The organism is Amycolatopsis sp. NPDC005003, from assembly GCF_053600695.1.
The window spans coordinates 56,034-171,376 of sequence record NZ_JBSGAI010000020.1 but is presented as its reverse complement, the minus strand read 5'-3'; the positions used below and the strand labels follow the sequence as shown (position 1 = coordinate 171,376).

Below are 115,343 nucleotides of genomic sequence, written 5' to 3'. Positions count from 1 at the left end.
CCGGGCCGCTGCTCGGCGGCTTCCTGGTGCAGGTGTGGTCGTGGCGGCTGGCGTTCCTGATCAACGTGCCGATCGCGGTCGCCGTGGTGCTGATGGCGCGGAAGTTCGTCCCGGAATCCCGCGACCCCGACGCCACCGGGCACCCCGACTTCAGTGCCGCCGCCCTCGGCGCCCTCGGCCTCGCCGGGATCACCGGCGCGCTGGTGGAGGCGCCCGCCCGCGGCATCGGCGACCCGCTCGTGCTCGGCGCCGGGTTGCTGGGTATCGCCGGGCTGGCCGCGTTCGTCGTCGTCCAGCACCGCTCGCACGAGCCGCTGGTGCCGCCGTCGCTGTTTCGCGACCGCACGTTCACGCTCTCGAACGCGCTGACCTTCGTGGTCTACGCCGCGCTCGGTGGCGTGATGATGCTGCTGGTCATGCAGCTGCAGGTCTCGCTCGGCTACTCGCCGACCGCGTCCGGGCTGGCCGGGCTGCCGCTGACGGTGATCATGCTGCTGCTCTCCGGCCGCTCCGGCGCGCTCGCCCAGCGCATCGGCCCGCGGACGCAGCTGGTGATCGGCCCGATCGTCGTCGGCATCGGGATGCTGCTGATGCTGCGCATCGCGCCCGGCGCGTCCTACCTGGGCGCGGTGCTGCCCGCGGTGGTGGTGTTCGGGCTCGGCCTGGCGACGGTGGTGGCCCCGGTGACGGCGACGGTGCTCGCCGCGGCCCCGGACCGCTACGCCGGCGTGGCGTCCGGCGTCAACAACGCCATCGCCCGCTCGGGCGGCCTGCTGGCGGTGGCGGTGCTGCCGGCGGCGGCCGGGCTGACCGGCGAGGCCTACGCCGACCCGGTCGCGCTGACGGCGGGCTGGCGGACGGCGCTGGTCATCTGCGCGGCACTGGCGATCGCGGGCGGCCTGATCGCGCTGGGCATCCACAACGGCGTCCTGGCGCCGCCGGCCGAGGTCAAGCCCGACGACGAGTGCCCCCACCTCGGCGAGTGCTACCACTGCGGCGTCGAGGGCCCGCCGACGCACATCCGCGGCGGCGGGACCCCCGTCGCCGGTTCCTAGCCCGCGAGGATCTCGGCGAACAGCGCCGGGTCGGCGTTGCCGCCCGAGACGAGCACGACCGTCTTCCCGGCCGGCAGCTCGTCGGCGTGGAAGAGGTAGGCCGCGGTCGTCACCGCGCCACTGGGCTCGGCCACCAGCCGGGCCTTGCGGGCCAGGACGCGGACGGCCTCGCGGATCTCGTCCTCGGAGACCGTCACCATCCGGTCGACGACTTCCCGCAAATGGGCGAAGGTCAGTTCGGACGGTTGCGAGCGCAGGCCGTCGGCGATCGTCCTGGCGCGGTCGGCCTGCGGCCACCGGACCAGCTCGTCCCGCCGGAGGCTGTCGGCGACGTCCGCGGCCAGCGCGGGCTCGACGCCGATCACGCGCGCCCGCGGGCACCGGGCCTTGATCGCGGTGCCGACCCCGGCCGCCAGCCCGCCACCGCTGATCGGGACGAGCACGACCTCGACGTCCGGCAGGTCCTCGGCGATCTCGAGCCCGGCTGTGCCCTGTCCGGCGATGATGGCCGCGTGGTCGAAGGGCGGCACGAGGGTCAGCCCGCGTTCGGTGGCCAGTTCACGCGCTTTGCCCTCGTGTTCGCCGATCGGCACCTCGATGACCTCGGCGCCGTACGCGCGGGTGGCCTCGACCTTGATCCGCGGTGCCACGTCCGGCACGACGATCACCGCGGGCACGCCGTACCGCTGCGCCGCGTACGCGACTGCCTGCGCGTGGTTGCCGCTCGAGTACGCGATGACGCCCCGGGCGCGGGCCGCGTCGTCGAGTGCCGCGATCGCGTTGAACGCGCCGCGCACCTTGAACGCCCCGACCGGTTGCAGACTTTCGGGTTTGAGCCACAGGGTTCCGCGGGGATCCCAGGTCTGGAGCAGCAGGGGCGTGCGTACGGCGACATCTTCGACGCGCTTCGCGGCGGCCTCGATGTCAGAGATCGTCACCAGTTCCATGTGTCGAGTATGTCAAGAAAACGTTCGATCTGGAGTGTCTATTGTGGACAGACGGAGTGGTCCTCCTCACGCCGTGGCAACGAGGGGAGTGCCTCGCGCGCCTTAGACGTTGGACAGGGGAGAACACGGACTACCTAGATCGGGATCATGAGCAAGGAGAACGCAGCGACAGCGGAAGTCCCAGCGGAGGAAAAGGAAGAGAAGTCGGGCCTGCGGATCGCGCAGGTGCTGGCGGCGGCGCTGGCGGCGGTGACCGCGGCGCTGCTCGGCTCGACGTTGGGCGTGGCGGGCACGGTGGTCGGCGCCGGCGTGGCGAGCGTGGTGTCGACGGTCGGCAGCGAGCTGTACCTGCGCTCGCTGCAGCGCACCCGCGAGGCGGCGCTCAAGGCGCGCCAGCTGGCGACGTCGGGCATCCGGCGGCGCGGACCGGCGGAGACGCCTGAGGTGCCGATCACCGACCAGCCCACGGTTCAGCTGAAACCGCCGGAGGCGGAGCCCTCGCGGCTGTCCGCGCGGCTGCGGAAGCTGCGCTGGCCGTTGCTCATCGGCACGAGCCTGGCGGCGTTCGCGGTGGCGATCCTGTCGATCGTCGGCTTCGAGTCGGCGACGGGCACGCAGATCGGCGGGGGAACGGGCTCGAGCATCGGCAAGATCTTCACCGGCGGTTCCGGCCACGAGGACAAGACCCCGGTGACCACCCCGCCGGCCTCGACGAACGACACGCAGGTGTCCCCGACGGAGACGAGCACGACCCCGACGGACACCTCGACCCCGCCGACGACGTCGTCGGAGACCCCGTCGACCACCCCGAGCACGACGACCCAGCAGCCGTCGACCTCGGCCCCGGCCACCACGGCCACCCCGCCGACCAGCAAGGGCGCCGCGGCCACGCCGACCCCGTGACTCAGGGCAGGCGGGCTCGCAGGGCCCGCGCCGTGGCCTCGGGGTCCTCGGCTTCGGTGATCGCCCGGACCACCACGATCCGGGACGCCCCCGCGTCGAGGACCTCGCCGAGTCGCGGCCCGTCGATGCCGCCGATCGCGAACCACGGCCGGTCCGGGGTCCAGGCCGCCGTCCCGCGCACCAGGTGCAGGCCGGGCGCGGGGCGGCCCGGTTTCGTCGGCGTCGGCCAGCACGGGCCCGTGCAGAAGTAGTCGACGCCGGGCTCTGCGGCCGCCGCGAGGGCCTGGTCGAGCGAGTGCGTCGACCGGCCGATCACGACGTCGTCGCCCAAGATGCGGCGGGCCAGCGGCACCGGGATGTCGTCCTGGCCGAGGTGCAGCACGTCGGCGCCGACCGCCAGCGCCACGTCGGCCCGGTCGTTCACCGACAGCAACGCGCCGTGGCGGGCGCACGCCTCCGCCAGCACCTCCAGCGCCGCGATCTCGCCGGCCGCCTCCAGAGCGCCGGTCTTGTCGCGCAGCTGGATGATGTCGACGCCGCCCGCGAGGGCCGCGTCGGCGAAGGCGGCCAGGTCGCCGCGGTCCGTGCGGGCGTCCGTGCACAGGTACAGGCGCGCGGCGTCGAGGCGGGCGCGGATCTTGTCACCGGAGAGGGCGGGCATAGCGGCGACCGTACCTCGCCGGTTAAGGTGGATGTGTCCGCACGGGAGCCCGAGGCACGGGCTGAGAGGGAGCTGCCGCTCCGACCGTGGAACCTGATCCGGGTCATGCCGGCGCAGGGAGCGTGATTCCATGACGAACCTGGCAGTGGTGGGCGGCGGCGTGATCGGCCTCGCCGCCGCTTGGCGCGCGGCCGCGAAAAACCACCAGGTCACCCTCTACGACCCCGAACCGGCCCGCGGTGGCGCGTCCTGGCTGGCCGGGGGCATGCTCGCGCCCGTCACCGAGGCGTGGCCGGGCGAGGAGGACGTCCTGCGCCTCGGCGAGGAGTCGCTGAAGCGCTGGCCGGGGTTCGCGCGTGACCTGCAAGAAGAGGGCTTCGACCCGGGACTGGCCGGGCACGGGACGCTCGTCGTCGCCTTCGACAGCGCCGACGCCGGCTACCTGGACATCCTGGCCAACCACTTGCACGGAACCGGGCGCGCGGCCGAGCGGCTCACCGGCCGGGAGGTCAAGCGGCTCGAACCCGGCGCCGGATCCGTCCGAAGTGGACTATACGTGCCCGGCGACCTGGCCGTGGACAACCGGAAACTGCTCGACGCCCTCCACCGCGCCTGCCGCGAACGCGGTGTCCGGTTCGTCCGCGAGCGCGTCGAGGAACTCCCGGACGCCGAAGCCGTCGTGCTCGCCGCGGGCGCCTGGACCGGGCGGCTGCACCCGCTGCTCGCCGGCGCCGTGCGCCCGCTCAAGGGCGAAATCCTCCGGCTCAGGCCCCGCCGCGGCTGCCTGCCGCCGCCCACGCACACCGTCCGGGCCGTCGTCGAGGGCCGGCCGATCTACCTCGTCCCGCGCGGTGACCAGGAGCTCGTCCTGGGCGCCACCCAGTACGAGGCCGGCTTCGACCGGGCCGTCACCGCCCGCGGCGTGCGCGAGCTGCTCGAAGGCGCCGAACGCGTCTTCCCCGCGATCACCGAGTACGAGCTGACCGAGACCGCCGCCGGGCTGCGGGCCGGCAGCCGGGACGCGCTGCCGTACCTCGGCGCTTTGGACGGCGGTGTTTTCGCCGCGACCGGGCACCACCGCAACGGCCTGCTGATGGCCCCGGTGACCGCGGACGCCGTGGTCGCCTGGCTCGAGGGTGAGAAGCCGCCGGAAGGCGTCGAAGCGGCCTCACCCGCCCGCCTGCACCAGAAGGAGCACGTGTGATGGAGATCAAGCTCAACGGCGAGTGGACGGCGTTCCCGGACGGCGCGACCGTCGCCGACGTCCTCGACGCGACTGGCGGGCAACGGCCCGGCATCGCCGTCGCGGTCGACGGCGTCGTCGTCCGCCGCGCCGACTGGGCGGTCACCGCCGTGCCCAAGGGGGCGGTCCTCGACGTGCTCACCGCGGTCCAGGGAGGTTGAAATGGACGAAGAACCACTGGTCATCGGCACGACCAAGCTGACGTCCCGGCTGATCATCGGCACCGGCGGCGCGGCCAACCTCGCGGTGCTGGAACGCGCGCTGGTCGCGTCCGGTACCGAGCTGACCACCGTCGCCATGCGCCGCGCCGACGCCGAAGGCGGCTCCGGCGTCCTCGAACTCCTGAAGAGGCTCGGCATCGAGCTGCTCCCGAACACCGCGGGCTGCCGGACGGCCGCCGAAGCGGTGCTCACCGCGCAGCTCGCGCGCGAGGCGCTGGAAACCGACCTGGTCAAGCTCGAGGTGCACGCCGACGACCGCACCCTGCTGCCGGACCCGATCGAGACCCTCGACGCCGCCGAACGGCTGGCCGCCGACGGGTTCACCGTGTTCGTCTACACGAACGACGACCCGGTGCTCGCGCTGCGCCTGGAGGAGGCCGGCTGCGCCGCGGTGATGCCGCTCGGCGCGCCGATCGGCACCGGGCTCGGCATCCGGAATCCGCACAACATCGAGCTCATCGTCTCGCGGGCGAACGTCCCGGTGATCCTGGACGCCGGAATCGGCACGGCGTCGGACGCGACCCTCGCCATGGAGCTCGGCTGCGACGCCGTCCTGCTCTCCACCGCGGTCACCCGGGCGGCCGATCCCGAGCGGATGGCCGCGGCGATGCGGGCGGCCGTCGTCGCCGGACGGCTGGCTCGCGAGGCCGGGCGGGTGCCGCAGCGCTTCTGGGCGCAGGCGTCGAGCCCACCCCGGTGAACCAGGGTTGGTAACACCGACCGTAACCGCGAACCCGTAAGGTGGACGGCACTTTCCGGCGCACCCGCGGCGGGGTGAGGGCAGAAGGAGCCAGCCGTGACGAGCACATCGGTCCAGGACGTCTCGGGCAGGTTGTACCTCGCCGTGGGCAGGCTGTCCCGGTCACTGCGCCAGGCCGGCGTGCCGGGGCCGGGCCACGGCGCCATCTCGGCGCTGGCGACGCTGGTGCACGCGGGCCAGCTGCGGCTCGGTGACCTCGCGGCCAAGGAGGGCGTGGCCGCCGCGACGATGTCGCGGATCATCGCGTCCCTGGTCGAGGCCGGCTACGTCAGCCGCGAGTCCGACCCGGTCGACCGCCGCGCCTGGCTGGCGAAGGCGACCGAAGAGGGCGAACGGCTCGTGTCCGGCGTCCGGTCGACGCGGGTCCAGGAGCTCAACCGGCGGCTCGACCGGCTCTCGCCGGACCACCGGGAAGCGCTGCTGGCGGCGCTGCCGGCGCTCGAGGCCCTGATCGCGGACGATTAAGCCGCCTTCTCCTGCCGCAGTTCGGCCAGCTCCGCGCGCAGGGCGCGGAGCTCGTCGAGGATCTCCTGGTTCGCGGCGGCCTGCGCTTCGGCCTGCTTGGCCTCTTCCTCGCGGATGTCCTGGCGCAGCTCGTCCTCCATGCCGCTGACCACGACGGCGATGAAGAGGTTCAGCACCGCGAAGCTGGACACCAGGATGTAGACGACGAAGAAGATCCAGGCCAGCGGCGCCTGCTCCATGATCGTCTTCGCGATGTCCGGCCACGCCTCGCCGGTCATCACCTGGAACAGGGTGAACAGCGACGTCCCGAGGTCGCCGAAGTCGCCCGGGTCGATGGTGCCGAACAGCTTCGTCGCCATCACCCCGGCCACGAAGATGATCAGGGCGAGCAGCGCGGCGATCGACGCCATCCCGGGGATCGCGGCCAGCAGCCCCGAGACGACCTTGCGCATCGACGGCACGACGGAGATCAGCCGCAGGACGCGCAGCACGCGCAGCGACCGCAGGACGGCGAACGGCCCGGTCGCCGGGATCACCGCGATGCCGACCACGAGCAGGTCGAAGACGTTCCAGTTGTCGCGGAAGAAGCTGCCGCGGTAGGCGTAGAACTTCGCCAGCAGCTCGGCGACGAAGATGCCCAGCGCGATGTGGTCCAGCGCGTGCAGGACGCCGCCGTAGCCGGCCATGATCGACGTGGAGGTCTCCATGCCGAGGGTGACCGCGTTGAAGACGATCACGGCGATGATGAAGTTCTGGAAGCGGCGGCCCTCGAGGACCGCCGCCACCCGCTCGCGCCCGGTCAAGGCCGCCCCCGGTTTCGGTCAAGGAACAGTAAACGCAGGGATGGTAACCGGACGGTCGCTCAGCGCTCCTCGGGAGCCAGCCGCCAGAAGGCCGAGACCGGGCCGACCTTCGCGCCCATCGGGTAGGCGTGCTCGACGGCGTGCGAGACGAACCACTTGCCGTAGCGCGCGGCTTCGACCACGGACATGCCCTTCGCCAGGCCCGCGGTCAGCGCCGACGCCATCGTGTCGCCCGCGCCGTGGGTGTGCGGTGTCGGGTACCGCGGCCCCGGCAGCTCCACGAACGTCGAACCGTCGAACAGCAGGTCCACGCACTCCGGGTCGGCCTGCAGGTGGCCGCTCTTGACCAGGACGTACCGCGGGCCCATCCGGTGCAGCACCACCGCCGCGGTGTGCATGCCCTCGCGGTCCTTCACCGTCATCCCGGTGAGCAGCCGGACCTCGTCGAGGTTCGGGGTCAGCACCGTCGCGCGCGGCAGCAGTTCGTCGCGCAGGGCGTGCAGGCCAGCTTCGTCGAACAGCGGGTGGCCGTGCATCGAGGCCGCCACCGGGTCCACGACGAACGGGATCTTCGCGTCGCGGCCGATTTCGGCGTTGTCGCACGCGGCGGCGACGGCGTGGATGATCTCGGCCGAGGCCAGCATGCCGGTCTTCGCCGCGCCGACGCCCATGTCCGCCGCCACGGCCTCGATCTGCCCGGCCACGATGTGCGGCGGCAGGTCGGCGCGGTCGTGCACGCCCAGGGTGTTCTGCACGGTGACGGCGGTGACCGCGACCAGGCCGTGCACGCCGCAGGTCAGGAACGTGCGCAGGTCCGCCTGCAGCCCGGCGGCGCCGCCGGAGTCCGACCCCGCGATGGTCAGCGCGGTCGGAAGGCTCGTCGTCATGGTGGTTTCCCGACTTCTGGTCTAGGCCAATCAGCCTCTTTTGCTTCATCAACAGTCAACCACGGTGGCACATTGTGGGGGCTACTCACCAGTTCACGGGCGAAGGAGCCTGGATGAAGCTCTTCTCGGTGGCTCTTCTCGCGGCGGCGCTCACGCTCTCCGGGGCGACGGCCGCGAATGCGGACAGTCCCAAGCTCTCCCACGTCACCACGGTCGGCGTGCACAACACCTACGACACGGCGGCCTACGGCTACCTCGCCCAGGCGCTCGACGCCGGCTCGTCGCTGATCGAGCTGGACGTCTGGCCGGACTTCTTCACCCACGAGTGGAAGGTCAGCCACTCGAACCCGCTGGGGAACAACAACAACTGCGTCGCGGCGACCTCGGCTTCGCAGCTGTACTCGGGCGGCAAGAACAAGAACCTCGAGTACTGCCTCGACGACATCCGGATCTGGCTGGCCGCCCACCCCGGGCACACACCGATCACTTTGAAACTGGAGATGAAGACCGGCTTCTCGGACAACACCGGGATGGGCCCGGACGAGCTGGACGCCACCTTCCGCGCGCACCTCGGCAGCGTCGCCTTCCGCCCGGCCGAGCTGCTCGGCGGCTACGCGACGCTGGACGACGCGGCCAAGGCGGACAACTGGCCGTCCGTGGACGCGTTGCGGGGCCGGGTGATCACCGAGATCATCCCGGGCACGGTCGAGGAACAGAACCCGACCGACACGCTGAAGACCGACGTCGAGTACGCGCGGTACCTGGCCGGCCTGAAGAACGCCGGCAAGCTCGGCGACGCGAACATCTTCCCGACGGTGCACGGCGCGGCCGGCGGCGACCCGCGGGACAAGTACACCGCCGACCTCAAGCCGTGGTTCGTCGTGTTCGACGGCGACGCGAACGCGTGGGTGACGCAGACCGGGCCGTGGTGGTACGACGCCAACCACTACTACGTGGTGATGACCGACGCGCAGAACGTCGCGCCGGCCATCGACGGCCACAACCCGACGGTGGAGCAGGCCAACCAGCGCGTCGCCGACCTGGCGAAGCAGCACGCGTCGGTGGTCACCGCGGACTGGACCGGGCTCACGACGGTGCTGCCCCAGGTGCTCGCCCGCGGTTAGAGCGTCAGCACGAGCTTGCCGGACACCCGGCCCGATTCGCCCAGCTCGTGTGCCTTGGCGGCGTCCTCCAGCGGGAAGGTCTGCTCGACGTGGACCTTCAGCTGACCGGCTTCGATCAGCTCGACGAGGCCGGTCAGCCCGCCGCGGTCCGGTTCGACGAGGATCCTGCTCGTCCGCACATCGCGTTCGGCCGCTTTCCGCGCCACCCGGTCCGTGACGGCGCTGGGCACGCTGATCAGCAGGCCGCCGGGCTTGATGGCGGGCAGCCAGCGCAGGTCGTTCTCTTCCCCGACGAGTCCGAAGTAGACGTCCACATCGGACGTAGTGGCGCTTTCGTCGTGGTAGTCGATCGGTTCGTCGACGCCGAGCTCGCGCAGGAAGCCGTGCTTACCGGCACTGGCCGTGCCGATCACGTGCGCCCCGCGCGCCTTGGCGATCTGCGCGGCGAGATGCCCCACCCCGCCCGCGGCGGCGTCGACGAACACGCGCTGTCCACTCCGGACGTTCGCCAGGTCGACCAGGCCCTGCCAGGCGGTCAGCCCGGCCAGCGGCAGCGCGGCGGCCTCGGCGAAGGACAGCCCGGCCGGCTTGCGGACGAAGTGCCGCGAGGGCGCGGTGACGTACTCGGCGTAGGCACTGGCCGGCCGCGGGAACCACGGCATGCCGAGGACTTCGTCGCCTTCCAGGACGCCGGTCGCGCCGAAGCCGGCCTCTTCGACGACGCCGGCGACGTCCCAGCCGACGGTGAACGGCGGCGTGCCGAGGAAGCCGCCGCCGCGCCGCACCTTCCAGTCGACCGGGTTGATCCCGGCGGCGTGCACCCGCACCAGGACCTCCGTCGGCCCCGGTTCGGGGCGCGGTGCCTCGGTGACCTGGAGCACCTCCGGTCCGCCGAGGGCCTGCTGGGTCACGATGCGCATCGGTTTCTCTCCTTCGTTCGGGGTCACCTCCATCGTCGGGTCCTTGGTCACTTTTCGCCAGAAGGCACTAGTTGGTACAGTAGGTACCTGATGGAAACCACCTGTGACCAGGGCGGACCCTGGGATGTGTACCTGCGCAACTGCCCGTGCCGCGATGTCCTCGACCTGCTGGCCAACAAGTGGACGGCCCTGGTCCTGGGCGCGCTGGCCCGCGGCCCCCACCGTTTCGGCGAGCTGCGCCGCGCGGTGGACGGAATCAGCCAGAAGATGCTGACCCAGAACCTCCGCCAGCTGGAGCGCGACGGCTTCGTGACCCGCACGGTGTACCCGACAACACCGCCGACGGTGGAGTACGCGCTGACGGAGATGGGCGCCGAGGTGGGCGCGCACCTGATCGCGCTGAGCGCGTGGTCCCAGGCGAACTTCGGCCGCATCCGCTCGGCCCGCGAGGAGTACGACGGCCGCGAGCTGCAGCCGGTCCACTAGCCGGAACCGGCGTGATCAGACCCGAAACTGGCGTGATCAGGCCCGAAACTGGCGTGATCAGGCCCGAAACCGGGTGATTGGGGCCGGAACTCGCGAGTTCCGGCTCGGATCACGCGAGTTCCGTCTTCGATCACGCGAGATTCGGGTTCGCGCCCGTGTCGAGCACCCAGAACGGGGAGACCGGGCCCACGCCCGCGCCCAGCCGGTACCCCTCCGCCACGCACCGCTCGATGAACTTCTTCCCCGCCGCCACGGCGTCCGGCACCGAAGCGCCCTTCGCGAGCGACGCCGTGATCGCCGACGCCAAGGTGTCGCCGCCGCCGTGGGTGTTGTCCGTCTCGTACCGGGGGCCGCCGAGGGTGATGTACTCGCGGCCGTCCGACAGCAGGTCGACGCAGTCGGCCGTGCCCTGCATGTGGCCGCCCTTCACCAGGACCCACTGCGAGCCGAAGGTCAGCAACGCCTCCGCCGCCTCGCGCTGCGAAGCCGCATCCACGACCGAAATCCCGGTCAGCAGGCGGACTTCGTCCAGGTTCGGCGTGATCAGCGTCGCCCGGGGGAACAGCTCCGTGCGGATCGCCTCCAGGGCGTCCTCGCGTAGCAGCGCGTGGCCCGTCATCGACGCCGCCACCGGGTCGACCACGAAGGGGAACGGCCCGACCTCGTCCAGGGTCTTCGCCACCGAACGGATGATCTCCGCGGTGGCCAGCATGCCTGTCTTGGCCGCGTTCACGCCCATGTCCGACGCCACCGCCTTGATCTGCGCGGTGACCACGTCAGCCGGGATTTCCGTGAAACCCTGCACGCCCAGCGAATTCTGCACGGTGACCGCCGTCAAGGCGACCAGCCCGTGGACCCCGTGCGCGAAGAACGTCCGCAGATCGGCCTGGATGCCCGCACCACCGCCGGAGTCCGATCCGGCGATGGTGAGGGCGGTCCTCGGTGTCACGGCTGCACCACGGGCAGGTACACCTTGCCGCCGGACTCGGTGAACTCGGCCGACTTCGACGCCATGCCCGCCTCGATGGCCTCCACAGTGGACAGACCGTGTTCCTCGGCGTACTTGCGGACGTCCTGCGTGATCCGCATCGAGCAGAACTTCGGGCCGCACATCGAGCAGAAGTGCGCGGTCTTGGCCGGCTCGGCGGGCAGGGTTTCGTCGTGGAACGAACGTGCGGTGTCCGGGTCCAGCGACAGGTTGAACTGGTCGTTCCAGCGGAACTCGAAGCGCGCCTTCGACAGCTCGTCGTCCCACTCCTGCGCGTACTTGTGCCCCTTGGCCAGGTCCGCGGCGTGCGCGGCGATCTTGTACGTGATGACGCCGGTCTTCACGTCGTCGCGGTTGGGCAGGCCGAGGTGCTCTTTCGGCGTCACGTAACACAGCATCGCCGTGCCGTACCAGCCGATCTGGGCCGCGCCGATGGCCGAGGTGATGTGGTCGTACGCCGGCGCGATGTCCGTCGCGAGTGGACCGAGGGTGTAGAACGGCGCCTCGCCGCAGAGCTTTTCCTCGAGCTCCACGTTCTCCTTGATCTTGTGCATCGGCACGTGGCCGGGGCCCTCGATCATCACCTGGACGTCGTGCGAACGCGCGAGGTGCGTCAGCTCGCCCAGGGTCTCCAGCTCGGCGAACTGGGCGCGATCGTTGGCGTCGGCGATCGAGCCGGGCCGCAGGCCGTCGCCGAGGGAGAACGTGACGTCGTACTGCCGGAGGATCTCGCAGAGCTCCTCGAAGTGCGTGTACAAAAAGGACTCTTTGTGGTGGGCGAGGCACCACGCGGCCATGATCGACCCGCCGCGGCTGACGATCCCGGTGACGCGCCGGGCGGTCAGCGGGATGTAACGCAGCAGCACGCCGGCGTGCACGGTGACGTAGTCGACACCCTGCTCGCACTGCTCGATGATCGTGTCGCGGTACACCTCCCACGACAGCTTTTCCGGTTCCCCGTCGACCTTTTCCAGCGCCTGGTAGATCGGCACGGTGCCGACCGGCACCGGCGAGTTGCGGATGATCCACTCCCGCGTCTCGTGGATCCGCTTGCCGGTGGAGAGGTCCATGATCGTGTCGGCGCCCCAGCGGGTCGCCCACACCATCTTGTCGACCTCTTCCTCGACCGACGACCAGACGGCCGAGTTGCCCATGTTGGCGTTGATCTTCACCAGGAAGTTCTTGCCGATGATCATCGGCTCGGTCTCGGGGTGCTTCCGGTTGGCCGGGATCACCGCGCGGCCGCGGGCGACCTCGTCCCGCACGAATTCGGGCGAAACCCGTTCGCGCGCGGCGATGTACTCCATTTCGCGGGTGATGACGCCCTGCTTGGCCCAGCCGATCTGGGTGTTGTGCTCCCGCCCGTCGGCCCAGCCGGCCCGCAGCCGGTGCAGTCCGGAGTGGACATCGATCTCGACGTCGGGATCGGTGTACGGGCCCGAAGTGTCGTAAACGTCGAAGTGCTCACCGTTGGAGAGATCGATCCGCCGGACGGGGACGCGGAGCCCGGATTCCGTCTGGTGGTACGCCTTGTGCGAGCCCGTGATCGGCCCGGTGGTCACCGTTACGGCAGCATTGTTTTCCAGCGTCGTCAACGACGGTCACTCCCTACGCCGGCATTACCCGGTCAGGTTCATGCGGTCGGTGACGCCTGCGAAACGCAAGTCACCCTCTCAGCCCGCCATGGCGCGAGCTCCCGCGGTGTTTTGGTTGTGCCCCGACCATGCCACGCCGACGCGCGATACTCAAGTCACCCGACCAACTCTGCCGGTGTGGCGTAGACGTCGACCATGGCGCCGTTGCGCAGCACGGTGATCGGCAGTGCGGTGCCGATCACTTCCGCGAACAGCTGCCGCTGGATGCCTTGCGCGTCCGAAACACGCGTGCGCCCCACGGTGAGCACGAGGTCGCCGGCGCGCAGCCCGGCCCGGTCGGCGGGACCGCCGGAGACGACTTCGTGCACCCGCAGCCCCGCGCGCTGCCCGGTCCGCTCGGCGACGTCGTCCGGCAGCGGCGCGGGCACGCCGACGACGCCGAGGTACGCCCGTCGCACCCGCCCCTCGACCACGAGCGTGTCGATGATCCGCCGGGTGGTCGCGTTGATCGGCACGGCCAGCCCGAGCCCGACGCCGGCGACCGCGGTGTTGACGCCGACGACCCGGCCCGCGGAGTCAGCGAGCGCGCCGCCGGAGTTGCCCGGGTTGAGCGCGGCGTCGGTCTGGATGACGTCCTCGATCACGCGGGTGGTGCGCCCCTGCCGCACCGGCAGCGCCCGCCCGAGCGCGCTGACGACCCCGGCGGTGACGGTCCCGGAAAAGCCGAGCGGGTTCCCGACGGCGACGACGAGCTGCCCGACGACGAGCCGGTCGGCGTCCCCGAGCGCGGCGGCGGCCGGCGTCTCGCCCCGTGCGCGCAGCACGGCGAGATCGGACAGCGGGTCCGCCCCGACGACGTCGAAGGGCACTTCGCTGCCGTCGGCGAAGGTGGCAACCCCGCGCCGGTGGTCGCTGACGACGTGGGCGTTGGTGAGCAGGTGCCCGTCCTCGGCGAAGACGACGGCCGAGCCGCTGCCCCGCGCGAGCTGCACCCCGGCGACGTGCGGCGTGACGGTCTTGGCGACCGTGCTGACCGCGCGCGAATAGGCGTCCATCGCGTCGTCCATGGCGATACCTCGATTACACCGTTGCAGGTAATACAAGTTTGCGCCGGGTTGGGCGGGAAGTCCGTTCGCTGTCCGTGAACCGGTTCACCGGACCAGTGACGGTCAGTGGTTCACCGGATCGGACCATGCGCCGGTGAAGGATCGGCGGCAGACTGCCAAGTCGCTTCTGTAACGGTGCAGAAGCGATCTTCTGTGGGGTTGATATGCGAAAACTCATGTTCGGCGCCCTCGCCGGGCTGCTGGTCACCGGCCTGATCCCGGGGACCGCGGCGGCCCAGGGCGAGGCTCCCGGCGCCCCGGGTGCCCATCCCAGCTGGCTGCCCGCGAACAAGACCGGCTTCGGGACCGCCCACGACCGGTCGAGCAACGTCTGGTTCACCCTCCAGGGCGGACAGCTGTCCGAGGTCTACTACCCGGACCTCTCGACACCCAGCGTCCGCTCGATGAACTTCGTCGTCACGGACGGCCGGAGCTTCGCCGTCACCGACTACTCGGCGAAGTCGCAGCAGGTGCGGCGGACCGACGGCGACAGCTTGGTCTACGAGCAGACGATCACCGACGACCAGCACCGCTGGCGCCTCCGCAAGACCTACGTCACCGATCCGGCCGCCACGACCGTGCTGGTGGACGTCGACTTCCGGTCGCTCACCGGGCGGCCCTACCAGCTCTATGCGGTGGCCGACCCGGATCTCACCAACGACGGCTCCGACGACTCGGCCGCCCGCGCGGGTGACGCCGTCACCGCGCAGGACGCGACCAACGCCGCCGCGCTCACCGCGAAGCCCGCGTTCACCAAGACCAGCGTCGGCTACGCGGGCGCGTCCGACGGGAACACCCAGCTCAGCAAGACCTTCAAGCTCGCCGAGTACGACACCGCGGCCAAGGGCAACGTCGTGCTGACCGGGCAGACGAACGCCGACGGCCTCGGCAACCGGCACGTCACCCTCGCCCTCGGCATGGGCGCGAAGGCCGCCGACGCGGTGAAGAGCGCGCAGGCGTCGCAGCGACGCGGCGTCCGTGACATCACGCGCGCGTACGACCGCGGCTGGCAGCAGTACCTGCGCAGTGTCGGCAAGCCGCCGTCGTCGCTGAAGACCGGCGCCGAGCGCGACCTGTACCAGGCGTCGATGCTGACGCTCGCCGCCAGCGAGGACAAGCACCACCCGGGCGCGTTCATCGCGTCGCCGAGCATGCCGTGGCGGTTCGGGAACAACGACCCGGAGTGGTCGCCGTCCGGCACCTACCACCTGGTCTGGCCGCGTGACCTCTACCAGATCGCGACCGGCCTGGCCGCCGGCGGCGACACGGGGGCCGCGAACCGCGCGGTGACGTACATGTTCGGCACGCAGCAGCAGCCCGACGGGCACCTGCCGCAGAACAGCCGGGTCGACGGCGTCCCGTACTGGACGTCGATCCAGCTCGACGAGACGGCGTTCCCGATCGTGCTCGCCCAGCAGCTCGGCCGGAACGACCTGTGGCCCGGCGTCCGCAAGGCCGCCGACTTCATCCTGGGCTACCGGGGGCCGAACGGGCAGCCGACGCCGTACACCCAGCAGGAGCGCTGGGAGGAGCAGGACGGCTGGTCCCCGTCGACCATCGCCTCGGTGATCGCCGGGCTCGTCTGCGCCGCGGACATCGCTTCGCACAACGGCGCCGCGGCCGACGCGGCCCGGTACCTCGCCGCGGCCGACAAGATGAAGGCCGACCTGCCGAAGCAGACGGTCACCACGAACGGGCCGCTGTCGAAGGACCCGTACTTCGTCCGGCTCACCAAGGACGCGAACGCGAACAACGGGACGACGTACAACCTCGGCAACTCGAGCGTGACGATGGACCAGCGCGCGGTCACCGACGCGGGCTTCCTCGACCTGGTCCGGCTCGGCGTCTACCGCGCCGACGACCCGGTGATCCGCAACAGCGTCCGCGTCACCGACAAGGACATCGCGTTCACCACCCCGACCGGGCAGTTCTGGCACCGCTACACGAAGGACGGCTACGGCGAGCAGGCCGACGGCTCGCCGTGGGACTACACGTTCCCCGCCGAGAGCCGCACCACGTTCGGCCGGCTCTGGCCGCTGCTCGCCGGCGAACGCGGCGAGTACGAACTGGCCCTCGGCGACAGTGCGTCGGCCGCGCGGCGGCTGCGTGACCTCGGCCGCGTGAGCAGCTCGGCGGGGACCATGCCGGAGCAGGTGTGGGACGAGAACGCGCCGTCCGGGCAGACCGGCTTCCCGGCCGGCACGCCCACGACGTCGGCGACCCCGCTGGCCTGGACGCACGCCCAGTACGTCCGGCTCGCCTGGGACGTCGAGGCGGGCTCGGTCCTGGAGACGCCGAAGGTGGTCCGCTGCCACTTCCTCGGCTGCTGATCCGGGTCTGCCGCGGCTGGTCGTGAGTGGTAATTCGGGTTCTAACCCGAATTACCACTCACGACGGCTCGAGGACGCGGGCCGCCCGGGTCTCCAGTGGGCGGTAGCCCGCCTGGGCGGCGAGCTTGACGGCGGCTTCGCCGTGGGTGCGCGCCCCTTCGGTGTCACCCACGGCGAGCGCCGCTTCGGCGAGGCCCGTCAGCGCCGCGGCTTCGCACCACGTGAAGCTCGTTTCGCGGGCGATGTCCAGCGCGGCCGTCAAGTGCTGGACGGCTTCCGCCGGGCGGTCCAGCCGGAGGCAGGTCTCGCCGAGTGAGGCCAGCGCCGACGCCTCGGTGCCGCGGTCGCCGATGCGGCGGGTCAGCTCCACCCCGGCGGCCGCGTCGGCGAGCGCCCGGGTGCCGTCACCCGCGCGTGCCTCCATGACCGCGCGGCCGGACAGTGCCGCCGCTTCGCCGTACTGGTAGCCGAGTTCCCGGTTGGCGGTCAGGGCCCGCTCGTAGAACTCGGCCGCGACGGCGTTCCCGAGATCGCGGTGGACGTGCCCGAGGTCGACCAGCAGCACGGCCACGCTGAACCGCGCGCCGTCGCGTTCGGCGATGTCCAGGGCGCGGCCGAAGTGGCCGAGCGCGGCGTCGAAGTCGCCGACCTGGCCGCAGGCGAACCCGAGGTTGGCCAGCGCCATCGTGATGCCCGGCATGGCGGTTTCTTCGCACAGCCGCAACGCTTCCAGGCCGCACGCGATCGCCTCGTGCGCGTCGCCGAGGCGCTGGAGCACGGCGCTGAGGTTGTTGAGCGCCGCGGCGCGGCCGGCCGGCCACTCCGCCGCCAGCCCGTCGTCCAGCACCGTCGTCAGGTGGGCGCGGGCGTCGGCGTAGCGGCCGCTGTTGACCCCGGCGAGCGCGATGGACAGCCGCATCGCCGCCTGCGCCTGCCGGTCGCCGTCGGCCTGGGCGGCGGTCAGCGCCGTCGTGGCCGTGTCGATCCACTCGGTGTGGTGGCCGCGGTGGTGGAAGAACGCCCGGAGCGCGTCGGCCAGGTGCCAGGCGTACTCACGCGGGCCGTGTGCCGCCGAATGCTCGACAGCGGCAGCGAGGTTCGGCCACTCCGTGTCCAGCCAGGCCAGTGCCTCTTCGGTGCCGTCGAACGGCTGCTCCGGTTCGGGCCGGGGCAGCCGGAGGAAGTGCGGGATCAGCAGCCGTCCCGCGGCGTCGGCCGTCGCGAGGTAGTGGTCGAACAGCCGCCGCTGCGCCGCGTCCCCGTCGGCGGCGGTGTCGTCGGCCGCGACCCGCCCGCCCGCGTAGCTGCGCAGCAGGTCGTGGAAGCGGTAGCGGCCGGGCAGGTGCCGTTCGACGAGGTTGGCCGCGGCGAGGGCCTTGAGCTGCCGGCCGGCCTGGGCGTCGGCGACCGCGGCGAGCCGCGCGGCCACCGGCGCGGTGAACGTCTGGCCCGGCACGAGCGCGAGCCGCCGGAACAGCAGGCGGTGCTCCGCGGGCAGGGCCCGGTACGACACGGAGAACGCCGTCGTGACGGCGCTTTGTTCGGCACCGTCGACGCTCAGCCCGGCGAGTGGATCGCCGTCGGCGAGTTCCCGGGCCAGCTCGGCGATGCCGGAGACCTCACCGGCGCCGAGGTTCGCCGCGGCGAGCCGCAGCGCGAGCGGGAGGTGCCCGCACAGCCGGGCGAGCTCCGCCGCCGCGGCCGGTTCCGCGGCGACCGCGGGCGGCCCGAGCACGGTTTCCAGCAGCTGCCGGGAATCCTCGGCCGGCAGCACGGACAGCGGCACCGCCCGCGCGCCGGTGCGGGCGATGAGGTCGCCGAGCCGCTGCCGGCTGGTGACCAGCACCGTGCCGGACGGCGGCAGCAGCGGCGTCACCTGAGCGCTGTCGCGGGCGTTGTCGAGCAGGACCAGGACCCGCCGGTCGGCCAGCAGCGAGCGCCAGAGCGCGGTGCGGCCACCCCCGTCCGGCGGGATCGCCCGCGGGTCGGTACCGAGCGCCCGCAGCAGCTGCGCGGCCGCGACGGCCGGGGTGAGCGGCTCGTGGTCCGGGTCGAACCCGCGCAGGTCGAGGTAGAGCTGGCCGTCGGGGAAGCGGTCCCGGACGCGGTGCGCCCAGCGGACGGCGAGCGCGGTCTTGCCGACTCCGGCCGTGCCGGTGACCACGCGGATGTCCGCTCCGGGCCCGGGGGCCGCCGGTTCGTCGAGCCGGGCCAGCTCGGCGGCGCGGCCGGTGAAGCCGCGGACGTCGTGGGGCAGCTGGGCCGGGCGCACCGGTTCCGGCGGCGGCTCCGGCGTGGCGTCCAGAGCCGGGTCGGCGGCGAGGATCGCGGCCTCGAGCCGGTCCAGCTCCGGCGACGGGTCGAGCCCGAGCTCGGTGACGAGCCGGGTGCGCAGCCCGCGGAAGGCGGCGAGGGCGGCGTCGGTCCGGCCCTCGCGGTGCAGCGCGAGCATGAGCTGGCCGACGAACCGCTGGCGGAACGGGTGCGCGGCGACCAGCGTCGTCAGTTCGGCGAGCACGGCTCGGCCGCGGCCGAGCCGCAGCTGCGCGTCGACGCGATCTTCCAACGCGCTCCAGCGGGCTTCGTTCAGCCCGGCGAGCAGCACGCCGGCGACGTCGGCGGTCGCGGCGCCGGTCAGGGCGTCGCCGCGCCACAACGCGAGGGCCTCGTCGAACAGCTCGACGGCGGCCTCGTCGCCGGCCGCGCGGGCCCGGCGGACGAGGGCGGTGAAGCGGTGGGCGTCGATCGTGTCCGGGTCGGCGCGCAGGACGTATGCGTGGCCTTCGGTGACGAGTTCGGGACCGCCCGCGGCGCGGAATACCGCACGCAGCCGCGAGACCAGCGCCTGGACGGTGTTGCGCGCGCTGGCCGGGGGATCGTCGGGCCAGAGCAGGTCCACGAGCCGGTCGAGGGTGACCGGGCGGCCGGCGTCGAGCAGCAGGACGGCGAGGACCAGGCGCTGCTTGCGGGAACCGAGATCGACCGGGTCGCCCTCCGCCGTCGCCTCGACGGCGCCGAGGACGCGGAACTCCACCCGGTCACCTCTCCCTCGTGCACCTGATCTTGACGTGCAAGCGTACTGCAAGCGTCCTGCAGTGCCGGTCCGCCATCCTGGCGGGGCTGCAGGACACGCTCCCGACGATGTCCACAGCCGGCTCGGCCGCCAGGACACCGGCGGATTCGGCTGTCGTTGTTCACGGGCGGCACGAGCTGGGGGTAGGACCACCACGGCGACCCCTCCACGGTCGCCGTGGTGGCCCTTGTGCCGATCGCTGCCCGGGGCAGCTGCCACCCGGGGCCGTCGCTGCTCCGGTGGCGGCCCGCGCCCGCCCGCCGCAGAATGCGCGCATGCAGCCGACGGTCGTCCGGGTGGCGCGCCTGGCCGACCCGGCCGGGCCCGCCGACGGCACCCGCGTGCTCGTCGAACGGCTCTGGCTCCGCGGCACCGCCCGCACGGCGGTGGTCCTCGACGGCTGGTTCCGCGGCCTCGCCCCGTCCGACGAGCTGCGCACCTGGTACGGCCACGACCCCGGGCGGTTCGCGGAGTTCGCCGAGCGCTACCGGGCGGAACTGCGCGAACCCGACCGCGTCGCGGCACTGGACCGGCTGCGCGCGCTGGCCGGAGACGGCCCGGTGACCCTCCTGACGGCGAGCGGTTCCCCGTCGATCAGCCAGGCGGCGGTGCTGGCGGCGGTGCTCACCGGCGAGTGATGGCGGGCATCGCCCGTGACTGGAGGGGCATCTCGTGTGATTGGAGGGGCATCTCGCGTGATTGGGTGGGCGACACGCGTGATTGGAGGGGCGACACGGTGAGGGGGCTCAGGACCGGGTCGCGTTGGGTGTCACCCGCACGGTCGCCGTGGCCGAGCCGAGCGTCTCGTGGCGGGCCGTCAGCGTGAGTGTCCCCGGCGGCCCGGCGAAGGGCCGGAGCCACACCGCGGCCGCGCCGCCCGTCGCGCCGAAGTCCAGCGTCGGGTCGCCGACCAGCTCGCCCGGGCCGGTCAGGGCCAGCCGCACCGCTCCCGCCGTCCCCGCGCGCAGTGTTCCGAAGCGGTCCACCGCCGCCACGACCACGCGGGTCGCGTCGCCGCCGTCGGCCCGGAGTTCCGGGTCGTCGGGCACGCAACTGAGCACGTCCAGCCCGCGGTCGCCGCTGAAGTGCCGGCTCACGACCAGCCGTCCGGCCACGTAGCCGTCGATGCGCAGCTGTGGTCGCCGCCCCTTCGGCACGGCGAGGTCGGCGGCGAAGGGCGGGTACCGCAGGTGCGGGAACTCCGCTCGCCTGCTGCGGGCCTCACCCGCGGGCCGGTCGTCGAGGAACAGCAACAGGCGCTCGCAGTTGGACCAGATCGTCGCCCCCGGCCCGGGTCCGGAGGGCTGCGCCGTGAAGTCCCAGGCGAAGCCGGGCTCGGCCACCACCCGCACCCGCGGGTCGACCTGCGAGGCGTAGAAAGCCGCGGCGGGCTTGGGGATCCGGAAGATGTCCGACACCCCCGCGTACTTCGAACCGTCCACCGATCGCTGCCAGCCCGACGGGTAGTCGAACGCGCACCAGGCGAGCAGCCCGCAGTAGCGGTCGTCGGCGGCGGCGAGGTCGTGGGCCTTCGCGTGCAGCTCCGCCTGCTGCTGCCGGACGCCCGGGGGGTCGGTGCGGCGGTAGGCGCGGGCCCCGGCGATCGTGCCGATCGTCTCCGTCACCAGGTACGGCACCCCCGGCCGCGGCGGACGCAGCCGGTAGGGCGTCCCGCGCCGGGCGGTGTAGTCGTTGTAGGCCAGCACCTCGACGTCGCCGCCGGCGAACCGCCCCAGGGTGGTGCTGGCCAGCGCGCCGCTGGTCGGCCGCGACGGGTCGAGCTGCCGGGCGAGCCGCCCGGTGCGCTCGTACATCGCCGTCGTGCCGTTGGCTTCGTTCACCCGCGTGCCCCAGACGACGATGCTCGGATGGTTGCGGTCGCGCACGACCATCGCCTCGACGTCCGCCAGGTTCCGCCGCTGCCAGGCGTCGTCCCCGACGTGGCCCCAGCCCGGGATCTCCTCCCACACCAGCAGGCCCAGCTCGTCGCAGGCGTCGAGGAACGCGCTCGACTGCGGGTAGTGCGAGCAGCGGACCATGGTGCAGTTCAGCTCGCGACGCAGGATCTCGGCATCGCGCCGCTGCGCGCGGTCCGGCAGCGCGCCGCCGGCGAACGGGTACCACTGGTGGCGGTTGAGGCCGAACAGCTTGAGCCGCCGTCCGTTGAGGAAGAAGCCGTCGGCGGTGAACCGCGCTTCGCGGAACCCTACCCGCACCACCCGCTGGTCCAGGGCGTGCTTCCCGGACTCGACCGTCACCACGACCTCGTACAGGGCGGGATCCTCGACGTCCCAGAGCCGCACCCCGCCGAGCCCGCCGACGTCGAATTCGACGGTCGTGCCCCGCACCGGGGCGGCTCCGCGCGCGACTTCGCGGCCCGCTTCGCGCACCGACGCGGTCACCTGCCCGACGACCGGCACGTCGAGCGTGCAGGTCAGGTGCAGCGACCGACCGGGGGAGAGGACGTCGACCGGCCGGGCGAAGACGTCGGCGAGCCGGATCCGGGGCACCGCGCCGACCGTGGCGGTCCGGTAGATCCCGGCCGGCTGGTAGAAGTCGATCACCGAGGGCCCCGCGCCGCGCGGCAGGTTCGGCGGGACGTCCAGTGCCCACCGCCCGTCGACGACGACGGCGAGCACGTTGTCGCCCGCCACGACGTCCGGCAGGTCCACCTCGAAGGGCAGGTAGCCGCCTTCGTGGGTGGCCACGAGCCGTCCGTTGAGGTGCACTTCGGCGTTCGTCATGACGCCGTCGAAGCGGGCGGTGTGGCGTTCGGCCGTCGCCGCCGTGAAGTGCTTGCGGTAGATCCACCGGTCCTGCCAGGACGCCGGGTCCCACCCGGTCCACGAAAGCGGCGTCACGCAATGGGGGAGTTGCACCGGCGAGAGGTCGATCTCGTCGAAGCCGGGGTCGGTGCAGCCGTCGTCGTACCGCCCGAACAGCCAGAAATCGCCCAGCCGCAGCGATTCCGGCCCGGGTGCGGCGTGCCCGGCCGAACCGGCGACGACGCCGAGCAGCGCGGCTCCGCCGGCGGCAAGGAATCCCCGCCGGGACAGCCGCGGTGGCCAGGTGTCGGGCACTGGCGACCTCCCCGCTCGGGTTCCCCGGTGTTATCGCTTGTACTGGTGAAGACGTCACAAACGATCAGCCGGTTGCTCACCGAAGGGTGGAGGCGCGGACCACCAGTTCCGGGGTGAAGACGACTTTCCGGTGTTCGTGGCCGGTTTCGGTCGCCTCCGCGAGCAGGAGTTCCACCGCCGTGGCGCCCAGGCGCCGCCGCGGTTGGCGGACCGACGTCAGCGGGACCGCGGCCGCCGCGGCGAACTCGATGTCGTCGTAGCCCACGATCGCCAGGTCGTCCGGGACGCTCATGCGCAGGTTCGCGCACGTCTGGAGCAGGCCGAGGGCGACCAGGTCGTTGGCGCAGAACGCGGCGGTCGGGCGGACCGGCGCCGGCAGCCCCGCCAGCCGCTGGCCCGCGCCGCGGCCGTCGGCCACCGTCAGTGCCGTCGTCGTCAGGTCGACCAGGTGGTCCGGGCCGAGGCCGGCCGCCGCCAAGGCCCGCAACGCGCCGAGCCGCCGGTCGCGGACCTGGCCGACCGCCGTGTGGTTGCCGATGAAGGCGATCCGCTCGTGGCCCTGCTCGACCAGGTGCCGCACGGCGATCTCACCGCCGTAGACGTCGTCGACCGCGACGGAGCAGTGCGTGGTGCCTTCGGGTGTCCGGTCGACGACGACCACCGGGGTGCCGCGGCGGGCGATCTCGCCCAGCAGCGGGGCGTCCGGGTCGACCGGCGTGATGAGGATGCCCTGCACGCGCTGCTGTTCGAGGCGCCCGAGGTAGGCCTCTTCGCGCGACGGCTGGTGCGCGCTGTTGCAGAGGAACAGCGACAGGCCGCCCTCACCGGCGGCGTCTGCGGTGTCCTCCATGCCGGCCGCGACGTCGGTGAAGAACGGGTTGCTGCCGTCGAGCATCACGTAGGCCAGCACCCGGCTGCGCCCGGCCCGCAGCTGCCGCGCGGATTCGTTGCGCACGAAGCGGAGCTCGGCCATCGCGGCCTCGACCCTGGCCCGGGTCGCCGGGCTGACCCGGTCGGGGCGGTTGAGCACGTTGGACACCGTGCCGAGCGAGACGCCGGCGGCCGCCGCGACCTCCTTCATGCCCGCCGCGCGCGGCTCGGCACCGGGTTCCCTGACGACCATCGAAGTCCCCTCTTTTGACCAGCGCTGTTGAAACGTAATACCACCCCGAACGAGTCCGTGAAGATGCCGTTTGGCCACGCCTTCGTCGATGCATTGACTTCTCGTTCCGCCGCATAGTAGCTTCACCGCACCAGATTTGTGAAACCTTTCAATCCGGAGGCCGCAATGACGCGCCCAGACCCCGGCCGGGCCCCTCTGCTGGAGGTGCGCGGCGTGACGAAGTCGTTCGGCGCCGTCGCGGCCGTCGCCGGCGTGAGCTTCGGGCTGTACGCCGGGGAGGCCCACGCGCTGGTCGGGGAGAACGGCGCCGGCAAGTCCACGATCGTCAAGATGCTGGCCGGGGTGCACAAGCCCGACGACGGCACGCTGCTGCTGGACGGCGAGCCGGTCGGGTTCGGCTCGCCCGCCGACGCGAAGGCGGCCGGCATCGCGGTCATCTACCAGGAACCCACCCTGTTCCCCGACCTCAGCGTCGCGGAGAACATCGTGATGGGCCGCCACCCGCGCAAGAGCCTCGGCCGGATCGACCGGGCGGCGATCCGCGCCGAGGCCGAGCGGCTCTTCGCCCGCCTCGGCGTCCGGATCGACCCGGCCCGCCCGGCCCGCGGCCTGTCCATCGCCGACCAGCAGATCGTCGAGATCGCCAAGGCCCTCAGCGCCGACGCCCGGGTGCTGGTGATGGACGAGCCGACCGCCGCGCTGACCCGGATCGAGGTCGAGCGGCTGTTCTCCGTCGCCCGCACCCTGCGCCAGGACGGCGCGGCGATCATGTTCATCTCCCACCGCTTCGAGGAGATCACCGAGCTCTGCCAGCGCGTGACGATCATGCGCGACGGCAGGCACGTCTCCACCGACGCCCTCGAGGACGTCACCGTCGAGGAGATGGTCAAGCGCATGGTCGGCCGCGACCTCGACGCGCTGTTCCCCAAGCAGGACGTCGAACCCGGTGCGGTCGTGCTCGAGGTCGAAGGCCTGGCCCGCGAGGGCGTGTTCCGCGACATCTCCTTCTCCGTGCGCGCCGGCGAAATCGTCGCGTTCGCCGGGCTGGTCGGCTCCGGCCGCTCGGAGGTCGTCCAGGCGGTCTTCGGCGTCGACGAGCGGGACGCGGGCGTCGTCAAGGTGAGCGGCAAGAAGCTCAAGCCGCACTCGTCGCGGGCCGCGATGGCCGCCGGGATGGCCCTGGTCCCCGAGGACCGGCGCCAGCAGGGCCTGATCATGGACCTCTCGATCGAGCGGAACGTCACCCTTCCGCGGTCGCGCGCACTGGCGAAACTCGGCCTCCTGACCGGCGCGAGCGAGCGCCGGGAAGCGCGGCGCTGGACCGAGCGGCTGCGCACCAAGTACCGCCGGCTCGGCGACCCCGTCGGCACGCTCTCGGGCGGCAACCAGCAGAAGGTCGTGCTGGCCAAGTGGCTGGCGATGGCACCGAGGGTGCTGATCGTGGACGAGCCGACGCGCGGCATCGACGTCGGGACCAAGGCCGAGGTCCACCGGCTGATGTCGTCGCTGGCCGCCGAGGGTGTCGCGGTCGTGATGGTGTCCTCGGAACTGCCGGAGGTGCTGGGGATGGCCGACCGCGTGCTGGTGATGCGGGAGGGCCGGATCGTGGCCGAGCTCCCGCGCTCCGAGGCGACCGAAGACGCCGTCATGTTCGCCGCGATGGGGCAGGGGGCCGCCGCATGACCGTCACCGAGGAGGCCCGCGTGACGAAGGAGCCGGCTGTCCACTCACGACAGTCTTGGGCCGCGAACGTGCTGAAGGCCCGCGAATCCGGCATCGCCGGAGCGCTGATCGTGCTGGTCGTGTTCACCGCGACACAGAACTCCCGGTTCCTGTCCGGGCAGAGCATCCGGGACATTCTGCTCGGCACGGCCATCCTCGCGGTGCTCGCCGTCGGCCAGGCGATCGTGATGATCACCCGCAACATCGACCTCTCGGTCGGCTCGGTTCTCGGCCTGTCGGCGTTCGCCGTGGGCACGCTGATGAAGGACCACCCGGGCCTGCCGGTGATCGTCGCGATCCTGGCCGGGCTCGGCGTCGGCGCGGTCTGCGGGCTGCTGAACGGCGCCCTGGTGCGCTTCGGCCAGGTGCCCGCGCTGGTCGTCACGCTCGGCACGCTCTACGCCTACCGCGGCGTCAGCTACTTCTGGGCCGGTGGCCGGCAGATCAACGCCGACAAGCTGCCGGCGTCCTTCCTGGACTTCGGCACCGCGTCGGTGCTCGGCGTGCCGTGGCTGGTCCTCATCGCGCTGCTGGTCCTGATCGCCGCCGGGATCGTCCTCCGCAGCTACCGGGCCGGCCGCGAGCTGTACGCCATGGGGTCGAGCCCGCAGGCGGCGAAGCTCGCGGGCATCAAGGTCGGCCGCAACACCAGCGCCGCGTTCCTGGTCAGCGGCGCCCTGGCGGGCTTGGCCGGGGTGCTGTTCGCGGCCCGGTTCGGCACCGTGGACGCGGCCGCCGGCACCGGCTACGAGCTCAACGTCGTCGCCGCGGCGGTCGTCGGCGGGGTCGCGGTGTTCGGCGGCAGCGGCTCGGTCTGGGGCGCCGGCCTCGGCGCCCTGCTGCTGACCGTCATCGGCAGCGCACTGGCCGTGCTCGACATCAACCAGTTCTGGCAGCAGGCGATCGTCGGCGCGCTCATCCTGCTGGCGATCGGCGCGGACCGGCTCGTCGCGGTCCGGGTCGCCAAGGCACTGAAGAAGAGGGACGCCCATGTCTGACCGGGGAAACCGGCTCGGCCGGCTGCTCAGCTGGGACGCCGCCGTCGTGCTCGTGACGGTGCTCGTGCTGATCGTCGCCTCCGGCGCCGTCGAGAACTTCGGCACCAGCCGCAACTTCACCTTCCTGCTGCTCGACCTGCTCCCGATCGCGCTGGTCGCGCTGCCGATGACGTTCGTCATCGTCACCGGCGAGATCGACCTCTCGGTGGCGAGCACGCTCGGCCTGACGTCGGCGGTGATGGGCTCGCTGTGGGACGCGGGGCTGACGATCGAGACGATCATCCCGCTCTGCATCGTGCTCGGCGCGGTCCTCGGCGCGCTGAACGGCTTCTTCGTCACCGTGCTGAAGCTGCCGTCGCTGGCCGTCACGATCGGCACCCTGGCCCTCTACCGCGGGCTCGCCTTCGTGGTGCTGGGCGACGGCGCGGTCGCCGACTTCCCGCGCGACTACACGAGCTGGGTCACCGGCACGATCGGCGACGGCCCGATCCCGAACGTCCTCGTCCCGCTGGTCGTGGTCGCCCTGATCTTCGGCGTCGTGCTGCACGCGACCCCGATCGGCCGCGGCGTGTTCGCGGCCGGCGCGGGGGAGCAGGCGGCCCGGTTCGCCGGCATCCGCACCGGGCGGCTCAAGTTCTGGCTGTACGTCGTGAGCGGCGCGGTCGCCGGTCTCGCGGGTGTCCTGTGGACGCTGCGGTACTCCAGCGCGCGCGCCGACAACGGCTTCGGCCTCGAACTGGCCGTCGTGGCCGCCGTGCTGCTCGGCGGCGTGTCCATCTTCGGCGGCAAGGGCACGCTGCCCGGCGTGCTCGCCGGGGTGGTCCTGCTGGCGACCCTGCAGAACGCGCTGCGCCTGCAGGACGTGTCGAACGAAGCCCTCAACATCGTGACCGGCGTGCTCCTGATCGTGTCGGTCCTGCTCCCCAACATCGTGACTTCGGCCCGCACGGCAGTGCGACGCCGTCGGCAAGCGGTAACTCCGGAAAGGTGACGAAGATGTCCCGACGGTTCCTCACCGGCAGGCTCCTCATAGGCGCAGTGTCGGCCGGGCTGGTGCTGGTCCTGGCCGCGTGCAGCGGCACGACCAAGAACGACAACGCCGGCTCCGGCGGCCAGCAGTCCACCGCCGCGGCGAACCCGAACGCCGCGGCGAAGGAGGGCGTCAAGATGGCGTTCCTGCCCAAGCAGCTGAACAACCCCTACAGCGACATCGAGGTCAGCGGCGGCAAGGAGGCCCTGGGCGAGCTGAAGGGCGAGTACAAGCTGGTCGGGCCCAACGACGCCAGCGCGTCTTCGCAGGTCAGCTACATCAACACGCTGATCCAGCAGCAGCAGGACGTCATCGGCATCGCCGCGAACGACCCGAACGCGGTGTGCCCCTCGCTCAACCAGGCCCGCAGCGCCGGCATCAAGGTCGTCGCGTTCGACTCCGACGCCGCGAAGGACTGCCGCGACGTCTTCATCAACCAGGCCACCACCCAGGGCATCGGTGAGGCGCTCGCCAAGCAGGCGAAGGACCTTTCCGGCGGGTCCGGCGAGGTCGCGGTCCTGTCGGCGACGCCGAACGCGACCAACCAGAACGCCTGGATCGACGTGTTCAAGAAGGAACTGGCCAAGCCGGAGTACGCGAGCCTGAAGCTGGACAAGGTCGCCTACGGCAACGACGACGACCAGAAGTCCTTCCAGGAGGCCCAGGGCCTGCTGCAGTCGTTCCCGAACCTGAAGGTGATCGTCGCGCCGACCACGGTCGGCATCGCGGCCGCCGCGCGGTACGTCAGCTCGTCGAGCTACAAGGGCAAGGTCGCGGTCACCGGGCTCGGCACGCCGAACCAGATGCGCGCCTTCGTCAAGGACGGCACCGTCAAGCAGTTCGCGCTGTGGAACCCGGCCGACATCGGCTACCTGGCCGCCTACGCCGGCGTCGCGCTCAAGTCCGGCCAGATCACCGGCAAGACGGGGGAGAAGTTCAAGGCGGGCAAGCTCGGCGAGTACACGATCGGCGAGAACGGCGAGATCGTGCTCGGCCCGCCGACGACGTTCGACACGAACAACATCGACAAGTTCAACTTCTGATTCTCCCGGCCGGGTCGCGACGGGCGGCCCGGCCGGGTCCCACCAAGGACGGATCGTGTCCCGATACTGCTTCTGCCTGCAGGTCAAACCCGAGCGGAAGGCCGAGTACGCCGAGCGTCACCGCGCTGTCTGGCCGGAAATGCGGCAGGCCCTGCACGACACCGGCTGGCGCAACTACTCGCTCTTCCTGCGCGAGGACGGCCTCCTGGTCGGCTACGTCGAGACCGACGACTTCGCCGCCGCCCGGGCCGCCATGGCGGAGACCGAGGTCAACACGCGCTGGCAGGCGGAGATGGCGGAGTTCTTCACCGGCCTGGACGGCGGCCCGCCCGACGAGGGCTTCCAGCTCCTAGAAGAGGTCTTCCACCTCGTACCACCCACCGTCGCGGAAGGACAGTGATCGCCGTGGGCGACTTGACGGCCGTGAAGCAGGCCTTGCGGGCGCAGCGCATCGAGACGCCGTCGTGGGCGTACGCGAACTCGGGCACCCGGTTCAAGGTGTTCCCGCAGCCCGGTGTCCCGCGAACGCCGGAAGAGAAGATCGCCGACGCGGCGATGGTGCACCGGCTCACCGGAGTAGCGCCGAGCGTGGCGCTGCACATCCCGTGGGATCGCGTGGACGACTACGCCGCCTTGACTGCCTATGCGCGGGATCTGGGTGTCGAGATCGGCGCCATCAACACCAACGTCTTCCAGGACGAGGACTACAAGCTCGGTTCGGTGACCAACCCCGACGCGGGCATCCGCCGCAAGGCGACCGATCACCTCCTGGAAGCCGTCGACATCATGGACGCGACCGGCTCGCGCGACCTGAAGCTGTGGTTCTCCGACGGCATCAACTATCCGGGTCAGGACGACATCCGCGACCGGCAGGACCGGCTGGCGGCGGCCCTGCGCGAGACCTACGAGCGGCTCGGTGAGCACCAGCGGATGTTGTTGGAATACAAGCTCTTCGAGCCCGCGTTCTACGCGACCGATGTCCCGGACTGGGGCACGTCCTACGCCCACTGTGTCGAGCTGGGGGAGCGGGCCACGGTCTGCATCGACACCGGCCACCACGCGCCGGGGACGAACATCGAGTTCATCGTCGCGTTCCTGCTGCGGGCTGGGAAGCTCGGCGCGTTCGACTTCAACTCCCGCTTCTACGCCGACGACGACCTGATGGTCGGGGCGGCGGACCCGTTCCAGCTGTTCCGGATCATGTACGAGATCGTCCGCGGTGACGCCCTCGATCCGGCGTACGGCATCGCGTTCATGTTGGATCAGTGTCACAACATCGAGGCGAAGATCCCGGCGATCATCCGGTCGGTGATGAACGTCCAGGAAGCGACCGCGAAGGCCCTGCTGGTGGATCGGCCCGCGTTGCGGTCGGCGCAGCAGGCGGGTGACGTGCTGGGTGCGAACGCGGTGTTGATGGATGCCTACAACACGGATGTGCGGCCGCTGCTGGCCGAGCTGCGTGAGGAGGCCGGGCTGGATCCGGATCCGGTCGCGGCGTATCACCGCAGCGGATACCAGGAGAAGATCGTGGCCGAGCGGGCCGGTGGGCAGCAGGCGGGGTGGGGAGCATGAGCGTGCCGGAGCAGCTGATCGCGCGCAGCAACGCGCTGGGTGCCGATCCGCGCAACACGAACTACGCCGGCGGCAACACCTCCGCGAAGGGAGCCGTCACCGACCCGGTGACCGGCTCGCCCACCGAGGTGCTGTGGGTCAAGGGCTCCGGTGGTGACCTCGGCACACTGACCGAGGCCGGGCTGGCGGTGCTGCGGCTGGACCGGCTGCGGGCCCTGGCCGACGTCTACCCGGGCGTCGAGCGCGAGGACGGGATGGTCGCCGCGTTCGACTACTGCCTGCACGGCCGGGGTGGGGCGGCGCCGTCGATCGACACCGCGATGCACGGCCTGGTCGAGGCCCCGCACGTCGACCACCTGCACCCGGACTCCGGCATCGCCTTGGCCACCGCGGCCGACGGGCCCGCCCTGACCAAGGAGTGCTTCGGTGACCGGGTCGCCTGGGTGGACTGGCGACGCCCCGGTTTCCAGCTCGGCCTGGACATCGCCGCGGTCAAGGCCGCCAACCCCCAGGCCATCGGGGTGATCCTCGGCGGCCACGGCATCACCGCCTGGGGTGCGACCTCGGACGAGTGCGAGCGGAACTCCCTGGAGATCATCCGGACCGCCGAGGAGTTCTTGGCTTCTCGGGGTGCGCCGGAGCCGTTCGGGCCGGTCGTTCCCGGCTTCGAAGCCCTCGCGACTGAGGAACGGCACGCGCGGGCGGCCGCGCTGGCGCCGGTGATCCGCGGCCTGGCCTCGACCGACCAGCGCCAGGTCGGCCACTACACCGACAGCGAGGTCGTGCTCGAATTCCTGTCCCGCGAGAAGCTGCAGCCGCTGGCCGCGCTGGGTACGTCGTGCCCGGACCACTTCCTGCGCACCAAGGTCCGGCCCCTGGTGGTGGACCTCCCGGCGACTGCGCCCCTCGACGACATCGTCGCGCGGCTCAAGGAACTGCACGCCGAATACCGCGACGAATACCGCGCCTACTACGAGCGGCACGCCGACGCCGATTCGCCCGCCATGCGCGGAGCCGACCCGGCGATCGTGCTGGTCCCGGGTGTCGGCATGTTCTCCTTCGGCAAGGACAAGCAGACCGCGCGCGTGGCGGGCGAGTTCTACGTCAACGCGATCAACGTGATGCGCGGCGCCGAGGCGGTCTCGACCTACGCGCCGATCCCGGAGAGCGAGAAGTTCCGGATCGAATACTGGGCCCTCGAAGAGGCCAAACTGCAGCGGATGCCGAAGCCCAAGCCCCTGGCCGGGCGGATCGCCCTGGTCACCGGGGCCGGGTCGGGCATCGGCAAGGCCATCGCCGTCCGGCTGGCCGCCGAAGGTGCCTGCGTCGTCATCGCCGACCTGAACGGCGAGGCCGCCGCGGAGGTCGCCTCGGGTATCGGGAACGCGGACAAGGCTGTGGCGGTGACCGCCGACGTCACCCACCCCGACGCCGTGCAGGCCGCGATCGACGCCACGGTGGTCGCCTTCGGCGGGATCGACCTGGTGGTCAACAACGCCGGGCTGTCCATCTCGAAGCCGCTGCTGGAAACCACCGAACGCGACTGGGACCTGCAGCACGACGTGATGGCCAAGGGCTCGTTCCTGGTGTCCCAGGCCGCGGCCAAGGCCATGGTGGCGCAGGGCATCGGCGGCGACATCGTCTACATCTCGTCGAAGAACTCGGTGTTCGCGGGCCCGAACAACGTCGCCTACGGCGCCGCGAAGGCCGACCAGGCCCACCAGGTCCGGCTGCTGGCCGCGGAACTCGGCGGGCACGGCATCCGGGTCAACGGCGTCAACCCCGACGGTGTCGTCCAGGGCTCCGGCATCTTCGCCGGCGGCTGGGGCGCCCAGCGGGCCGCGGTCTACGGCGTCGAGGAGGCGAAGCTCGGCGAGTTCTACGCCCAGCGCACCATCCTCAAGCGCGAAGTGCTGCCCGAGCACGTCGCCGCCGCGGTGTTCGCCCTCACCGGCGGCGACCTCACCCACACCACCGGCCTGCACATCCCGGTCGACGCCGGGGTGGCCGCCGCCTTCCTGCGTTGATCGAGGACCCGATGACCTTGGACCGCATCACCCCGCGCCGCACCCGCGTCGGCCTGGTTTCCGGCGGGCTCGGCGCGTACTGGCCGCAGTTCCCGGCGCTGCTGCCCCAGCTGCAAGCTTCGGCCCGGCGCGTCACCGAGCGGCTGTCCGCTCTGGACTGCGAGGTGGTCGACGCCGGGTTCGTCTCGGACGCGCAGGAGGGCGCGGCCGCGGCGGAGAAGCTGCGGGTGGCCGGGTGCGACCTGATCGTCGGGTTCCTCACGACGTACCTGACGTCCAGCATGCTGGCCCCGGTCGCGCAGCGCTCGGGCGCGCCGGTGCTGCTGCTGAACCTGCAGCCCACCGAGGCGATGGACCACGAGTCCTTCGACACCGGCGCGTGGCTGGCCTACTGCGGCGCCTGCCCGCTGCCCGAGATGGCCAACGCGTTCCGGCGGCTCGGCGTCGAGTTCCGCTCGGTGTCCGGGTACCTGGAGGACGAACGCGCCTGGACGCGGATTTCCCGCTGGATCAAGGCGGCCGGGGTGCGGGCGGCGCTGCGGCACGGGCGGCACGGCCTGCTCGGGCACCTCTACCCGGGCATGATGGACGTCTCCACCGACCCGACGCTCGTGTCGGCCCAGCTCGGCGGGCACGTCGAGATCCTGGAGGTCGACGACCTGCGGGTGCGCGTGGAGAAGGTCACCGAGGCCGAAACGAAAGACCGCGTCGAGCTGGCCCGCGAAGTGTTCACCGTGGACGAGTCCGTTGTGGCCGAAGACTTCGCCTGGGGTGCCCGGGTTTCGGTGGCGCTCGACCGGCTCGTCGACGACTTCTCGCTCGACTCCCTGGCCTACTACCACCGCGGCCTCGACGGTGAGACGCACGAACGCGTCGGCGCCGGGTTCATCCTCGGCGCGTCCCTGCTCACCGCCCGCGGCATCCCGGCCGTCGGCGAGTACGAGCTGCGGACGTCACTGGCCATGCTCGTCATGGACCGGCTCGGCGCGGGCGGCTCGTTCACCGAGCTGCAGGCGCTGAACTTCCGCGACGGCGTGGTCGAAATGGGCCACGACGGCCCGGCGCACCTCGGGATCAGCGCCCGCAAGCCGCTGCTGCGCGGCCTGGGCGTCTACCACGGCAAGCGCGGCTGGGGCGTGTCGGTGGAGTTCGACGTCAAGCACGGGCCGGTGACGCTGTGCGGGCTCGGCCAGCGCCGCGACGGCACGTTCACGCTCATCGCGTCGGAAGGCACGGTGGTGCCCGGGCCGCTGCTGCGGATCGGCAACACGACCTCCCGCGTCGACTTCGGCTGCGACCCGGGAGAGTGGACCGACGCCTGGTCCGCCAGCGGCATCGCGCACCACTGGGCGCTGGGCACCGGCCACCGCGTCGGCGAGCTGACCGCGGTCGCGGACCTGCTCGGCCTCCAGCTGTCGGTGGTGCGTCCGTGAAGCGAGTGGCGGCCGTCGACCTCGGCGCGTCCAGCGGGCGGGTGATGGCCGGGACGGTGGGGCCGTCGCGGCTGACGGTGGAGGAGGTGCGGCGCTTCCCGAACGGCGGCGTCCGCGCGGGGCCGGCGTTGTACTGGGACATCCTCGGCCTGTACCGGGAGACCCTGGCCGGGATCCGGGACGCCGGGCGCCTCGACGGCGTCGGCATCGACTCCTGGGCCGTCGACTACGGGCTCCTGGACGAGCGTGGCGCGCTGCTCGGCAACCCCGTCCACTACCGCGACCCGCGCACCGACGGAGTGCCGGCGAAGGTCGCGGCGTCGATCTCCGCGCGCTCGCTCTACGACGTGACCGGCCTGCAGCAGCTGCCGTTCAACACGCTCTACCAGCTGGTGTCGGAAGGTGACCGGCTCGACGCGGCGGCGACCATGTTGCTCATCCCGGACCTGCTGAACTACTGGCTCACCGGGTCGATCAGCGCCGAGCGCACGAACGCGTCGACCACCCAGCTGTACGACATCCGCGCCCGGACGTGGGCCACTTCGCTGGCATCTCGCGTGGGAATCCCGCCTCGGCTGCTGCCGCCGTTGCGCGATCCGGGCACGGTGGTGGGCACGGCGGCCGACCCGGCCGGCCTGCCGGTGGTGGCGGTGGGCTCGCACGACACGGCGTCGGCGGTGGTCGCGGTGCCCGCGTCCCCCGGCACGAACTTCGCGTACATCTCGTCGGGCACGTGGTCGCTGGCCGGTTTGGAGCTGCCCGCGCCGGTGCTGAGCGACGAAGCACTGGCGGCGAACTTCACGAACGAGGGCGGCGTCGACGGCACCATCCGGTTCCTGCGCAACGTGATGGGCCTGTGGGTGCTGTCGGAGACGCTGCGCACGTGGGCGTGCCCGGAGGACCTGCCCGCGCTCCTGGCGGCCGCGGCGGCGTCGCCCGCGCTGGCGGCCGTGGTCGACATCGACGCCCCGGCGTTCCTGCCCCCGGGGGACATGCCGGCCCGCCTCGCGGACGCCTGCCGCGCGACGGGCCAGCGCCCGCCGTCCGGCCGGGCGGCGGTGGTCCGCTGCATCGTGGACAGCCTGGCACTGGCCCACCGCCGCGCCATCCGTTCCGCGACCGGCCTGACCGGCCGGAGCGTCGACGTGATCCACCTGGTCGGCGGCGGAGCCCGCAACGAGCTCCTGTGCCAGTCGACGGCGGACGCGTGCGGCGTCCCGGTCCTGGCGGGCCCGGTCGAGGCGGCGGCGCTGGGGAACGTGCTGGTCCAGGCCCGGGCACTGGGGGAGGACCTGCCGGACCTGGCGGCGATGCGGGCCTTGGTCCGCGAGACGCAGGAGATCCGCCGCTACGAGCCGTCGGGAACGGCTGACTGGGCGGCCGCGGAGGCCCGGCTGACCGCGTGACCGGGCACTACGGTGTGCTGTCCCGGCGCTTCCGGTTCGCCCGGATCCCGGTGAGCAGATCGCGTGCCTCCGCGCGGCAGAGCGTGCTGAGCAGGGCCAGCCCCCGTGCCGCGTCTTCGCGGAGGTGCTGGGGAACGCCCTCGTCGTGTGCCAGTTCCCGGGCCACGACCGCGGCCACCTCGTACTGGTTGCGGAGCAGGCTCGTCAGCGCTTGGGCGCAGCCCAGCCGGGCCAAGGGCGCGAGCGCCGGATCTCCGGCCATGGCGCGCAGTGCGGCGGCCGCCTCTTCCGGATCGTGCTGACCGATCGCTTGGCAGACCTGGAGCCGGATGAGCGCGTCCGGGGTGGCGGAGAGCCGGCGGAGGACCAGCTGGACGTCGTCGCGCAGATCAGGCCGGATGACCGCGAGTGCCCGCGCGGAGTCCACCCGGACCAGGACGGGGAGCGTCCCGTCGGACATCAGCGCCTGCAACCGCGTGGCGGCGAGTTGCCGCCCGCGGGTTCCGAACTTGGCGAGGTCTCTGGCCGTCCGCCAGCGCAACGGGGGTCTGGCGCCGGAATCTCCCGCGATGGCATCGAGGACCCGAGCGCCCCGCTCGCGGTCTTCGCACCCGTAGTCGCACAGCCAGTTCGCCGCGATCCACCGCATCGCCACGGGGTGCCGGTCGTCGTCCCGGACCGCCCGGAGGTCGTCGAGCCGGTTGAGCGCGCTCAACAGCCGAAGGCGGACCAAGCCGGCGATGCGGCCGTCCCGGAGCAGCCCGGCCAGCCGGTCCCGATCGGCGTCCGCCAGTGGCCGGCCGGCCAGCTCCAGGAGGAACTTGGCGGCCTCGGTTCTGACCTGCCACGGCCGGTCCTGGGCATCGAGGGCCGCGCGGACGTCGGCGAGGACGCGAACCCGCCACTCGGGAGACAGTTCCGCCAGCGCCGCGAGCCGAAGCCGGTCGACGTGGCCGCGTACTTCGAGCCGCTCCAGGAGGTCGACCGCCTGCGGGACGAGCCGGGGGGAGAGCCGGCCGAGCGCGGCGGCGGCCTCGACCCGCTCCGCCGGCGGTGTCTCGGCACCCGCCAGCGTGTCCCGGAGGACGGCCTCGACCTCGTTCGCCAGGGACCAGTGGTCCCAGTAGCCTGCCGTGGCCGTCCAGGAATCGACCGAATTCACGCGATCGGCCAAGACGGACCGCAAGACGTTCCGGCGCTCGCGGGAAGGCAGGGCGCGAGCCGCTTGCTGCCGCACCTCGTGGGACGCGGCCGGGTCGTGGACGATCGCTCGCGCGAGGGGGACCAGCTCGACCGGCGGCAGGTTGAGCCGCGCGAGCCAGGTCACCGCCTCGGCGCGCTCGGCGCAGCGCAGCCGGGAGCTGCCGGCCAGCCGGCGCAATACGGCGAAGGCGGTGCTCCGCTGCGCGGGGTCGAGCCGCAGGAGCTGCCCCGCCGCCTCGCAGCGGTCGGCGACCGCTTCCCCTTCGTCGTCGAGGACCGCGCGGTGGAAGGCGACAGCGTTGTCCACTGTGGAGGGATCGAGCTCGGCCAGCCGCAGCACGGCTTCGGTTCGCCAGGTGAAGGTGAGGAATTCGTCCGCGGCTTGGGAGCGGAACTCGGCGAGCGCTTCGGGACGTAGTTCAGGACGCAGTTCGGCGAGCAGTCCGGCGCAGCACTCACGCGCCCACCGGCCGGCGTCCGGGGCGGACACGTCCGCGCGCACGTCGTCGGCCAGGTCGGCGCCGAGCATGGTGAGCTCCCGGACGTGGCCGGCCCAGGAAACGGCCGAAACGTCGTGGCGGACGCCGCGGATGGTGGTGAGGGCGGCCGGGAACTCCGCCGGGTCGTTTCGGGCGACCAGCACGGCCGCGGCGGCGCGTTCGGTTCCCGCGGCCGATTCGTCGGACAGCAGGGCCAGCACGGCCGCGTCGATCCGGGAATCGCGGGTGCCCAGCGATTCCAGCGCTTCGGCGGTCTCGCAGACGAGTTCGGCCGAGGCGCCCGGGCCCAGCGCGCCGGCCGCGAGGACCTCGGCCAGCTCGGCCTGCCGGGCGGCGTTCACGTCGCGGAACCCGCCGACCGACCGCGCCAGCTCGTCGACCGGGATCTCGTTCGCGCGGAGGAGGTCGATGAACCCGGCGACCGCCGGGGCGTGGTGATGGCGGCCGAGGGCCACCAGGTTGTGGGCGGCGGCCACCCGGTGCCGGACCGCCCGAGCCGGATCACGCAGGACCGCGACGAAGGCGGCCGCCGCGGCGTTCGGATCGTCGAAGTCGTCTTCGCTGAAGCCTCCTTCCGCGTCGCAGTCTTCCCAGGCACCGGCCTCCGCGGGGCCGGTCAGGTCGAGCAGTGCGCTCGAGGCCCGAGTGCGGAGTGCGCTGCCGAGCGACCGGAGGGCACGCCAGGCCGCCGTGCGGACCTGCGGATCGGCAGCGCGGTCCGAAGCGATCTCGAGGACGTGCCGGGCCGCCTCGGCGTGGAACGCCGGCCCGAGCCGGATCAGCTCGCGACCGGCCCGGACGCGGACGTCGGGGTCGGCGCCCCGATCCGCCAGCTCCGCGCGCAACGTGCGCACGGCCGGAGTCCGGTGCGGTTCGCCGAGGCCGGCGAGCTTGCCCAAGGCCGTCGTGCGCTCGAAGTTCGCCGCGCGGGGATGACCGGCCACCCGGTTGAACACCTCGGCGGCCTCGGCGTGGTGCTCGGGACCGAGATCGGCCAGCGTGTCGGCCGTCCAGAGCAGCGCGTTGGTGTTGGCCGGCCGGTCGGTGGCGACCGCGCGGAGCAGCGCCAGGGTCCGCTCGCGGAACTCCGGTCCGAACTCCGCCAGCGACGTCGCGATGTTCACGCGGAGCGAGGCGGTCGTCCCCGGCCAGGAAGCCGACGCGAACAGGATTTCCCCCGCCTCCACCCGCTGCGCCGGGCCCAGCTTCGCCATGGCCCGGGCCACGAACATGTGGAAGCCGCGCAGCCGGTGGTCGGCGAGCCGGGCCTTGAGCGCGGCGACGGCTTCCGAGAGGTGCCGGGGGCCGAGGGAGGCCAGGCCCAGAGCCGCCTCCTCCAGGCTGGCCAGGGAGCCGTTCCGGCTGCCGAGGACGGCGCGGAAGACCTCGGCGGCGCGCTCCTCGTACCCGGCGGCGATTTCGAGCAGGCCCATGGCCGCCTCGGTCGCGTCCTCCAGCGGGGCGTCGGGGTCGTCGAGGAGCCCGGCCAGCGCCTCGACGGCCCGGGCGCGGGGCTCCGGACCCAGACCGGCGAGGACGACCGCGGCGTCGCGGCAGTGCGCCGCCGTCGCGGTGGTGTCCGCCAGCACGGACAGCAGGCCGGCCACGGCCGTCGCGCGTTCGCCGGTGCCGCAGCCGGCCAGTGCCTTGGCGGCCTCGTACCGGAACTCGACCGGAATCGTCCCGTCGGCCACGACCGACCCCAGCATGGCCACGGCGTCGACGCGGCCCGGACCGTACAGCTGGGCCGCCAGCGCCCGGCCGGCCTCGATCCGCGATTCCCACGGCGCCGCTTCGTCGCCCATGAGCTCCTGCAGCCAGCCCGCCAGGCCGGGGTGGTGGCCGGCCCGGCTCACCCGGGCGAGGATCACCTGGGACGGGTATTGCGTGGTCATGGCCCACGCACGGGCGGTGCCGAGGAAGGCGTCCGTGACTTCGGCGCTCGCCGGCGCGTGCCAGGCGAGCAGCCGCGCCGCGAGCACGTGCAGCGGCGCGTTGCCGTCGTCCAGGTGCCGGATCAGCCGGTCGGTTTCGGCTCGGCGCAGGCGGGTGTAGTGCAGCAGGACGAGCCGAGCGTGCCGGCCGCGGTCGCCCTGGCACGCGGCGTGCAGCAGCCGGGCGAACTCCCCGGCTTCCGGCTCGAACCGGTCCGGGAGCTCGCGGGCGCGCGCGGTGGCCGCGAGGTGCTCGGCGAAGCTGTGGTGCAGGAACTGGAGATCCCCGCCCCGGGACACGAACGGGCCGACGGCCGTGAGGTAGGTCGTCAGCGCGTCCCGCCGGTCCGTGGTGGCGCAGGCGTCGGGCCGCTCGGCGGCGATCCAGTCACAGGCCGCCGAAAGCAGGTCGGTGTCCTTCTCCAGGCGCACCCGGCCCAGGTGTTCCAGGAGGCTGTCGCGGAGGTCGTCCCACGGCGCGGAGACCGGCCGGGAGGACTGCAGGTGGCTCAGGTAGGACTCGTAGAGCTCGTACCGGTTGTCCGGCAGCGGCCGGTCACCGTACTGCTCGAGCATGATCGCGGCGATCGTGGCCAGCAGCGGCACCCGGACCAGGTCGTCCAGGTTCGCCTCGTGCACCTGCCGGACGAACCGTTCGGCGATCTCCTCTTCGACGAACCAGTTGACGGCGAAGCGGCGCAGTGCGTCCTCGTCGAACGGCAGGAGTTCGTAGCGGGCCGCGCCGGCTCCGTGGAACGGCGCCAGGGCGGCGTCCGCGATGGGCCGGGTCGTCAGGACGATCCGGAAGTGCGCCGAAGCCGCGCCGGAAGCCCACGTGGCCAGCACCTTGACCAGCCGGTCGCGCCGGCCGAGGTCGGCGACTTCGTCCAGCCCGTCGACGAGCAGCAGCCAGCGGCAGCCCGCCACCGGTCCGGCCAGCGTGCGGGGCTCGACGGGGAACGCCAGCAGCGCGCCGTACTCGGCCTGGACGCTCTCCGCCAGCGCGGGGAAGAACGGCAGGTCCAGCCGGGCGGCGAGGTCGCGGGCGGTCAGCCGCAGCGGGACCACCGGTTCGGCGAGCGGCGCGGCCTCCTCGTGGCCCATCCAGCGGGCCGCGATGTCCGCGGCCAGCCGCAGGGACAACGTCGACTTCCCCTGGCCGGGGCCGCCGGTGACCAGCAGGTGGTCGTCGGTGTCGAGGACGGCTCGCACCGGGCGGGACGGCGGCCGGACCACCGGCCGGGGCGCCGGGCGGGCCGGCAGGTCGATCAGCTGTCCCTGGTTGTCCAGCACCGGGAACGGACGGTTCGCTTCGGCTGGCCCGGTGTCCGTCTCCCCGCTGACGTCCTGCTGCACGTAGACCGCTTCGAGCGACGGCGGTCGCGCGCCGGGCAACCGGTAGGGCAGGTCCCGTGCGGTCTCGATCTGCGCCCGCAGCAGGGCCTGCACCGCCGGTGGCAGCTCCGGCAGGTCGTCCCACCCCCGGGGCGGCGCGGCCACCGGCGCCGGCGCCGGCTCCGGTGCCGGCGCGCTCGCGTAGAAGTGCACACCGCCGTGGACCGTGCCGATCTGGGCCGCGGTGCCGACGTCCCCCACGATCCGGTTGCTCGTCTGCGGGTCCTCCACCGAAGCCCCGGGGTCAGAGGTTGATGTTGCCGTGCACGTCGCGGGCCTGCACGACCTTGCCCGTGACGTTCCCGGTCACCTGGTTGTGCACACTCCCTCGGCTGAGCGAAACCTGCTGCCACTCCGCCCGCAGGGCCTCCGCGAACTCCCCGTCCTCCGCCTCGGCCTCCTGCAGCCGCTCGGCGAGTGCCGTGACCGGCCGCGCGTCCTCGGGTGCCGCCGAGGACGCCTCCAGCAGCGCGATGGCCGTGGGGTCCTTGGCGAACTTGCGTTTGACCAGGTCGTAGAGGCCGGTCGCACCCTTCGCCGCCAGCGCGGCGGCAATGGAGACCAGGATCGGTTCGGGCATGGCTTCAACCTAGCGGCGCGTCCCCGGCTACAACCAGCCCCGCTCGTCCGCGATCCGCACGGCTTCCACCCGGTTCCGCGCCCCGGTCTTGGCGATCGCCGCGGACACGTAGTTGCGCACCGTGCCCTCCGACAGGTACAGCCGGGCGGCGATCTCCGCGATCGTCGCCCCGGTCCGGGCCGTGATGAGCACGTCGCGCTCGCGGGCGGTCAGCGGCGATTCGCCCGCCGCCAGGGTGGCCACCGCCAGCGCCGGGTCGACCACCCGCTCGCCGCTCCGGACCCGGCGGATGGCGTCGGCGAGCACGTCGGCCGGGGCGTCCTTGACCACGAACCCGGCCGCGCCCGCCTCCATCGCGCGGCGCAGGTAGCCCGCGCGGCCGAACGTCGTCAGCATCACCACCCGGCAGGCCGGCACCTGCGCGGCCAGCACCGCGGCGGCCGCCAGCCCGTCCAGGCCCGGCATCTCGATGTCGAGCAACGCGACGTCGGGCCGGTGCGCCCGCGCCGCCGCGACGACCTCGTCCCCGCGACCCACCGACGCGACCACCTCGAAGTCGTCCTCGAGCGCGAGCAGCGCGCACAACGCTTCCCGGACCAGCGCCTGGTCGTCGGCGAGCAGCAACCGGATCGTCATACCGCCACCCGCAACCGCCACCCGTGCGGGCGCACCGGCCCCGCGGAGAAGTCCCCGCCGGCCGCGAGGACGCGCTCGCGCAGCCCGTCGAGCCCGGAACCCCCGCCCGCGGCCCCGCCCACGCCGTCGTCGACGACCTCCACTGTGGACGCCGAGAGCGTCACCGCACACCGGCTCGCCCGCGCGTGCCGGGCCACGTTGGTGAGCCCCTCCCGCACCACCCACCCGAAGAGCTCCTGGTGCGCCGGGCCGACGACGTCGGTGGCCGTCGGCAGGTCCGCGGCGACCCCGCACGCGCGCAGCAGCTCGCGGCCGCGGGCGAGCTCGCCGGCGAGCGTGACCTCGTGATAGCCCGACACGGCCGCGCGGACGTCGGCCAGCGCCTGCCGCGCCAGCGTCTCGACGGCCGCCATCTCCTCGCCCGCGCGGGTGGCCTCCGTCGTGACCAGCCGCCGAGCCAGGCCGCTCTTGACCGTGATCGCGGTGAGCGAGTGGCCGAGCAGGTCGTGCAGGTCGCGCGCGATCCGGGTGCGTTCGGCCTCGGAGGCCAGCCGCGCGACCTCCGCGCGGGCCTCGACGAGCGCGGTGTTGGCCCGGATCGCCTCGGCGAACACCGACACCACGAGCACGGTGAACACGAGCGCGACGGCCTGCGTCCACGCCGGCCCACCCGGCCAGGGCCCGAGGACGGCGGCGAGCGCGGTCACGACCACCAGCCCGGCCCCGATCCGCCGGGGGAGCCGCGGCACAGCGAGCGAGAGGACGACGGCGGCGAGGAAGAAGGCGTCCGCGTGGGCGAACGGGATGGCGACGGCGAACAGCACGGCGCAGCCGCCGGTGAGCAGCCAGAACCACCGCGTGGCTCGGCGGGCCGCCGCGGCCGCGGCGAGCAGGTACCCGACGGCGAACGCGGCCACGACCAGGCACCCCGCGAAGGCGGCCGGGGAATGCTGCAGCACGCCCGCCACGGTCACGGCCGGGTAGACGAGCATCCCCGCGTCGAGCAGCCGCAGCCGCCAGCCGCGCACCCAGCGCTGCACGTCCCTCGACCCGTCCACCACCGGCACGCTACCGGGCCCGCAGCCGCCGGCCGTTGGCCAGCACGACCACCCCGAGCAGCAGCAGCCCGCACGCGGCTTGTTCGATCCGCAGCCACAGCGGGAACAGCCCCGGCAGCACGACGATGACGGCGATCGCCACGAGCATCACGGCGGAGACGATCCGCAGCCGAAGCAGGCCCTTCCGCGAGCCACGGGCGGCGCTGCGGGCGAAGGCGAACGTCAGCAGCGAGCTGGCGACCACGATCGTGGCGCGCACCCAGACCGCGTCGGTCACCATCGCGGGCTGGTTCCGGAACAGGACGATCACGACGAAGGTGAGGGCGGAGAGCGCGGCGTACGCGCCGGTCAGCAGCAGCACCGGCCGGAAGCCGGCGGTTTCGGTTCTGGTCATGCCGGAATGCTGGCCGCGCGGGCGGGCGGCGGGGCAGTGCCGTCCCGCACCGGGCATCCGTGACATTTGTCAGCGGTGCTGGGAGAGCGCTCTCACAGCGTGCTACAAAAGACGGGTGACGACGCAGCCGCCCACCCTGGAGGACGTCGCGCGGGTCGCCGGGGTCTCGCGCGCCACGGTGTCCCGCGTGGTGAACAGCGTGCGCAACGTCGACCCGAAGCTGCGTGAGACGGTCGAACGCGCGATCGCCGACACCGGGTACGTCCCGAACCGCGCCGCCCGCTCCCTGGTCACCCGGCGCACCGGCGGGATCGCGCTGGTCGTGTCCGAACCGGAGCGGCACGTCGAGGCGTTCACCGGCGGCGTGTTCGGCGACCCGTTCTTCGGCCGGGTCGTCGAAGGGGTGGTGGCGCACCTGCGCCCGCACGGGCTGCACCCGCTGCTGATGCTCGTCGACAGCGACGAAGAGCGCGGAAAGCTGGTGCCGAAGCTGCGCCAGGAACAGGTCAGCGGCGTGCTGCTGATCTCGCTGCACCCGGCGGAGGACCCGCTGCCGCTCGTGCTGACCGGCGCGGGCGTGCCCACGGCGCTGTTCGCGCGGCCGGCCCGGCCGGCGCCGGTGTGCTACGTCGACGTCGCCCACCAGGACGGCGCCCGGCTCGCGGCGGAGCGGCTCGTCTCGCGCGGCTGTCAGCGCGTCGCGACGATCGCGGGCCCGGCGGGCACTCCGGCGGGGCAGGACCGGCTGGCCGGGTTCCGCGACGCGATGGCCCGCCACGGCCACGCGTACGTCGCGGTCGCCGAGGGCGACTTCACCGAGCAGGGCGGCGAACGGGCGATGGAGCGCCTGCTCGCCGAGGACCCCGCACTCGACGGGCTCTTCGTGGCCAACGACCTGATGGCGTACGGCGCGCTGACGGTGCTGCGCGAGGCCGGCAAGCGCGTCCCGGACGACGTGGCGGTGGTCGGCTTCGACGACAGCCGGGTCGCGCTCAGCTGCCGCCCGCGCCTCACGACGGTCCGGCAGCCGGTCGAGGAGATGGGCGCGGCGATGGCCCGCATGGTGCTCGACCGCATGGCGGACCCGGCCCTCCGTGCGGAGTCGGTGATCTTCGACCCGGAGCTGGTGGTCCGCGACTCGGCCTGAGGTCGGGTTCGGCCGCTACATCGCGATCGAGGCGAGTGACGCGGCGATCCGGGCCGGCCGCGGGAGCAGACCGATCGCGTGACCGGTCGCTGATCTGTCCGGGACAAGTTCCGCCCAGTGGTCTGGACATCGGCCGAATTGCTGTGCTCAGCTTTCCAACGTTGTAACGCCGCCGAGTCCCCTTCACCGGAACGGAGTTCCGCCGTGCGGACCAGAACAGCGAGAACCATCCGGCGGGCCTGCGCGCTCGCCGTCGCCGGGAGCGCCGTCGCGGCGGTGACCGTCGCGGCGCCCGCCGTGGCCGGGCCTGCGCGCCAGACCGTCACCGCCGGCAACGCCCGGTTCCAGGTGCTGTCGCCGACCCTGATCCGCACCGAGTACGCGGGCGACGGACGGTTCACCGACGCCGCCACGTTCAACGCCGTCGGCCGCGGCGCCTTCACGCCGACGTCGTACACCAGCACGGTTTCCGGCGGCGTCCTCACCATCCGGACCAGCGCGGCGACGCTGACCTACCGGCTGAACTCCGGCCCGTTCGACGGCGGCAACCTCCAGCTCCGCACGAACGCGGGTACCACCCCGGTGCTCGCCGCTCCCTGGCGCCACCTCACCTGTACGGCCGGTGCGCTCTGCGAGGCCGAAGACCTCACCACCGACGGCCTCGGCGTCGCCACCGACCACGCCGGCTACACCGGCGAAGGCTTCCTCGCCGGCTTCGAGAGCACCGGCAACTCGGTGACGGCGGACGTCCTCGCGCCCACCGCCGGGACGTACTCACTCACCGCCCGCTACGCCAACGGCCAGGGCGGCGACGGCCAGCACGTCACGCGCACGCTCAGCGTGAGTGTCGACGGCGGCGCGGCGCAGAAGCTCACCCTGCCGGTGACGGCCGACTGGAACGCCTGGGCACTGGCCTCGGTCCCGGTCACCCTCGGCGCCGGCCACCACAGCGTCCGCCTCGAGCGGACCGCCGCCGATTCCGGCAACGTCAACCTCGACGGCGTGGCCGTCCTGACGCCCGGCGCGGCCTTCCCGCCGGCGTCGGCGCGCGCGTTCACCGGCTGCCCGGCGGGCGTGAGCTGCGAGGCCGAAGCCGGGCTGCGGACCGGTTCCGCGGTCGTGGCGACCGACCACTCCGGGTACGCCGGGCGCGGGTTCGTCGCCGAGCTCAACCGCGGCTCGACGCTCGCCCACCGCGTCACGGACGTCCCGGCCGGCGGCACGTACCTGCTGCACGTCCGCTACGCCAACGGCACCGGCGGCGACGGCCGGCACGAAACGCGGACCGCGGCCGTCACCGCGAACGGCGTCACGCGCACCCTGAGCCTGCCGGTCACCGACAACTGGGAGGCGTGGAAGAGCGCGTCCGTGCCGGTGGACCTGAAGGCGGGCACGAACGACGTCGTGCTCGGCTGCCCAGAGGACACCAGCTGCCACGTCAACGTCGACACCGTCGCGGTGACGCCGTCCGGGGGCACGGCACCGGCGCCGCACCTCGCGCTCGGCGGCTACCGGCGCGGCCTCGACGGCGTGAACGGCGACAACGGGGCGCCGTCGACCACCGAAGGGCTCCTGCACCAGGACGGCTGGTACCTGCTCGACGACACCCCCTCCGCGCTGTACGACACGCGCACGCGCGCGGTGACGCAGCGGCCGTCCCACGGCGGAAACCCCTACCAGGACGGCTACCTCTTCGCCTTCGGCCACGACTACAAGGCCGGGCTGCGCGACCTCGCAACCCTGACCGGGCCGCCGCAGCTGCTGCCGCGCTGGGCCTACGGCGTCTGGTACTCCGAGTACATCGACCGCACCGCGGCCGACTACCGCGACAAGATCCTCCCGCGGTTCCGCAGCGAAGGCGTGCCGCTGGACGTCCTGGTCACCGACACCGACTTCAAGGCGCCGGACACCTGGAACGGCTGGCAGTTCGACACGAACAAGTTCCCTGACCCGGCCGGGTTCTTCGCCTGGTCGAAGGCACAGGGCCTGCACAACAACCTCAACACCCACCCCAGCATCATGGGTTCGGACCCCCAGTTCGCCCGCGCCCAGGCGACCGCGAAGGGCAAGCTGGCGAAGTCGAACTGCGGCACCGACTGCTACGTCTTCGACTGGGGCGACCCGGACCAGCTCAAGGCCTACCTCGACCTGCACGCCGGGATGATGCAGCAGGGCAACGACTTCTGGTGGCTCGACTGGTGCTGCGACGCCTCGCGTTCGAGCCTGCCCGGCGTCACCCCGGACGCCTGGATCAACCAGCAGTACGCCGACCTCGCGGCACCCGCGACCGGCCGCGGGTTCGTGATCTCGCGGGCGTACGGGTCGCTGCAGGCGGGCGGCTACGGCGGCCCGACCGGCCTGGCGACCGGGCCGTGGGCCGACAAGCGCAGCACGCTGCACTTCACCGGTGACACGTCCTCGACCTGGGGAACGCTGCGGATGGAGGTCGGCATCACCCCGGCGGAGTCGGCCGCGACCGGCATGTCCGCGATCAGCCACGACATCGGCGGCCACAACGACACGACGGGCCTGCGCGGCAGCGAGACCTACACCTCCGGCGGCCAGCAGCGCCAGACGGTCAAGCTGCCGGACGACCTGTACGCGCGCTGGGTGCAGCTGGGCACGTTCCAGCCGATCGACCGCCTGCACAGCAACCACAGCGACCGGCTGCCCTGGCAGTACGGCGACGCGGCGAAGGCGTCGGCGACGAAGTTCCTGAACCTGCGGGAGAACCTGGTTCCCTACACCTACACGCTGGCCCAGGAAGCGACGGCGACGGGCGTCCCGGTGGTGCGTCCGACGTACCTCGAGTACCCGGAGGAGCCGGGCGCGTACGCGGCGGCCCAGAGCGAGTACTTCTACGGGCCGGACCTGCTGGTGGCGCCGGTGACCTCCCCGGGCACCTCGGCGACGACGTCGGTGTGGTTCCCGCCGGGGCAGTGGACCGACTACTTCTCGGGCAAGGTCTACGCGGGCGGGACGACCCAGCAGGTGACGTCCGACCTGGGCACGATGCCGGTGTTCCTCCGGGCGGGCGGCATCACGGCCACCCGGACGGCGGACGTCGCCAACGACGTCCAGAACCCCCTCGACCGGGTGACGGTGACGGTGGCGGCGGGCGGCTCGGGGACGTTCTCGCTCTACGAGGACAACGGAACGTCCTCCGCGCGCTCGGCCACGACGAAGATCACCTACCGCGAGCGCTTCGGGGCGCACACGGTCACGGTGGCGCCCACCCAGGGCTCGTTCCGGGTGGCACCCCGCGAGTGGACGGTGAAGTTCCTCGGCGTGACGTCGGCGCCCGACCGGGTGAAGGTGGGCACCGGCTGGGCGCCTTCGTCGGCGTGGAAGTGGGATGCGGCGGCGAAGACGCTGACGGTGACCGCGCCGGTGCACCCGGGATGGGCGCCGGTGACGGTCACGTACTGAGTCACCTCTGCTGTGGGGGCCACGGGTTCACCGTGGCCCCCACAGCTTTCTCACGTCGTCTTCGCGAGCAGCTCGGTTTCGCTCGTCGCCTCGGCGCCGGTCTCCCGCGCCAGCTCGCGGGTCTCCGCGTCCTGGCCGGCGGCCTGTTCGCCGCCGGCCAGCACGACGAGTTGCGCGGCGTGTGCCCGCAGCAGGGCGACCAGGCGCCGGTCGAACCCGGCGTCCCGATCGCTGCGCAACGCCACCAGATCGGCCGCCGTGACCATGCCCGGCATCCGATGTCCACTGTGGACATCAGTTGTCGGCAGCCCGGCCCGGTCGCGGGCCGCCCGGAGGCGGACCAGCAGCCGTTCCTGCGGTCCGGCAACGGCGTCGGCCGCCGAGCGGACCGCCGGGCTCGCGGTGTGATCCGGCGCCAGGCGGGCCGCCGCCAGCGCGTTCTCCGTCATCGGCACCACCAGCTGCAGCCACGCCACGTCCGTCGGGTTGAAGGGCGTGGGGGCGGGGCCGGTGGTGGCGCAACCGCCCATGATCAGCGCCACCACCGCCCCCGGGAGCCGCCGTCTCACGGACGGCCGGGCAGCCGGTAGTTCGGCCCGAGCACGCTGCCGCGGTCGGGCTTGTAGAGGTCGAACCCGCGCGGATCGCACTGCAGGCCGCCGTTGATGCAGTGCTTCACCAGCGCCGCCAGGGTTTCCGGGTCCCACGCGTTGAAGAAGTCGTAGTGCCACGAATAACCGCGTCCGCTGGCCAGGTGGACGCCGGACATGTCGCCGCTGACCGGGAACGCCATCTTGAACTCCAGCATCGGCACGGCCACCGGGTGATCGGCCGGGCAGGTCAGCGTCGCCCGGTCCGGGTAGGCCAGGTGGCTCTTGTGGTCGGCCGAGTCCAGGTGGACGCCGTCCCAGCAGCTCGGCGCCTGGTAGCGGATGTTGAGCTGGCTGCCGGCCACGCACCGGACGGGGATGTCCCAGTTGTGGAAGCTGTCGCCGCACTCCCAGCCTTCGATGGCGCCGGGCGCGTGCTGGAACTCGTCCTGCGTCGCGGTGACGCTCCCGGCCACGTACCGCAGGCCGGGCGGGAACGGCACCACCTTCCGGTAGTCGAGGATGCCGGACTTGTAGTAAACGACCTGCGCGAAGTTCGGCAGCACCACCTGGTCCCCGTTGTAGACGGTCGGGAACCAGTACGCGGACAGGTCGTCCGGGGCCAGGCAGGTCGTGTTGCCGACGCCGGCGGCCTGCAGGGACTGCGTCGTGCTGGCCGCGTTCGTGGTCTTGTTGCCGAGGAACGTGTGGTCGTGCGACGCGCCGGGCAGCCCGGGGAAGACGATCGGGTCGTCCGGCTGGCGGTGGCTGGGGGAGCAGTTGACCTGGAACTCGTGGTGGGTCACCAGGTCGTCGGCCCCGGCGGGCGACCAGGTGGCCGCGGTCAGGAAGGCGCCTGCCAGCACGGTGGCGGCGGTGCAGGCGAGGAGCGCGGCTTTCGTTGCCAAGGGTCCTCCACGGTGAGGGTGCCAAGGATGGGAGAGCGCTCTCCCGCAGCATGCGCCGCTTGTCGCGGACCTGTCAAGAAGTACCGGTTCGGCCCGCCGGACAGTCATTGTCGGGTTCGCGGCCGATTCTTGACAATGCGGGGCTTGGTACCGAACCATCGGTCGTGTCGGAGAGCGCTCTCCAACCGTCGTTCCCCTCTCGTACGGGAGTCATCGTGGACCGAACGTCGCTGCTCCGTGTTGTCCCGGCACTGGTGGCCCTGCTGGTTTCGGGCGTGCTCGCCGGCCCGCCCCCGGCCGCCGCGCGGCCGGAGGGACCCGGCGTCGTCCGGGTGACCGGCACGCAGGGGAGCTGGCAGCTCACGGTCGACGGGACACCGTGGCTCGTGAAGGGGCTCACCTGGGGGCCACCGGTGGGCGAAGCGGCCGCGCGGCTGCCCGAACTGCACGCCATCGGCGTCAACACCGTCCGGACCTGGGGCACCGACGGCACGACCCAGCCGCTGCTCGACGCCGCCGCGGCCAACGGGGTCAAGGTCGTCAGCGGCTTCTGGCTGCAACCCGGCGGCGGTCCGGGCAGTGGCGGCTGCGTCGACTACACCACGGACGCGAACTACAAGACCGCGATGCTCACGCAGATCCGGACCTGGGTCACCGCGTACCGGGCGCACCGCGGCGTGCTGATGTGGAACGTCGGCAACGAGTCGATCCTGGGAATGCAGAACTGCTACTCCGGCGACCGGCTGGAGCAGGAGCGCATCGCCTACACCCGGTTCGTCGACGAGGCGGCGCAGGCGATCCACGCCATCGACGCGAACCACCCGGTCACCTCGACCGACGCCTGGACCGGCGCGTGGCCGTACTACCGGGCGTACGCGCCGAACCTCGACCTGTATTCGGTGAACTCCTACGCCCACGTCTGCCAGGTGAAGCAGGACTGGCTCGCGGGCGGCTACGCGAAGCCGTACGTGGTCACCGAGACCGGCCCGGCCGGGGAGTGGGAGGTGCCGGACGACGTCAACGGCGTGCCCGCCGAACCGACCGACCAGCAGAAGCGCGACGGCTACGGCACCGCCTGGAACTGCGTGCTGGCCCACCCCGGCGTGGCGCTCGGCGCCACCCTCTTCCACTACGGCACGGAAGGCGACTTCGGCGGCGTCTGGTTCAACATCACCACCGGCGGCGAGAAGCGGCTCTCCTGGTACGCCGTCCGCAAGCTCTACAGTGGACAGACGGGCGGCAACACGCCGCCGGTGATCGCGTCGATGGACCTCGGCCGGGGCACCGACGTCCCGGCGGGCGGCACCTTCACGGTGACGGCCGCCGTGTCCGATCCGGACGGTGACCCGATCACCTACACCATGGGGTACAACAGCAAGTACATCGACAACGCCTCGGGACTGATCCCGGCGGCGTTCACCGGGAACGGCACGTTCACCGTCACCGCGCCGCAGCGGCCGGGGGTCTGGAAGCTCTACCTCTACGCCAGGGACGGCCACGGCAACCTCGGCATCGAGACGCGCTCGCTGCGCGTGGTCGCCCCGCCGGTCCCGGGCACGAACCTGGCACGCGGCACGGCGACCACGGCATCGACGTACCAGGCCGACGGGGAGGGCGCGCCCTACCTGCCGCAGCTGGCCACCGACGGCAACGGCGCGACGCGGTGGGCGAGCGCGTGGAGCGACCCGCAGTGGCTGCAGGTGGACCTGGGCCGCAGTCAGGCGTTCGACCACGTCCAGCTGGTGTGGGAGGCCGCCTTCGGCAAGGCGTACGAGATCCGGGTGAGCGACGACGCGGCGAACTGGCGCACGGTGTACGCCACGACGACGGGCGATGGCGGCGTCGACGATCTGGCGGTCCCGGCCACCGGGCGGTACGTACGCGTGTACGGCACGCAGCGCGGCACGGGTTACGGGTATTCGCTGTACGAGTTCGGTGTCTACCGGTCGTGACGGCCCCTCTGCTGCGGCCTTGCTGGGCGGTGGCTGTCCCGCCTGCGGACGGCCGCAGCCGTCTGACGCCGCAGCCGTACTGACGCCGCAGCCTCGTTGGGTGGTGGTTGTTCTCTGGCACGCGACCGCGCGTTGTCCTGGCAGCTGCCTGCCTCGCCGTCTTTCGGGCGCTGCCCGTCGGGGGCGCAGCAAGCCGGCGCGGGAAGAAAGAGGGGCGGCGCGGCGGGAGGGGTTAGGCGCGTGGCCACCCCCAGCGGCCACGTGAGTCACCCGCGGGCCGCTGCGCCACCCCGGGTCGGTGTCACGTTTCCGAAACACCGAACGGGAGTATCGTAGTCTTTCCGGTACAGGATGTGTCAAGTTTTCGGAACAGCTACCCTGGCTGTTGTCACGTTTCATGTCTGCGGGTGGTGTGTGGTGAGCGAAGAGCGCAGTTTCGCCGAACGGCTGGCGCACCTGATCGCGACCGTGCACCCGCCGGACCGCAAGCCCTACTCCTACCGGGAGATCGCGCACGGCGTCGCCGAACAGACCGGTGTCACGATGTCGGCCACCCACGTCCAGCAGCTCGCCGTCGGTGCGCGCAAGGACCCGAAGCGCTCGCACATCCAGGCGCTCGCCCAGTTCTTCGGCGTGCCGGTGACGTACTTCTTCGACGACCAGGTCGCCGGTCAGGTCGACCAGCAGGTCGAAGCCGTCGTGGCGTGGCGGGACAACGAGGCGCGGAACCTGGCGCAACGGGCCATGCAGCTCTCGCCGCGCGACCGCGAAACGGTGACGGCGCTGCTCGACCAGCTCAGCAGCTACGACGACACCCGGCGTCGCACCGGCCGGCGGCGGAAGCCGGAGTGACGGCGGCCGGCTCGGCTACGATGACCTCGTCCGTGTTCGCGCCCCGGTGCACCCGGCTGGCGCCCGGTGACCGGGGAGGACCCATCGACGAGCGCGGCCTGCCGGCCCTCCGCGACGCCGCACGCCGGCGCGTGCGCGCGTTGCTCGCTGCCGTCCCGCTGCCGCGGCCGTGGTCGATGAACGCCTGGGTCGACGGGCTCGAGGCGTGGCGCGGGCGCGAGATCGACCTCGTCCCGATCGCGTACCGGCCCGGTCAGCCTTCCGGGGCGTGGCAGGCCCGTCCGGACTACGACCTGATCGCCTACACCGAGCAGACGTCGGCGCTGCACCAGGACCACATCATCGCCCACGAGCTGGCCCACATGCTGTGCGCGCACACCGGGACGTGCCTGATGGCGGAGGCCGAGGCGGCCGAGCTCGCCCCCGACCTGGCGCCGCGGGCGTTGTCGCACCTGCTCACCCGCGTCACGACCGGGACCGACGAGTACGAGGCCGAACTGATCGCGGTCCTGCTGATGAGCGCGGCGACGAGCGAGCCACCCGCCGTTCAGCCGGGCGCGTCCGGCCGAGCGGCGGACCAGGCTAGGCGGTTGGCGGCACTCCTGGGATAGTCGCGTCCCGTGATCGACATACTTTTCGTCGGGGTCGGGCTCTTCGCCCTGTTCGCCGGAATCTGGCGAGCGGCCCGCGCGCGTCGCACCGGCGCGGGCGTGGGCCTGGCCGTTTCGCTGATCGCGCTGGGCGCGGCGTTCTGCTTCCTGTCCAACCGGGCGCAGCAGTTCGAGAGCGAGATCTACCCGAGCCTCGGCCGGCTGCTGTCGAACATGGCGACGATGGTCGCGGCGTACGGCATCGGCCTGACGGTCGCGGAGATCAGCGGCACCCGCGACCGCGGCCGCCGCACCCGGCTGTTCGCGCTCGGGGTGGCGCTGGCGGTGTTGCTGGTGACGTTCTTCAGCACCCCGGATCTGCCGCGCGGCATCGGCCTGTTCGACGAGCTGTACCGCACGCACCCGACGCTGGTGGTCTACGTCTTCACCTACACGGTGTACCTGGGCTTCGCGGTGCTCGACATCGGGTTGATGGCGGCGGTGACGATCCGGGCGAGCGGGGGAGCGCTGCGGGCGGGGCTGGCGCTGTTGCTGCTGGCGTCGGCGTTCGCGGTGGCCTACCTGGCCGGGAAGGTGGTCGCGACGATCCGCGCCCTGCAGGCCGAGCACCCGGTCAAGGCGGTGTGCCACGGGCCGTTCTCGACGGTGCCGTGCGCCCTCGACGTCGGTTTCCCGGCGGTGTCGGTGCTGCTGATCGTGGTGGGCCTGACGATCCCGGCGATCCCGGGCCTGGTGGCATCGCGCCGGGACGCCCGGACGCTCCGCCTGCTCCGCCCCCTGCGCGCGCACTTGACGCGGCGGTTCCCGGAGATCGCCCGGATCGACCCGGCGGGCCCGTCCCGCCGCGAGCGCCTGCTGACGGCGATGAGCGAGACGAACGACGGCTTGATCCTGGCGGGCGTGACCCCGGAGCTGCCACCCGCGACGGCGGCGAGGCTGGTGCGCGACCTGCCGGACGAGCCTTCCGAGACGGAGCCGCCCGGCGTGGCAACGGAACCGTTCGCCGCGGACGTGGCCCGGCTGCGCGCAATCGCCCGCGCGTACCGCAAGCTGGAAGGCGCCGCGGCGCCCGAAGGTGCCGGCCGGTGACCGACGCCAAAGGTGCATCGAGTGCGAAAGTGCAGTCGTTGCGAAGGTGCAGTCGCCCCGAGGGTGCAGCCGTTGCGGAGGTGTAGTCGCGCCGAAAGTGCAGCCGTTGCGAAGGTGCAACGGCCCCGAAGGTGCAGTCGCCACGAAAGTGCAGCCGCCTCGAAAGTGCATCGGCTACGCAATTGAACCTGTTGCGAAGGTGTAGTGACCCCGGCAATGCCGCGGCCGGGCGGCGTAGCCGCTCCGAAGGTGTAGTCGATCCAAAGGTGTATCGACTACGCGATCGCAGCAGCGCCGAAACTGTAGTCACTTCATAAACGCATCGACTGCGCAACCGTACTCACTGCGGCGGCTGCTCACGCGCCGCCGAATCGCGCCTCCACGCGCGGCTCCCAGCCGCGGTCCGTGAGCGCCACCAGCTGCAGCGCCTCCGCGCGATCGACCAGCGGCAGCAGCGGCCGCACGGCCTCGGCGACCCGCCCGAGCGCCTCCTCCGAACCACCCATCGCCACCGTCAGGTGCGCAACCGGGCGCGGACCGAACCGCCCCCCGTACGGCGGCACCTCCGGCCACCGCGCACAAACCGCGTCGGCGACAGCCTGAAGAGCCGGCGCCGCGAGAGCCACAAACCCCGGCGTCGCCACCAACTCCGCAAGCGGAACCGCCAAAGGCGCAAAATCCGCCGCGAGGGAGCGCACCGCCGCCAGGACGTCGTCGGTCACCGAATCATCCGGCAGGAACGGGTACAACGCCGTCACGTGGGCCGGCAAGCCGGGCCGGACGAGAGCGGGATCGACCTCCCGGGCCGCGGCCAACGCGGGCTCGGCGGCGGGCATCAGGATCACCAACGCGGTGGTTCCGGGTGAGGGCACCCCCGCATCATGGCAGCCGGAAGGAGAGCCAAGCCCACGGCGGTCAGGCGGCGGCCGCCGCCGGGAACCGGCTCGAGCGGGCCAGCGCAAGGCTCCTCCGGCACAGCTCCACCAGCTCTCGGTTCGCTCGGCTGTGCGGGATCGACCCGCAGAGCCCGCACCGGATGGTCACTTCACCGGCCAGCTCGTCCACGGCGACCAGCGCCTGGTGGTCGCAGCGGCGGCACCACCGGTACCCGATCGCCGGGTTGGTGTGCACCGGTGACGCCACGCAGTCGTGCAGCCAGCGGCGGTGCGTGCGGCAGGTGACGCGGTCGGTCGGATCCAGGTCGCCGGCGTCCTCCACGCGGTCTTCGCGCGCCAGGGTGGTCGCCAGCAGCGGCTGCCGCGGTGCGGCCGGCTTGTCCTGCGCACTCGGTGCGGCCCACGCGTGGTGGTCGCCGCATCGGCACTTCTCGGTCATGTCGCCCCCAGTGGTCGGGCCGTTCGTTGCGTCGAGTGTGAGCGGGGCGACAGAGCGTGGACAACCGGAAAAGCGCGCACTTTCGACCGGCGGCACGTCACCCGCGGTAGGCGGATGAGCGGACTTCGGCGCACGGGTATGCGAACATGTGTTCTATGACCGACGAGGGGCCCATCCTGCACGCCGACCTCGATTCGTTCTACGCGTCGGTCGAGCAGCGGGACGATCCGGCGCTGAAGGGGCGCCCCGTGATCGTCGGCGGCGGGGTCGTGCTCGCCGCGAGTTACGAGGCCAAGGCCTACGGCGTGCGCACCGCGATGGGCGGCGCGCAGGCCCGCCGGCTGTGCCCGGACGCCGTCGTGGTGCGCCCGCGGATGTCGGCGTACCTGGCCGCCAGCCGGGCGGTGTTCGACGTCTTCCACGACACGACGCCGTGGGTGGAAGGCATCTCGATCGACGAAGCCTTCCTGGACGTCGGAGGGTTGACCAGGATCGGCGGGCGGCCGAGCCACGTCGCCGAACGGCTGCGCGCGGCCGTCGCCGAGCGGGCCGGCCTGCCGATCACCGTCGGGGTGGCGCGGACGAAGTTTCTCGCCAAGGTCGCCAGCCGCGTCGCCAAGCCCGACGGCCTGCTCGTCGTCCCGCACGACGGCGAGCTGGCGTTCCTGCACCCGCTGCCGGTTTCGGCGCTCTGGGGCGTCGGCAAGGTCACCGCCGAAAAGCTGCGGGCGCGCGGCATCACGACCGTCGGCCAGCTGGCCGCGTCCGAACACGTGGACCTCGTCGGCCTGCTCGGCCGGGCCGCCGGAGCGCACCTGCACGACCTGGCGCACAACGACGACCCGCGCCGAGTGGAGGTCGGCACCCGGCGGCGCTCGATCGGCGCCCAACGGGCCCTCGGGCGCGGCAGGCGGACGCCGGCCGAGCTCGACGTGGTGCTGGTGGCGCTGATCGACCGGATCGCCCGCCGGTTGCGCACCGCCCGCCGCGTCTGCCGGACGGTGACGATCCGCCTGCGGTTCGCCGACTTCTCCCGCGCCACCCGCTCGCACACGCTGCTCGATCCGACCGCCGGCACCGGCGTGCTGCTCGCTGCGGCGCGGGAGCTGCTCGTCGCCGCGCTGCCACTGATCGCCGACCGCGGGATCACCCTGCTGGGCGCGGCGCTGTCCAATCTGGCCGACGAAAACCCGTTCCAGCCGGCCTTGCCCTTCGAACGGCAGCGGGCGACCGAGCTCGACACCGCCCTCGACGCGGTGCGGGACCGGTTCGGGAAAGCCGCGGTCACCCGCGCGGTGTTGCTCGGCCGTGCCGACGACCTCGAAGTGCCGATGCTGCCGGACTGAGCGGAATTCAGCCGAGCCGGTGGGGAATGCGCGCGTGCGCCAGCGCGGAAAGCGCGGCCGGCCGCAGCGCGTCGGTGCGGCGCCACAGCTGCGCGGCGACGCTCTCCCGCTGCCCGGCCTGTTCGACGACGTCGAAACCCGCTGCGCGCAAGAGCTCGGCCAGCGCGGCGGGGGAGAGGAAGGTGCGCCACGGCTCGCCCTGTTCGGCGGCCACCGGCCCGACGGCTTCGACGTAGGCGCTCCCGGCCGCGTCGCGCTGTTCCGCGGGGAGCAGGTGATCGGTCACGATTTCGGATCCCGGCGCGAATCCGCCGAGCTCGCGCAATGTCGCCGCAATCGCCGGGGCGGTCAGGTACATGGTGACACCGAGCCAGCTGACGAACACGGGGCGAAACGGGTCGAGTCCACTCTGGACGAGCCGTTCCCGGAGCGGATCGGCTTCGAAGTCGACCGGGACGAAGGTGACGGAAGGCGGTTCGGCGACGCCGGCGGCGGCCAGCAGTTCCCGTTTGGCCGCCTGGGTCGCCGGGTGGTCGACCTCGAACACCCGGAATCGTCGTGCCGTGGTCCGATACGCGAACGAATCCAGTCCGGCGCCCAGAATCACATACTGGTCTATACCGGAATTGACGCGCATCAGGCGCGCTTCGGCGAACCGGCTCCGGCAGGTCGCTTCGGCGCGGGCGCCGGCCAGGATCGGGTGCGGGCCATGGAGCCGGTGATAGGCCAGGAGTTCGTCGGCGCGGTGCCCGAGGAAGCGCACCGCGAGAGGGTCTGAGAAGATGAACGGCTCGGTGTCGACGAGCAAATGTGCCGCGCGCGCGGCGGCGGCCGTGAAGGCGGTCTGGCTGACGCGGGGAGCATTAGCGGAAAACTCGGTCGGGTTCATGGGGCCACGGTACCGATTCGATTTCGAGCATATCACAAAATAAAATCTCGGACAAGATGGCGAGCATTCCGGCTCGGTTGCGGTCACTCTGGACGCGGGCGAGCCGCTCGCCCGAGCGGCCATTGTGGACGCTTGAGGGTGTCGCGCGTGCCGGGCATGATTCGACAGGTTAGGGTCAGTCCGACCGTGTTCTGGAGAAGATGAGGAACGACGAATCATGGCGCAACGGGTTCAGGTCCAGATGGTGGACGACCTCGACGGCAGCGAGGCTTCGCAGACCGTCCCCTTCAGCCTCGACGGGGTGACCTACGAGATCGACCTGTCCGAGGACAACGCCTCCGCGCTGCGTGACGAGCTGGCTCGCTACGTCGCCGCCGCGCGGCGCATCGGCGGCCGCAAGGTCCGCCTGGCGACCGGCCAGTCGCTGTCCGGCCCGTCCGGCTCGGGTACCGACCGCGAGCGCAACCGGCAGATCCGCGAGTGGGCGCAGGCGCACGGCTACGAGGTGGCCGAGCGAGGCCGGCTGTCCAGCGAGATCATCGCGGGCTTCGAGGCCGACCAGGCCGCGGCGGCGGAACCGGCCGAGGCCAAGTCGGCGCGCAAGCGAGCGACTCGCAAGAAGTCTTGAAAGCTGTGCTCGCGCCGGCGGAGCTGCGTCACCCGACGCGGCTCCGCCGTCCGGTCGCCGCTTGAGCGTGGGTGGCGTTCGGTACTCCTCCGGTGTCTCACCGTGACCCGGCCGGTTCGATGTGGACGGCCGATCCGGTTTCCGGCCCGGCAAACGGGCGGTCCACCATTCGACGCCCGCCGAAAGCTTGTCGGAGAGCGGCTCCGATCGCCAGACTGTCAGTGCTCCGCGCGGCCGGTACCGCGGTGGAGCACCGGTCCGGTGGCCGCCTCCTCCCTCGATGGCCACCGGGCCGCCTCCCTCGCCCGGTTCGATCGCCACCCGGCCCCCTCCTGTGACGGCTCGGCCATCCGGGCGGCCGCCCGGATCTCCCTGTGGACTTCTGCCTCGAACAGGCGCACACTCGGACTACTCCATACTGCATACAATCTTCAGTGGGGTGGGAGGCGGTCGTCGTGGCCGAGGTGCGTGAGGTCCGGGACGTCTACGGACGGCGGTACCGCGTCGGCGAATCCGACCGGGACCTGCTCGGCCGGCCCCGGACGTGGATCACCGTCGTCGCCGCGGCGGCCATGCTCGCCGCCGGGGTGCAGCAGTACGGGTTCGGCGCGGTCGTGCCGTCGCTGAGCCGGCTGCCCGGCTGGACCTTCGGCGGGATCGTCCTTTCGCTCGCGGTGTGGGCCGTCTGCCAGGCAGGGGTCGCGTTCCCCGTGGCGTGGCTCCGCGAACGCGGCCTCCTTCCCGCACCTGCGGCGCTGGCCGTCGGCGCGGTCCTGTGCGCCGCCGGGCTCGTGACGCTCGGCCACGCGACCGGCCTGCCGGCGGTGTTCCTCGGCTACTCCGTGCTCGGCGGGCTCGGCACCGGCCTGGTCTACGCCACCTGCGTCGGCGCCGTGCTCGCCTGGTTCCCGGACCGCACCGGCCCCCGCGCCGGCCTCGTGAGCGGGGCTTTCGCCTGCGGCAGCGTCCCCTTCGTGGTGCTCGCCGCCGCCCTGCCGGCCGCGCGTCCGGTGCTCTTGGACGTCACCGCCGCCGTCGTGTTCGCCGTCATCGCCGGGGCGGCCGCGCTGCTGCGGTACCCGCCGCGGCACTGGTGGCCCGCGACCCCCGAACCCCGGGTGTGGGCGCTCGACCGGGCGCACAACCGGCGCCCCGCGGTCCGGCACTACCGGCCGGCGGAGTTGTTCCGGTGCCGGACGACGCTTTCGCTGTACCTCGTGGTCGTGCTCGCGGCCGCCGTCCTCCTGTTCGACCTGGCCTACCTGGCCACGTTCACCGCCGCACGCAGCGGGCCCGGGCTCGCCGCCGCCGCGCTGGCGTTGCTCGCCGCGGCCACCGGCGGCGGTCGTGTCCTCATCGGACGGCTCGCCGACCGCATCGGCCGGCACCGGATCCTGCGCTTCGCCCTGCTCGCCGGCGGGGTCGCCCAGTTCGTGCTGTTCTACTCCGGTGACCACCGGCACGCCGCCGGCCTGCTGGTGGGCGTCGCGCTGGCCGGTCTCGGCAACGGGTGCTGCTACACGCTGCTCATCGGCCTGGTGCGCGAGTACTTCGGCGAGGAGTCGGCGGCGCAGAACTTCGGAATCCTCTACAGCGCCAAGGCCGTCGGCGCCGTGGTCGGGATCGGGACGGCCACGCTGCTCGTGACGGAGCAGGGGTTCGTCGCGGCCGGGGTGCTGAGCCTGGCCGGCGCGGTGCTGTCCGGACGGCTGACCCAGCCGGGCCGCCCCGAGTCGCTGCTGCCGGTGGCGTGACGTGGGGCGGATGACCAGCAGGCGGCGGGTGCTGCGCGTCCACGACGGCGGGCACACCGCACGGCCGGACACGCTGACGGTCGAAGAACCCCTCGAAATCCGGGTCGCCGGGAAAGCGCTGACGATCACGATGCGGACACCGGGCGACGACTTCGACCTCGCCGCCGGATTCCTGGTGGGCGAGGGCGTGGTCCGCGCGGTGGCCGACATCCGCTCGATCCGCTACTGCGCCGGCGCCACGGCGGACGGCGGCAACACCTACAACGTCCTCGACGTCGTGCTCGCCGACGGCGTCGCCCCACCGGACGGCTCTCTGGAGCGCAACTTCTACACGACGTCCTCGTGCGGGCTGTGCGGCAAGGCGAGCCTGGACGCCGTGCGCACGACGGTCGCTTGGCCGGTCGCCGAAGATGCGTTCGCGACGGACCCGGCGACCCTGGCCTCGCTGCCGGGCGAACTCCGCGCGGCGCAACGGGTCTTCGACCGCACCGGCGGCCTCCACGCGGCGGGCCTGTTCGACGCCGAGGGGAAGCTGCGGTGCCTGCGCGAGGACGTCGGACGGCACAACGCGGTGGACAAGGTCGTCGGCTGGGCCACCCGGGAGGGCGAGCTGCCGCTGTCCGGCACGGCGCTGATGGTGAGCGGGCGGGCGTCGTTCGAGCTGGTGCAGAAGGCGGCGATGGCCGGGATCCCGATGCTGGCCGCGGTGTCGGCGCCGTCGTCGCTGGCGGTGGACCTGGCCGCCGAGCTCGGCTTGACGCTGGTGGGATTCCTGCGCGGGACGTCGATGAACGTCTACACGCGACCGGACCGCCTCGGCCTTCAGGCGAGCTGACCCAGCAGGGCGGCGACGCCGGGGCCGGCCTCGGCCCGGTGCACGGCGGCGAGCTGCCAGGCAACGGGCCGCTCGAACCGCCGCACGGTGAGTTCCGGGAACCGCGCGGCGGCGGACGCGGGCAGGACACAGACGGCGAGCCCGGCCCGGACCAGCCCGGCGGCCACCGCGAGATCGTCGACTTCGAGGGAGACCCGGCGCTCCGGGAAGGCGCGGTCGACCGCCTCCCGGATCGCCCAGCCGGCCGGGAAGTCCACCGAGGAGAGATCGGCGAGGTCGGCGGGGGCCGGGCGCGCGTCGCCGGGCGCGGTGGCGAGGACCAGCTCTTCAGCGGGTAGCGCGGTGGTGGCGAGGGTGGTTGCTCGGCTTGCCCGGTGCGCGGGGGAGGCCGGCGTGCCGGCCGCCACACCGGCAACATCGCGGCCGTCCGGCCCGGATGCCGAGGTCAGCGCCATGTTCACAAGAGACTCTTCCAGGCCGCGCTCCACCTCCTCCGGCCACACCTGCCGGACCTCTACCACCAAGCTCGGGTGCGCGTGCCGTAGTCCCGTCAGCACCCGGTGCAGATCCACCAGCAAACCCGGGCACACCCCGAGCCGGACCCGGCCCTCCACCGGGCAGACCACCGCCCGCGCCCGTTCCGCCGCCTCGAGCGCGGCCCGCGCGGCGGGGACGAACGCCTCGCCCGCGGGCGTCAGGACGACCCGGTGCGTCGTGCGGTGGAACAGCGGCGTGCCCAGATCCCGCTCCAGCGCGCGGACCACTGTGGACACCGTCGACTGGACCGTCCGCAGGCGCTGGGCGGCCGCCGTGAACCCGCCTTCCTCGGCGACCGCCACCACCACCGCCAGCTGGCGCAGCTCCATCAGCCCAGCAGCTCGCGGGCCAGCGCCGCCGTCTCACTCGGCGTACGGCCGACCCGGATGCCCGCCGCTTCCAGGGCCGCCTTCTTCGCTGCCGCCGTGCCCGCCGAACCCGAAACGATCGCACCCGCGTGGCCCATCGTCTTGCCCTCCGGGGCGGTGAACCCGGCGACGTAGCCGACGACCGGCTTCGAGACGTTGGCGCGCACGAACTCCGCGGCCCGTTCCTCGGCGTCGCCGCCGATCTCGCCGATCAGCACGATCAGGTCGGTGTCCGGGTCCTTCTCGAACGCTTCGACCGCGTCGATGTGCGTGGTCCCGATGATCGGGTCGCCGCCGATGCCCACACAGGTCGAGAACCCGACGTCCCGCAGCTCGTGCATGAGCTGGTAGGTCAGCGTGCCGGACTTCGACACCAGCCCGGTCCGGCCCGGGCCGGTGATGTCGGCCGGGATGATCCCCGCGTTCGACCGGCCGGGGGAGATGATGCCCGGGCAGTTCGGGCCGATGATCCGGGTCCGCCCGCCGGCCGCGACGGCGTGCGCCCACAGCCGCGCGCTGTCGTGCACCGGGACGCCTTCGGTGATCACCACCGCGAGCCCGATGCCCGCGTCCACCGCTTCGATCACGGCGTCGGCCACGAAGGGCGGCGGGACGAACAACACGCAGACGTCGGCGCCGGCCGAGGCCATCGACTCCGCGACACTGCCGAAGACGGGCAGCGCACGGCCGGCGAACTCCACCTGCTGCCCGGCCTTTCGCGGGTTGACGCCGCCGACGACGTTCGTCCCGGCGGCCAGCATCCGCCGCGTGTGCTTCGCGCCTTCGGAACCCGTGATGCCGGAGACGACGATCCGGCTGTTCTCGTCCAGGAAGATGGCCACGGCTCAGACCTCCGCGATCGCGAGCTTCGCCGCCTCGCGGGCGGCGTCGTCCATGGTGGCCACCACGGTGACCAGGGGGTGGGCGGCGTCGGCGAGGATCCGCCTGCCTTCGGTGACGTTGTTGCCGTCGAGCCGGACGACCAGCGGCTTCGACGCGCGCGCCCCGAGGATCTCCAGTGAGCGCACGATCCCGGTCGCCACCGCGTCGCACGCGGTGATGCCGCCGAAGACGTTGACGAACACACTGCGCACCTGCGGGTCGCCGAGGATGACGGTCAGCCCGTCGACCATCACCTGCGCCGACGCCCCGCCGCCGATGTCGAGGAAGTTCGCCGGCCCGCGGGCGCCCGCCTCGGCCGCGGCTGCCGCCACCACGTCCAAAGTGGACATGACGAGCCCGGCGCCGTTGCCGATCACGCCGATGTCGCCGTCGAGCTTGACGTAGTTGAGGCCCTTCGCGCGCGCGGACCGCTCGAGCGGATGACCGTCCGAAGTGTCGTCGAACGACGAGGAACGGCGGAAAGACGCGTTGTCGTCCAGGGTGATCTTGCCGTCCAGCGCGACGATCCCGGTGGCCGTCAGTGCCAGGGGATTGACTTCGACGAGCGTGCAGTCCTCGGCGACGAACACGTCCCACAGCTTCTCGGCGACGCCGGCGACCTCGCCGCGGACGTCGGCGGGGAACGCGGCGGCCACCGCGGCCGAGTCGACGCCGGTCAGGGGATCCACCGGCACGCGGATCAGGGCGTCCGGCCGGGTGGCCGCGACCTCCTCGATCTCCATCCCGCCTTCGACGGACGCCATGGCGAGGAACGTCCGCCCGGCGCGGTCGAGCAGGAAGGAGAGGTAGTACTCGTCGTCGATCTTGCTCGCCTCGGTCACCAGCACGCGGTGCACGGTGTGGCCCTTGATGTCCATCCCGAGGATGTCGTCCGCGGCCTGCTCCGCGTCGTCGGCGGTGTGCACCACCCGGACGCCGCCCGCCTTGCCGCGGCCGCCGGTCTTCACCTGAGCCTTGACCACCACCGGGCCGCCGAGCGCGGCGGCCGCGGAACGAGCCTCGGCGGGATCGGCGACGACGCGGCCGCGGGGGACCGGCACGCCGTGCTTCTCGAAGAGCTCGCGGGCTTCGTGTTCGAAGAGGTCCATGCGGGAGCGTCCTTTCCGCGGCGGGGCAGGGCGAAGGGCGTGGAGTGGTGGTCCGCGGGGGCCGGTTTCGAGTCCGGAAAAACCCTGCGGATGGCCCTGGACACGGGCTGCTTGAAGAGTGACTATATGCCTACCCCATACGGTATGCAATCTACAGTCTGCCGCGAAGGGGCCGCTGACCTCGGAGAAGGCGACACGCACCGCCGGACAAGAGAGATCCGGTGGCGGACCAGAGGAGTTGAGCCATGGCGCTGACCACGACCGGCACGACCGCGGGGGAGAGTGCCGCAGCGACCGACGGCGCCGAGCCCGCACCCGCCGAAATATCCGGCGGCCACCTCGTCGCCAAGGCGTTGAAGGCCGAAGGGGTCGACACGATCTTCACCCTGTGCGGCGGGCACATCATCGACATCTACGACGGCTGCGTCGACGAAGGCATCGAGGTCATCGACGTCCGCCACGAACAGGTCGCGGCGCACGCGGCCGACGGCTACGCGCGGATCACCGGCAAGCCCGGCTGCGCGGTGGTCACCGCCGGACCGGGCACCACCGATGCCGTCACCGGCGTCGCGAACGCCCTGCGCGCGGAAAGCCCGATGCTGCTGATCGGCGGCCAGGGCGCCCTGACCCAGCACAAGATGGGGTCCCTCCAGGACCTCCCGCACGTGGACATGATGACGCCGATCACCAAGTTCGCCGCCACCGTCCCGCACACCGCCCGCGTGGCCGACCTCGTGAGCATGGCCTTCCGCGAGGCCTACGCCGGCGCGCCGGGACCGTCCTTCCTGGAGATCCCGCGTGACGTCCTCGACGCGCGCGTACCCCTGGCGCAGGCACGCATCCCCGAAGCGGGCCGCTACCGCGCCTCGACGAAGAACGCGGGCGACCCCGCCGACGTCGAGAAGCTCGCCGACCTGTTGGTGCACGCCAAGAAACCGGCCATCCTGCTCGGCAGCCAGGTCTGGACCACGCGGGCGACCGGCCCGGCGACCGAGCTGGTCCGCACGCTCAACATCCCGGCCTACATGAACGGCGCCGGCCGCGGCACGCTGCCGCCGGGCGACCCGCACCACTTCCAGCTCTCGCGCCGGTACGCCTTCGACAACGCCGACGTCATCGTCATCGTCGGCACCCCGTTCGACTTCCGGATGGGCTACGGCAAGCGGCTGTCGAAGGACGCCACCGTCGTCCAGATCGACCTCGACTACCGCACGGTCGGCAAGAACCGCGACGTCGACCTCGGCATCGTCGGCGACGCCGGCCAGGTCCTCGCCGCCGTCGCCGAGGCCGCGTCCGGCCGCACCGACAACGGCGCCGTCGGCCGCAAGACCTGGCTCGAAGAACTCCAGGCCGTGGAGGAGAAGGCCAAGCAGAAGCGGCTGCCGCTGCAGCACTCCGACGCGCGCCCGATCCACCCGTACCGGCTGGTCCACGAGATCAACGAGTTCCTCACCGAGGACTCGATCTACATCGGCGACGGCGGCGACATCGTCACCTTCTCCGGCCAGGTCGTCCAGCCGAAGTCGCCCGGCCACTGGATGGACCCCGGTCCACTCGGGACGCTCGGCGTCGGCATCCCCTTCGTCCTGGCGGCCAAGCACGCGCGCCCGGACAAGGAGGTCGTCGCCCTCTTCGGTGACGGCGCCTTCAGCCTCACCGGCTGGGACTTCGAGACGCTGGTGCGGTTCAACCTGCCGTTCGTCGGGATCGTCGGCAACAACTCGTCGATGAACCAGATCCGTTACGGCCAGGCCGCGAAGTACGGGCTGCCGCGCGAACGCGTCGGCAACACCCTCGGCGACGTCCGCTACGACGAGTTCGCGCGGATGCTGGGTGGTCACGGCGAAGAAGTCCGCGACCCCGCCGACATCGGGCCGGCGCTGCTGCGGGCGCGCGAGTCCGGCCTGCCGTCGCTGATCAACGTCTGGGTCGATCCCGACGTGTACGCCCCCGGAACCATGAACCAGACCATGTACAAGTGAGCGGAGGCCAGAGCATGGGCAAGGCACTGGAGGGCGTCCGCGTCCTCGACATGACCCACGTGCAGTCCGGTCCGTCGTCGACGCAGCTGCTCGCCTGGCTGGGCGCGGACGTGATCAAGCTGGAAACCCCCGGCCGCGGCGACATCACCCGCGGGCAGCTGCGCGACCTGCCCGGGGTGGACAGCCTCTACTTCACGATGCTGAACGCCAACAAGCGCAGCATCACGCTCAACATGAAAAGCGCCGAAGGCAAGGAGATCTTCGAAAAGCTCGTGTCCGGAGTGGACGTCCTGGTGGAAAACTTCGGACCCGGTGTCGTCGACCGGTTCGGCTATCCCTGGGAGAAGCTGGCCGCGCTCAACCCGCGGCTGGTCTACGCCTCCATCAAGGGTTTCGGCCCCGGCCGGTACGCCGACTTCAAGGCCTACGAAGTGGTCGCGCAGGCGATGGGCGGCGCGATGAGCACCACCGGCTTCGAGGACGGGCCGCCGACCGCGACCGGTGCGCAGATCGGCGACTCCGGCACCGGCATCCACCTGGTGGCCGCCATCCTCGCCGCGTTGTACCAGCGGACCTCCACCGGCCGCGGCCAGCGCGTCCAGGTCGCCATGCAGGACGCCGTGCTCAACCTGTGCCGGGTCAAGCTGCGCGACCAGCAGCGGCTGGCCCACGGTCCGCTGGGGGAGTACCCGAACGACCAGTTCGGCGACGAGGTCCCGCGCTCGGGCAACGCCTCCGGCGGCGGCCAGCCGGGCTGGGCGGTGAAGTGCGCGCCCGGCGGGCCGAACGACTACATCTACGTGATCGTCCAGCCACCCGGCTGGGCGCCACTCGCCCGCCTGATCGGGAAGGCCGAATTGGCCGACGACCCGGCCTGGGCCACCCCCGAGGTCCGGTTGTCCAAACTGGACAAGATGTTCGCGCTCGTCGAGGAGTGGACCGAGAAGCACACCAAGTGGGAAGTGATGGAGAAGCTGAACGCCCACAACATCCCCTGCGGCCCGATCCTGTCCACCAAGGAGCTGATCGAGGACGAGACTCTGGCCGAGCTCGGCTCGGTCGTCGAGGTCCCGCACCCCGAGCGCGGCAGCTTCAAGACCGTCGGCTGCCCGCTGAAGCTGTCCGACTCGCCCGTGGAGATCGAACGGTCGCCGCTGCTCGGCGAGCACAACGACGAGGTACTGACCGAACTCGGCTACAGCGAAGCGGAACTCGACAAGTTCCGCGCGGCGGGGGTGATCTGACGTGGGCGATCGCGCGGCGGTCGAGAAGATCCTGGAGCAGGCGGCGGCCGAGGGCCGGGCGTCGCTGACCGCGCCCGAGGGGCGTGCGGTCTGCGAGGCCTACGGCATCCCGACGCCGGCCGAGCGCCTGGCCACCACGGCCGAGGAGGCCGTTGCCCACGCCGAAGCCATCGGGCAGCCGGTGGTGCTCAAGATCGTCTCGCCGGACATCCTGCACAAGACCGAGGCGGGCGGCGTGCTCGTCGGCCTGAAGGACGCCGAAGCGGTGACGGCGGGCTTCGCGCAGATCATCGACAGCGCGAAGAACTACGACCCACAAGCGCGGATCCTCGGTGTCCAGGTGCAGCAGATGCTCACCGAGGGCCAGGAGGTGATCATCGGCGCGGTCACCGACCCGACGTTCGGCAAGGTCGTCGCGTTCGGCCTCGGCGGCGTGCTGGTCGAGGTGCTCAAGGACGTCACCTTCCGGCTGGCACCGACGAGCACCGAAGAGGCCCGCTCGATGATCGACGGGATCCAAGCGGCCGAGATCCTCCGGGGCGTCCGTGGCGCGGATCCGGTCGACCGCGAGGCTCTCGCCGCCGTGATCACCGGCCTCGGCGAGCTGGTCACCGACTTCCCGCAGCTGTCGGAAGTGGACCTGAACCCGGTGCTCGCGACGGCGCGGGGCGCCACCGCGGTCGACGTCCGGATCCTGGTCGACCCGGACGCGGCGAAGGAGCCGGTCCGGTTCACCCAGGAGGAGATCCTCGCGTCGATGACCCGGATCATGAAACCGGCGTCGGTCGCCGTGATCGGGGCGTCGGCCGAGGCCGGGAAGATCGGCAACTCGGTGATGAAGAACCTGGTCGACGGCGGCTACGCGGGCGAGATCCACCCGATCAACCCCAAGGCCGCCGAGATCCTCGACCGCAAGGCCTACCCGAGCATCGCCGACGTGCCCGGCGACGTCGACGTCGCCGTGTTCGCCATCCCGGCCAAGTTCGTCCCCGCGGCGCTCGAAGAGGCCGGGAAGAAGGGCGTGGCCGGAGCGATCCTCATCCCGTCGGGCTTCGGCGAGACCGGCAACGTGGAGCTGCAGGACGAGGTCGTCGCGATCGCCCGCAAGCACGGCGTCCGCATCCTCGGCCCGAACATCTACGGCTACTACTACACGCCGGAAAACCTGTCGGCGACCTTCTGCACGCCCTACGACGTCAAGGGCGGCGTGGCTCTCTCGTCGCAGAGCGGCGGCATCGGGATGGCGATCCTCGGCTTCAGCCGCTCGGCGAAGATGGGCGTCTCCTCGATCGTCGGCGTGGGCAACAAGGCCGACCTCGACGAGGACGACCTGCTCACCTTCTTCGAGCACGACGAGAACACCGAGCTCATCGCGATGCACCTCGAAGACCTCAAGGACGGCCGGTCGTTCGCGGAGACGGCGAAGCGGGTTTCGAAGCGCAAGCCGGTCGTCGTCCTCAAGGCCGGCCGGACGTCCCAGGGCGCCAAGGCGGCGAGCTCGCACACCGGCGCGCTGGCCGGCGACGACAAGGTCTACGACGACATCCTCCGCCAGAGCGGCGTGATCCGGGCGCCTGGGCTGAACGACCTGCTCGAGTACGCCCGCGGCATCCCGCTGCTGCCCACGCCGCAGGGCGAGAACGTCGTGATCATCACCGGCGCCGGCGGCTCGGGCGTGCTGCTGTCGGACGCCTGCGTCGACAACGGCCTCGACCTGATGGCGATCCCGCCGGACCTCGACACGGCGTTCCGGAAGTTCATCCCGCCCTTCGGCGCGGCCGGCAATCCGGTGGACATCACCGGCGGCGAACCGCCCTCGACCTACCGCAACACGATCGCGCTGGGCCTCGAGGACGACCGCATCCACGCCCTGATCCTGGGCTACTGGCACACCATCGTCACCCCGCCGATGGTGTTCGCGGAACTGGTGTCCGAAGTGGTCGGCGAGTACCGGGCGAAGGGCATCCACAAGCCCGTCGTCGCGTCGCTGTCCGGCGACGTCGAAGTCGAGGACGCCAGCGACTACCTCTACGAACACGGCGTCGTCGCGTACCCGTACACGACCGAGAAGCCCGTGGCGGTGCTCGGCGCGAAGTACCGCTGGGCACGGGCCGCGGGCCTGCTTTGAGCGTCCTCCACAGGGGCTGGCCCACTTACCAGGAAAGGACGAAGATCCCACCGCACGACGGCAACAGAGGGACATGAGTCAACGGTGACGAAAGAGAACTCTCATGACCGCAGCCACGTACCAGGAGATCACCGACAAGAACGGAAGAACCTACCGGGTCGGTGAATCCGACCGGGACATCATGGGCAGGCCACGGTGGACGATGGTCGTCCTGCCCTGGGTGGCCATGATGGCCATCAGCTCCTCCGAATACGCGTTCACTTCGGCCGAGGACACCTTGTCCGCGGCGCACGGCTGGCACGGCGCCCACATCTTCTGGCTGCTGGCCGTCTGGGTCTTCTTCCAGGCCGCGGTCGCGTTCCCCGCGGGGAAACTGCGGGAAAGCGGCAAGCTGTCCGCCCGGTCGGCGATGCTCCTCGGCTCCGCGGGCACCGTGCTGGGCTACCTGGCGCTGGCCTACGCACCGAGCGTCTTCTGGGCCTACCTCGGCTTCGGCCTGTTCGGCGGGGGCGGCGCCGGGTTCGTCTACGCGACCTGCATCAACATGGTCGGCAAGTGGTACCCGGAGCGCAAGGGCGGGAAGACCGGTTTCGTCAACGGCGGGTTCGCCTACGGCTCGGTCCCGTTCATCTTCATCTTCACGAACTACCTCGACCTGGGCAACTACGGCACCATCCTGCCCGCGGTCGGGCTGTTCCTGGCCGCCGCCGTCGCGGTCAGCGGGTTCTTCTTCCGCGACCCGCCGAAGAACTGGTGGCCGGCGCACGTCGACCCGCTCAAGGTCCCGGACGACCCGCGCGTGCGCCGGTCGCTGGCGAAGAACCCGCCCGCGGTCAAGCAGTTCACGCCGCGGGAGGCGCTCAAGACCGGGATGCTGCCGCTGATGTGGATCTGCCTGCTGTGCACGGCGGGTGTCAACATCTTCGGCATCTCCGCGCAGGTCCCCTTCGGCAAGGAGATGGGCTTCGCGGGCGGCATCGTCGCGCTGGCGATGAGCCTCAAGGCGGTCATCAACGGCGCCGGGCGCGGGGTGATCGGCTGGATCTCCGACCGCTACGGGCGGCGGCAGACGCTGCTGCTGGTCTGCGTGGTGCTCGGCCTCGCCCAGATCGCGGTGTACCTGTCCGGCTCGCTCGGCAGCATGCCGTTGTTCCTGCTGGCGTCGATGGTCTCCGGGTTCGGCGGCGGGGCGATCTTCCCGCTGTTCGCCGCGCTGACCGCGGACTACTTCGGGGAGAACAACAACGCCAGCAACTACGGCCTGGTCTACAGCTCGAAGCTCGTCTCCGGGATCGTGGGCGCGGGCCTCGGGAAGCTGGTCATCGACGGGTGGGGCTACGGCCCGGCCTTCTACCTGGCCGCGGGGACGAGCCTGCTCGCCGCCGGCCTCGCCCTCTTCCTGCGCCAGCCGGGCCGCAAGCCCGGCGGGATGCGTCACGGGCTCGCCGAAACCGGGCTCGTCGCGCGCCCCGCCACCGGCTGACCCCGCTACCGGCAAGGAAACCGAATCGGCGTGGACGAAAGAGATCACTCATGACCGAGTACCAGGAGATAGTCGACGAGAACGGCAGGGTGTACCGGGTCGGTGAGACCCCGCACGACATCATGGGGCGCTCACGCGGCTGGATGGTGTGGCTGCCCTGGATCGCCATGATGGCGGTCAGCGTGTTCGAGTACGGCTGGGGCGCCGTCGAAGGCACCCTGGAGCAGAAGTACGGCTGGACGCTGTCGGACGCGTTCTGGCTGGCCAGCATCTGGGCGGTGTTCCAGGCCGCGGTGGCGTTCCCGGCCGGGCGCCTGCGGGAGAAGAACATCGTGTCGGCGCGCACGGCCATGCTCGCCGGCGCGATGTGCAGCGCGATCGGCTACTTCACCATCTCGCACAGCGGCAACCTCGTGCTGGCGTTCGCCGGCTACTCGGTGCTCGGCGGGATCGGGGCCGGGCTGGTGTACGCGACCTGCATCAACATGGTCGGCAAGTGGTATCCCGAGAAGCGCGGGGCACGGACCGGGTTCGTGAACGGCGGCTTCGCGTACGGCGCCGTCCCGTTCATCTACGTGTTCGCGGCCTTCCTCACCCCGGCCAACTACTCGGTGATCCTCGACGTCATGGGCGTGTACATGCTCGTCGCCGTCGGGATCTGCGGCTTCCTGTTCAAGGACCCGCCGAAGAGCTGGTGGCCGCAGGACGTCGACCCGCTCGCCTGGGTCCGCGACCGGAAGTCCACGACCGGGGGACTGGCCAAGAACCCGCCCGCGGTGAAGCAGTTCTCGCCGGGAGAAGCGGTCCGGACCGGGATGCTGCCGCTGATGTGGGTGTGCCTGGTCATCATCGGCGGGGTTTCGCTGTTCGGCATCAACTTCCAGGTGCCGTTCGCGAAGGTGAGCCACTTCGGCGCGTTCGTCGCCGCCTCTTCGGCCGGCGTGCTGGCGGTCGTCAACGGCACCGGCCGCGCGGTCGTCGGCTGGGCGTCGGACAAGCTCGGCCGGCGGCAGACGCTGACGCTGGTGCTGGTGATCGCGGCCGTCGCGCAGTTCGGCGTGCTGTACGCCGGGAACACCCACAACCTGGTGCTGTTCATGGTGTTCGCGTTCCTGACGGGCTTCGGTGGCGGCGCGTTCTACCCGCTGTTCGCGGCGCTGGTGCCGGACTACTTCGGCGAGAACAACAACGCGTCGAACTACGGGCTGGTCTACAGCGCGAAGCTGGTCGGTGGCGTCGGCGGCGGCGGGCTCGCCGCGGGTGTGATCAGCGTGTGGGGCTACACGGGCGCGTACATCCTCGCCGGGTGCATCGCGCTGCTTTCGGCGGTGCTGACGCTGTTCCTGCGCCAGCCGGGCCGGCCGCGTCACCAGCTCGCCGAAACCGAGCTGGTGACGCGACCCTCCGCCGCGGCCGGCGGCTGATCCGGTGATCGCTCCCCGGTGCGGCCGAACTCAGGACCGGGGAGCGTCCGGACGTTCGTGGTAAGCCTGGCGGGTCCGTTCGGTGTGCTTGGCCATGATCTTCTCGGCCGTGTCGGTGTCCTGGGCGGAGATGGCCTGGATCAGTTCCTCGTGCTCGTGCCAGGCGTCCTGGCCGCGAGGCCGCGCGATCGGCGTGTAGTACCAGCGGACCCGGCGGTCGACCAGGCCGATCAGCTCCGCCAGCACCTTGTTGCCGGACAGCTCGGTGATGAACGCGTGCAGGGCGGCGTTGGCGGCGACCAGGCCTTCGGTGTCCTCGGCGGCCAGCGCCTCGAGCCCGGCCCGCTGCAACTCCTGCAGGCGGGTGACGTCGGCGGCGGTGGCCCGGCCGGCGGCGAGCTTCGCGGAGTGCGTCTCCAGCACGCTGCGGACGCTCAGCAGCTGGTCGGCCTCTTCGTCGGTCGGCAGGTGCACGAACGCGCCCTGGGCGGGGCGGAGGTCGACCCAGCCTTCGCTCTGCAGCCGCTGCAGGGCTTCGCGGACGGGCTGCCTGCTGACCCCCAGGTACTCGGCGAGGTCGGCCTCGACCAGGTGCTGCCCAGGCTCGAGGGTGCGGTTGATGATCAGCTCGGCGAGGGCCTCGTAGACGACCTGCCGCAGCGGCGCGGGCCGTTCGACGCGCTTGGCGGCGGTCGAGCTGAGCGAGCCCTTGGCCGTGCGGCGGCCGGTCGGGCCGCGGTCGGGCAGCGGGGAAGCGGGCTGGCTCACGGGACACCTCGAGTCGGGGCGGAAGCGATCATCTGTCCCCAGGATACAGGTTTTGGTATGCAAAATCCCGGAACTCACCCGCCGGGGGCGGTTTTGGGTCGATGTGGATCAGCGTGCCCGGCGGAAGTGACCCCATGTGTCTGATTTGTCGCTCTTCTCTGCGCCGCCCGAGTGGGAAGTCGCCGGGATCTGGTCTGGATCAAGAATCCAGGATACTGTATGCAATATCGTTGGACCTTGGAGGCGCGTCATGAAGGTGGCTGTTCTCGGGGCCGGGGCGATCGGCGCCTACGTCGGGGCCGCGCTGCACCGCGGCGGGACCGAGGTGCACCTCATCGCCCGCCGGGCCCACCTCGCGGCGATGCGCGAGCACGGCGTCCGGGTGCTCAGCCCGCGCGGCGACTTCACCGCCCACCCGCACGTCACCGACGACCCCGCCGAAGTGGGCGAGGTGGACTTCGTGTTCCTCGGCCTGAAGGCCAACTCCTACGCCTCGTGCGGCAAGCTGCTCGCCCCGTTGCTCGGCCCGGAGACCGCGATCGTGGCGGCGCAGAACGGCATCCCGTGGTGGTACTTCCACGGCCTGCGCGGACACCCGCTCGAAGGGCAGCGGGTCGAGACCGTCGACCCCGGCGGCTCGGTGACCGCCGTGCTCGAGCTGCGCCGGGCGATCGGCTGCGTCGTCTACTGCTCGACGGTCATCGAGGAGCCGGGCGTCATCCGGCACCTGGAAGGCACGCGGTTCTCCCTCGGCGAGCCGGACGGCGAGATCTCGGCGCGCGCCAAGGTGCTCAGCGCGGCGATGATCGCCGGTGGCCTCAAGGCGCCGGTCGAGGCCGACCTGCGCAACGACATCTGGATCAAGCTGATGGGCAACGTCGCCTTCAACCCCCTGTCGGCGCTCACCCGGGCGACCATGGCCCAGATGTGCGAGCACGAGGACACTCGCGCGCTCGTCGCCACGATGATGACCGAGGCCCTGGCCATCGCCCGGGCGGCCGGCGCCGACCCGCAGATCTCCGTCGAGAAGCGCATCGACGGCGCCTGGCGCGTCGGCCACCACAAGACGTCGATGCTGCAGGACCTCGAAGCCGGCAAGCCCCTGGAAATCGACGCGATCATCGGCGCGGTCGTCGAGCTGGCCGGCCTCACCGGTGTGCCCGCGCCCGCCCTGCGGCACGTCCACGCCGCGATTTCACTCCTCGACCACACCAGCAAAGTCCCTGTCGGGTCGCACTGACCGGAGGTCCCCGTGAAGCGCAGGAACACCGAGCCGTACGTCCGGCTCACCCGGCCCCTGGTGCGCGATTCCGGCGTGCTGCGGCCGGCCACCTGGGAAGAAGCCCTCGACCGGGCCGCTGCCGGGATCCGCCGCACCCTGGACGGCAAGGGGCCCGAGGCGTTCGGGATGTTCTCGTGCGCCCGCGCCACCAACGAGATGAACTTCGTCGCGCAGAAGTTCACCCGCGCGGTGATCGGCACGAACAACGTCGACTCGTGCAACCGCACCTGCCACGCGCCGAGCGTCGCCGGGCTGGCCCGGGTGTTCGGCAGCGGCGGCGGCACGTCCTCCTACCAGGAGATCGAGGACGCCGACGTCATCGTGATCTGGGGCGGCAACCCGCGGGAGGCGCACCCGATCTTCTTCCAGCACGTGCTCAAGGCCGTCCACAAGGGAGTGAAGCTCTTCGTGGTCGACCCACGGCAGACCAGCACCGCAAGCTGGGCGCACCGGCAGCTGCAGCTCGAGGTCGGCACCGACATCCCGCTCGCCCACGCCATCGCCCGGGAGATCATCCACTCCGGACTCGCCAACACGACCTTCATCGAACGGGCCACCGAGGGGTTCGCCGAGTTCGCCGCGTCGGTCGAGCCGTGGACCCTGGAGGTCGCGGAGAAGACCACCGGCGTCCCGGCCGAGCTGATCCGCGAACTGGCGGTCGCGTTCGCCCGCGCGGACCGCGCCCAGCTGTCCTGGACCCTCGGCATCACCGAGCACCACAACGGCACCGACAACGTCCTCGCCCTGATCAACCTCTCCCTGCTGGCCGGGCAGGTCGGCCGGTACGGCGCCGGGCTGAACCCGCTGCGCGGGCAGAACAACGTCCAGGGCGGCGGCGACATGGGCGCCATCCCGGACCGGCTCCCCGGCTTCCAGGACGTCCTCGACGCGGACGTCCGCGCGAAGTTCGACACCGCGTGGGGTTCGTCGATCCCGCCGCACCAGGGCTTGAACCTGACGCAGATGCTCGACGCGATGGAACGCGGCGCCCTGACCTGCGTGTACATCATCGGCGAGAACCCCGTGCAGTCCGAAGCGGACTGCGAGCACACGATCAAGCGGCTGGCGAACGTCGACCACCTGGTCGTGCAGGACATCTTCCTGACCAAGACCGCGCAGCTGGCCGACGTCGTCCTGCCCGCGACGGCCGCCTGGTGCGAGAGCGACGGCACGTTCACCAACTCCGAACGGCGGGTCCAGCGCGTCCGCAAGGCCCTCGAACCACCGGAAGGCGCCCGCGACGACATCGAACTGCTGTCGGAGCTCGCCCGCCGGCTCGGGCACGACTGGCACTACACCGGCGGCGAAGAGGTCTGGGACGAACTGCGGTCGCTGTCGCCGATGCACGCCGGGATGTCGTACGCGCGCCTCGAAGAGCTCGGTGGCATCCAATGGCCGTGCTTCTCCGAAGACACCCTCGAACCGACGTTCCTGCACGCCCGGCTCTGGGCCGAAGACCCGGCCGAACGCGGCCGCCCGGCGCCGTTCACGGTCATCGAACACAGCCCGCCGGTCGACCTGCTCACCGAGGAGTTCCCGATCCGGCTCACCACCGGACGGCGCCTGGACTCGTACAACACCGGCGTCCAGTCCGGCGGGTTCCCGTCGCCGCTGCGCCAGGGAGAGACCCTCGACCTCTGCCCGGAGGACGCGCGATCGCTCGGCGTCGAGCCCGACGAGCTGGTCCGGATCTCGTCCCGGCGGGGCGCGATCGTGGCACCGGTGCGGCTGGACAAGGGGCTGAAGCCCGGGCTGGCGTTCATGACCTTCCACTTCCCGGACGAGGTCGACGTCAACGTCATCACCATCGAAGCGACCTGCCCGATCGCCGGGACGGCCGAGTACAAGGCCGCGGCCATCCGGGTCGACAAGCTCCCGCTGGAGGTCTGAAGTGGACCTCAAGCTGCTCGACGCCATCGCGTCGCACGAAGAACAGGAGGCGCTCGCCGGGTTCGCCGGCGGCGGCCGCGACCAGCTGCTCCCCGCACTGCACGCGGTCAACGACCGGGTCGGCTGGCTCAGCCAGGGCGCGCTGAACCTCATCTGCGAGACGCTGCACGTGCCGCCTGCCGACGCGTACGGCGTGGCGAGCTTCTACTCGCTGTTCGCCCTCCAGGAACGCCCGGAGCGGGTGGTGCACGTGTGCACCGACCTCGCCTGCCGGATCAGCGGCGCGGAGACGGTGTGCGACGTCCTCACCGAGCACGTCGGCGCCGCGGGGAAGGCGCGCGGCGGGGTCACGTGGCTGCGCAGCCCGTGCCTCGGCGTGTGCGAACGGGCCCCCGCGGCGCTGACGTTCCAGGCCGGCGACCCGGCGGCGACCGAGCTGCTCGCCCCGGCGACCGGCGCGTCGGCCGTGCTCGCCGCCCAGCGAGCGCCCGCGGGCCAAGGGGCGCCGCCGGTCATCCACCAGCGGGACGGGCTTCGGCTGCTGCGCCGGGTCGGCGTCGTCGATCCGTCCAGTTTGGACGACTACCGGGCGACCGGCGGCTACGCGGCGCTGCGCAACGCCCTGCGGATGGGGCAGGCCGCGGTCATCCGCGAGGTCACCGACTCCGGCCTGCTCGGCCGTGGCGGCGCCGCGTTCCCGACCGGACGCAAGTGGGCGGCCACCGCCGCGCAGCCCGCCGGGCCGCACTACCTCGTGTGCAACGCCGACGAGAGCGAACCCGGCACGTTCAAGGACCGGGTGCTCCTGGAGGGCGACCCGTTCGCGCTGGTGGAGTCGATGACGATCGCGGCGTACGCGATCGGCGCGAGCCGGGGGTTCGTCTACCTGCGCGGTGAGTACCCGCGGGCCCTGCGGCTGCTGCGCAACGCGCTGGAGGTGTGCCGCGAACGCGGGTTCCTCGGCGCGGACGTCATGGGTCACGAAGGGTTCTCGTTCGACATCGAGATCCGGCGCGGCGCGGGCGCCTACATCTGCGGCGAGGAGACCGCGATCTTCAACTCGATCGAGGGCTTCCGCGGCGAACCCCGCACGAAACCGCCGTTCCCGGTCGAGCAGGGGCTGTTCGGCAAGCCGACGGTGGTGAACAACGTCGAGACCCTCGTCAACGTCCCGCTGATCCTCACCGAAGGGGCGGCCGCGTACCGCGCGATCGGCACGGAGGCCTCGGCCGGGCCGAAGCTGTTCTGCCTGTCCGGCAACGTCGAACGGCCGGGCGTCTACGAGGTGCCGTTCGGAACTTCCTTGCGCGAACTGCTGGCGTTGGCCGGGGGAGTACCGGAGGGCCGCTCGCTGCGCGCGATCCTCTTGGGCGGCGCGGCCGGCGGGTTCGTCCGGCCGGACGAGCTGGACCTGCCGCTGACGTTCGAGGACGCGCGGGCGGCGAAGACGACGCTCGGCTCGGGCGTCGTCCTGGTCCTCGACGACCTCGTGGACCTGGGCGGGTTCCTGCTGCGGATCGCCGGGTTCTTCCGCGACGAGTCGTGTGGGCAGTGCGTCCCCTGCCGGATCGGGACGGTACGCCAGGAGGAGGCGATCCGGCGCGTCCTGGCGGCCAAGTCCGACGAGCGGCCGCTGCTGCGGGAAGTCGGCGGGGTGATGCGCGACTCGTCGATCTGCGGCCTCGGCCAGACCGCGTGGAACGCCATCGAATCGGCCATCGACCGCCTGGGAGCCCTGAAATGACCATTGTGGACATCGGAATCCCCAAGCGCCTCGTCGAGTTCACTGTGGACGGATCAACGGTCCGCGTCCCCGAAGGCTCGACGATCCTCGAGGCGTGCACGGCGGCGGGCAAGGACATCCCGACGCTGTGCTACGGCGACACCCTGGAACCGGCGAACGCCTGCCGCGTCTGCATGGTCGAAGTCGAGGGCTCCCGGACGCTCGTGCCGTCTTGCTCGCGAAAGGCGGAGCCGGGCATGGTGGTGCACACCGATTCGGAGCGGACGCGCACGAGCCGAAAGGTCGTCCTCGAACTCCTGGCGTCCGCGACGGACCTGTCGACGACACCCGGCGTCGCGGAGTGGATCGCGGAAACCGGCGCGGACCCGGACCGCTTCGGCCCGGACGCCGCGACCGTGGCCCAACCGGCGCTGGTGGACAACGAGCTGTACGTCCGGGACTACGGGAAGTGCATCCTCTGCTACAAGTGCGTCGACGCGTGTGGCGACCAGTGGCAGAACTCGTTCGCGATCAGCGTGGCCGGCCGCGGTTTCGACGCCCGGATCTCGACGGAGTTCGCGAACCCGCTGCCGGACAGCGCCTGCGTGTACTGCGGCAACTGCGTCGAGGTCTGCCCGACCGGCGCGCTCAGCTTCAAGCGCGAGTACGACAAGCGCGAAGACGGCACCTGGGACGAGTCGCGGCAGCGGCGGACCACGACCGTGTGCACGTTCTGCGGTGTCGGCTGCAACCTCACGCTGCACGTCCAGGACAACGAGATCGTGAAGGTGACTTCGCCGCACGAGAGCTCGGTGACGCACGGGAACCTCTGCATCAAGGGCCGCTTCGGCTGGCAGCACGTCCAGAACAGGTAGCGGCACCGTCTTCCTGAAGGCGCCGCGGCTCGTCGAGCCGCGGCGCCTTCGCCGTCTCGGCGTTGACCTCGGTGCAGGTCAGCGGCTATTCTCGATATGCGAAAGAAAAATTCCGGATAGCGAAATTCGAGGTCGCGATGCCTGAAGGTCACTCCCTGCCGTACGTCGCCAACCTGTCGATCCTGTTCAAGGAGGTCCCGCTCCTCGAGCGTGCCGCCGCCGCGCGGGACGCCGGGTTCACCGACGTCGAGTACTGGTGGCCGTTCGGCTCGGCGGTGCCGGGGCGCGACGAGGTCGACGCGTTCGTGCGGAGCCTCGACGGGGTGCGCCTGCGCGGGTTGAACTTCTACGCCGGGGACATGGCCGCGGGGGAGCGGGGCCTGGTGAGCTGGCTCGGCCGGGAGGCGGCGTTCGCCGACAGCCTGGTCGTCGCCCTCGGCATCGCCGAACGCACCGGTTGCCGCAGCTTCAACGCGCTCTACGGCAACCGGCTCGACGGCGAAGACCCGGCCAAGCAGGACGACCTGGCCCGGGCACACCTGGACAAGGCCGCCGACGCCGCCGCCCGGATCGGCGCGCAGCTGGTCCTCGAACCGCTCTCCGGCGCGGACCGCTACCCGCTCAAGACCGCCGCGGACGCCGTGGCCGTGCTCGACGACCTCGGGCGCGAAAACGTGCGGTTGCTGGCCGACCTCTACCACCTGGCCGTCAACGGCGACGACCTGGACGCGCTCGCGACGCAGCACGTCGCCCGGATCGGGCACGTGCAGATCGCCGACGCGCCCGGTCGCCACCAGCCCGGCACCGGCGAGCTGGACATCGACGGGCACCTCGCGAAGCTGCAGAACGCGGGTTACGCGGGCTTCGTCGGGATCGAGTACGTCCCGGAGCCCGACACGCTCACGTCGCTGGCCTGGCTGCCGAAAACCCGAAGGGGACGAGCATGAAACTGGGATTCATCGGACTGGGCGTGATGGGCGCCCCGATGGCCGCGCACCTGGTCGCGGCCGGGCACGACGTCAGCGGCTACGACGTCACGCCGGCCGCGGGGGAGAAGCTGGCCGCCGCCGGCGGACGCGCGGCGACCGGCGTCGCCGACGCGGTGACCGGGGCCGACGTGGTGATCACGATGCTGCCGAACCACCCGCAGGTCGAGGACGTCGTGCTGGCCGACGGCGGTGTCCTCGACACCGCCGAGCCGGGCACGCTGCTGATCGACATGAGCACCATCCGGCCCGAGACGTCGATCGCGATCGCGGAAGCCGCGCGGGACCGGAAGATCCGCGTCCTCGACGCCCCCGTCTCGGGCGGGCAGGCCGGGGCCGAACAGGCGTCGCTGTCCATCATGGTCGGCGGTTCCGCGGAAGACTTCGAAGCCGCCAAACCGGTCCTGGAGGCCGTCGGCAAGACGATCGTGCACGTCGGCCCGCACGGCGCCGGCCAGGTCGTGAAGGCGGCGAACCAGCTGGTCGTCGGCGGGATCTACGGTCTGGTCGCCGAGGCGATCGTGCTGCTGGAAGCGTCCGGTGTGGACGCCGCCACGGGGCTCGACGTGCTCGCGGGCGGGCTCGCCGGCAGCCGCATCCTGGAGCTCAAGCGCCAGTCCATGGTGGACCGGCAGTTCGCGCCCGGCTTCCGGATCGACCTGCACCACAAGGACATGGGGATCGCGCTGGCCGCCGCCCGGCAGGCCGGCGTCGCGCTCCCGCTCACCGGGCTGGTCGCCCAGCTCGTCGCCGCCGGCCGCGCCATGGGGTACGGCGCCGAAGACCACTCGGCCTTGCTGAAGGTCGTCGAACAGTTGTCGGGCCGCGTCCCGGCGGAGGTGTGACATGCCCCGGATCCCCGCGATGCAGGCGGTCGTCGACGTCCTGGAGAGCGAAGGCGTCGACACCGTCTTCGGCTGCCCCGGCGCCGCCATCCTCCCGCTGTATAACGCCCTACAAGGCCGGGCGATCGAGCACCTGATCGTCCGCCACGAAGAGGGCGCGACGCACATGGCCGACGGCTGGGCCAGGACGAACGGCAGGGTCGGCGTTGCCATCGGCACATCCGGCCCGGCCGGGACGAACATGATCACCGGGCTCTACACCGCGCACGCGGACTCGATCCCGATGATCTGCATCACCGGTCAGGCCGCCACGACCAAGCTGCACCAGGAGGCCTTCCAGGCGGTCGACATCGTCGAGATCGCCAAGCCGGTGACGAAGTGGGCGGTGCAGGTCAAGGAGGCCGCGCAGCTGCCGTGGATCTTCCGCGAGGCGTTCCGGGTGGCCCGGTCCGGCCGGCCCGGCCCGGTGCTCATCGACCTGCCGATCGACGTCCAGAAGCAGGACATCGAGTGGGACTCCTCGATCGACTCGCCGCTGCCGGTCACCAGGGTGACCCCGGCACCCGCGCGGGTCGAGCGCGCGCTGGACCTGCTGCTGGCCGCCGAACGCCCGCTGATCCTGGCCGGTGGCGGGGTCGTGCTCGGCGAGGCGAGCGAGCAGCTGCGTGCCGCCGCCGAGCGGCTGGACGTCCCGGTGCAGGTGACGCTGATGGGCAAGGGCAGCTTCCCCGAGGACCACGAGCTGTTCGCCGGGATGGCCGGCATCCAGACGTCCCAGCGCTGGGCGAACGCGGCCTTCCTCGAATCGGACCTGGTCCTGGCGCTGGGGGCGCGCTTCGGCGACCGGCACACCGGCGAGCTGTCGGTCTACCGCGGCGACCGGAAGTTCGTCCACGTCGACATCGAGCCCACCCAGCTGGGCAAGGTGTTCGGCCCCGACCTCGGGATCGTCTCGGACACGCGGGAGTTCCTCGACGCGCTGCTCACGGCGCTGGAGAAGCGCTCGGTGCCGCCACGGCGCGAGTGGGTCGGGCGGATCGGCGAGCTCAAGGAAGCGCTGCCCCGGCGGGACGACTTCGACAGCCTGCCGATCAAGGCGCCGCGGGTGTTCAAGGAGATCAACGAAACCTTCGGCGAAGACACCTACTTCGTCACCGCGATCGGGCTCTACCAGATCTGGTCGGGCCAGTTCCAGAAGGCGCACAAGCCGCGGCACTACCAGGTGTGCGGCCAGGCGGGCCCGCTCGGCTGGGAGATCCCGGCCGCGATCGGCGTCAAGAAGGCGCGGCCCGACGCCGAAGTCGTCGGGGTGGTCGGGGACTACTCGTTCCAGTTCCTCGTCGAGGAGCTGGCGGTCGCCGCCCAGTACGACGTCGGGTTCGTGCTGATCATGCTCAACAACGAGTACCTCGGCCTGATCCGCCAGGCCGAGACCGGCTACGAGATGAACTTCGAGGTCGACATCCACTACGACGCGATCGGCACGGACAACGTGAAGATCATGGAGGCCTACGGCTGCTCGGGCACCCGGGTGCACGAGCCGGGGGAGATCCGGACGTCCCTGGAGTGGGCGCGCAAGGAGGCCGAGCGCACCAGCCGCCCGGTCCTGGTGGAAATCATGATCGAACGCGAGGGCAACGCCGCCATGGGGGCCGCCCTCGACGCCGTCCGCGAGTTCGAACCCTGCTGACGCTCGTGAGTGGTAATTCGGGTTCTAACCCGAATTACCACTCACGAGCCCGCGCGTGACCACGGCCGCCGCACGAGACCCTGACCTCGTGCGGCGGCCTTTCCGTGTCCGCGACCAGGGTGTTGTCGGAAAGTACAAACCGGGGCCGCAAATTCACCCGTCTTTCAGGGGTTTTGCCGTGGCCCCGGCCACACCCGAGCGTGTGTACTCCTTGACGAAGCAGCCCCGAAAGGACGTCCACAGTGGAATTCCTCCGACCCGCCTCGCTGGCCGACGCGCTCGCCGCGCGTGCCGCGAACCCCGGTGCGGTCCCGATCGCCGGCGGCACGGACGTGATGGTCGAGCTCAACTTCGACCACCGCCGTCCCGAAGCCCTGCTCGACCTCGGCCGCGTCGCCGAGCTCCACGAGCACGGCACCGACGGCGGCCGGATCCGGATCGGCGCGGCCGTGCCCTACGCCCGGATCATCACCGAGCTCGGCGCGCAGCTGCCCGGGCTGGCGATGGCCGCGCGGACCGTCGGGTCCCCGCAGATCCGCAACCGCGGTTCCGTAGGGGGCAATCTGGGCGCGGCTTCACCCGCGGGCGACTCGCACCCGGCGCTCCTGGCCGCCGACGCAGAGGTCGAAATCGCCTCGGTGCGCGGGACCCGGATTGTCGCGGCGAAGGACTTCTACACCGGCGTGAAGCGGAACGTCCTGGAGGCGGACGAGCTGATCACGGCCGTGCTCGTCGAACCGGCCACGGGACCGCAGCAGTTCAGCAAGATCGGCACCCGCAACGCGATGGTGATCGCGGTCGTCGCCTTCGGGCTGGCGCTGCACCCCGCCGAAAAACGGGTCGGCACCGGCGTCGGCTCGGCCGCGCCCACGCCGCGCCGGGCTGTCGAAGCCGAAAAGTTCTTGGCCGGGGAGCTGGACTGGGAGTCGCCGCGGGCGCTGACCGACTCGGTCAAACGCCGCTTCGGCGACCTGGTCGCCGCTGCCGCCGCGCCGATCGACGACGTGCGCGGCAGCGCGGCCTACCGGCGGCACGCGCTCGGCGTGATGGCGCGAAGGACGCTGACCTGGGCCTGGACCGAATACTGCGAGGGGAGCGCGAAGTGCGCGTGAACGTCACCGTCAACGGCGAATCCCGCCGGGCGGACAACGTCTGGGAAGGCGAAAGCCTGCTCTACGTGCTGCGCGAGCGGCTCGGCCTCCCCGGCTCGAAGAACGCCTGCGAGCAGGGCGAATGCGGCTCCTGCACGGTCTACCTCGACGGCGTCCCGGCGTGTGCGTGCCTGGTCGCGGCCGGGCAGGCCGAGGGCCGCGAGGTCGTCACGGTCGAGGGCCTGGCCGAGGGCGAGACCCTCGACCCGGTGCAGGAGGCGTTCGTCGAGCACGGCGCGGTCCAGTGCGGCTTCTGCACGCCCGGCCTGCTGGTGGCCGCGCACGACCTGATCGAGCGGAACCCCGAGCCGTCCGACGTCGAGATCCGCGAGGCTCTCGCCGGGAACCTCTGCCGCTGCACCGGCTACGAGAAGATCCTCGACGCCGTCCGTGACGCCGCCGCGAAGAAGGCCGTGCGATGAGCGCCCCGGCCCGCTCCCCGCAGGAGCTGCACGACACGATCGCCGGTGGCATCGGCGAGAGCCCGCTGCGCCCGGACGGCACGCTGAAGGTCCGTGGCGAGTTCGCCTACTCCTCGGACCTCTGGCACGAGGACATGCTGTGGGGCGCCACCCTGCGCAGCCCGCACCCGCACGCCCGGATCGTCCGCCTCGACGTCTCCCGCGCGCTGGCCCAGCCGGGCGTGCACGCGGTGCTGACGCACGAGGACGTTCCGGGCGAGAACGTCTACGGCCTGAAGTTCCAGGACACCCCGGCGCTGGCCGAAGGCCTCGTGCGCTACCAGGGTGAACCGGTCGCCATCCTGGCCGCCGACGACCCGGAGATCGCGCGGCAGGCGCTGAAGGAGATCGTCGTCGAGTACGACGTCCTCGAACCGGTCACCGACCCCGAGCGGGCCGCACACGACGACACCCTGCCGAAGCTGCACCCGGGCGGGAACCTGGTTCGCCACCAGCGGATCGTCAAGGGCGACCCGGCCGCGACCGCGGACGTCGTCGTCTCCGGCGTGTACGAGATCGGGATGCAGGACCAGGCCTTCCTCGGGCCGGAGTCCGGGCTGGCGGTGCCGGCCGAGGACGGCGGCGTCGACCTCTACCTGGCGACCCAGTGGCTGCACGTCGACCAGCGCCAGACGGCGAAGGCCCTCGGCCTGCCCCTGGAGAAGGTCCGGCTGACGCTGTCCGGCGTCGGCGGCGCGTTCGGTGGCCGCGAGGACCTGTCGATGCAGATCCACTCGTGCATGCTGGCTCTGCGCACCGGACGCCCGGTGAAAATGAGCTACAACCGCCTCGAATCGTTCTTCGGGCACGTCCACCGGCACCCGGCGAAGATGTACTACGAGCACGGGGCGACTCGCGACGGCAAGCTCGTCTACGTCCGCGCGAAGCTGTATTTCGACGGTGGGGCGTATGCGTCCAAGACGCCGGTCGTGGTCGGCAACGGCACCACGCTGAGCGTCGGTCCCTACGACGTCCCGAACGCGCACATCGAAGGCTGGGGCGTCTACACGAACAACCCGACCTGCGGCGCCATGCGCGGCCTCGGCGCGGTGCAGCCGACGTACGCCTACGAGTCCCAAATGGACAAACTGGCCGCCGCGCTGGGCATGGATCCCGCCGAACTGCGGATCCGCAACGCGCTCAGCGAAGGGTCCACTGTGGTCACCGGCCAGGTGGTCGACTTCCCGGCGCCGGTCGCGGAACTCGTCCAGCGGGTCCGCGACCTGCCGCTGCCGCCCGCGCCCGCCGGTGACCGCGACATCCGCGAGCTGCCCGGCGGCGCGTCCAACACCACCCACGGCGAAGGGGTGGTGCGCGGGGTCGGCTACGGCGTCACGATCAAGAACATTTCCTACGCCGAGGGTCTCGACGACTATTCGACCGCCCGGGTCCGGCTCGAGGTGATCGGCGGCGAGGCGGTGGCGATGGTCCACACCGCGGCCGCCGAGGTCGGCCAGGGCCTGGTGACGCTGCAGCAGCAGATCGCCCGCACCGAACTCGGCTTGACGCGGGTGAGCGTGCACCCGGCCGACACGAGCGTCGGCGACGCCGGCTCCAGCTCGGCGTCGCGCCAGACGTACGTCACCGGCGGTGCGGTCCGCAACGCCTGCCGCGCGGTCGCCGAGGCCGTCTACGCGCGGCTCGGGGTGCCCGCCGAGGGCATGTCCCTGACCGGCGGGAAGGTCGTCGCGGCCGACGGCGAAGTCGTCGCCGACCTGGCCGAGCTGCTGGCGGACACCGCGATCGAGGAGACCCGCGAGTTCCACCACCGCCCGACCCACCCCCTTGACCCAGAGACCGGCCAGGGCGACGCCCACGTGCAGTACGGCTTCTCCGCCCACCGCGCGGTGGTCGACGTCGACCTGGACCTCGGGCTGGTCAAGGTGGTGCAGCTGGACTGCGCCCAGGACGTCGGCAAGGCGATGAACCCCGACGCCGTGGTCGCCCAGATCCAGGGCGGCTCGGCCCAAGGCCTCGGCCTCGCCGTGATGGAGGAGATCCTGGTCGAAGGCGGCAAGGTGCGGAACCCGTCGTTCACCGACTACCTCATCCCGACGATCCTCGACATGCCGCCGATGCGCGTCGAAGTCCTCGAGCGCCCCGACCCGCACGCGCCCTACGGCGTCCGCGGCGTCGGCGAGCCGCCCACGATCTCGGCCACGCCCGCGGTCGCCAACGCCATCCGCGCGGCCACCGGCCTGGAGCTGCCGCGCGTCCCGATCCGCCCCGAGCACATCACTGGAGTTTGAGATGACCACGTCGATTTCGGCCGAGACCGAATGGCTCGACGAAGCCGTCCGCATCGCGGAGACGAACGTCGCGAACGGCGGCGGCCCGTTCGGCGCGCTGATCGTGCGCGACGGTGAGATCGTCGCGACCGGCGTCAACCGCGTCACCGCGAACCTCGACCCGACCGCGCACGCCGAAGTCGTCGCGATCCGCGCGGCCTGCCAGGAACTCGGCACGTTCAAGCTCGACGGCTGCGTGCTCGTCTCCAGCTGCGAGCCGTGCCCGATGTGCCTGTCCTCGGCGCTGTGGGCGCGGGTGGACAAGGTCGTCTACGCGGCCGACCGCCATGATGCGGCCAAGGCCGGGTTCGACGACCGCGCCTTCTACGAACTCTTCGACCGCCCGCGCGAGACGTGGACGGTACCCGTGACGCGACTGTCCGCAAAGGACGGTTTCGCCCCCTTCGCGGCCTGGCTCGACAAGAGCGACCGCACCGACTACTGACCCACAAGGCCAGCTGACCGGAGCACAACCGAATCGAACGTCCCGCTCGCCCAGGCACGGCGCTGTGCCTTGGCCTGGCCGAGCACACCCACCGGCAAGGGCAGGACGCATGACCCAGACCGAAGTCCCCACCCCAGTAGTCGACGAAGTACCCCCGCAACGGCGAACTTTCCTCGAGCGACTCTTCGAGCTGCGCGCGCGGCAGAGCACGATCGGCCGCGAAGTCCGCGGCGGTGTCACCACGTTCGTCGCGATGGCCTACATCGTGCTGCTCAACCCGCTGATCCTCGGCGCCTCCGCCGACATCACCGGCGCCCGGCTCTCGGCCGCGCAGGTGACCACGGCGACCGCGCTCGCGGCCGCGGTGATGACCGTCCTCATGGGACTCGTCGGCAACGCGCCCCTCGCCTTGGCGGCCGGGCTCGGCATCAACGGCATCGTCGCCTTCCAGATGGCGCCGTCGATGACCTGGGCGCAGGCGTTCGGGCTGGTCGTGCTCGAAGGCGTCTGCATCGTGCTGATGGCCGTCAGCGGTGTCCGCGAGCGGATCATGAACGCCATCCCGCGGCCGCTCAAAACGGCGATCACGGTCGGGATCGGGCTCTACATCGCCCTGGTCGGGCTGGTCAGCGCCGGGTTCGTGACCCGGGTGCCGGACTCGGCGCAAACCACGGTCCCGGTGCGGCTCGGAGCGAGCGGGCACCTGCACGGCTGGCCGATCGTCGTGTTCTGCTTCGGCCTGCTGCTGATGATCGTGCTGGTGGCCCGCAAGGTCCCGGGCGCGGTGCTGATCAGCATCGGGGCGGCCACCGTGCTCGCCGTCGTGCTGCACCAGGGGTTCGGGGTCGGCGGCTGGGGGCTCACGACACCGGCCCTGCCCGACCACGTCGTCGCCGCACCCGACTTCGGGCTCTTCGGCCACGTCGACCTCTTCGGCGGGTTCGCCTCGGCCGGCGCGCTGGCCGCCACGGTCTTCCTGTTCACGCTGGTGCTGTCCGGCTTCTTCGACGCGATGGGCACGATCACGAGCGTCTCCGACGAAGCCGGCCTGTCGAAGAACGGGAAAGTGCCGCGGATGGGCCGCATCCTGCTGGTCGACGGCGCGGGCGCGTTCGCCGGCGGCGTCACCGGCTCCTCACCGAACACGGTGTTCCTCGAATCGGCGGCCGGCGTCGGTGAGGGGGCGCGGACCGGGCTCGCGAGCGTCGTCACCGGCCTGCTGTTCGCCGGGACGCTGCTGTTCACGCCGCTGGCCGGGGTCGTCCCGGCGCAGGCCGCGGCGCCCGCGCTGGTCGTCATCGGCGGGATGATGGTCGCGCAGTGCCGGACCATTCCGTGGCACGACCCGGACTACACGATCCCGGTGTTCCTCACCGCGGCGCTGATCCCGTTCACCTACTCGATCACCAACGGCGTCGGCGCGGGCCTGATCGCGTTCGTGCTGATCAAGACCGGCCGCGGCAAGTGGCGCGAGGCCGGCTGGCTGCTGTCCCTGCTGGCGCTGGTGTTCGCGGTGTACTTCGCCATCGACGGTGTCGAAACCCTGTTCCGGTAAGGAGTTCCCGTGCCCCTGATGTTCTTCAACGGCGGTGCCATGCGTGGCGGGCCGCTGCATCACCTGCTCGACGGATCGCCGTTCGTGGCGGTGGCGGACACCGCGCCGAAGTACCGGTTCTACGCCGTCGGCGACCAGTGCCCGGCGCTGTACCCGGTGTCGCACGGCGGCGCGGCGGTCACCGGCGAGGTCTACGACGTCTCCCTGGACGCCTTGCGGGACAAGGTGCTCCCGGCCGAGCCGCACGAGCTGGAGCTGGGTGTGGTGGAGCTGGCGGACGGCAGTTCGGCGTTCGCGATGCTGCTGCGTCGGCCGTACACCTCGCACGTGGCCCTGCGGGACATCACCGAGATCGGCGACTGGCGGGCCTTCAAGGCGAGCGCGTGAAGGTCCTGGTCGCCCCGGACAAGTTCAAGGGGTCGCTGACCGCGCGGGAGGTGGCGTCGGCGGTGGCCTCCGGTCTCGCCGACGTCCATCCCTCGGCAGTGGTTCGGACCCTCCCGGTGGCCGACGGCGGCGAGGGCACGGTGGACGCGGCCGTCGCGGCGGGCTTCCGCCGCGTCCGGGTCCCGGCCCGCGGGCCGACGGGAGCACCGGTGACGGCGTCCTACGCGGTGCGCGGGGACACCGCGGTGGTCGAGCTGGCCGAGGCGTCCGGGCTGCACCGGCTGCCCGGCGCCCCGGCTCCGCTCAGCGCGACGAGCGCGGGAACCGGGGACGTCATCGCGGCGGCCGTGCGGGCCGGGTGCCGCCGGATCGTGCTCGGCGTCGGCGGCAGTGCCTGCACCGACGGTGGCGCGGGCATGCTGGCGGCGCTGGGCGCGCGGCTCCTCGACGACACCGGGCGTGAGCTTCCCCCGGGTGGCGAGGCCCTTTCCCGGCTCGCCTCGCTGGACGTGGCGCGGGTGCCCGAAGTGGACATCGAGCTGGCGAGCGACGTGGACAACCCGCTGTACGGCCCGCGTGGAGCGGCCGCTGTCTACGGTCCGCAGAAGGGCGCGTCCCCCGGCGATGTCGAGACTCTGGACGCCGCGTTGCGGCACTGGGCGTCGATCGCCGGACCTGAGTTCGCGGAGCGGCCGGGAGCCGGAGCGGCCGGGGGAGTGGGCTTCGCGGCGATGGCCGTGCTGGGCGCCCGCACGCGGCCCGGCATCGAGCTCCTGCTCGACCTCCTCGGGTTCGAGGCGGCCCTGGCCGGCACCTCGCTGGTGATCACCGGCGAGGGATCACTCGACGAGCAGACGTTGTCCGGCAAGGCCCCGGCCGGGGTGGCCCGGGCCGTGGCGGCGCAGGGCATCCCCTGCATCGCGGTGTCCGGACGCTGCCGGCTGTCCCCGGCGAAGCTGGCGGAGGCGGGCATCGCGGCCGCGTACGCGCTGACGGATCTGGAGCCTGACCCGGCGCGCTGCATGGCGGAGGCGGCGCCGCTGCTGCGCCGCCTGGCTCACCGAGTGGCGCTCGACCACTTCGCGCCGTCCAGGTGATACCGAAGAGTTGTTACCATCGTAACCATGGCAACGAAGACGGCGGAGGACACGCGCGCACGCATCCTCGAGGCGGCGGCGGCCCTGCTGGTGGCGGAGGGCCGCGACGGCCTGTCAACCCGCGCGGTGAGCGCGGCGGCGGGCGTCCAGCCCCCGGCGCTGTACCGCCTCTTCGGCGACAAGGACGGCCTCCTGGACGCGGTGGCGGCGTACGGATTCGACGAGTACCTGAAGAGCAAGCGCGCCATGGGGTCGACGAACGACCCGGTCGAGGACCTCCGCAACGGCTGGGACCTGCACATCGAGTTCGGCGTGTCCCGCCCCGAGTTCTACGTCCTGATGTACGGCGACGCCCGCCCGGGCCGCACCTCACCGGCGGCGAGGGAAGCGGAGGCGATGCTGCGGACCGTCGTCGAGCGCGTAGCGGCAGCGGGCCGCCTCCGGGTGAGCGTCGACCGAGCCGGAAGGTTGATGCACGCGGCCGGAATGGGAGTGGTCCTGACCCACATCGCAACCCCGGAGGACAGGCGAGACCCGGAGCTGTCGCCAACGGCCCGCGAGACGGTACTGGCCCGCATCTTGACGGGAGGAACAGAACCACAAGGTTCAACCCTCCCCGAGCGCGCGATAGCGCTGAGGGCCGGCCTCGAAGGAGCAACGGCCCTGACAGAAGCGGAGCGAACCCTCATGGCCGAGTGGCTGGACCGCATAGCCGACGCGTAGAAAGCCGGACCACCCCCGGCAAACAACACAACGCGACTCACAACGCGAACCGGACCCGGCAGGCACTACAAGGCACCCCCACAACGCGAACCAGCCCCCACGCAACCCAGGCCCCCCGCAACCCCGATCCGAAGCCAGAACACGGCCGGCGGCGCCGGGTCAAGGCACGCTTTCCCGCCTTGACGCGGTGCTGCCGGCCGTAGTCACAATGACCGCTTCGGGGTTGCGGACAGCAACCACAATCCGAGGCGGGGTTGCGGACGGCAACCACAACCCAACGCAGGCTCGCAGATACCCAAACCAAGCCTGAATCGATCCAGCCCGATCGGACATTGCCTGTCGCGACCCAACCCCGCAATATGTTGCGACCAACAACATATCGAACGACAACGCCGTCGGAGGACCCCGATGATCAGGTGGAAAGCCGTCCTGGCCTGCGCCGGAACCACCATCCTGCTGGCCGCGACCCTCCAGGGAACAGCCAACGCAACCGGAACGGCAACAGACTGCTGCGGCGGCGGAGCTTCCTGGGCAACGGGCAACAAGTCGGCGCTGGGCACGTCCACGACCACAGCGAGCCCGGTCTGGTTCACCGTCGCGAACGGCGTCGCATCAGAGGTCTTCTACCCCCGCGCCGACGTCCCCAACATGCAGGACATGCAGTACATCGTCACCGACGGCTCGACGTTCGTGGACCTGGAACGCGACGCCACGAACCACGTCGTGACGATGCCCGACGAGAAGGCGCTCCAGTACACGATCACCAACACCGCGAAGAGCGGCAAGTACCGGATCACCACGGACTACGTGACCGACCCGGCGAGGGCATCGCTGGTCACGAACACCCGCTTCCAGTCCCTGGACGGCGGCACCTACCGCCTCTACCTCCTGGCCAACCCGTCGATGGCGGGCGGCGGAGCGAACGACAACGCCTGGTGGGACTCGACCGGCGCCCTGCTGGCGAGCGGAACGGAAACCCTGTTCGGCGGCACCGCCACCACCGTCGTCTCGGCACTCCGCGCCTCGACCGGCTTCACCGCGCACGACAACGGCTACACGGGCGCGGCCAGCGACTGCCTGGTCGACCTTCGCGCGGACAGGACGCTGACCAACCAGTTCGACAACATCTCCGGCACCGGCAACGTGGTCCAGTGCGGCCAGATCCCGGTCGGAACGGACACGACGTTCACCGTCGCCCTCGGCTACGGCGGCACCGCGGCCGCCGCCTCCTCGGCCGCAAGCGGATCGCTGACCAGCGGGTTCGCCGCCGTGTCGGCGTCCTACCGCAGCGGCTGGAACTCCTACGTGGGGAGCCTCAAGCCCGCCCCGGCCAGCGTTTCCGGGGACACGCAACGGCGTCGCACCTACTACGTGGCGGCGATGGCGCTGAAGACGGCGGAAGACAAACAACACCCGGGCGCGAGCGTCGCGGGCCTGGCGACGCCGTGGGGCGACTTCACGAACGGCGACCACCTCAACGACGGCTACCACCGGGTCTGGGGCCGTGACCTCTACCAGCAGGCGACCGGCCTGCTCGCCGCGGGCGACAGCGCCCAGGCCAAGCGGATGGCCCAGTTCCTCTGGAACTCGCAGTGGATCGGCAGCCCCACCGCCGGCGACGGCACGACTTACCCGGCGGGCTCGTTCCCCCGCTACAGCCCGGTGTCCGGCGTCGCCGGGGCGAGCGCCCAGCAGCTCGGCTGCTGCGAACAGCTGGACCAGGACGCCAACGCGATCCTGCTGGCCTGGCTGACCGGCGTCACCGACGCCTCGACCTACGCCAAGGTGAAGACGACGGCGAACCACATCGTCGCCACCGGCCCGGACACCACCGAGCGCTGGGAAGAGCAGTACGGCAAGTCGCCCTCCTCGGTGGCCGCGGAGATCGCCGGGCTGGTCGCGGCCGGGGCCATCGCGCGGGCCAACGGTGACACCGCGAGCGCGACGTCCTGGGAGTCCACAGCGGACTCCTGGCGGAACTCCCTGGCCGGCTGGACCGTGACGACGTCGGGGTACTGGGGCGGCCACACGTATTACGAACGCCTCGACCGGGCCGGCAATCCGAACGACACCGCGACGATCTGCTTCGACGAAGGCTGCTTCTACGAGCACGACGTCACCGACTTCGGCTTCCTCGACCTGGTCCGGCTCGGCATCCGCCCGGCCGGGGACGCGACGATCGCGAACTCGGTGGCCCCGACGGCCGCGGCGTCGGACGGCAACTCGGCGGTGCAGGTGACGCTCCCGAACGGGGACGTCTACTTCCACCGCTACCCGCACGACAACTACGGCGAGAGCACCGCGAACTGCAGTGGCTGGCCGGCCGGCGGCACCCAGCGCTTCGGGCGGCTGTGGCCGGTGCTGTCGGGGGAGCGCGGGCAGTACGAGCTCGCCAACGGCCGTTCGGCGGCGGTGTACCTGAAGTCCATGGCGGACTCGGTCAACGACGGCTACTTCGTGCCCGAACAGGTCTGGGATCGCGCGGACGTCGGCTGCTTCGGCCTCGGCCGCCCGACCGGCAGCGCGGGCCCGCTGATGTGGGCCGAGGGCCAGTACCTGCGGCTGGCCCAGAGCATGGACGCGGGCCGCAATCTCGACACCCCGTCGATCGTCAAGACCCGCTACGGCACCTGACCCGCCGGAGGGACGACACGCCCCCTCGTCGTGTCGTCCCTCCAGGCACGCGTGTCGTCCGTTCCGTCACCGCACCAGGCGGACGGTTTTCGCGGCGGGGGCGAAGGTCGCCGTCTGGCCGCGGGTGAGGGCGACGGTGTCGGCTTCGAGACCGTCGCCGAACGCCACCAGGCGATCGGATTCGACCTCGACCGTCAGCGGCGCCCGCGTCAGTTCCCCTTCGGTGCAGGTGGTCCCCGTTGTCGGCGAGGGCCACGCCTCCCGCACGAACCAGACCAGCCGGGCCTCGCCGGGGGCCGGCAGGGACACGCCGCTGCGGCGTTCCCGCCACACCGACCCGCACCAGCCGGTGGCCCCGGTGCCGGTGCCGACCAGGATCCCCGAGGACGCCTGGCGTTCCGGCCGCCCGCCACCGACCCCCAGCCGGTAGCGGGCCGTCTGGTGCCCGGCGTGCCCGAGGTAGATCTCGTTGAGGGCGAGCAGCCGCTGGCCGTCGTCCGCGGTGAGCTCGGCCATCGTCCGGTGCTCGACGTCGGTCGTGGAGCGGATCAGGTCCGCGACGGCCTCGACCGGGTGTTTGACGAGGACACCGGGTTGGCCGGGGGCGACGCCGATCACCGGCTGGCCGTCGAGGTACTTGGCCACGTTGGCGATGAGGCCGTCCTGCCCGACCACGACGACGACGTCCTCCGGGGTGAAGAGGAACCGGTCGAGGTCCGCGCGCTCGACCTCGCCTCGGCGCCAGTCCAGCGGGATGGCGGCACTGGCCGCGGCGAGGGCGGCGCGCAGGGCCGTGTCCGCCGCGGTCACCTCGGCGAGGTCGCGGCCGCGGGTGCGCAGGAAGAACTCGGCCTGGCCGCGGGTGCCGTGCCGGGCGACGAGCTCGTCGAGTTCGGTGCGGCGGTGGACGAGCACGACCCGCGGCGCGAGGCTCACGAGCGCACGCCCAGCTTCGTCAGCAACGGCGTGAGCAGGTCCGGCGTCAGCACCAGGCTGTCGATCTGCGGCAGGTTCCCGGCCAGCTCCTTCAGCGCCAGCCCGGTCAGCACGCCCTCGGGCAGATCGCGGTACGCGGCCAGCCGGGCGGCCTCGCCCGCCGCTTCGGCTTCACCGAGCGCACGCTTCCCGTCGGCCTTCACCTGCGTCAGCCGCTCTTCGCGCGAAGCCTGCGCCTCCGTCTCGATCCGGTTCGCCGCCGCGGCTTCCTCGGCCTGACGCCGGGCGTTCGCGCCGCGCTGGGCGAGCAGCTGTTCCTCGCGGCGGGCCAGCTCGATCTGGTTCTGCAGCTCGTTTTCGCTGATCGCGCGCTCGCGTTCGACGGCGAGCGCACGCCGTTCGAAGGTCGCGCGGTCGGCCTCCTGCTGCACCTTCTCCCGCGCGGTCGTCTGGAGCGCCTTCTCGACCTCGGGCTCGGCCCGGATCGCGACCACGCGGACGTCGATCACGGCCGAGCCGGTCTGCGCGAGCCGGGTGTCCTCTTCGGCCAGGCCGGCGCGGATCCGGTCGCGGACCGCGCGGACGCCGTCGACGAGGGCGGTGGCCAGGGGAGTGCGGGTCAGCACCTCGACCGCGTACTGCTGGACGTTTTCGGTGAGCAGCCCGCTGATCTGCGCCAGGGGATCGCTTCGCCAGCGGCCGGTGTCCGGGTCGATGGAGAAGTCGATGCGCTGCGCGGCCAGCGCCGGGTCCTCGATCCGGAAGGTGAGGGCGAGCTGGACGGTGACGTCCTGGAAGTCGGCCGTGCGGGCGTGGAACAGCAGCGGGAGTTCGCGGTCGTCGACCGGCACTTCCGAGACGACCGCGGTGAGCGGCCGGTACCAGAACGACAGCCCGACGCCGTCGTGCGCGAGCTTGCCGCGGCGGTAGTGCCGGATGTGCACGGTGGGGGCACCGCGCAGGTGCCGGAACCCGAACCGGCGGTCGATGTCGGCCATGGAGCCTCCTCTTATCGTCGTGGTGACGATATGGGGTGGACTGGCTAATCGTCAAGATGACGATTAGGGTGGGTGGCATGGGTCACCCACCGTTCGCCGTCACCGTGGACCTGGTCGTGCTCACCCTGACCGGAGACGAGCTGTGTGCGCTGCTGGTCCGCCGGGGCGTGGAGCCGTACCTCGGCGAGTGGGCGCTGCCCGGCGGGTTCGTCCGCGAGGACGAGGACCTCCCGGACGCGGCGCGCCGCGAGCTGGCCGAGGAGACCGGGCTGGCCCCGGGGACCGTCCACATCGAACAGCTCGCGGGCTACGGCACGCCGGACCGGGACCCGCGGATGCGGGTGGTGACGGTGGCGTACCTGGCACTGGCGCCGGACCTGCCGGTGCCGCGCGCGGGCACGGACGCGGCGGAGGCTCGCTGGGCACCGGTCCGGGCACTGCGGGCGGAGCGCCTGGCCTTCGACCACGACCGCATCCTTCGTGACGGCGTCGAACGTGCCCGGGCGAAACTGGAGTACTCCCCGCTGGCGACGGCGTTCTGCGCACCGGAGTTCACGGTCGCGGAGCTGCGCCGGGTGTACGAGCTGGTGTGGGACACCCGGTTGGACCCGCGCAACTTCCACCGCAAGGTGACGGGAGCGGAGGGGTTGCTGGAGCCGACGGGCCGGACGACAACGCGTGACGGCGGCCGCCCGGCCCAGCTGTACCGGCGAGGAGCGGCGGAGGTGCTGTACCCGCCGATGCTGCGCAGCTGAGCGCTAGCGGCCCGCCACCGCCCGGAACCACAGCGTGAACTCCGTCTTCTGCGGCACCAGCCGGTACCGCGGCAGCACCCCCGGCCCGCAGGACGCCGTCCCCAGCCCGTGCTGGGCCACGTCCAACGTCAGGTGCACCACGTCGTCCGGGACCAGGTCGTCGGTGTGCCGCGCCTCCTCCAGCGCCGCCGCGGTCCAGCGGCGGGCCGTGAAGTCGAAGACCGGGTCTCCGTCCACACGGATTCCGGCGCCGTCCGGATCGGTGAGGCGGGCCCAGCGGACCGCCGTGCGGTTGCCGTTCTCCTGCGGGTACACGTACGGCGTCTGCAGGCCGTCGACGCTGCTGGAAAACCGGCCGATCCGGGCCGCCTGGCGGCTGTCCGGGTACGCCTCGCCCGGGCCGCCGCCGAACCACTCCGCCGAGCCCAGTGCGCCCGGGATCGCCATCGCGAGGCCGAGCCGGGGGAGGGTACCGGGGAAGTCGCCGTCCGGGGTCACCTCGACCCGCAGCCGCAGGCGGTCGTCGAACGCCGTCCACGTGTAGTCGGCGAACAGCCCGAACGGCTGGGCCGGCGGCGCCACGCGGGTGCGCACCACCAGTTCCTCGCCGTCGGCGTCGACCGCGATCACCCGGTGCTGCATGCGGTGCAGGCCGGCCTCGCGCCACTGGTCGGCGGCCGGCCGCCCGGCGAACGTGCCGCGGTCGTTGTCGGTCGTCGCGCGCCAGACGTCGAGGCGCGGGCCGCGCACCGCGTGCTCGCCGAGCGCCGCCAGGACGCCGGTCGCCGGGTCGAACCTGCCGGCCCCGAGCACCAGCCGCCCGCCGGTGCGGAAGACCGGTCCGCGCGGCGGCAGCGGCGCCGCGACCGGTGCCGCTGACACCGCCAGCTGTCCCCACCCGACGACGTGCCCCGCAGGCGCCCACGCCGTCGCCGAGGTCAGCGCCGCCGACACCGTCAACCACGACTCCCCGCCGGTCGCGGGCAACCCGGGCAGCGGGACCACAGTGCTCTGTCCGGATGGGACGGGAGGAACGTCGAGAACGCCTTCGGCGACAGCGATTCCTTCGTCCTCCAGCGACCAGGTGAACGTCAGGTGCCCGGTGCTCACGAAGTCGTAGTGGTTGCTCACCCGGATCCCGGCCGCGTCCGCGTCGATCCGCACCGGCTCGATCACCTTCGCGAATTCGAGCAGCCCCGGCGACGGCGTCCGGTCGGGGAAGACCAGGCCGTCGATGACGAAGTTGCCGTCGTGGAGCGGCTCACCGAAGTCCCCGCCGTAGGCGAAGTGCCCGTCGGCGGCGAGGCCGTGGTCGATCCACTCCCAGACGAACCCGCCCTGGCAGTTCGGGTAGCGCTCGAACAGCTCGCGGTACTCCAGCAGCCCGCCCGGGCCGTTGCCCATCGCGTGCCCGTATTCGCACTGCAGGAACGGCAGGTCCCGCCGGCGCTCGTTGGCGTCTTCGCGGCGGCCGATCCGCTCGACGTCCTCGTGCGTGGCGTACATCCGGCTGTGCACGTCCACGTATTCGCAGTCGTGGTCGCCTTCGTAGTGGACCGGCCGCGTCGGGTCGCGGTGGCGCACCCACTCGGCCATCCGCGCGAGGTTCTCGCCGGTGTGGCTTTCGTTGCCCAGCGACCAGAGGATCACGCTCGGCCGGTTCTTGTCCCGCTCCACCGTGCGCCGCATCCGGTCGAGGTACGCCTCGGCCCACACGGGCTCGTCGCTGGGGTTGCCGGCCCAGCCCAGCGGCTCGAAGCCGTGGGTCTCCAGGTCGCACTCGTCGATCACCCACAGGCCGTGGGTGTCGCACAGCTCGAGGAACGCCGGGTCGGGCGGGTAGTGGCTGGTCCGGACGGCGTTGACGTTGTGCCGCTTCATCAGCAGGACGTCGGCCAGCGCCGTCTCCGGGGAGACCACACGTCCGGTGCGCGGGTCGTGCTCGTGGCGGTTGACCCCGCGCAGCATCAGCGGACGGCCGTTGACCTTGAGCTGCCCGCCGGAGATGGTCACCGTCCGGAACCCAATGCGCATCGGGACCCGCTCGGCCGCGGTGGCCAGCGTGCCTTCGTACAGCCGCGGGGTCTCGGCGCTCCACGGCTCGACCGGCAGCTCCAGCGCAGCCCCCGCCGGGTGCCCGGTGACGCCCAGCTCGGGGATGTCCAGCAGGACGTCCGGGCCGGTTTCGACCCGGACCGTGCCCAGGCCGGTGGTGTGGTCGTAGTCGGCGCGGACCCAGTAGTCGCCGATGCCGCCGTCCGGGCGGGCGAGCAGGGTGACGGCGCGGAAGATGCCCGAGGCCCACCACATGTCCTGGTCTTCGAGGTAACTGCCCGCCGACCACTGGTGCACGCGCACCACGAGGACGTTCCCGGCCGGCCGCAGCAGCGGTCCCACCTCGAACTCGGACGGCAGCCTGCTGCCCTGCGTGACGCCGAGTTCGGTGCCGTTGAGCCAGATCCGGCCGCACGAATCGATGCCGTCGAAGCGCAGCACGGCGGACCCGGCCGGCCAGTCGCCGGGCAGGTCGAACCGCAGCCGGTGGTCGCCGGTCGGGTTGTCCGAAGGCACGTGCGGCGGGTCGACCGGGAACGGGTAGGGCACGTTCGTGTAGGCCGGGCGCCCGTGGCCGTGCAGCTGCCACAGCGACGGCACCGGCAGCTCGTCCCACGCCGCATCGTCGAACCCCTCGGCTTCGATCCCCGCCGGCGCGGCCGCGAGGCTCGGCGACAGCCGGAACCGCCAGGTGCCGTTCAGTGACAACGATGGCGCGTCGGAGGTGAAGGCCGCGCGCGGCGGAAGGGAACCGCGGCCGGGGCCGGGGTCTTCGAGGTACGACATGGGGTCCTTTCCGCGCTCGACACGCGCCCGAGAACGTTCCCGTGAACGTTCACGGACCGCTCCGCAGTGTGCTTCCCGGCGGGGTCGGGTGTCAAGGGATCAGGCGGATTCGCGCAGGTGGAGGCGGGCGCGGACGATCATGTCGGCGGGTTCGAGGGGTGCCGCGCCGGTGACCAGCCGGGCCGCCTGCTCGACGGCCAGCGCCCCGACCGCCCGGGTGTCGATCGCGACGCTCGAGAGCTCCGGCTCGACCAGCGTGCCCAGGGCGAGGCCGTCGAACCCGATCACGGCGAGGTCGGCGGGCACGCGCAGGCCGAACCGGCGGCCCTCGCGCAGGGCACCGATGGCCATCACGTCGTTGAAGGCGAAGAGGGCGGTGACGTCGGGGTGGGCGGCGAGCAGGGCGGCCAGCGCCGCGCCACCGCCGTCCACGGTCTGGGCGCCGCCGGTGATCCACCCGGGGTGCACCGGGACGCCGCACTCCGCGGCTGCCCGCAGGAACCACCGGCGGCGGACGGTCGGGGCCGGGCGGCCGTCGAGCATGCCGATCCGCCGGTGCCCGCGCGAGACGAGGTGGGCGACGGCCTCGCGGACGCCCTCCTCGCCGTCGACCACGACACCGCTGAACCGCGGGGTGCGCGGCTCGCGGTCGATCAGGACGACCGGGATGCCGGCGGTTAGGCGCTCGAGGTCGTCGTCGGACCGGCCGAAGTAGCCGGTGACGGCGTCGACCTGGGCGCCGATCACCCGCAGCGTGGCGAGCTCCTGGTCGGGGTCGTCGGCGGTGTCGTGCACGACGACGTGCCAGCCGCGGGACCGGGCCGCCTCCAGCGCGCCGGAGGCGACCTCGGTGAAGAACGGGTTGAGCAGGTCCGGCACGACGAGGCCGATCGTGGTGGTGTCCGGCCGGACCAGGCCGCGGGCGAAGCGGCTGGGGCGGTACCCGAGCTCGCGGACGGCGTCCAGGACGCGCTGCTTGGTCGAGCCGTCGATCTCGGCCTTGTCGTTCAGCGCCCGTGACACCGTCTGCCGGGAAACCCCGGCCGAGCGGGCGACGTCGTGGATCGTCACCCGCCGGGGCTCCGTGGTTCCGGGCACCGCCCCACCTCCTCGTCCGGAGGTCGAGTATGCCCGCTACCCGGTCGTGGTGCGTTCGCGGCGCTTCACGAAGCGCCAGCCCACCGCCAGGACCACCGCGAGCACCGGGATCGAGGAGAACGCGATCTTCTCCGCGCCGTCGGAGAAGCCCATCAGCACCACCACGAGGGCCAGGAACGCGAGTGTCGCCCAGCCGCTGTAGGGCGCCCACGGCATCCGGTACGACGGGCGCTCCAGCTCGCCGCGCAGGGCGGCCTGGCGCAGCCGCAGCTGGCAGAAGATCAGCGTCGCCCAGGTGCTGATCACGCCCAGGGACGCGATCGCGATGGCGATGTCGAACGCCTCCTTCGGCACCAGGTAGTTCAGCACCACACCCAGCACGTAGGCGACCGACGTGAAGAGGATGCCGCCGTAGGGCACCTGACGGCGGCTCATCCGGCTGACGAACGACGGCGCTTCGCCCTTTTCGGCCAGCGAACGCAGGATCCGGCCCGTCGAATAGAGACCGGAGTTGACGCTGGACAATGCGGCCGTCAGGACGACCGCGTTCATCACGTCGCCGATGCCCGGGATGCCGAGCCGGCTGAACACGGTGACGAACGGGCTCTCGTCGCCGCTGTAGAACGGCCACGGCAGCAGCATCGCCAGCAGCAGCACCGAGCCGACGTAGAACACGCCGATCCGCCAGACCACGCCGTTGATCGCCTTCGGCAGCACCTGGCGCGGATTCTTCGTTTCGCCGGCCGCGATGCCGACGACCTCGATGGCCGAATAGGCGAAGATCACCGCCTGCAGCGTCATCAGCGCGACGCCGATGCCCGCCGGGAAGAGTCCACTGTGGCCGGTCAGGTTGTGCGGGCCGGCGGGCGCGCCGCCGATGTCCGCGCTCGTCAGCACCAGGCCGGCGCCGACGACCAGGAAGACGACGATGGCCAGCACCTTGACCACCGAGAACCAGAACTCCAGCTCGCCGAACACCTTGACCGAAAGCAGGTTCACCATCAGCAAAACGCCCAGTGCGATCAGCGCGGTGAGCCACTGCGGCACGTCCGGCAGCCACTTGTGGACGTAGATGGCGACCGCGGTGATCTCGGCGATCCCGGTCATCGCCCAGTTCACCCAGTACATCCAGCCGGAGGCGAAGCCGGCCCACGGCCCGATGAACTTCCGCGCGTAGGTGACGAAACTGCCGGAGCTGGGCTCGTGGAGGACGAGTTCGCCGAGCGCGCGCATCACGAAGTAGGCGGCGATTCCGCAGATCGCGTAGGAGAAGACCAGCGACGGGCCGACCTGGTGGAGCTTGCCGCCGGCGCCGAGGAAGAGCCCGACGCCGATCGCGCCGCCGATGGCGATCATCTGCACTTGGCGGTTGCCCAGCGCTTTCGAGTAGCTTTCACCTTTTTCGGTGAGCAGCGAGGAATCCATGGTCAACGGACGCTAGAGCGGTGTGCAGCAGATCACCAAGCGGACTAAGGAAGACTTAAGGTGTGCCGGAGATCACTGCGGAGTTCGTCCGCTATTCCGCGGATCCGATTTGGCACGGGGTGCCCGCGGCCCGCGCCGGAGCGGGTTCTACGCTCGGGCCCGTGGACCTCGCGGCGCTGCTGGACCGGATAGCCGACGACGTCGCGTCCGACGTCGGCCGCGGCGCCGTCGCGGACTACATTCCCGCGCTGGCCAGGGTCGAGCCGGGGCGGTTCGGCATGGCGGTGGCCGAAGTGGACGGTGCGGTGCACGGCGTCGGCGACTGGGAGCACCCGTTCTCGGTGCAGAGCATGTCCAAAGTGTTCACCCTGGCCCTGACCCTTTCGCGCGGCGACGGCGTGTGGGCGCGGGTCGGCCGCGAACCGTCGGGTGACCCGTTCAATTCGCTGGTGCAGCTGGAACACGAGGACGGCATTCCCCGGAACCCGTTCATCAACGCGGGCGCGCTGGTGGTGACCGACGAACTCGCCCGCCACGGCGACGCGGCGGAGGCACTGCTCGCGTTCCTCCGGCAGGAGAGCGGGCGGCCGGGGATCGCGGTGGACCCCGAGGTGGCGGCGTCGGAGGCGGGGCACGCCGACCGCAACCGCGCCCTCGCGTACTTCATGGCCTCCTACGGCAACATGCGCCACCCGGTGCCGTCGGTGCTCGACCAGTACGTCCGCCAGTGTTCGATCGCGATGAGCTGCGCCGACATCGCCCGGTCGGCGTTGTTCCTGGCCCGCCACGGCATCCGCAACGACGGCTCGCGCCTGCTCGGGCTGAGCGCGGCGAAGCGCATCAACGCGGTGATGCTGACGTGCGGAACGTACGACGCGGCGGGCGAGTTCGCCTACCGCGTGGGGCTGCCGGGCAAGAGCGGCGTGGGCGGCGGCATCGTGGCGATCGTCCCGGGCCGCTGCGCGGTGTGCGTGTGGAGCCCGGGGCTGGACGCGCGTGGCAACTCCGTCGCCGGGGTCGCCGCGCTGGACCGGTTCACCACGCTGACCGGCTGGTCGATCTTCTGACCTCAGCGCAGGTAGTTGTAGACGGTGGCCCGCGAGATCCCGAGCAGGTCGGTCAGCACCGGTACCGCGTTCTTCAGCTCCAGGAACCCTCGCTCCTTCAGTAACCGCACCAGGTCCTTCTTCGCCGCCGCCGGGAGACTGCGTGGGGTGTGGCCGCGCTCGGCCGCGTGGTCCTCGACCAGGGCTCGCAGCTCGTCGGCCGTCCGGGCGCGGAGGGATTCGGTGAGCGGGGCCGGCTCGTCGGCGGCGGCGAGGCGGGTCAGCGCGTGGGCCGCCGAGCCGAGCAGGGACACGTCGAGGTTGAGGCACAGTGCCGCGACGTACTCGCCGCTCGAGTTGCGGAGGCCGATCGACGTGCTCTTCGCGGGCCGGCCGTCCGGGAAGCGGTTCGGGTAGTTCTGCAGCACGTCCGGGAACGCCGGATCGGCGATCCGGGCCAGGCCCAGCTCGGTGGCCGGGTCGCCGACCGCGCGGCCGGACAGGCCGCCCTCGATCGCGCGTACCGCGTGGGCCGGGTCGCGCAGGTCGTGCAGCACCACCTCGCACAGGCCCGGGAACATCCGGCCGACGGCGTGGGCGATCTTCGCGGCCTCGCGCAGCAGCAGCTCGTCCTCGGTCATCCGATCAGCTCCCGCAGCTTGTCCGCCGCCTTGAGGCCGGAGCCGGTGAGCACGACCACCGTGGTCTCGCCGGGCCGGATGGCTCCGCGTGCGCGGAAGACGTCGATCGCCGCCGCGGCCGTCGCGCTGGTCGGCTCCGCGTACAGGCCGAGGGACGCCAGGCGGCGGGCGGCCGCGGCGATGGCGGCTTCGTCGATCGCCGCGGTGTCGCCGCCCGAGCGCCGGATGGCCGCGACGACCTCCGGCAGCCGCACCGGACGGCGGATCGCCGTGCCCTCCGCGACGGTCGGGGCGAACCCGGGCGGCCGGCGATCGTGGAAAGCCGCGTCGATGGGGGAGCAGTTGCGTGGCTGAGCGACGAGCAGGCGCGGGCGGCGCGCGATGGACCCGGCTTTGAAGAGCTCCTCGAACCCGAGGTCGCAGCCCAGCACGATGCTGCCCGCACCGGCCACGGTGACGACGGCGTCCGGCGCGCGGAAGCCGAGGTCTTCCCACAGCTCGTACGCGAGGGTCTTGGTGCCCTGCAGGAAGAACGGGTGCCAGTTGTGGCTGGCGTAGGTGGTGCGGTCCGAGCGGCGGACGGCCTCGGCGGCGGTGTCGTCGCGGGTGTCGGGGACCAGCTCGACGGTCGCGCCGTACGCGCGGGTCTGCAGCACCTTCGCCGGTGACGTTCCCGCCGGAGCGAGGACGGTCGCCGAGATCCCGGCCGCGGCGCTGTAGGCCGCCACCGACGAGCCGCCGTTGCCGGAACTGTCCTCCAGCAGCTCGCGCACCCCGGCACCGGCCAGTGCGGACACCATGACGCTGGAGCCGCGGTCCTTGAAGCTGCCGGTCGGGCTGAACCACTCGAGCTTGAACCGGACCTCGGTGCCGTCCCACGCCTGCGGGACGAGCGGGGTGCAGCCTTCCCCGAGCGAGACCGGGCGGAGGTCGCCGGGCAGCGCGGCCCGGTAGCGCCAGAGCGAGCGGACGGCCGTGTCGACGTCCTCCCGGTGCAGGCCGGGCCCGGCGGCGACGGTGAGCGGGGCACCGTCGTCACCCCGCCAGCGCCGGGGGTCACCGGGGTAGCGGGTCCCCGACCGCTCGTCGGTGTACCAGTACTCCACCGTCACCTCCAGATGTGGACGAACAGTCCAAGCTTAGACGTACTGTCTAGTGCTACTCCCGAGTATGCGAAATGTCTTCAGCTTCTTCTCAGGAAAAGGTTGTAACGCGGAGACGGAAAATAACGATCACCGGGGTCGGCCGGCGTACCGCTGGTGGTGGCCCCAATACCGCGCGTCGTGCCCGGCGGCCGGCGGGTGGGCACTGACGTCCACGTTCGTGGTCTTGTGAGCACCGAGAACCCCGGCGAACCGCCCATCCACAGTGGACTTGCGTAACCCGCCGGGGAGGGTCGAGCGCATTTCTCGGCGATTCTTGTGACACTCGGGAAAGGTGTGCGTAAATCGCGGGAAACAATGCGTGAAGAGCGGGGTGCACGGATCGGTGAAGTGAACGTATTCGCCCGTCTGCTTTACCGGTGGGATAAGCGCCGGGGGTACCGGGAAACACCGGACCCGACGGACGGCGTGGCCCGGACCGGCGAACGACCGCGCGTCCACCAGGCGGGATGGCTTGCGCCGTCCGGCGGTGCACGTCGGGTGGACCACGCTGCCGAACGGGTCCACCGCGGTGCGGATGGGCAATGGTGGCACCCGGTGGCGGCGGGGAACGTGACGGCGACGTTAAATTCTTGCGCCGTCAGCCTGGTCGCTCCCGAATTTTCTGAACCTTAGCTACGAAATCGTGGTGGGTTGTTGACGGCACGGAAGGAACCCGCTTAAGTACACCCCGTTACCCTTCACCCTTTCGTGCGTAGCGGGAGTTCCCATGCGTCTCTCGAAAGACGACTCCGTGCCGGCCGGGCTGGTCGTCGCCGTGTCGCCGCTGCGATGGCCGTCGGCGCGCGGGGTCGCCGCCGCCGCGCGGGGAGGCGGGCTCGGCGTGCTCGACCTCACCGCCGGTGGCGCCTCGGCCGCCGACGAGCTCGCGCTGCTCGGCGAATGGGGTGTCCCGGCGTTCGGGGTCCGGCTGGCGGGGCCGGCGGACCTGCCCGACGCGGTGACCACCGTGCTGCTGACCGAAGGCGCCGAATGCACGCCGCAGGACTTCCCGGGCCGTCGGGTGCTCGCGGAGGTCACTTCCCGTGCGGCGGCCGTCCGGGCGGTCGCCGCGGGTGCCCACGGCCTGATCGCCCGCGGGCACGAATGCGGTGGGCCGGTCGGGGAACTGAGCACCTTCGTGCTGCTGCAGGCCCTGCTTGCCGAAGACGGCCCGGGCGTCCCGGTGTGGGCGGCGGGCGGCATCGGCCCGCACACCGCCGCGGCCGCCGTCGCCGGTGGCGCGGCCGGCGTCGTCGTCGACACCCAGCTCGCCCTGCTGCCGGAAGCCGAACTCCCGTCGGCGCTCACCACCGCCCTCACCGGCCTCGACGGCTCGGAGACGACCGTCGCCGACGGCGTCCGCGTGCTGGCCCGGCGGGGTACCGAACCGCTCGAAGCCGGTCAGGACGTCTTCCTCGCCACCCGGTTCCGCGACCGCTGGGGCACGGTGACCGCGGCGGTGCGCGGCCTGGCCGACGCCGTCGGCGAGGCCTTGCGCCTGCCGGACGCGGTGCTGGGCCCGGGCAGCGCGGGCAGCCGCGCGCTCGGCACGGCGCTGCCGGTCGCCCAGGGCCCGATGACCCGGGTCAGCGACCAGCCCGCCTTCGCGGCCGAGGTCGCCGCCGGTGGCGCGCTGCCGTTCATCGCGCTGGCCCTGTCCGGCCCCGAACAGACCCGCGACGTGCTGGAACGAACCCGCGCGGCCGTCGGCGACGCGCCCTGGGGCGTGGGTGTCCTCGGCTTCGCCGCCGACGACGTCAAGGCCGCGCAGCTGGCGGTCATCCGCGAACTCCGGCCGACGCACGCGATCATCGCCGGCGGCCGGCCCGCCCAGGCGGTGGTGCTGGAAGAGGCCGGCATCGCCACCTTCCTGCACGTGCCGTCGCCGGGACTGCTGAAGCAGTTCCTCGAAGCCGGCGCCCGCAAGTTCGTCTTCGAAGGCTCGGAATGCGGTGGCCACGTCGGCCCACGCACCAGCTTCCCCCTGTGGGAGGCCCAGCTCGGCGTCCTGGCCGACTTCCTCGAAGCCACGCCGGACGCCGCCACCGACCTGCAGCTGCTGTTCGCCGGCGGCATCCACGACGAGCGCTCGGCCGCGATGGTGGCCGCCCTCGCCGCCCCGGTGGCCGCGCGCGGAGCGGCGATCGGGGTGCTGATGGGCACCGCCTACCTCTTCACGCGCGAAGCCGTCGACGCGGGCGCCGTGCTCCCGCTCTTCCAGCGCAGCCTCCTCGAAGCCGAGCACACCGATCTCCTCGAAACCGCGCCGGGGCACGCCACCCGCTGCGTGCGCAGCCCGTTCACCGAGGAGTACGCGGCGATCAAGGCGGACCTCGCCGAGCGCGGCGTGCCGAGCCGCGACGCCTGGGAGCAGCTGGAGACGCTCAACGTCGGGCGGCTCCGCCTGGCGAGCAAGGGCATCGAGCGCGTCGGCGCCGAGCTGCGGGACGTCGGCGAAGACCGCCAGCTGGCCGAAGGCATGTTCATGGCGGGCGAGGTCGCCGTGCTGCGCTCGGCCGTCACCACGATCGCCGACCTGCACACCGCGGTCGGCGAGGGGGCGAACGCGTTCCTGCGGGCGCGGGCCGCCGAGTTCGGCGGCGCCGAGACCGAACCGCTCGCGCCCGAGCCGCTGGACATCGCCATCGTCGGCATGGCCTGCATGTTCCCGCAGGCCCCCGACCTGGCCGCGTTCTGGGCGAACGTCCTGGCCGGCACCGATGCGGTCACCGAGGTGCCCCCGCAGCGCTGGGACACCTCGCTGTACTACGACCCCGAGGGACAGGGGGAGCGGACGCCGTCGCGCTGGGGCGGGTTTCTCCCGGAAATCGGCTTCGACCCGCTGAAGTACGGCATCCCGCCGTCGTCGCTGGCCAGTATCGAACCCGTGCAGCTGCTGGCGCTGGAGGCCGCGCACCGCGCGCTGGCCGACGCGGGGTACGCCGACCGCGCGTTCGACCGCGCCCGCACGTCGGTGGTGTTCGGCGCCGAAGCGGGCAGCGACCTGTCGAACGCGATGACCCTGCGCAGCGTGCTGCCGTCCTACCTGGGCGAACTCCCGGCCGAACTGGACGAACGGCTGCCGCGGATCACCGAGGACTCCTTCCCGGGCGTGCTCGCCAACGTCATCGCCGGGCGGATCGCCAACCGCCTCGACCTGGGCGGGGCCAACTACACCGTGGACGCCGCGTGCGCCTCCTCGCTGACCGCGGTCGACGTCGCCTGCAAGGAACTGACCGCCGGCACCAGCGACCTCGTCCTCTGCGGCGGCGCCGACCTGCACAACGGCATCAACGACTACCTCCTGTTCGCCTCGGCGCACGCCCTCTCGCCGACCGGCCGGTCGGCCACGTTCGACAGCGCGGCCGACGGCATCGCGCTCGGCGAAGGCGTCGCCTGCATCGCCCTGAAACGCCTGGCCGACGCCGAACGCGACGGCGACCGGGTGTACGCCGTGATCAAGGGCGTCGGCGCGGCTTCGGACGGCCGCGCACTGGGGCTGACGGCACCGCGGCCCGAGGGCCAGCACACCGCGCTGACCCGCGCCTACCGCAACGCCGGCGTCTCGCCCGCGCGCGTCGGGCTGGTCGAGGCGCACGGCACCGGCACCGTCGTCGGCGACCGGACCGAACTGGGCACCCTGACGAAGGTGTTCACCGAGGCCGGCGCCGCACCCGGCGCGTGCACGATCGGCTCGGTGAAGTCGCAGATCGGCCACACCAAGTGCGCCGCGGGCCTGGCCGGGCTGATCAAGGCCGCCCTCTCCGTGCACACCGGCGTCAAGCCGCCGACGCTGCACCTCTCGGCACCGAACCCGGCGTGGGACCCCGAGACCAGCCCGTTCGTGTTCCAGTCGGCCGCGCAGCCCTGGACCGCGCCGCCGGCCGAGCGGCTCGCCGGGGTCAGCGCGTTCGGCTTCGGCGGCACCAACTTCCACGTGGTGCTCGCCGCCCACGACGGCGTCCCGCCCGCGCAGACCGCGGACGAATGGCCCGCGGAGCTGTTCACCTTCACGACGGAGACCGCGGCGCGAGCCCTGCTCGAACTGGCCACCGACGTCCCGGCGGGCCGGGAGCCGTGGCGGCTGCGGGACCTCGCCCTCGCCGCGTCCCGGCGGGCCGAAGCCGCGGGCGGGCGGATCCGGCTCGCCGTCGTCGCGTCCACTGTGGACGAGCTGGCCGGGCTGCTGCGGCAGGCGCTGGCCGGGCAGGACGTCCAGGGCGTGTTCCGCGTCGGCGCGGACGAACCCGGTGCCGTCGCGGTGCTGTTCCCCGGTCAGGGCAGCCAGCGGCCGGGGATGTTCGCCGAGCTGTTCGTCGCCTTCCCGGAGCTGCAGCGCTACCTGCGCCTGGACCCGGCGACGGCCGAGGTCGTCTTCGGTCCGGCGGTGTTCGGGGAGCCGGCGCGGCAGGCGCTGGCCGAGCGGGTCACCGACACCCGCGTCGCCCAGCCCGCGCTCGGCATCACCGGCCTGGCCGCGTTCCGGCTGCTGAGCCGCGCCGGCCTGCGGCCCGCGATGCTCGGCGGCCACAGCTACGGCGAACTGACGGCGCTGGCGGCGGCCGGGGCGTTCACCCCGGAAGCCCTGCTGCACGCCAGCCACGCCCGGGCCGGGGCGATCGCCGACGCGGTGCCGCCGGACGACCCGGGCGCGATGGCCGCGGTCTCGGCGGGCGCCGCGCAGACGGGGAAGGTCCTCGCCGACGCGGGGCTCGGCACGGTCGTGCTGGCCAACCACAACTCGCCCAAGCAGACGGTGATCTCCGGGCCCACCGCCGACGTCGAAGCCGCGGTCGGGCACCTGCGCGCCGCCGGGCTCGGCGCGAAGCGGATCCAGGTCGCGTGCGCGTTCCACAGCTCCCTGGTGGCACCGGCCGGGGAGGCGTTCGGCCGGGCCCTGGACGCGATCGGCGTCGTGCCGCCCGCGGTCCCGGTGTACGGCAACCGGACGGCCGGGCCGTACCCGGATTCGCCGGACGCGATCCGCGGCGAGCTGGCCGCCCAGCTGGGCGCGCCGGTCCGGTTCGTGGAGCAGGTCGAGGCGATGTACGCGGCCGGGGCGCGCGTGTTCGTCGAGGCCGGGCCCGGGGCCGTGCTGGCCAGGCAGGTCGCCGCCATCCTCGGTGACCGGCCGCACCGGACGGTCGGGTTCGAACAGCCGGGCCGCCGCGGCTTGCCGGGGTTCCTCGGCGCGCTGGCCCAGCTGGCGGTGTCCGGGGTGCCCGTCGAGACGGGCTGGTTGTTCCGCGGCCGGGACGCGGTGGACGCCTCCGCCGCGCCACGGCCGAAGCGTCCGGGGTGGACGGTCGACGGCCACTTGCTGCGCGCGGCGGACGGCACGATCCCGGCGGGCGCCCTCCGCCCGGCGGAGCGGGTCTCGCTCGGCCTGTCGACGGCGGCGCCCGCCGCGGCGACCTCGGAGGCGATGGTCGCGGACTTCCTGCGCACCAGCCGCGAGATGATCGCGGCGCAGCGGGACGTGCTCCTGGGCTTCCTCGGCACCGACGCGCCCGCGGAAGTCCGGGCGCCGATCACGGTGCCGGTCATCGAGCAACCCACCGTGGTGCCGGTCGCGGCGCCGAAAACGGCCTCGGTGCTCGACCTGGTGGTCGAGGTGATCGGGGAGCGGACCGGGTATCCGGTGGAGATGATCGAGCCGGACCTCGATCTGGAAGCCGACCTGAGCGTGGATTCGATCAAGCGGGCGGAGATCGCGGGTGAGCTGGCGTCGCGTCTGGGGCTGGTCGGCGGTGACGTGGAGGAGTTCGCCAAGGCTCGCACCGCCGCGGCGATCGCGCAATTGATCGGCGAGGAACCCGCCGAGGTGGCGCCGGTGGCCTCGGTGCTGGAGACCGTGGTGGCGGTGATCGGGGAGCGGACCGGGTATCCGGTGGAGATGATCGAGCCGGACCTCGATCTGGAAGCCGACCTGAGCGTGGATTCGATCAAGCGGGCCGAGATCGCGGGCGAGCTGGCATCGCGTCTGGGGCTGGCCGGCGGTGACGTGGAGGAGTTCGCCAAGGCTCGCACCGCCGCGGCGATCGCCGAGCTGGTCGGTGGGGCGGGGCCGGGCGCATCCCCCGAGCTCTCGCCGGAACCGGTGCCGGCGGTGCCCCTCGGGCAGAGCTCGCCCGAGCCGTCGGCTCCGGCCGCGCTCGAAACCCACCGCCCAGCCGAGCCCGCGCCGCTCATCGTTGCGCCGAAACGCCTGGTGATGGCCGAAACCGAGCTTTCGCCGGCCGAGGCTCCCGATGTCGCCGGGCGGAAGTTCCTGCTCGTCGGCCGTGGGCCGCTCGCCGAGGCCGTTCGAGGCCGGCTCACCGGGCTGGGTGCGTCGGCCGAGGTCGCCGACGAGGTCCGCGCCGGGTTCGACGGTGTCCTGTTCCTGGCGGGGACCGTGCTGCCCGCCGCCTTCCCGCAGTACCAAGCCGCCCTTGCGACGCGGCCGGCCTGGCTGCTGACCGCCGGGCCCGGCGAGGGCCTGCGCGGGTTCCACCGCAGCCTCGCCCGCGAATACCCCGCCACCCTCACCCGCGTGGTCGAGCTGTCCCCGGACGAACCGGCCGGAGACCAAGCCGCCGCGCTGGTCCAGGAGCTGTCCACTGTGGACTCCGAACCCGTCGTCGTTCGTGCCGGCGAGCGCCGGACCGGCTTCCGGATGACCGAGCTGGACCTCGGCCCGCTCGGCAGCAGCGGCGCGGGCCCGGCGGGTGACGGCGCCGCCGAAGCCACGGCGATCGGCCTCCACCGCGACTCGGTCGTCCTGCTCGTCGGGGGCGCCAGGGGCATCACCGCCCGGTTCGCCACCACCCTGGCCGCGGCCGTCCGCTGCCGGATCGAGCTGCTCGGCCGCACCCCGGTGCCCGCGGCCGAGGACGAACACCCTGCGGCCAAGACGGCCAAGGACCTCCGCGCGGCGCTCATCGAGGCCGGGCTGAAGAGCCCCGCCGAAATCGAACGGACCGTCCGCCGGATCCTGGGTGAACGCGAAGTCCGGCAAACCCTGGCCAAGCTCGAAGCGCTCGGCAGCCCGGTGCGCTACCAATCGGTCGACATGCTCGACGCCGAAGCCGTGCACCGCGCGGTCAAGGAGATCCACGCCGAGCACGGCCGGCTCGACGGCATCGTCTACGCGGCCGGCGTCATCGAGGACAAGCTCGTCGCCGAGAAGACGCCGGAGTCGTTCGAGCGCGTGTACGGCACGAAGGTCGACGGCGCCCGCACCCTCCTGGAGGCGACCGCCGACCTGCCCGACGAGCCGGCGTTCGTGGTCCTCTTCGGCAGCATCGCCGCTGCGCTCGGCAACCGCGGCCAGTCCGACTACGCCGCCGCCAACGACGCCCTCGAGACGCTGGGCCGCCAGTGGCCGGCCGGGCGGGCGGTGACCGTCCACTGGGGACCGTGGGCCCCGACCGGCGAGCACGACGGCATGGTGACCCCCGAGCTGATGCGCGACTACGCCCGCCGCGGCATCGCGCTGATCGATCCGGAGGAAGGCACCCTCGGCCTGCTGCGCGAGCTGGCCTGGGGCCGTCCGGACACCGGCGCCGTCGTCCACACGGCGTCCGGGTGGTGACCGGCATGCGGGTTGCCATTGTCGGGATGTCGGTGCTGCTGCCCGGCGCCCCCGACCTGGCGAGCTACTGGCGCAACCTGACCGGCGGCGTCGACGCGATCACCGACGTGCCGCCCGGGAAGTGGGACCTCGCGCACTACGCGCCGGACGAGCAGCGCCGGGCCGACCGGCTCTACTGCCGGCGCGGCGGGTTCGTCGACGAACTGGCCGAAGTGGACGTCACCGGCTTCGGGATCATGCCGAACTCCGTGCCCGCCACCGAGCCCGACCAGCTGATCGCCCTGCGGGTCGCGGCGCAGGCCGTCGCGGACGCGGGTGGCCCGGACCGCCTGCCCGCCGACCGCGCGAAGGTCGGCGTGGTGCTCGGCCGCGGCGGCTACCTGACGCCGGGCCTGGTCCGCCTCGACCAGCGCGTCCGCACCGCGAGCCAGCTCGTCCGCACCCTCGGCGAGCTGCTGCCGGACCTGGACGCCGAGCGGCTCGACGCCGTCCGGCAGGCCTTCACCGACCAGCTCGGGCCGGAGGCACCCGAGTCCGCGATCGGGCTGGTGCCGAACCTGGCCGCCTCCCGGCTGGCCAACCGCCTCGACCTGCGCGGCCCGGCGTACACGGTGGACGCGGCGTGCGCGTCCTCGCTGATCGCCGTCGACCACGCCGTGCGGGAGCTGGCCACCGGCCGGTGCGACGCCGTCCTCGCCGGCGGGGTGCACCACTGCCACGACATCACGTTCTGGAGCGTGTTCACCCAGCTCGGCGCGCTGTCGCCGTCCGAGCGGATCCGGCCGTTCCACCGCGACGCCGACGGGGTGCTGATCGGCGAAGGCACCGGCGTCGTCGTCCTCAAGCGTCTCGAAGACGCCCAGCGCGACGGTGACCGCGTCTACGCCGTGATCACCGGCACCGGCGTCGCCTCCGACGGGCGGACGGCGAGCCTGGCCAGCCCCGACTCCGGCGGCCAGGTCCGGGCCGTCCGCCAGGCGTGGGCCGCGGCGGGCCTCGATCCGGCCGCCCCGGACTCCATCGGCCTGCTGGAGGCGCACGGCACCGCGACCCCGGCCGGCGACGCGGCGGAACTCGCCACCCTCGCCGAGGTCTTCGGGGCACGGGGGAGCGCGGTGCTCGGCTCGGTCAAGTCGATGATCGGCCACACGATGCCCGCGGCGGGGATCGCCGGGCTCGTCAAGGCGGCACTGGCCGTGCACCACGGCGTCCTCCTGCCCACCCTGCACTGCGAAGACCCCCATCCGGCGCTGGCGGACACCCGATTCTCGACTTTGGACGCCGCCGAGCCGTGGAACGCGGCGGTGCGCCGGGCCGGGGTCAACGCGTTCGGCTTCGGCGGGATCAACGCCCACGTCGTCCTGGAGCAGGCGCCGGGCCGCGCGAAGCCGGCCGTGGTGCGCGAGCCCGAACGCGTGCTGCGGCTCGCCGCGCCGACCGTCGAGGCGCTGCGCGAAGCGTTCGACCGGCCCGGCACCCGGGAAACCGGCGAAGGACCGGTCCGGCTCGGCATCGTCGACCCGACGGAGAAGCGGCTGGCGCTGGCCAAGAAGGTGCTCGCGCGGGGCCGGGCCTGGCGCGGCCGCAACGACGTCTGGTTCACCGACCGCCCCCTGCTCGGGCCGGGCGGCGGCAAGATCGCTTTCCTCTTCCCCGGCCTGGAGTCGGAGCTCACGCTGAACTGCGGCGACGTCGCCCGGCACTTCGGCCTGCGGTGGCAGCACGCGGACGTCGAGGTCGGCGACGTCGGACGGCAGGGGGCCGCGGTGTTCGAGCTGGGCAGGCTGCTGCACGCCGCGCTCGGCCGGCTCGGCGTCATGCCGGACGCCGTCGCCGGGCACAGCCTGGGCGAGTGGACGGCGATGGCCGTCGCCGGCGTCCACGCCGAAGAAGAGATCGATGCCTTCCTCGCCGGGTTCGACCCGGATGCGCTCGTCGTCCCCGGGCTCGCCTTCGCCGCGATCGGCGCGCCCGCGCCGCGGGTGCTGGCGGAGCTGGGCGGGCGGACGGACGTCGTCCTGTCCCACGACAACTCCCCGAACCAGGCCATGATCTGCGGTCCGGAAGCGGCGGTCGGCGTGCTCGTGCAGCGGTTCCGGGACGCCGGGATCGTGGCGCAGGTGCTGCCCTTCCGGTCCGGCTTCCACACCCCGATGCTGCGGCCGTACCTGGACCCGATCCGTGACGCGGCCGAGCGCTTCACGCTGCACCCGCCCGCCCTGCCGCTCTGGTCGGCGACCACGGTGTCGGAGTACCCGGCGGACGAGGCGGAGGTCCGCGAGCTGTTCGTGCGGCACCTGCTGCAGCCGGTGCGGTTCCGCCCGCTCGTGCGGGCGCTGCACGACGCCGGGTTCCGCGCGTTCGTCCAGGTGGGCGCCGGCCAGCTGGGCTCCCTGGTCGGCGACACCCTGCACGGCGAGGAGCACCTCGTCGTGGCGGCGCATTCGGGGCAGCGTCCCGGGCTGGCGCAGCTGCGCCGGGTCGCGACCGCGCTGTGGACCGATGGCCACGACGTCGACTTCGCCCGCCTGCCCGGCGAGCGCCCGGCCGTTCCGAAGGCGGTCAAGCTCGACCTCGGCGGCCGCCTGATCTCGCTCGACGAACAGGTTCGCGCGCGGATCGCGCTGCCCGCCGCCCGCCGGACCGGCGTGGACGACCTGGCCGCGAAGGGCCCGCTCGCGGCGGAGTTCGCCGCCCTGCTGGCCGACACCGCCGAGCTGGCGTCCACCGTCCTCGCCGGCCGCCCCGACGCGTCACTTTCGCGGGAAAGTGACGGCTCAGGCCGGAGCTTGCCCGTGAAAGCTCAGCCGCCACGGGAGCTGGACACCACGCTCACCGTGTCGATCGAGGCGATGCCGTACCTGCTCGACCACTGCTTCTTCAAGCAGCCGCCCCAGGCCGACCCGGGTGACCGCTGGCCGGTCGTCCCGGCCACCACGGTGATCGACCACCTGATGCGGTTCGCCGAGCAGGCCGCGCCCGGTCGGCTCGCGGTGGCCGTGCACGACGTGCGGCTCAGCCAGTGGATCACCGCGGTCCCGGCGGTCACCGTGCCGGTGCGCGTCCGGCCACAGGGCACCGACCGGGTGCACGCGGCCATCGCCGGCTACTCGCAGGCCGTCGTGGAACTCGCTCCGCGGTACCCGGCCGGCGCGCCCGCTCCGTGGCGGTTCCCGGCGTCGGCCGAACAGGTGCCCGAGACGACCGCGGCGCAGCTGTACGACGAGCGCTGGATGTTCCACGGTCCGCGGTTCCAGGGCGTCACCGAGCTGACCGCGGTCGGCGAACGGCACGTGCGGGCCGTGCTGACCACGCCCGCCGCGCCCGGCGCGCTGCTCGACAACGTCGGCCAGGTGCTCGGCTACTGGATCATGTCCCGGTTGCCCGAGCGGACCACCGTCTTCCCGGTCGCGATGGGCGAGATCCGGTTCCACGGCCCGCACCCGGCTCCCGGGGACCGCCTGGAGTGCCTGGTCCGGATCACCGGGCTGACCGACGAGTTCCTCGACGCCGACATGCAGCTCGTCCACCGCGGCGGTGTCTGGGCGGAGTTCACCGGCTGGCGCGACCGGCGGTTCGACAGCACCGCGCACATCCGCCAGGCCGACCGCACGCCCGAGCGCTCGACGCTGTCGCACGAGCAGCCGGGTGGCTGGGCGCTGGTGCGCGAGCAGTGGCCGGACCTGGCCACCCGCGAGCTGATCATGCGCAACTACCTCGCCGGCCCCGAGCGCGACGCCTACGACCGCCGTCCCCCGCGCGGGCGGCGCCAGTGGCTGCTCGGCCGGATCGCGGCCAAGGACGCCGTCCGCCAGTTCCTCTGGGCCCGCGGCGAACCCGAGATGTTCCCCGCCGAGCTGCGGATCGGCAACGACGAGGCCGGCCGGCCGTTCGCGACCGGCGCCTACGGCCGGGAGCTGCCGCCGGTGACGATCTCCGTGGCGCACCGCGCCGAAGCCGGGGTCTCGATCGCTCGATTCGGGCCGTGCGGCATCGACATCGAAGAGGTCGTCCCGCGCGCGGAGGCCACTGTGGAGGCCGCGCTCGGCCCCGGCGAGCTGGCGCTCTTCGCGAACCTGACCGGCGACCCGGAGCAGTGGTTCGCCCGGTTCTGGACCGCGAAGGAGGCCGTCGCGAAACTGCGCGGCACCGGGCTGCGCGGCGAACCCCGCGACTTCGAGGTCGTCGCGGCGACCCCGGACGAGCTGACCGTCCGCGTCGCCGGCCGCGCGTACCGCGTGTGCTGCGCCGACGTCGAAAACCCGCCGGGTGCCCCACCGCGCCGCTACGTCGTCGCCTGGACCGAAGAGACGAAGGAGACTGCCGGATGAGCATCGAGACCACGGCCCCGAACGAGGTGACCGTGCTCGCCCAGCTGAGCGGCATGCTGCGGGAGCTGCTCGAGGAGTACGGGCTGGACGACACGGAAATCACCATGGACACGACCTTCCACGACGACCTCGAACTGGAGAGCGTCGACCTGGTGGCGCTGTCCGGGCAGCTGCGCGAGCACTACGGCGACCGCGTCAACTTCGCGACCTTCATCGCCGAACGCGACCTGGACGAGATCATCGCGCTGACCGTCGGCGAGCTCGTCCGCCACATCGTCGTCTCCCTGCGGGCGACGGCGTGAGCCGGATCCGCGCGGGCGAGCTGGACGTGCACGTCCAGCGGCTCACCCCGGACGTGCCGGCGGACGGGGACGCGCCGATCGTGGTGTGCGTCCACGGCCTGCTCACCGACAGCCTGGCCAGTTACTACTTCACGCTCGGCCCCGCCTTCGCCGAGCGCGGGCTCGACGTGCTGATGTACGACCTGCGCGGGCACGGCCGCACGACGCGGCCGTCGTCCGGGTACCA

At 72.2% G+C, this 115,343-nt stretch carries 89 protein-coding genes and 2 riboswitches (2 of these 91 cut by a window edge); of the genes, 56 read left to right on the top strand and 33 right to left on the bottom strand.

Annotated elements, in window-relative coordinates; genetic code table 11:
• Positions 1-1,055 carry the 3' portion of an MFS transporter gene (locus ACWED2_RS23835; RefSeq protein ID WP_449692696.1) on the top strand. Its footprint begins 469 nt before the window's first position, so 1,055 of the gene's 1,524 nt are visible here — the last part of the coding sequence; its start codon lies beyond the left edge, outside the window; the stop codon is at positions 1,053-1,055.
• Here the strand turns inward: ACWED2_RS23835 and ACWED2_RS23830 are convergent.
• On the bottom strand, positions 1,052-2,002 hold the full coding sequence (locus ACWED2_RS23830; RefSeq protein WP_449692695.1) for a threonine ammonia-lyase: 951 nt from the start codon (positions 2,000-2,002) through the stop codon (positions 1,052-1,054). The two genes, ACWED2_RS23835 and ACWED2_RS23830, sit on opposite strands and share 4 nt — an antisense overlap.
• 147 nt (positions 2,003-2,149) lie before the next feature.
• Here ACWED2_RS23830 and ACWED2_RS23825 point away from each other — a divergent pair, with 147 nt between their 5' ends.
• Positions 2,150-2,905, top strand: a complete 756-nt coding sequence (locus ACWED2_RS23825) for a hypothetical protein (RefSeq protein WP_449692694.1) — start codon at positions 2,150-2,152, stop codon at positions 2,903-2,905.
• 1 nt (position 2,906) lies between these two features.
• On the opposite strand, the gene thiE is transcribed toward ACWED2_RS23825, so the two are convergent.
• A complete protein-coding gene (gene thiE, locus ACWED2_RS23820) occupies positions 2,907-3,566 on the bottom strand; it encodes a thiamine phosphate synthase (protein WP_449692693.1) in 660 nt (219 codons plus the stop codon).
• Positions 3,567-3,597: 31 nt separating this feature from the next.
• Positions 3,598-3,703: riboswitch (TPP riboswitch) on the top strand.
• Between thiE and thiO the strand changes: the two genes are divergently transcribed.
• The 4 genes from thiO (at position 3,697) to ACWED2_RS23800 (ending at position 6,255) form a co-directional block, all read left to right on the top strand.
• Positions 3,697-4,770 carry a glycine oxidase ThiO gene (gene thiO, locus ACWED2_RS23815; RefSeq protein WP_449692692.1) on the top strand — a complete coding sequence of 358 codons (1,074 nt, stop codon included), beginning with the start codon at positions 3,697-3,699 and terminating at the stop codon, positions 4,768-4,770. (Overlaps the previous riboswitch by 7 nt.)
• Positions 4,770-4,970 carry a sulfur carrier protein ThiS gene (thiS, locus tag ACWED2_RS23810; protein WP_449692691.1) on the top strand — a complete coding sequence of 67 codons (201 nt, stop codon included), beginning with the start codon at positions 4,770-4,772 and terminating at the stop codon, positions 4,968-4,970. The genes thiO and thiS overlap by 1 nt, the downstream gene beginning before the upstream one ends.
• A gap of 1 nt (position 4,971) precedes the next feature.
• Entirely contained in the window at positions 4,972-5,730 is a 759-nt protein-coding gene (gene thiG, locus ACWED2_RS23805) for a thiazole synthase (protein WP_449692690.1), read from the top strand.
• Positions 5,731-5,826: 96 nt separating this feature from the next.
• Positions 5,827-6,255: a MarR family winged helix-turn-helix transcriptional regulator gene (locus ACWED2_RS23800; RefSeq protein WP_086846856.1), complete on the top strand. Its 429-nt coding sequence runs from the start codon at positions 5,827-5,829 to the stop codon at positions 6,253-6,255.
• On the opposite strand, the gene ACWED2_RS23795 is transcribed toward ACWED2_RS23800, so the two are convergent.
• Positions 6,252-7,058 (bottom strand): ion transporter, encoded by an 807-nt coding sequence (locus ACWED2_RS23795; RefSeq protein WP_449692689.1) that lies wholly within the window; start codon positions 7,056-7,058, stop codon positions 6,252-6,254. The two genes, ACWED2_RS23800 and ACWED2_RS23795, sit on opposite strands and share 4 nt — an antisense overlap.
• Positions 7,059-7,117: 59 nt before the next feature.
• Entirely contained in the window at positions 7,118-7,945 is an 828-nt protein-coding gene (gene thiD / locus ACWED2_RS23790) for a bifunctional hydroxymethylpyrimidine kinase/phosphomethylpyrimidine kinase (protein WP_449692688.1), read from the bottom strand.
• Positions 7,946-8,058: 113 nt separating this feature from the next.
• On the opposite strand from thiD (ACWED2_RS23790), the gene ACWED2_RS23785 reads away from it, so the two are divergent.
• Entirely contained in the window at positions 8,059-9,069 is a 1,011-nt protein-coding gene (locus ACWED2_RS23785; RefSeq protein WP_449692687.1) for a phosphatidylinositol-specific phospholipase C domain-containing protein, read from the top strand.
• On the opposite strand, the gene ACWED2_RS23780 is transcribed toward ACWED2_RS23785, so the two are convergent.
• Positions 9,066-9,989, bottom strand: a complete 924-nt coding sequence (locus ACWED2_RS23780) for an NADP-dependent oxidoreductase (protein ID WP_449692686.1) — start codon at positions 9,987-9,989, stop codon at positions 9,066-9,068. The two genes, ACWED2_RS23785 and ACWED2_RS23780, sit on opposite strands and share 4 nt — an antisense overlap.
• 90 nt (positions 9,990-10,079) lie before the next feature.
• Between ACWED2_RS23780 and ACWED2_RS23775 the strand changes: the two genes are divergently transcribed.
• Positions 10,080-10,475: a winged helix-turn-helix transcriptional regulator gene (locus tag ACWED2_RS23775; protein ID WP_449692685.1), complete on the top strand. Its 396-nt coding sequence runs from the start codon at positions 10,080-10,082 to the stop codon at positions 10,473-10,475.
• A 130-nt stretch (positions 10,476-10,605) separates the two neighbouring features.
• Here the strand turns inward: ACWED2_RS23775 and thiD (ACWED2_RS23770) are convergent, their stop codons facing one another.
• From thiD (ACWED2_RS23770) to ACWED2_RS23760, 3 genes are all read right to left on the bottom strand, one after another.
• Positions 10,606-11,424, bottom strand: coding sequence for a bifunctional hydroxymethylpyrimidine kinase/phosphomethylpyrimidine kinase (gene thiD / locus ACWED2_RS23770; protein ID WP_449692684.1), 819 nt, complete (start codon positions 11,422-11,424; stop codon positions 10,606-10,608).
• A complete protein-coding gene (gene thiC, locus ACWED2_RS23765; protein WP_449692683.1) occupies positions 11,421-13,058 on the bottom strand; it encodes a phosphomethylpyrimidine synthase ThiC in 1,638 nt (545 codons plus the stop codon). Before thiC ends, thiD (ACWED2_RS23770) begins: the two co-directional genes overlap by 4 nt.
• Positions 13,053-13,173: riboswitch (TPP riboswitch) on the bottom strand. (Overlaps the previous gene by 6 nt.)
• A 40-nt stretch (positions 13,174-13,213) precedes the next feature.
• Positions 13,214-14,125, bottom strand: coding sequence for a S1C family serine protease (locus tag ACWED2_RS23760; RefSeq protein ID WP_449692682.1), 912 nt, complete (start codon positions 14,123-14,125; stop codon positions 13,214-13,216).
• A 203-nt stretch (positions 14,126-14,328) separates the two neighbouring features.
• Here ACWED2_RS23760 and ACWED2_RS23755 point away from each other — a divergent pair, with 203 nt between their 5' ends.
• Positions 14,329-16,494 carry a glycoside hydrolase family 15 protein gene (locus tag ACWED2_RS23755; RefSeq protein ID WP_449692681.1) on the top strand — a complete coding sequence of 722 codons (2,166 nt, stop codon included), beginning with the start codon at positions 14,329-14,331 and terminating at the stop codon, positions 16,492-16,494.
• 58 nt (positions 16,495-16,552) lie between these two features.
• On the opposite strand, the gene ACWED2_RS23750 is transcribed toward ACWED2_RS23755, so the two are convergent.
• Positions 16,553-19,528 carry a BTAD domain-containing putative transcriptional regulator gene (locus tag ACWED2_RS23750; RefSeq protein WP_449692680.1) on the bottom strand — a complete coding sequence of 992 codons (2,976 nt, stop codon included), beginning with the start codon at positions 19,526-19,528 and terminating at the stop codon, positions 16,553-16,555.
• Positions 19,529-19,842: 314 nt separating this feature from the next.
• Here ACWED2_RS23750 and ACWED2_RS23745 point away from each other — a divergent pair, with 314 nt between their 5' ends.
• Positions 19,843-20,205 carry a DUF488 domain-containing protein gene (locus tag ACWED2_RS23745; protein WP_449692679.1) on the top strand — a complete coding sequence of 121 codons (363 nt, stop codon included), beginning with the start codon at positions 19,843-19,845 and terminating at the stop codon, positions 20,203-20,205.
• Between the two features lie 108 nt (positions 20,206-20,313).
• Here the strand turns inward: ACWED2_RS23745 and ACWED2_RS23740 are convergent, their stop codons facing one another.
• A complete protein-coding gene (locus ACWED2_RS23740) occupies positions 20,314-22,647 on the bottom strand; it encodes a glycoside hydrolase family 2 protein (RefSeq protein ID WP_449692678.1) in 2,334 nt (777 codons plus the stop codon).
• A 76-nt stretch (positions 22,648-22,723) separates the two neighbouring features.
• Entirely contained in the window at positions 22,724-23,770 is a 1,047-nt protein-coding gene (locus ACWED2_RS23735) for a LacI family DNA-binding transcriptional regulator (protein ID WP_449692677.1), read from the bottom strand.
• 165 nt (positions 23,771-23,935) lie between these two features.
• Here ACWED2_RS23735 and ACWED2_RS23730 point away from each other — a divergent pair, with 165 nt between their 5' ends.
• The 9 genes from ACWED2_RS23730 to ACWED2_RS23690 are packed head-to-tail and all read left to right on the top strand — an operon-like array spanning position 23,936 to position 35,001.
• Complete coding sequence (locus tag ACWED2_RS23730; protein WP_449692676.1) at positions 23,936-25,453, top strand: sugar ABC transporter ATP-binding protein; 1,518 nt, start codon at positions 23,936-23,938, stop codon at positions 25,451-25,453.
• Positions 25,450-26,490 (top strand): ABC transporter permease, encoded by a 1,041-nt coding sequence (locus ACWED2_RS23725; RefSeq protein WP_449692675.1) that lies wholly within the window; start codon positions 25,450-25,452, stop codon positions 26,488-26,490. Before ACWED2_RS23730 ends, ACWED2_RS23725 begins: the two co-directional genes overlap by 4 nt.
• Positions 26,483-27,481, top strand: a complete 999-nt coding sequence (locus ACWED2_RS23720) for an ABC transporter permease (RefSeq protein ID WP_449692674.1) — start codon at positions 26,483-26,485, stop codon at positions 27,479-27,481. The genes ACWED2_RS23725 and ACWED2_RS23720 overlap by 8 nt, the downstream gene beginning before the upstream one ends.
• A 5-nt stretch (positions 27,482-27,486) precedes the next feature.
• Positions 27,487-28,563, top strand: a complete 1,077-nt coding sequence (gene rhaS, locus ACWED2_RS23715) for a rhamnose ABC transporter substrate-binding protein (protein ID WP_449692673.1) — start codon at positions 27,487-27,489, stop codon at positions 28,561-28,563.
• A gap of 55 nt (positions 28,564-28,618) precedes the next feature.
• Positions 28,619-28,963, top strand: coding sequence for an L-rhamnose mutarotase (locus ACWED2_RS23710; protein ID WP_449692672.1), 345 nt, complete (start codon positions 28,619-28,621; stop codon positions 28,961-28,963).
• Positions 28,960-30,135: an L-rhamnose isomerase gene (rhaI, locus tag ACWED2_RS23705; RefSeq protein WP_449692671.1), complete on the top strand. Its 1,176-nt coding sequence runs from the start codon at positions 28,960-28,962 to the stop codon at positions 30,133-30,135. The genes ACWED2_RS23710 and rhaI overlap by 4 nt, the downstream gene beginning before the upstream one ends.
• On the top strand, positions 30,132-32,162 hold the full coding sequence (locus ACWED2_RS23700) for a bifunctional aldolase/short-chain dehydrogenase (RefSeq protein WP_449692670.1): 2,031 nt from the start codon (positions 30,132-30,134) through the stop codon (positions 32,160-32,162). The genes rhaI and ACWED2_RS23700 overlap by 4 nt, the downstream gene beginning before the upstream one ends.
• A gap of 11 nt (positions 32,163-32,173) precedes the next feature.
• Complete coding sequence (locus ACWED2_RS23695) at positions 32,174-33,595, top strand: arabinose isomerase (protein WP_449692669.1); 1,422 nt, start codon at positions 32,174-32,176, stop codon at positions 33,593-33,595.
• A gap of 5 nt (positions 33,596-33,600) precedes the next feature.
• Entirely contained in the window at positions 33,601-35,001 is a 1,401-nt protein-coding gene (locus ACWED2_RS23690) for a rhamnulokinase (protein ID WP_449692705.1), read from the top strand.
• 7 nt (positions 35,002-35,008) lie between these two features.
• Here ACWED2_RS23690 and ACWED2_RS23685 read toward each other — a convergent pair whose 3' ends face one another.
• Genes ACWED2_RS23685 through ACWED2_RS23665 form a run of 5 tightly spaced genes read right to left on the bottom strand, consistent with a single transcriptional unit; the run spans position 35,009 to position 42,701 of the window.
• Complete coding sequence (locus ACWED2_RS23685; protein WP_449692668.1) at positions 35,009-40,264, bottom strand: NACHT domain-containing protein; 5,256 nt, start codon at positions 40,262-40,264, stop codon at positions 35,009-35,011.
• A gap of 13 nt (positions 40,265-40,277) precedes the next feature.
• Complete coding sequence (locus tag ACWED2_RS23680) at positions 40,278-40,613, bottom strand: hypothetical protein (protein WP_449692667.1); 336 nt, start codon at positions 40,611-40,613, stop codon at positions 40,278-40,280.
• Between the two features lie 27 nt (positions 40,614-40,640).
• Positions 40,641-41,249 (bottom strand): response regulator transcription factor, encoded by a 609-nt coding sequence (locus ACWED2_RS23675; protein ID WP_449692666.1) that lies wholly within the window; start codon positions 41,247-41,249, stop codon positions 40,641-40,643.
• Positions 41,246-42,307 (bottom strand): sensor histidine kinase, encoded by a 1,062-nt coding sequence (locus tag ACWED2_RS23670; protein WP_449692665.1) that lies wholly within the window; start codon positions 42,305-42,307, stop codon positions 41,246-41,248. The genes ACWED2_RS23675 and ACWED2_RS23670 overlap by 4 nt, the downstream gene beginning before the upstream one ends.
• A gap of 10 nt (positions 42,308-42,317) precedes the next feature.
• Entirely contained in the window at positions 42,318-42,701 is a 384-nt protein-coding gene (locus ACWED2_RS23665) for a hypothetical protein (protein WP_449692664.1), read from the bottom strand.
• Between the two features lie 115 nt (positions 42,702-42,816).
• Between ACWED2_RS23665 and ACWED2_RS23660 the strand changes: the two genes are divergently transcribed.
• Both ACWED2_RS23660 and ACWED2_RS23655 read left to right on the top strand, forming a co-directional pair.
• Positions 42,817-43,848 carry a LacI family DNA-binding transcriptional regulator gene (locus ACWED2_RS23660; protein WP_449692663.1) on the top strand — a complete coding sequence of 344 codons (1,032 nt, stop codon included), beginning with the start codon at positions 42,817-42,819 and terminating at the stop codon, positions 43,846-43,848.
• A 204-nt stretch (positions 43,849-44,052) separates the two neighbouring features.
• Positions 44,053-47,277, top strand: a complete 3,225-nt coding sequence (locus ACWED2_RS23655) for a TIM-barrel domain-containing protein (RefSeq protein ID WP_449692662.1) — start codon at positions 44,053-44,055, stop codon at positions 47,275-47,277.
• Positions 47,278-47,327: 50 nt separating this feature from the next.
• Here the strand turns inward: ACWED2_RS23655 and ACWED2_RS23650 are convergent, their stop codons facing one another.
• Both ACWED2_RS23650 and ACWED2_RS23645 read right to left on the bottom strand, forming a co-directional pair.
• Complete coding sequence (locus ACWED2_RS23650) at positions 47,328-47,846, bottom strand: DUF305 domain-containing protein (protein WP_449692661.1); 519 nt, start codon at positions 47,844-47,846, stop codon at positions 47,328-47,330.
• On the bottom strand, positions 47,843-48,775 hold the full coding sequence (locus tag ACWED2_RS23645) for a DUF1996 domain-containing protein (protein ID WP_449692660.1): 933 nt from the start codon (positions 48,773-48,775) through the stop codon (positions 47,843-47,845). Before ACWED2_RS23645 ends, ACWED2_RS23650 begins: the two co-directional genes overlap by 4 nt.
• 215 nt (positions 48,776-48,990) lie before the next feature.
• On the opposite strand from ACWED2_RS23645, the gene ACWED2_RS23640 reads away from it, so the two are divergent.
• The 4 genes from ACWED2_RS23640 to ACWED2_RS23625 all read left to right on the top strand — a co-directional run bounded on the left by ACWED2_RS23640 (position 48,991) and on the right by ACWED2_RS23625 (position 53,279).
• Positions 48,991-50,727 carry a discoidin domain-containing protein gene (locus ACWED2_RS23640; protein ID WP_449692659.1) on the top strand — a complete coding sequence of 579 codons (1,737 nt, stop codon included), beginning with the start codon at positions 48,991-48,993 and terminating at the stop codon, positions 50,725-50,727.
• Positions 50,728-51,144: 417 nt separating this feature from the next.
• A complete protein-coding gene (locus ACWED2_RS23635; protein WP_449692658.1) occupies positions 51,145-51,579 on the top strand; it encodes an XRE family transcriptional regulator in 435 nt (144 codons plus the stop codon).
• Positions 51,580-51,611: 32 nt separating this feature from the next.
• Entirely contained in the window at positions 51,612-52,190 is a 579-nt protein-coding gene (locus tag ACWED2_RS23630) for a hypothetical protein (RefSeq protein ID WP_449692657.1), read from the top strand.
• A 9-nt stretch (positions 52,191-52,199) separates the two neighbouring features.
• Positions 52,200-53,279: a hypothetical protein gene (locus ACWED2_RS23625; RefSeq protein WP_449692656.1), complete on the top strand. Its 1,080-nt coding sequence runs from the start codon at positions 52,200-52,202 to the stop codon at positions 53,277-53,279.
• Between the two features lie 356 nt (positions 53,280-53,635).
• Here the strand turns inward: ACWED2_RS23625 and ACWED2_RS23620 are convergent, their stop codons facing one another.
• Both ACWED2_RS23620 and ACWED2_RS23615 read right to left on the bottom strand, forming a co-directional pair.
• On the bottom strand, positions 53,636-54,151 hold the full coding sequence (locus tag ACWED2_RS23620) for a 2'-5' RNA ligase family protein (RefSeq protein ID WP_449692655.1): 516 nt from the start codon (positions 54,149-54,151) through the stop codon (positions 53,636-53,638).
• A 43-nt stretch (positions 54,152-54,194) separates the two neighbouring features.
• On the bottom strand, positions 54,195-54,614 hold the full coding sequence (locus tag ACWED2_RS23615; protein ID WP_449692654.1) for a hypothetical protein: 420 nt from the start codon (positions 54,612-54,614) through the stop codon (positions 54,195-54,197).
• 155 nt (positions 54,615-54,769) lie between these two features.
• On the opposite strand from ACWED2_RS23615, the gene dinB reads away from it, so the two are divergent.
• Positions 54,770-55,960, top strand: a complete 1,191-nt coding sequence (dinB, locus tag ACWED2_RS23610) for a DNA polymerase IV (RefSeq protein ID WP_449692653.1) — start codon at positions 54,770-54,772, stop codon at positions 55,958-55,960.
• A 7-nt stretch (positions 55,961-55,967) separates the two neighbouring features.
• Here the strand turns inward: dinB and ACWED2_RS23605 are convergent, their stop codons facing one another.
• Complete coding sequence (locus ACWED2_RS23605) at positions 55,968-56,849, bottom strand: class I SAM-dependent methyltransferase (RefSeq protein ID WP_449692652.1); 882 nt, start codon at positions 56,847-56,849, stop codon at positions 55,968-55,970.
• 217 nt (positions 56,850-57,066) lie between these two features.
• Between ACWED2_RS23605 and ACWED2_RS23600 the strand changes: the two genes are divergently transcribed.
• The 3 genes from ACWED2_RS23600 (at position 57,067) to fdhD (ending at position 60,066) form a co-directional block, all read left to right on the top strand.
• Positions 57,067-57,477, top strand: a complete 411-nt coding sequence (locus ACWED2_RS23600; protein WP_449692651.1) for a histone-like nucleoid-structuring protein Lsr2 — start codon at positions 57,067-57,069, stop codon at positions 57,475-57,477.
• A gap of 434 nt (positions 57,478-57,911) precedes the next feature.
• The gene (locus tag ACWED2_RS23595) at positions 57,912-59,231 is read left to right on the top strand and encodes an OFA family MFS transporter (protein ID WP_449692650.1); all 1,320 of its coding nucleotides are present in this window, start codon (positions 57,912-57,914) and stop codon (positions 59,229-59,231) included.
• Between the two features lies 1 nt (position 59,232).
• Positions 59,233-60,066, top strand: a complete 834-nt coding sequence (gene fdhD, locus ACWED2_RS23590; protein ID WP_449692649.1) for a formate dehydrogenase accessory sulfurtransferase FdhD — start codon at positions 59,233-59,235, stop codon at positions 60,064-60,066.
• Here the strand turns inward: fdhD and ACWED2_RS23585 are convergent.
• The 3 genes from ACWED2_RS23585 to sucC are packed head-to-tail and all read right to left on the bottom strand — an operon-like array spanning position 60,054 to position 62,962.
• Positions 60,054-60,932, bottom strand: coding sequence for a LysR family transcriptional regulator (locus ACWED2_RS23585; RefSeq protein WP_449692648.1), 879 nt, complete (start codon positions 60,930-60,932; stop codon positions 60,054-60,056). The two genes, fdhD and ACWED2_RS23585, sit on opposite strands and share 13 nt — an antisense overlap.
• Positions 60,932-61,813: a succinate--CoA ligase subunit alpha gene (gene sucD / locus ACWED2_RS23580; protein WP_449692647.1), complete on the bottom strand. Its 882-nt coding sequence runs from the start codon at positions 61,811-61,813 to the stop codon at positions 60,932-60,934. The genes ACWED2_RS23585 and sucD overlap by 1 nt, the downstream gene beginning before the upstream one ends.
• A 3-nt stretch (positions 61,814-61,816) precedes the next feature.
• Positions 61,817-62,962, bottom strand: coding sequence for an ADP-forming succinate--CoA ligase subunit beta (sucC, locus tag ACWED2_RS23575; protein ID WP_449692646.1), 1,146 nt, complete (start codon positions 62,960-62,962; stop codon positions 61,817-61,819).
• 245 nt (positions 62,963-63,207) lie between these two features.
• On the opposite strand from sucC, the gene ACWED2_RS23570 reads away from it, so the two are divergent.
• The 5 genes from ACWED2_RS23570 (at position 63,208) to ACWED2_RS23550 (ending at position 71,223) form a co-directional block, all read left to right on the top strand.
• Positions 63,208-64,944 (top strand): thiamine pyrophosphate-binding protein, encoded by a 1,737-nt coding sequence (locus tag ACWED2_RS23570; RefSeq protein ID WP_449692645.1) that lies wholly within the window; start codon positions 63,208-63,210, stop codon positions 64,942-64,944.
• Between the two features lie 14 nt (positions 64,945-64,958).
• On the top strand, positions 64,959-66,188 hold the full coding sequence (frc, locus tag ACWED2_RS23565; protein ID WP_449692704.1) for a formyl-CoA transferase: 1,230 nt from the start codon (positions 64,959-64,961) through the stop codon (positions 66,186-66,188).
• 1 nt (position 66,189) lies between these two features.
• Positions 66,190-68,316, top strand: coding sequence for an acetate--CoA ligase family protein (locus ACWED2_RS23560; RefSeq protein ID WP_449692644.1), 2,127 nt, complete (start codon positions 66,190-66,192; stop codon positions 68,314-68,316).
• A 103-nt stretch (positions 68,317-68,419) separates the two neighbouring features.
• Positions 68,420-69,799, top strand: coding sequence for an OFA family MFS transporter (locus tag ACWED2_RS23555; protein WP_449692643.1), 1,380 nt, complete (start codon positions 68,420-68,422; stop codon positions 69,797-69,799).
• 50 nt (positions 69,800-69,849) lie between these two features.
• A complete protein-coding gene (locus ACWED2_RS23550) occupies positions 69,850-71,223 on the top strand; it encodes an OFA family MFS transporter (protein ID WP_449692642.1) in 1,374 nt (457 codons plus the stop codon).
• A 30-nt stretch (positions 71,224-71,253) separates the two neighbouring features.
• Here the strand turns inward: ACWED2_RS23550 and ACWED2_RS23545 are convergent, their stop codons facing one another.
• Complete coding sequence (locus ACWED2_RS23545; protein ID WP_449692641.1) at positions 71,254-71,991, bottom strand: GntR family transcriptional regulator; 738 nt, start codon at positions 71,989-71,991, stop codon at positions 71,254-71,256.
• A gap of 250 nt (positions 71,992-72,241) precedes the next feature.
• Here ACWED2_RS23545 and ACWED2_RS23540 point away from each other — a divergent pair, with 250 nt between their 5' ends.
• From ACWED2_RS23540 to ACWED2_RS23465, 16 genes are all read left to right on the top strand, one after another.
• Positions 72,242-73,231 carry a 2-dehydropantoate 2-reductase gene (locus ACWED2_RS23540; RefSeq protein ID WP_449692640.1) on the top strand — a complete coding sequence of 330 codons (990 nt, stop codon included), beginning with the start codon at positions 72,242-72,244 and terminating at the stop codon, positions 73,229-73,231.
• A 12-nt stretch (positions 73,232-73,243) separates the two neighbouring features.
• Positions 73,244-75,163 (top strand): molybdopterin oxidoreductase family protein, encoded by a 1,920-nt coding sequence (locus ACWED2_RS23535; protein WP_449692639.1) that lies wholly within the window; start codon positions 73,244-73,246, stop codon positions 75,161-75,163.
• 1 nt (position 75,164) lies between these two features.
• Positions 75,165-76,907, top strand: a complete 1,743-nt coding sequence (locus tag ACWED2_RS23530; RefSeq protein WP_449692638.1) for an NAD(P)H-dependent oxidoreductase subunit E — start codon at positions 75,165-75,167, stop codon at positions 76,905-76,907.
• The gene (locus tag ACWED2_RS23525; RefSeq protein ID WP_449692637.1) at positions 76,904-77,761 is read left to right on the top strand and encodes a 2Fe-2S iron-sulfur cluster-binding protein; all 858 of its coding nucleotides are present in this window, start codon (positions 76,904-76,906) and stop codon (positions 77,759-77,761) included. The genes ACWED2_RS23530 and ACWED2_RS23525 overlap by 4 nt, the downstream gene beginning before the upstream one ends.
• A 137-nt stretch (positions 77,762-77,898) precedes the next feature.
• Entirely contained in the window at positions 77,899-78,708 is an 810-nt protein-coding gene (locus tag ACWED2_RS23520) for a hydroxypyruvate isomerase family protein (RefSeq protein WP_449692636.1), read from the top strand.
• Positions 78,705-79,592, top strand: coding sequence for a 2-hydroxy-3-oxopropionate reductase (locus tag ACWED2_RS23515; protein ID WP_449692635.1), 888 nt, complete (start codon positions 78,705-78,707; stop codon positions 79,590-79,592). Before ACWED2_RS23520 ends, ACWED2_RS23515 begins: the two co-directional genes overlap by 4 nt.
• Before the next feature lies 1 nt (position 79,593).
• Positions 79,594-81,282, top strand: coding sequence for a glyoxylate carboligase (gene gcl / locus ACWED2_RS23510; RefSeq protein WP_449692634.1), 1,689 nt, complete (start codon positions 79,594-79,596; stop codon positions 81,280-81,282).
• 242 nt (positions 81,283-81,524) lie between these two features.
• Positions 81,525-82,394 (top strand): FAD binding domain-containing protein, encoded by an 870-nt coding sequence (locus ACWED2_RS23505; protein ID WP_449692633.1) that lies wholly within the window; start codon positions 81,525-81,527, stop codon positions 82,392-82,394.
• A complete protein-coding gene (locus ACWED2_RS23500; RefSeq protein ID WP_449692632.1) occupies positions 82,385-82,855 on the top strand; it encodes a (2Fe-2S)-binding protein in 471 nt (156 codons plus the stop codon). Before ACWED2_RS23505 ends, ACWED2_RS23500 begins: the two co-directional genes overlap by 10 nt.
• Positions 82,852-85,143: a xanthine dehydrogenase subunit D gene (gene pucD, locus ACWED2_RS23495; protein WP_449692631.1), complete on the top strand. Its 2,292-nt coding sequence runs from the start codon at positions 82,852-82,854 to the stop codon at positions 85,141-85,143. The genes ACWED2_RS23500 and pucD overlap by 4 nt, the downstream gene beginning before the upstream one ends.
• A gap of 1 nt (position 85,144) precedes the next feature.
• Entirely contained in the window at positions 85,145-85,627 is a 483-nt protein-coding gene (locus tag ACWED2_RS23490) for a nucleoside deaminase (RefSeq protein ID WP_449692630.1), read from the top strand.
• 109 nt (positions 85,628-85,736) lie between these two features.
• Positions 85,737-87,182: an NCS2 family permease gene (locus ACWED2_RS23485; protein WP_449692629.1), complete on the top strand. Its 1,446-nt coding sequence runs from the start codon at positions 85,737-85,739 to the stop codon at positions 87,180-87,182.
• Positions 87,183-87,191: 9 nt separating this feature from the next.
• Positions 87,192-87,569 (top strand): allophanate hydrolase-related protein, encoded by a 378-nt coding sequence (locus ACWED2_RS23480; protein WP_449692628.1) that lies wholly within the window; start codon positions 87,192-87,194, stop codon positions 87,567-87,569.
• Positions 87,566-88,666: a glycerate kinase gene (locus tag ACWED2_RS23475; RefSeq protein ID WP_449692627.1), complete on the top strand. Its 1,101-nt coding sequence runs from the start codon at positions 87,566-87,568 to the stop codon at positions 88,664-88,666. The genes ACWED2_RS23480 and ACWED2_RS23475 overlap by 4 nt, the downstream gene beginning before the upstream one ends.
• A gap of 27 nt (positions 88,667-88,693) precedes the next feature.
• Positions 88,694-89,389, top strand: a complete 696-nt coding sequence (locus ACWED2_RS23470; RefSeq protein WP_449692626.1) for a TetR/AcrR family transcriptional regulator — start codon at positions 88,694-88,696, stop codon at positions 89,387-89,389.
• 408 nt (positions 89,390-89,797) lie between these two features.
• Positions 89,798-92,023: a glycoside hydrolase family 15 protein gene (locus ACWED2_RS23465; RefSeq protein ID WP_449692625.1), complete on the top strand. Its 2,226-nt coding sequence runs from the start codon at positions 89,798-89,800 to the stop codon at positions 92,021-92,023.
• Positions 92,024-92,089: 66 nt separating this feature from the next.
• Here ACWED2_RS23465 and ACWED2_RS23460 read toward each other — a convergent pair whose 3' ends face one another.
• Positions 92,090-92,959, bottom strand: a complete 870-nt coding sequence (locus ACWED2_RS23460) for a hypothetical protein (protein ID WP_449692624.1) — start codon at positions 92,957-92,959, stop codon at positions 92,090-92,092.
• Entirely contained in the window at positions 92,956-93,957 is a 1,002-nt protein-coding gene (locus tag ACWED2_RS23455; protein WP_449692623.1) for an SPFH domain-containing protein, read from the bottom strand. The genes ACWED2_RS23460 and ACWED2_RS23455 overlap by 4 nt, the downstream gene beginning before the upstream one ends.
• A 77-nt stretch (positions 93,958-94,034) precedes the next feature.
• Here ACWED2_RS23455 and ACWED2_RS23450 point away from each other — a divergent pair, with 77 nt between their 5' ends.
• On the top strand, positions 94,035-94,712 hold the full coding sequence (locus ACWED2_RS23450; RefSeq protein ID WP_449692622.1) for an NUDIX hydrolase: 678 nt from the start codon (positions 94,035-94,037) through the stop codon (positions 94,710-94,712).
• 3 nt (positions 94,713-94,715) lie between these two features.
• Here the strand turns inward: ACWED2_RS23450 and ACWED2_RS23445 are convergent, their stop codons facing one another.
• The 3 genes from ACWED2_RS23445 to ACWED2_RS23435 form a co-directional block, all read right to left on the bottom strand.
• Entirely contained in the window at positions 94,716-97,553 is a 2,838-nt protein-coding gene (locus ACWED2_RS23445; RefSeq protein ID WP_449692621.1) for a glycoside hydrolase family 2 TIM barrel-domain containing protein, read from the bottom strand.
• A 99-nt stretch (positions 97,554-97,652) separates the two neighbouring features.
• On the bottom strand, positions 97,653-98,651 hold the full coding sequence (locus tag ACWED2_RS23440) for a LacI family DNA-binding transcriptional regulator (RefSeq protein WP_449692620.1): 999 nt from the start codon (positions 98,649-98,651) through the stop codon (positions 97,653-97,655).
• A gap of 36 nt (positions 98,652-98,687) precedes the next feature.
• Positions 98,688-100,076 carry an amino acid permease gene (locus tag ACWED2_RS23435; protein WP_449692619.1) on the bottom strand — a complete coding sequence of 463 codons (1,389 nt, stop codon included), beginning with the start codon at positions 100,074-100,076 and terminating at the stop codon, positions 98,688-98,690.
• Between the two features lie 161 nt (positions 100,077-100,237).
• Between ACWED2_RS23435 and ACWED2_RS23430 the strand changes: the two genes are divergently transcribed.
• Positions 100,238-101,143 (top strand): glutaminase, encoded by a 906-nt coding sequence (locus tag ACWED2_RS23430; RefSeq protein ID WP_449692618.1) that lies wholly within the window; start codon positions 100,238-100,240, stop codon positions 101,141-101,143.
• Between the two features lie 2 nt (positions 101,144-101,145).
• Here ACWED2_RS23430 and ACWED2_RS23425 read toward each other — a convergent pair whose 3' ends face one another.
• The 3 genes from ACWED2_RS23425 to ACWED2_RS23415 form a co-directional block, all read right to left on the bottom strand.
• Complete coding sequence (locus ACWED2_RS23425) at positions 101,146-101,763, bottom strand: helix-turn-helix transcriptional regulator (protein WP_449692617.1); 618 nt, start codon at positions 101,761-101,763, stop codon at positions 101,146-101,148.
• Complete coding sequence (locus tag ACWED2_RS23420; RefSeq protein WP_449692616.1) at positions 101,760-102,869, bottom strand: threonine synthase; 1,110 nt, start codon at positions 102,867-102,869, stop codon at positions 101,760-101,762. Before ACWED2_RS23420 ends, ACWED2_RS23425 begins: the two co-directional genes overlap by 4 nt.
• A gap of 126 nt (positions 102,870-102,995) precedes the next feature.
• Positions 102,996-103,169 carry a hypothetical protein gene (locus ACWED2_RS23415; protein ID WP_449692615.1) on the bottom strand — a complete coding sequence of 58 codons (174 nt, stop codon included), beginning with the start codon at positions 103,167-103,169 and terminating at the stop codon, positions 102,996-102,998.
• A gap of 466 nt (positions 103,170-103,635) precedes the next feature.
• On the opposite strand from ACWED2_RS23415, the gene ACWED2_RS23410 reads away from it, so the two are divergent.
• The 4 genes in view from ACWED2_RS23410 to ACWED2_RS23395 are tightly spaced (at most 5 nt apart) and all read left to right on the top strand, a layout consistent with a single transcriptional unit that may run on beyond the window.
• Complete coding sequence (locus tag ACWED2_RS23410; protein WP_449692614.1) at positions 103,636-110,484, top strand: SDR family NAD(P)-dependent oxidoreductase; 6,849 nt, start codon at positions 103,636-103,638, stop codon at positions 110,482-110,484.
• 5 nt (positions 110,485-110,489) lie between these two features.
• Entirely contained in the window at positions 110,490-114,815 is a 4,326-nt protein-coding gene (locus tag ACWED2_RS23405; RefSeq protein ID WP_449692613.1) for a beta-ketoacyl synthase N-terminal-like domain-containing protein, read from the top strand.
• Entirely contained in the window at positions 114,812-115,117 is a 306-nt protein-coding gene (locus tag ACWED2_RS23400) for an acyl carrier protein (protein ID WP_449692612.1), read from the top strand. Before ACWED2_RS23405 ends, ACWED2_RS23400 begins: the two co-directional genes overlap by 4 nt.
• On the top strand, positions 115,114-115,343 hold the 5' portion of the coding sequence (locus ACWED2_RS23395; protein ID WP_449692611.1) for an alpha/beta fold hydrolase. The gene runs 580 nt beyond the window's last position; only the first 230 of its 810 coding nucleotides appear in the window; its start codon is at positions 115,114-115,116; its stop codon lies off the right edge, out of view. Before ACWED2_RS23400 ends, ACWED2_RS23395 begins: the two co-directional genes overlap by 4 nt.

Excerpts from the sequence above, each read along its gene's own strand:
- ACWED2_RS23720 (WP_449692674.1), top strand. The coding sequence starts at position 26,483 with ATGTCTGACCGGGGAAACCGGCTCGGCCGGCTGCTCAGCTGGGACGCC.
- ACWED2_RS23730 (WP_449692676.1), top strand. The coding sequence starts at position 23,936 with ATGACGCGCCCAGACCCCGGCCGGGCCCCTCTGCTGGAGGTGCGCGGC.
- ACWED2_RS23785 (WP_449692687.1), top strand. The coding sequence starts at position 8,059 with ATGAAGCTCTTCTCGGTGGCTCTTCTCGCGGCGGCGCTCACGCTCTCC.
- ACWED2_RS23735 (WP_449692677.1), bottom strand. The coding sequence starts at position 23,770 with ATGGTCGTCAGGGAACCCGGTGCCGAGCCGCGCGCGGCGGGCATGAAG.
- thiD (WP_449692688.1), bottom strand. The coding sequence starts at position 7,945 with ATGACGACGAGCCTTCCGACCGCGCTGACCATCGCGGGGTCGGACTCC.
- ACWED2_RS23555 (WP_449692643.1), top strand. The coding sequence starts at position 68,420 with ATGACCGCAGCCACGTACCAGGAGATCACCGACAAGAACGGAAGAACC.
- ACWED2_RS23525 (WP_449692637.1), top strand. The coding sequence starts at position 76,904 with ATGACCATTGTGGACATCGGAATCCCCAAGCGCCTCGTCGAGTTCACT.
- ACWED2_RS23605 (WP_449692652.1), bottom strand. The coding sequence starts at position 56,849 with ATGAACCCGACCGAGTTTTCCGCTAATGCTCCCCGCGTCAGCCAGACC.
- ACWED2_RS23780 (WP_449692686.1), bottom strand. The coding sequence starts at position 9,989 with ATGCGCATCGTGACCCAGCAGGCCCTCGGCGGACCGGAGGTGCTCCAG.
- ACWED2_RS23695 (WP_449692669.1), top strand. The coding sequence starts at position 32,174 with ATGACCTTGGACCGCATCACCCCGCGCCGCACCCGCGTCGGCCTGGTT.
- ACWED2_RS23540 (WP_449692640.1), top strand. The coding sequence starts at position 72,242 with ATGAAGGTGGCTGTTCTCGGGGCCGGGGCGATCGGCGCCTACGTCGGG.
- ACWED2_RS23450 (WP_449692622.1), top strand. The coding sequence starts at position 94,035 with ATGGGTCACCCACCGTTCGCCGTCACCGTGGACCTGGTCGTGCTCACC.
- ACWED2_RS23425 (WP_449692617.1), bottom strand. The coding sequence starts at position 101,763 with ATGACCGAGGACGAGCTGCTGCTGCGCGAGGCCGCGAAGATCGCCCAC.
- ACWED2_RS23585 (WP_449692648.1), bottom strand. The coding sequence starts at position 60,932 with ATGGAGCTGCGCCAGCTGGCGGTGGTGGTGGCGGTCGCCGAGGAAGGC.
- ACWED2_RS23410 (WP_449692614.1), top strand. The coding sequence starts at position 103,636 with ATGCGTCTCTCGAAAGACGACTCCGTGCCGGCCGGGCTGGTCGTCGCC.
- ACWED2_RS23680 (WP_449692667.1), bottom strand. The coding sequence starts at position 40,613 with ATGCCCGAACCGATCCTGGTCTCCATTGCCGCCGCGCTGGCGGCGAAG.
- ACWED2_RS23570 (WP_449692645.1), top strand. The coding sequence starts at position 63,208 with ATGGCGCTGACCACGACCGGCACGACCGCGGGGGAGAGTGCCGCAGCG.
- ACWED2_RS23415 (WP_449692615.1), bottom strand. The coding sequence starts at position 103,169 with ATGCGCTCGACCCTCCCCGGCGGGTTACGCAAGTCCACTGTGGATGGG.
- ACWED2_RS23490 (WP_449692630.1), top strand. The coding sequence starts at position 85,145 with ATGACCACGTCGATTTCGGCCGAGACCGAATGGCTCGACGAAGCCGTC.
- ACWED2_RS23485 (WP_449692629.1), top strand. The coding sequence starts at position 85,737 with ATGACCCAGACCGAAGTCCCCACCCCAGTAGTCGACGAAGTACCCCCG.
- ACWED2_RS23435 (WP_449692619.1), bottom strand. The coding sequence starts at position 100,076 with ATGGATTCCTCGCTGCTCACCGAAAAAGGTGAAAGCTACTCGAAAGCG.
- ACWED2_RS23615 (WP_449692654.1), bottom strand. The coding sequence starts at position 54,614 with ATGACCGAGAAGTGCCGATGCGGCGACCACCACGCGTGGGCCGCACCG.
- ACWED2_RS23665 (WP_449692664.1), bottom strand. The coding sequence starts at position 42,701 with ATGACCAGAACCGAAACCGCCGGCTTCCGGCCGGTGCTGCTGCTGACC.
- ACWED2_RS23675 (WP_449692666.1), bottom strand. The coding sequence starts at position 41,249 with ATGACGATCCGGTTGCTGCTCGCCGACGACCAGGCGCTGGTCCGGGAA.
- thiO (WP_449692692.1), top strand. The coding sequence starts at position 3,697 with ATGACGAACCTGGCAGTGGTGGGCGGCGGCGTGATCGGCCTCGCCGCC.
- ACWED2_RS23745 (WP_449692679.1), top strand. The coding sequence starts at position 19,843 with ATGCAGCCGACGGTCGTCCGGGTGGCGCGCCTGGCCGACCCGGCCGGG.
- ACWED2_RS23445 (WP_449692621.1), bottom strand. The coding sequence starts at position 97,553 with ATGTCGTACCTCGAAGACCCCGGCCCCGGCCGCGGTTCCCTTCCGCCG.
- sucC (WP_449692646.1), bottom strand. The coding sequence starts at position 62,962 with ATGGACCTCTTCGAACACGAAGCCCGCGAGCTCTTCGAGAAGCACGGC.
- ACWED2_RS23550 (WP_449692642.1), top strand. The coding sequence starts at position 69,850 with ATGACCGAGTACCAGGAGATAGTCGACGAGAACGGCAGGGTGTACCGG.
- ACWED2_RS23465 (WP_449692625.1), top strand. The coding sequence starts at position 89,798 with ATGATCAGGTGGAAAGCCGTCCTGGCCTGCGCCGGAACCACCATCCTG.
- ACWED2_RS23775 (WP_449692685.1), top strand. The coding sequence starts at position 10,080 with ATGGAAACCACCTGTGACCAGGGCGGACCCTGGGATGTGTACCTGCGC.
- ACWED2_RS23830 (WP_449692695.1), bottom strand. The coding sequence starts at position 2,002 with ATGGAACTGGTGACGATCTCTGACATCGAGGCCGCCGCGAAGCGCGTC.
- rhaS (WP_449692673.1), top strand. The coding sequence starts at position 27,487 with ATGTCCCGACGGTTCCTCACCGGCAGGCTCCTCATAGGCGCAGTGTCG.
- ACWED2_RS23825 (WP_449692694.1), top strand. The coding sequence starts at position 2,150 with ATGAGCAAGGAGAACGCAGCGACAGCGGAAGTCCCAGCGGAGGAAAAG.
- ACWED2_RS23405 (WP_449692613.1), top strand. The coding sequence starts at position 110,490 with ATGCGGGTTGCCATTGTCGGGATGTCGGTGCTGCTGCCCGGCGCCCCC.
- ACWED2_RS23470 (WP_449692626.1), top strand. The coding sequence starts at position 88,694 with ATGGCAACGAAGACGGCGGAGGACACGCGCGCACGCATCCTCGAGGCG.
- ACWED2_RS23700 (WP_449692670.1), top strand. The coding sequence starts at position 30,132 with ATGAGCGTGCCGGAGCAGCTGATCGCGCGCAGCAACGCGCTGGGTGCC.
- ACWED2_RS23400 (WP_449692612.1), top strand. The coding sequence starts at position 114,812 with ATGAGCATCGAGACCACGGCCCCGAACGAGGTGACCGTGCTCGCCCAG.
- ACWED2_RS23455 (WP_449692623.1), bottom strand. The coding sequence starts at position 93,957 with ATGGCCGACATCGACCGCCGGTTCGGGTTCCGGCACCTGCGCGGTGCC.
- gcl (WP_449692634.1), top strand. The coding sequence starts at position 79,594 with ATGCCCCGGATCCCCGCGATGCAGGCGGTCGTCGACGTCCTGGAGAGC.
- ACWED2_RS23760 (WP_449692682.1), bottom strand. The coding sequence starts at position 14,125 with ATGGACGACGCGATGGACGCCTATTCGCGCGCGGTCAGCACGGTCGCC.
- dinB (WP_449692653.1), top strand. The coding sequence starts at position 54,770 with ATGACCGACGAGGGGCCCATCCTGCACGCCGACCTCGATTCGTTCTAC.
- thiE (WP_449692693.1), bottom strand. The coding sequence starts at position 3,566 with ATGCCCGCCCTCTCCGGTGACAAGATCCGCGCCCGCCTCGACGCCGCG.
- thiG (WP_449692690.1), top strand. The coding sequence starts at position 4,972 with ATGGACGAAGAACCACTGGTCATCGGCACGACCAAGCTGACGTCCCGG.
- ACWED2_RS23515 (WP_449692635.1), top strand. The coding sequence starts at position 78,705 with ATGAAACTGGGATTCATCGGACTGGGCGTGATGGGCGCCCCGATGGCC.
- thiS (WP_449692691.1), top strand. The coding sequence starts at position 4,770 with ATGGAGATCAAGCTCAACGGCGAGTGGACGGCGTTCCCGGACGGCGCG.
- ACWED2_RS23755 (WP_449692681.1), top strand. The coding sequence starts at position 14,329 with ATGCGAAAACTCATGTTCGGCGCCCTCGCCGGGCTGCTGGTCACCGGC.
- ACWED2_RS23520 (WP_449692636.1), top strand. The coding sequence starts at position 77,899 with ATGCCTGAAGGTCACTCCCTGCCGTACGTCGCCAACCTGTCGATCCTG.
- pucD (WP_449692631.1), top strand. The coding sequence starts at position 82,852 with ATGAGCGCCCCGGCCCGCTCCCCGCAGGAGCTGCACGACACGATCGCC.
- frc (WP_449692704.1), top strand. The coding sequence starts at position 64,959 with ATGGGCAAGGCACTGGAGGGCGTCCGCGTCCTCGACATGACCCACGTG.
- ACWED2_RS23600 (WP_449692651.1), top strand. The coding sequence starts at position 57,067 with ATGGCGCAACGGGTTCAGGTCCAGATGGTGGACGACCTCGACGGCAGC.
- ACWED2_RS23725 (WP_449692675.1), top strand. The coding sequence starts at position 25,450 with ATGACCGTCACCGAGGAGGCCCGCGTGACGAAGGAGCCGGCTGTCCAC.